At 43.0% G+C, this 115,343-nt stretch carries 102 protein-coding genes and 2 pseudogenes (1 of these 104 cut by a window edge); 43 read left to right on the forward strand and 61 right to left on the reverse strand.

Annotated features, from left to right (window positions below):
• Positions 1–120: 120 nt before the first annotated feature.
• The 3 genes from AV939_RS14235 to AV939_RS14245 form a co-directional block, all read right to left on the reverse strand.
• Positions 121–468, reverse strand: a complete 348-nt coding sequence (locus tag AV939_RS14235; protein ID WP_231518136.1) for a DUF3718 domain-containing protein — start codon at positions 466–468, stop codon at positions 121–123.
• 242 nt (positions 469–710) lie between these two features.
• Complete coding sequence (gene zapE, locus AV939_RS14240) at positions 711–1,919, reverse strand: cell division protein ZapE (protein ID WP_057790328.1); 1,209 nt, start codon at positions 1,917–1,919, stop codon at positions 711–713.
• Positions 1,920–2,036: 117 nt separating this feature from the next.
• On the reverse strand, positions 2,037–2,624 hold the full coding sequence (locus AV939_RS14245) for a DUF1456 family protein (protein ID WP_057790327.1): 588 nt from the start codon (positions 2,622–2,624) through the stop codon (positions 2,037–2,039).
• A 202-nt stretch (positions 2,625–2,826) separates the two neighbouring features.
• Between AV939_RS14245 and AV939_RS14250 the strand changes: the two genes are divergently transcribed.
• From AV939_RS14250 to AV939_RS14260, 3 genes are all read left to right on the forward strand, one after another.
• Complete coding sequence (locus AV939_RS14250) at positions 2,827–3,396, forward strand: DUF4136 domain-containing protein (RefSeq protein WP_057790325.1); 570 nt, start codon at positions 2,827–2,829, stop codon at positions 3,394–3,396.
• A 108-nt stretch (positions 3,397–3,504) separates the two neighbouring features.
• Positions 3,505–4,068 (forward strand): DUF1439 domain-containing protein, encoded by a 564-nt coding sequence (locus tag AV939_RS14255; RefSeq protein ID WP_057790322.1) that lies wholly within the window; start codon positions 3,505–3,507, stop codon positions 4,066–4,068.
• 126 nt (positions 4,069–4,194) lie between these two features.
• Positions 4,195–4,767: a hypothetical protein gene (locus AV939_RS14260; RefSeq protein ID WP_057795995.1), complete on the forward strand. Its 573-nt coding sequence runs from the start codon at positions 4,195–4,197 to the stop codon at positions 4,765–4,767.
• A 31-nt stretch (positions 4,768–4,798) separates the two neighbouring features.
• Here the strand turns inward: AV939_RS14260 and gloA are convergent, their stop codons facing one another.
• Complete coding sequence (gene gloA, locus AV939_RS14265) at positions 4,799–5,347, reverse strand: lactoylglutathione lyase (protein WP_057790320.1); 549 nt, start codon at positions 5,345–5,347, stop codon at positions 4,799–4,801.
• Between the two features lie 273 nt (positions 5,348–5,620).
• On the opposite strand from gloA, the gene AV939_RS14270 reads away from it, so the two are divergent.
• Positions 5,621–7,948 (forward strand): tetratricopeptide repeat-containing diguanylate cyclase, encoded by a 2,328-nt coding sequence (locus AV939_RS14270; protein WP_231751127.1) that lies wholly within the window; start codon positions 5,621–5,623, stop codon positions 7,946–7,948.
• A 5-nt stretch (positions 7,949–7,953) separates the two neighbouring features.
• Here the strand turns inward: AV939_RS14270 and AV939_RS14275 are convergent, their stop codons facing one another.
• Entirely contained in the window at positions 7,954–8,610 is a 657-nt protein-coding gene (locus tag AV939_RS14275; RefSeq protein WP_057790318.1) for an NAD(P)H-dependent oxidoreductase, read from the reverse strand.
• 221 nt (positions 8,611–8,831) lie between these two features.
• On the opposite strand from AV939_RS14275, the gene AV939_RS14280 reads away from it, so the two are divergent.
• From AV939_RS14280 to AV939_RS14290, 3 genes and pseudogenes are all read left to right on the forward strand, one after another.
• A complete protein-coding gene (locus tag AV939_RS14280) occupies positions 8,832–10,805 on the forward strand; it encodes a class I adenylate cyclase (RefSeq protein WP_057790316.1) in 1,974 nt (657 codons plus the stop codon).
• Between the two features lie 292 nt (positions 10,806–11,097).
• A pseudogene (locus AV939_RS14285) lies at positions 11,098–11,601 on the forward strand (cupin domain-containing protein); the annotation flags it as partial.
• 265 nt (positions 11,602–11,866) lie between these two features.
• The gene (locus AV939_RS14290; protein ID WP_057790312.1) at positions 11,867–12,439 is read left to right on the forward strand and encodes an acyl-CoA thioesterase; all 573 of its coding nucleotides are present in this window, start codon (positions 11,867–11,869) and stop codon (positions 12,437–12,439) included.
• 72 nt (positions 12,440–12,511) lie between these two features.
• On the opposite strand, the gene AV939_RS14295 is transcribed toward AV939_RS14290, so the two are convergent.
• Positions 12,512–14,893 (reverse strand): peptidase U32 family protein, encoded by a 2,382-nt coding sequence (locus AV939_RS14295; protein ID WP_057790310.1) that lies wholly within the window; start codon positions 14,891–14,893, stop codon positions 12,512–12,514.
• A gap of 108 nt (positions 14,894–15,001) precedes the next feature.
• Between AV939_RS14295 and AV939_RS14300 the strand changes: the two genes are divergently transcribed.
• Positions 15,002–15,745 carry a glutathione S-transferase gene (locus AV939_RS14300; RefSeq protein ID WP_082604860.1) on the forward strand — a complete coding sequence of 248 codons (744 nt, stop codon included), beginning with the start codon at positions 15,002–15,004 and terminating at the stop codon, positions 15,743–15,745.
• A 100-nt stretch (positions 15,746–15,845) separates the two neighbouring features.
• Here the strand turns inward: AV939_RS14300 and AV939_RS14305 are convergent, their stop codons facing one another.
• The 10 genes from AV939_RS14305 to AV939_RS14350 all read right to left on the reverse strand — a co-directional run bounded on the left by AV939_RS14305 (position 15,846) and on the right by AV939_RS14350 (position 28,718).
• Positions 15,846–16,739, reverse strand: coding sequence for a hypothetical protein (locus AV939_RS14305; protein WP_057790308.1), 894 nt, complete (start codon positions 16,737–16,739; stop codon positions 15,846–15,848).
• Positions 16,740–17,068: 329 nt separating this feature from the next.
• The gene (locus AV939_RS14310; protein WP_057790306.1) at positions 17,069–18,769 is read right to left on the reverse strand and encodes a peptidoglycan-binding domain-containing protein; all 1,701 of its coding nucleotides are present in this window, start codon (positions 18,767–18,769) and stop codon (positions 17,069–17,071) included.
• A 2-nt stretch (positions 18,770–18,771) separates the two neighbouring features.
• The gene (locus AV939_RS14315; protein ID WP_138118201.1) at positions 18,772–19,122 is read right to left on the reverse strand and encodes a hypothetical protein; all 351 of its coding nucleotides are present in this window, start codon (positions 19,120–19,122) and stop codon (positions 18,772–18,774) included.
• Between the two features lie 17 nt (positions 19,123–19,139).
• Positions 19,140–19,430, reverse strand: a complete 291-nt coding sequence (locus AV939_RS14320) for a hypothetical protein (RefSeq protein ID WP_057790302.1) — start codon at positions 19,428–19,430, stop codon at positions 19,140–19,142.
• Entirely contained in the window at positions 19,430–20,245 is an 816-nt protein-coding gene (locus tag AV939_RS14325) for a glycoside hydrolase family protein (RefSeq protein WP_057790300.1), read from the reverse strand. Before AV939_RS14325 ends, AV939_RS14320 begins: the two co-directional genes overlap by 1 nt.
• Positions 20,246–20,520: 275 nt before the next feature.
• Entirely contained in the window at positions 20,521–22,002 is a 1,482-nt protein-coding gene (gene gtfA, locus AV939_RS14330) for a sucrose phosphorylase (RefSeq protein WP_057790297.1), read from the reverse strand.
• 146 nt (positions 22,003–22,148) lie between these two features.
• The gene (locus AV939_RS14335; RefSeq protein ID WP_231751194.1) at positions 22,149–23,375 is read right to left on the reverse strand and encodes an MFS transporter; all 1,227 of its coding nucleotides are present in this window, start codon (positions 23,373–23,375) and stop codon (positions 22,149–22,151) included.
• Positions 23,376–23,574: 199 nt separating this feature from the next.
• Positions 23,575–26,109, reverse strand: a complete 2,535-nt coding sequence (locus AV939_RS14340) for a TonB-dependent receptor (protein WP_057790294.1) — start codon at positions 26,107–26,109, stop codon at positions 23,575–23,577.
• A gap of 710 nt (positions 26,110–26,819) precedes the next feature.
• Entirely contained in the window at positions 26,820–27,341 is a 522-nt protein-coding gene (locus AV939_RS14345; protein ID WP_057790292.1) for a RidA family protein, read from the reverse strand.
• Between the two features lie 12 nt (positions 27,342–27,353).
• Positions 27,354–28,718, reverse strand: coding sequence for an aminotransferase class V-fold PLP-dependent enzyme (locus AV939_RS14350; RefSeq protein WP_057790290.1), 1,365 nt, complete (start codon positions 28,716–28,718; stop codon positions 27,354–27,356).
• Between the two features lie 362 nt (positions 28,719–29,080).
• Here AV939_RS14350 and AV939_RS14355 point away from each other — a divergent pair, with 362 nt between their 5' ends.
• Positions 29,081–29,545 (forward strand): hypothetical protein, encoded by a 465-nt coding sequence (locus tag AV939_RS14355; protein WP_057790288.1) that lies wholly within the window; start codon positions 29,081–29,083, stop codon positions 29,543–29,545.
• A 218-nt stretch (positions 29,546–29,763) separates the two neighbouring features.
• Here the strand turns inward: AV939_RS14355 and gcvA are convergent, their stop codons facing one another.
• Positions 29,764–30,690, reverse strand: a complete 927-nt coding sequence (gcvA, locus tag AV939_RS14360) for a transcriptional regulator GcvA (protein WP_057790286.1) — start codon at positions 30,688–30,690, stop codon at positions 29,764–29,766.
• Between the two features lie 138 nt (positions 30,691–30,828).
• Here gcvA and AV939_RS14365 point away from each other — a divergent pair, with 138 nt between their 5' ends.
• The 3 genes and pseudogenes from AV939_RS14365 to AV939_RS20510 form a co-directional block, all read left to right on the forward strand.
• Positions 30,829–31,503: a cupin domain-containing protein gene (locus AV939_RS14365; protein WP_057790284.1), complete on the forward strand. Its 675-nt coding sequence runs from the start codon at positions 30,829–30,831 to the stop codon at positions 31,501–31,503.
• A 4-nt stretch (positions 31,504–31,507) separates the two neighbouring features.
• Complete coding sequence (locus AV939_RS14370; RefSeq protein WP_057790281.1) at positions 31,508–32,605, forward strand: flavin monoamine oxidase family protein; 1,098 nt, start codon at positions 31,508–31,510, stop codon at positions 32,603–32,605.
• Between the two features lie 55 nt (positions 32,606–32,660).
• Positions 32,661–32,942: pseudogene (locus tag AV939_RS20510) on the forward strand (DUF2938 family protein); the annotation flags it as partial.
• 150 nt (positions 32,943–33,092) lie between these two features.
• Here the strand turns inward: AV939_RS20510 and AV939_RS14375 are convergent.
• Complete coding sequence (locus AV939_RS14375) at positions 33,093–33,866, reverse strand: SDR family NAD(P)-dependent oxidoreductase (RefSeq protein ID WP_057790280.1); 774 nt, start codon at positions 33,864–33,866, stop codon at positions 33,093–33,095.
• Positions 33,867–33,973: 107 nt separating this feature from the next.
• Here AV939_RS14375 and AV939_RS14380 point away from each other — a divergent pair, with 107 nt between their 5' ends.
• From AV939_RS14380 to AV939_RS14400, 5 genes are all read left to right on the forward strand, one after another.
• Entirely contained in the window at positions 33,974–34,315 is a 342-nt protein-coding gene (locus AV939_RS14380) for a winged helix-turn-helix transcriptional regulator (RefSeq protein ID WP_057790278.1), read from the forward strand.
• Positions 34,316–34,498: 183 nt separating this feature from the next.
• Positions 34,499–34,891: a BlaI/MecI/CopY family transcriptional regulator gene (locus AV939_RS14385; protein ID WP_057790275.1), complete on the forward strand. Its 393-nt coding sequence runs from the start codon at positions 34,499–34,501 to the stop codon at positions 34,889–34,891.
• A complete protein-coding gene (locus tag AV939_RS14390; RefSeq protein WP_057790273.1) occupies positions 34,884–36,107 on the forward strand; it encodes a M56 family metallopeptidase in 1,224 nt (407 codons plus the stop codon). Before AV939_RS14385 ends, AV939_RS14390 begins: the two co-directional genes overlap by 8 nt.
• Before the next feature lie 272 nt (positions 36,108–36,379).
• On the forward strand, positions 36,380–36,646 hold the full coding sequence (locus AV939_RS14395) for a DksA/TraR family C4-type zinc finger protein (protein ID WP_057790271.1): 267 nt from the start codon (positions 36,380–36,382) through the stop codon (positions 36,644–36,646).
• A 221-nt stretch (positions 36,647–36,867) separates the two neighbouring features.
• The gene (locus tag AV939_RS14400) at positions 36,868–38,604 is read left to right on the forward strand and encodes a M1 family metallopeptidase (protein ID WP_057790269.1); all 1,737 of its coding nucleotides are present in this window, start codon (positions 36,868–36,870) and stop codon (positions 38,602–38,604) included.
• Positions 38,605–38,745: 141 nt separating this feature from the next.
• Here AV939_RS14400 and AV939_RS14405 read toward each other — a convergent pair whose 3' ends face one another.
• Positions 38,746–39,477 (reverse strand): hypothetical protein, encoded by a 732-nt coding sequence (locus AV939_RS14405; RefSeq protein WP_057790268.1) that lies wholly within the window; start codon positions 39,475–39,477, stop codon positions 38,746–38,748.
• A gap of 135 nt (positions 39,478–39,612) precedes the next feature.
• On the reverse strand, positions 39,613–40,833 hold the full coding sequence (locus AV939_RS14410; RefSeq protein ID WP_057790266.1) for an endonuclease/exonuclease/phosphatase family protein: 1,221 nt from the start codon (positions 40,831–40,833) through the stop codon (positions 39,613–39,615).
• Between the two features lie 169 nt (positions 40,834–41,002).
• Between AV939_RS14410 and AV939_RS14415 the strand changes: the two genes are divergently transcribed.
• The gene (locus AV939_RS14415; RefSeq protein WP_057790264.1) at positions 41,003–41,536 is read left to right on the forward strand and encodes a PepSY domain-containing protein; all 534 of its coding nucleotides are present in this window, start codon (positions 41,003–41,005) and stop codon (positions 41,534–41,536) included.
• Here the strand turns inward: AV939_RS14415 and AV939_RS14420 are convergent.
• From AV939_RS14420 to AV939_RS14430, 3 genes are all read right to left on the reverse strand, one after another.
• Positions 41,519–43,732 (reverse strand): TonB-dependent receptor plug domain-containing protein, encoded by a 2,214-nt coding sequence (locus AV939_RS14420; RefSeq protein ID WP_057790262.1) that lies wholly within the window; start codon positions 43,730–43,732, stop codon positions 41,519–41,521. The two genes, AV939_RS14415 and AV939_RS14420, sit on opposite strands and share 18 nt — an antisense overlap.
• A 95-nt stretch (positions 43,733–43,827) precedes the next feature.
• Entirely contained in the window at positions 43,828–47,085 is a 3,258-nt protein-coding gene (locus tag AV939_RS14425; RefSeq protein WP_057790260.1) for a WD40/YVTN/BNR-like repeat-containing protein, read from the reverse strand.
• Positions 47,086–47,412: 327 nt separating this feature from the next.
• Positions 47,413–48,306 (reverse strand): SDR family NAD(P)-dependent oxidoreductase, encoded by an 894-nt coding sequence (locus tag AV939_RS14430; protein WP_057790258.1) that lies wholly within the window; start codon positions 48,304–48,306, stop codon positions 47,413–47,415.
• A gap of 707 nt (positions 48,307–49,013) precedes the next feature.
• Here AV939_RS14430 and AV939_RS14435 point away from each other — a divergent pair.
• From AV939_RS14435 to cyoE, 6 genes are all read left to right on the forward strand, one after another.
• Entirely contained in the window at positions 49,014–49,433 is a 420-nt protein-coding gene (locus AV939_RS14435) for a hypothetical protein (RefSeq protein WP_057790256.1), read from the forward strand.
• A 188-nt stretch (positions 49,434–49,621) separates the two neighbouring features.
• On the forward strand, positions 49,622–50,563 hold the full coding sequence (gene cyoA, locus AV939_RS14440; protein ID WP_057795991.1) for a ubiquinol oxidase subunit II: 942 nt from the start codon (positions 49,622–49,624) through the stop codon (positions 50,561–50,563).
• 2 nt (positions 50,564–50,565) lie between these two features.
• A complete protein-coding gene (cyoB, locus tag AV939_RS14445; RefSeq protein ID WP_057790255.1) occupies positions 50,566–52,554 on the forward strand; it encodes a cytochrome o ubiquinol oxidase subunit I in 1,989 nt (662 codons plus the stop codon).
• Positions 52,551–53,183, forward strand: coding sequence for a cytochrome o ubiquinol oxidase subunit III (gene cyoC / locus AV939_RS14450; protein WP_057790252.1), 633 nt, complete (start codon positions 52,551–52,553; stop codon positions 53,181–53,183). Before cyoB ends, cyoC begins: the two co-directional genes overlap by 4 nt.
• Positions 53,183–53,551, forward strand: a complete 369-nt coding sequence (cyoD, locus tag AV939_RS14455; RefSeq protein WP_057790250.1) for a cytochrome o ubiquinol oxidase subunit IV — start codon at positions 53,183–53,185, stop codon at positions 53,549–53,551. Before cyoC ends, cyoD begins: the two co-directional genes overlap by 1 nt.
• Before the next feature lie 52 nt (positions 53,552–53,603).
• On the forward strand, positions 53,604–54,479 hold the full coding sequence (gene cyoE, locus AV939_RS14460; protein ID WP_197427708.1) for a heme o synthase: 876 nt from the start codon (positions 53,604–53,606) through the stop codon (positions 54,477–54,479).
• A gap of 29 nt (positions 54,480–54,508) precedes the next feature.
• On the opposite strand, the gene AV939_RS14465 is transcribed toward cyoE, so the two are convergent.
• Both AV939_RS14465 and AV939_RS14470 read right to left on the reverse strand, forming a co-directional pair.
• On the reverse strand, positions 54,509–54,817 hold the full coding sequence (locus tag AV939_RS14465; RefSeq protein WP_057790246.1) for a putative quinol monooxygenase: 309 nt from the start codon (positions 54,815–54,817) through the stop codon (positions 54,509–54,511).
• Positions 54,814–55,029, reverse strand: coding sequence for a DUF2798 domain-containing protein (locus tag AV939_RS14470; protein ID WP_057790244.1), 216 nt, complete (start codon positions 55,027–55,029; stop codon positions 54,814–54,816). Before AV939_RS14470 ends, AV939_RS14465 begins: the two co-directional genes overlap by 4 nt.
• 87 nt (positions 55,030–55,116) lie before the next feature.
• On the opposite strand from AV939_RS14470, the gene AV939_RS14475 reads away from it, so the two are divergent.
• Positions 55,117–56,019, forward strand: a complete 903-nt coding sequence (locus tag AV939_RS14475; RefSeq protein ID WP_057790241.1) for a LysR family transcriptional regulator — start codon at positions 55,117–55,119, stop codon at positions 56,017–56,019.
• Here AV939_RS14475 and AV939_RS14480 read toward each other — a convergent pair.
• The gene (locus AV939_RS14480; protein ID WP_057790239.1) at positions 55,967–56,242 is read right to left on the reverse strand and encodes a DUF1330 domain-containing protein; all 276 of its coding nucleotides are present in this window, start codon (positions 56,240–56,242) and stop codon (positions 55,967–55,969) included. The two genes, AV939_RS14475 and AV939_RS14480, sit on opposite strands and share 53 nt — an antisense overlap.
• 134 nt (positions 56,243–56,376) lie before the next feature.
• Here AV939_RS14480 and AV939_RS14485 point away from each other — a divergent pair, with 134 nt between their 5' ends.
• Complete coding sequence (locus tag AV939_RS14485; protein WP_231518171.1) at positions 56,377–57,264, forward strand: LysR family transcriptional regulator; 888 nt, start codon at positions 56,377–56,379, stop codon at positions 57,262–57,264.
• A gap of 128 nt (positions 57,265–57,392) precedes the next feature.
• Here the strand turns inward: AV939_RS14485 and AV939_RS14490 are convergent, their stop codons facing one another.
• The 3 genes from AV939_RS14490 to AV939_RS14500 all read right to left on the reverse strand — a co-directional run bounded on the left by AV939_RS14490 (position 57,393) and on the right by AV939_RS14500 (position 59,744).
• Positions 57,393–58,085, reverse strand: a complete 693-nt coding sequence (locus AV939_RS14490) for an SDR family oxidoreductase (protein ID WP_057790237.1) — start codon at positions 58,083–58,085, stop codon at positions 57,393–57,395.
• A 74-nt stretch (positions 58,086–58,159) separates the two neighbouring features.
• The gene (locus AV939_RS14495; RefSeq protein ID WP_061997815.1) at positions 58,160–58,711 is read right to left on the reverse strand and encodes a type 1 glutamine amidotransferase domain-containing protein; all 552 of its coding nucleotides are present in this window, start codon (positions 58,709–58,711) and stop codon (positions 58,160–58,162) included.
• Between the two features lie 298 nt (positions 58,712–59,009).
• Positions 59,010–59,744 carry a MauE/DoxX family redox-associated membrane protein gene (locus AV939_RS14500; RefSeq protein WP_057790233.1) on the reverse strand — a complete coding sequence of 245 codons (735 nt, stop codon included), beginning with the start codon at positions 59,742–59,744 and terminating at the stop codon, positions 59,010–59,012.
• 439 nt (positions 59,745–60,183) lie between these two features.
• Here AV939_RS14500 and AV939_RS14505 point away from each other — a divergent pair, with 439 nt between their 5' ends.
• Both AV939_RS14505 and AV939_RS14510 read left to right on the forward strand, forming a co-directional pair.
• The gene (locus AV939_RS14505) at positions 60,184–61,719 is read left to right on the forward strand and encodes a flavin-containing monooxygenase (protein WP_061997816.1); all 1,536 of its coding nucleotides are present in this window, start codon (positions 60,184–60,186) and stop codon (positions 61,717–61,719) included.
• Complete coding sequence (locus AV939_RS14510; RefSeq protein WP_061997817.1) at positions 61,716–62,429, forward strand: alpha/beta fold hydrolase; 714 nt, start codon at positions 61,716–61,718, stop codon at positions 62,427–62,429. The genes AV939_RS14505 and AV939_RS14510 overlap by 4 nt, the downstream gene beginning before the upstream one ends.
• A gap of 70 nt (positions 62,430–62,499) precedes the next feature.
• Here the strand turns inward: AV939_RS14510 and AV939_RS20515 are convergent, their stop codons facing one another.
• The 9 genes from AV939_RS20515 to AV939_RS14550 all read right to left on the reverse strand — a co-directional run bounded on the left by AV939_RS20515 (position 62,500) and on the right by AV939_RS14550 (position 72,987).
• Complete coding sequence (locus tag AV939_RS20515; protein WP_442854556.1) at positions 62,500–62,565, reverse strand: IS3 family transposase; 66 nt, start codon at positions 62,563–62,565, stop codon at positions 62,500–62,502.
• A gap of 217 nt (positions 62,566–62,782) precedes the next feature.
• Positions 62,783–64,597 carry a DUF885 domain-containing protein gene (locus AV939_RS14515; protein ID WP_057790225.1) on the reverse strand — a complete coding sequence of 605 codons (1,815 nt, stop codon included), beginning with the start codon at positions 64,595–64,597 and terminating at the stop codon, positions 62,783–62,785.
• 542 nt (positions 64,598–65,139) lie between these two features.
• Positions 65,140–68,253 (reverse strand): efflux RND transporter permease subunit, encoded by a 3,114-nt coding sequence (locus AV939_RS14520; RefSeq protein ID WP_057790223.1) that lies wholly within the window; start codon positions 68,251–68,253, stop codon positions 65,140–65,142.
• Between the two features lie 53 nt (positions 68,254–68,306).
• Positions 68,307–69,245, reverse strand: a complete 939-nt coding sequence (locus AV939_RS14525; protein ID WP_057790221.1) for an efflux RND transporter periplasmic adaptor subunit — start codon at positions 69,243–69,245, stop codon at positions 68,307–68,309.
• Positions 69,242–70,510, reverse strand: a complete 1,269-nt coding sequence (locus AV939_RS14530; RefSeq protein ID WP_057795987.1) for a TolC family protein — start codon at positions 70,508–70,510, stop codon at positions 69,242–69,244. Before AV939_RS14530 ends, AV939_RS14525 begins: the two co-directional genes overlap by 4 nt.
• A 125-nt stretch (positions 70,511–70,635) precedes the next feature.
• A complete protein-coding gene (locus AV939_RS14535; RefSeq protein ID WP_057790219.1) occupies positions 70,636–71,031 on the reverse strand; it encodes a hypothetical protein in 396 nt (131 codons plus the stop codon).
• An 87-nt stretch (positions 71,032–71,118) separates the two neighbouring features.
• Complete coding sequence (locus tag AV939_RS14540) at positions 71,119–72,003, reverse strand: cation diffusion facilitator family transporter (RefSeq protein ID WP_057790217.1); 885 nt, start codon at positions 72,001–72,003, stop codon at positions 71,119–71,121.
• Complete coding sequence (locus tag AV939_RS14545; RefSeq protein ID WP_057790215.1) at positions 71,996–72,355, reverse strand: DUF3703 domain-containing protein; 360 nt, start codon at positions 72,353–72,355, stop codon at positions 71,996–71,998. The genes AV939_RS14540 and AV939_RS14545 overlap by 8 nt, the downstream gene beginning before the upstream one ends.
• Positions 72,352–72,987: a cation transporter gene (locus tag AV939_RS14550; RefSeq protein ID WP_057790213.1), complete on the reverse strand. Its 636-nt coding sequence runs from the start codon at positions 72,985–72,987 to the stop codon at positions 72,352–72,354. The genes AV939_RS14545 and AV939_RS14550 overlap by 4 nt, the downstream gene beginning before the upstream one ends.
• An 81-nt stretch (positions 72,988–73,068) precedes the next feature.
• Here AV939_RS14550 and cadR point away from each other — a divergent pair, with 81 nt between their 5' ends.
• Both cadR and gapS1 read left to right on the forward strand, forming a co-directional pair.
• Positions 73,069–73,458, forward strand: coding sequence for a Cd(II)/Pb(II)-responsive transcriptional regulator (gene cadR, locus AV939_RS14555; protein WP_057790211.1), 390 nt, complete (start codon positions 73,069–73,071; stop codon positions 73,456–73,458).
• A 471-nt stretch (positions 73,459–73,929) separates the two neighbouring features.
• Positions 73,930–75,558 (forward strand): GapS1 family protein, encoded by a 1,629-nt coding sequence (gene gapS1, locus AV939_RS14560; protein WP_057790209.1) that lies wholly within the window; start codon positions 73,930–73,932, stop codon positions 75,556–75,558.
• Positions 75,559–75,748: 190 nt separating this feature from the next.
• On the opposite strand, the gene AV939_RS14565 is transcribed toward gapS1, so the two are convergent.
• The gene (locus tag AV939_RS14565; RefSeq protein ID WP_061997818.1) at positions 75,749–76,351 is read right to left on the reverse strand and encodes a hypothetical protein; all 603 of its coding nucleotides are present in this window, start codon (positions 76,349–76,351) and stop codon (positions 75,749–75,751) included.
• A gap of 322 nt (positions 76,352–76,673) precedes the next feature.
• Positions 76,674–76,865, reverse strand: a complete 192-nt coding sequence (locus tag AV939_RS20520; RefSeq protein ID WP_082604856.1) for a GmrSD restriction endonuclease domain-containing protein — start codon at positions 76,863–76,865, stop codon at positions 76,674–76,676.
• A gap of 325 nt (positions 76,866–77,190) precedes the next feature.
• On the opposite strand from AV939_RS20520, the gene AV939_RS14570 reads away from it, so the two are divergent.
• Together AV939_RS14570 and AV939_RS14575 are read left to right on the forward strand one after the other, a co-directional pair.
• The gene (locus AV939_RS14570) at positions 77,191–77,424 is read left to right on the forward strand and encodes a ribbon-helix-helix domain-containing protein (RefSeq protein WP_057790205.1); all 234 of its coding nucleotides are present in this window, start codon (positions 77,191–77,193) and stop codon (positions 77,422–77,424) included.
• Positions 77,421–77,708, forward strand: coding sequence for a type II toxin-antitoxin system RelE/ParE family toxin (locus AV939_RS14575; protein WP_057790203.1), 288 nt, complete (start codon positions 77,421–77,423; stop codon positions 77,706–77,708). The genes AV939_RS14570 and AV939_RS14575 overlap by 4 nt, the downstream gene beginning before the upstream one ends.
• A 158-nt stretch (positions 77,709–77,866) precedes the next feature.
• Here the strand turns inward: AV939_RS14575 and leuD are convergent, their stop codons facing one another.
• The 10 genes from leuD to AV939_RS14625 all read right to left on the reverse strand — a co-directional run bounded on the left by leuD (position 77,867) and on the right by AV939_RS14625 (position 91,702).
• Positions 77,867–78,463 (reverse strand): 3-isopropylmalate dehydratase small subunit, encoded by a 597-nt coding sequence (leuD, locus tag AV939_RS14580; protein ID WP_057790201.1) that lies wholly within the window; start codon positions 78,461–78,463, stop codon positions 77,867–77,869.
• Positions 78,460–79,869, reverse strand: a complete 1,410-nt coding sequence (gene leuC, locus AV939_RS14585) for a 3-isopropylmalate dehydratase large subunit (protein WP_057790199.1) — start codon at positions 79,867–79,869, stop codon at positions 78,460–78,462. Before leuC ends, leuD begins: the two co-directional genes overlap by 4 nt.
• A complete protein-coding gene (locus AV939_RS14590; protein WP_057790197.1) occupies positions 79,862–80,491 on the reverse strand; it encodes an isochorismatase family protein in 630 nt (209 codons plus the stop codon). The genes leuC and AV939_RS14590 overlap by 8 nt, the downstream gene beginning before the upstream one ends.
• 1 nt (position 80,492) lies before the next feature.
• Positions 80,493–82,358, reverse strand: a complete 1,866-nt coding sequence (locus AV939_RS14595) for a hydantoinase B/oxoprolinase family protein (protein ID WP_057790195.1) — start codon at positions 82,356–82,358, stop codon at positions 80,493–80,495.
• Positions 82,359–82,367: 9 nt separating this feature from the next.
• A complete protein-coding gene (locus tag AV939_RS14600; protein WP_057790193.1) occupies positions 82,368–84,449 on the reverse strand; it encodes a hydantoinase/oxoprolinase family protein in 2,082 nt (693 codons plus the stop codon).
• Positions 84,446–85,366 (reverse strand): hydroxymethylglutaryl-CoA lyase, encoded by a 921-nt coding sequence (locus AV939_RS14605; RefSeq protein ID WP_057790190.1) that lies wholly within the window; start codon positions 85,364–85,366, stop codon positions 84,446–84,448. Before AV939_RS14605 ends, AV939_RS14600 begins: the two co-directional genes overlap by 4 nt.
• The gene (locus tag AV939_RS14610; RefSeq protein WP_057790188.1) at positions 85,366–86,565 is read right to left on the reverse strand and encodes a CaiB/BaiF CoA transferase family protein; all 1,200 of its coding nucleotides are present in this window, start codon (positions 86,563–86,565) and stop codon (positions 85,366–85,368) included. Before AV939_RS14610 ends, AV939_RS14605 begins: the two co-directional genes overlap by 1 nt.
• A 41-nt stretch (positions 86,566–86,606) precedes the next feature.
• Entirely contained in the window at positions 86,607–89,183 is a 2,577-nt protein-coding gene (locus AV939_RS14615) for a TonB-dependent receptor (protein WP_057790185.1), read from the reverse strand.
• 15 nt (positions 89,184–89,198) lie between these two features.
• The gene (locus AV939_RS14620) at positions 89,199–91,079 is read right to left on the reverse strand and encodes a sigma 54-interacting transcriptional regulator (protein ID WP_057790184.1); all 1,881 of its coding nucleotides are present in this window, start codon (positions 91,077–91,079) and stop codon (positions 89,199–89,201) included.
• 233 nt (positions 91,080–91,312) lie between these two features.
• Complete coding sequence (locus AV939_RS14625) at positions 91,313–91,702, reverse strand: VOC family protein (protein WP_057790182.1); 390 nt, start codon at positions 91,700–91,702, stop codon at positions 91,313–91,315.
• 301 nt (positions 91,703–92,003) lie between these two features.
• Between AV939_RS14625 and AV939_RS14630 the strand changes: the two genes are divergently transcribed.
• Positions 92,004–94,565 carry a TonB-dependent receptor plug domain-containing protein gene (locus tag AV939_RS14630; protein WP_057790180.1) on the forward strand — a complete coding sequence of 854 codons (2,562 nt, stop codon included), beginning with the start codon at positions 92,004–92,006 and terminating at the stop codon, positions 94,563–94,565.
• 233 nt (positions 94,566–94,798) lie between these two features.
• The gene (locus AV939_RS14635) at positions 94,799–95,038 is read left to right on the forward strand and encodes a hypothetical protein (protein WP_057790178.1); all 240 of its coding nucleotides are present in this window, start codon (positions 94,799–94,801) and stop codon (positions 95,036–95,038) included.
• Between the two features lie 284 nt (positions 95,039–95,322).
• Here AV939_RS14635 and AV939_RS14645 read toward each other — a convergent pair whose 3' ends face one another.
• From AV939_RS14645 to AV939_RS14655, 3 genes are read right to left on the reverse strand one after another with little or no spacing between them, the layout of a single operon-like run.
• The gene (locus tag AV939_RS14645) at positions 95,323–96,372 is read right to left on the reverse strand and encodes a DUF2955 domain-containing protein (protein ID WP_057790174.1); all 1,050 of its coding nucleotides are present in this window, start codon (positions 96,370–96,372) and stop codon (positions 95,323–95,325) included.
• Between the two features lie 10 nt (positions 96,373–96,382).
• Positions 96,383–97,447 carry an HlyD family secretion protein gene (locus AV939_RS14650; RefSeq protein ID WP_057790172.1) on the reverse strand — a complete coding sequence of 355 codons (1,065 nt, stop codon included), beginning with the start codon at positions 97,445–97,447 and terminating at the stop codon, positions 96,383–96,385.
• Complete coding sequence (locus AV939_RS14655; RefSeq protein WP_057790170.1) at positions 97,447–97,947, reverse strand: MarR family transcriptional regulator; 501 nt, start codon at positions 97,945–97,947, stop codon at positions 97,447–97,449. Before AV939_RS14655 ends, AV939_RS14650 begins: the two co-directional genes overlap by 1 nt.
• Positions 97,948–98,143: 196 nt before the next feature.
• On the opposite strand from AV939_RS14655, the gene AV939_RS14660 reads away from it, so the two are divergent.
• From AV939_RS14660 to AV939_RS14680, 4 genes are all read left to right on the forward strand, one after another.
• On the forward strand, positions 98,144–100,690 hold the full coding sequence (locus tag AV939_RS14660; RefSeq protein ID WP_138118258.1) for an excinuclease ABC subunit UvrA: 2,547 nt from the start codon (positions 98,144–98,146) through the stop codon (positions 100,688–100,690).
• Positions 100,691–100,815: 125 nt separating this feature from the next.
• Positions 100,816–101,772 carry a YihY/virulence factor BrkB family protein gene (locus tag AV939_RS14665; protein ID WP_057790168.1) on the forward strand — a complete coding sequence of 319 codons (957 nt, stop codon included), beginning with the start codon at positions 100,816–100,818 and terminating at the stop codon, positions 101,770–101,772.
• A gap of 887 nt (positions 101,773–102,659) precedes the next feature.
• Positions 102,660–104,681: a RecQ family ATP-dependent DNA helicase gene (locus AV939_RS14675; RefSeq protein ID WP_057790164.1), complete on the forward strand. Its 2,022-nt coding sequence runs from the start codon at positions 102,660–102,662 to the stop codon at positions 104,679–104,681.
• 163 nt (positions 104,682–104,844) lie between these two features.
• On the forward strand, positions 104,845–105,393 hold the full coding sequence (locus AV939_RS14680; protein WP_057790162.1) for a YaeQ family protein: 549 nt from the start codon (positions 104,845–104,847) through the stop codon (positions 105,391–105,393).
• A gap of 17 nt (positions 105,394–105,410) precedes the next feature.
• Here the strand turns inward: AV939_RS14680 and AV939_RS14685 are convergent, their stop codons facing one another.
• A complete protein-coding gene (locus AV939_RS14685) occupies positions 105,411–105,830 on the reverse strand; it encodes a MarR family transcriptional regulator (protein ID WP_063457271.1) in 420 nt (139 codons plus the stop codon).
• A gap of 86 nt (positions 105,831–105,916) precedes the next feature.
• On the opposite strand from AV939_RS14685, the gene AV939_RS14690 reads away from it, so the two are divergent.
• Entirely contained in the window at positions 105,917–106,366 is a 450-nt protein-coding gene (locus tag AV939_RS14690; protein ID WP_057790158.1) for a DUF2798 domain-containing protein, read from the forward strand.
• Here AV939_RS14690 and AV939_RS14695 read toward each other — a convergent pair.
• A complete protein-coding gene (locus AV939_RS14695; protein ID WP_057790155.1) occupies positions 106,359–106,592 on the reverse strand; it encodes a hypothetical protein in 234 nt (77 codons plus the stop codon). The two genes, AV939_RS14690 and AV939_RS14695, sit on opposite strands and share 8 nt — an antisense overlap.
• Before the next feature lie 109 nt (positions 106,593–106,701).
• On the opposite strand from AV939_RS14695, the gene AV939_RS14700 reads away from it, so the two are divergent.
• Positions 106,702–107,625 carry a LysR substrate-binding domain-containing protein gene (locus AV939_RS14700; RefSeq protein ID WP_057790153.1) on the forward strand — a complete coding sequence of 308 codons (924 nt, stop codon included), beginning with the start codon at positions 106,702–106,704 and terminating at the stop codon, positions 107,623–107,625.
• A gap of 5 nt (positions 107,626–107,630) precedes the next feature.
• On the opposite strand, the gene AV939_RS14705 is transcribed toward AV939_RS14700, so the two are convergent.
• The 5 genes from AV939_RS14705 to AV939_RS14725 form a co-directional block, all read right to left on the reverse strand.
• On the reverse strand, positions 107,631–107,927 hold the full coding sequence (locus AV939_RS14705) for a chaperone modulator CbpM (protein ID WP_057790151.1): 297 nt from the start codon (positions 107,925–107,927) through the stop codon (positions 107,631–107,633).
• Positions 107,920–108,882 (reverse strand): DnaJ C-terminal domain-containing protein, encoded by a 963-nt coding sequence (locus AV939_RS14710; RefSeq protein WP_057790149.1) that lies wholly within the window; start codon positions 108,880–108,882, stop codon positions 107,920–107,922. Before AV939_RS14710 ends, AV939_RS14705 begins: the two co-directional genes overlap by 8 nt.
• A gap of 232 nt (positions 108,883–109,114) precedes the next feature.
• Positions 109,115–110,296, reverse strand: coding sequence for an NO-inducible flavohemoprotein (gene hmpA / locus AV939_RS14715; protein WP_057790147.1), 1,182 nt, complete (start codon positions 110,294–110,296; stop codon positions 109,115–109,117).
• Between the two features lie 20 nt (positions 110,297–110,316).
• The gene (locus AV939_RS14720; RefSeq protein ID WP_057790145.1) at positions 110,317–111,522 is read right to left on the reverse strand and encodes an NnrS family protein; all 1,206 of its coding nucleotides are present in this window, start codon (positions 111,520–111,522) and stop codon (positions 110,317–110,319) included.
• Positions 111,522–111,791 (reverse strand): hypothetical protein, encoded by a 270-nt coding sequence (locus AV939_RS14725; protein WP_057790143.1) that lies wholly within the window; start codon positions 111,789–111,791, stop codon positions 111,522–111,524. Before AV939_RS14725 ends, AV939_RS14720 begins: the two co-directional genes overlap by 1 nt.
• Before the next feature lie 160 nt (positions 111,792–111,951).
• Here AV939_RS14725 and norR point away from each other — a divergent pair, with 160 nt between their 5' ends.
• Complete coding sequence (gene norR / locus AV939_RS14730; protein ID WP_057790141.1) at positions 111,952–113,508, forward strand: nitric oxide reductase transcriptional regulator NorR; 1,557 nt, start codon at positions 111,952–111,954, stop codon at positions 113,506–113,508.
• A 72-nt stretch (positions 113,509–113,580) separates the two neighbouring features.
• Here the strand turns inward: norR and AV939_RS14735 are convergent, their stop codons facing one another.
• Positions 113,581–113,889, reverse strand: a complete 309-nt coding sequence (locus AV939_RS14735; protein ID WP_057790139.1) for a hypothetical protein — start codon at positions 113,887–113,889, stop codon at positions 113,581–113,583.
• A 375-nt stretch (positions 113,890–114,264) separates the two neighbouring features.
• Here AV939_RS14735 and AV939_RS14740 point away from each other — a divergent pair, with 375 nt between their 5' ends.
• Positions 114,265–114,879, forward strand: coding sequence for a hypothetical protein (locus AV939_RS14740; RefSeq protein WP_057790137.1), 615 nt, complete (start codon positions 114,265–114,267; stop codon positions 114,877–114,879).
• A gap of 48 nt (positions 114,880–114,927) precedes the next feature.
• A protein-coding gene (locus AV939_RS14745) for a ricin-type beta-trefoil lectin domain protein (RefSeq protein ID WP_057790135.1) crosses the window boundary here: on the forward strand, positions 114,928–115,343 show its 5' portion. The gene runs 28 nt beyond the window's last position; only the first 416 of its 444 coding nucleotides appear in the window; the start codon lies at positions 114,928–114,930; its stop codon lies off the right edge, out of view.

Below are 115,343 nucleotides of genomic sequence, written 5' to 3' on the forward strand. Positions count from 1 at the left end.
GTATCGGAAGCTATATTTAAAACAGCAAAAAGGTGGCCATGGCCACCTTTTTTAGATTATGTGCTGAGCAACAACAATGTAAACGAAAACTCCATGCTCAGGCTTCAATTTACCAAATAACTACTTTTTTGTATTTGCTGCAGCCAAATCGATAATTTCAACGTTGGTATTAAATTTACCGTTAGTTAGCACGTTATTCATTTTATCTGGGTCTTCCGCATAATCTTGCACAAAGGCTAAGATATTTTGATCATTACAAGTAACATTTTCAGCAATATAGCTTTTGCTCAAACCAGAATCTTTAATCGATTTGTGCAGTTGAATTTTACTGCCTTGTGCTGCAACAACACATAATTTAGAAGACACTGAATCGTCTGCTGCAAATAATGAATCTGCTGCGTTTGCCATGCCAATAGTAGATAAAGAAAGTGTAATTGTAGCTAGTGTTTTAGTAAAAGTGTTCATCATTGTCATCCTTTAGGTTAAGTCGAAGTTAATTTTGCAACCTGGATGCCAACATTTTTAACTCTTAATAATCAATAACTTAAATAAAAAATACCTAACTCACAGATTTCAACAATTTTCATCAACACTACTGAATCGTCATTTTTACTAAATTTTAGTCTTTTGTACAATTGCATAAACGAATGCAAACACTTGCACTATTGCTAACCAATCAAAAAGTAAACTAAGGCGTTTGTGCGACAGCACTAGCTCGACACTTGTTGTAAATATTCTACTGATGCCATCTCTACCAATCGGCTTTTAGTGCGTTCAAATTCAAACATAAGCGAGCCACTGGTATAAATCTCATCCTGAGGCACGTAAGACGTTATTACCAAGTTAGTTTTACTGTCGTAACATTCATCTACCAATGCAATAAATCGACGTAATGCATCATCCATGGGTGCTAAAACCACTTCCCGCTCGCCGGTTTCGGCAGAGGCGATGTTAATATTCGAGCCGTTATCTTCTGTGCCCCGTGCCTTAATTCGCTCGTATGCCTGGCCACTCATAGGTGGCACGTTGAACACTAAAATGGTTTTGTACAACTTGGCTAATTCTACATAATCAAAGTGGCTTCGAGGCCCTTCACACAATGCCGAAAAATTGAAACAAACCGCCTTATGGCTTATGCCTGAGTTATTTGTATCCGCATCACTTTCGGCGATGATATCAATAGTTCGCCCTAACATGGTTATACTAGAAGGCGAACTATTAAATGTTAATTCAAACTGACGAAGTAGAGTTTGATGCAATGCCGCCTGCGCTTGCAATGGCTTAGGTAATTCGAAATAACGTTGAATGTAAGTGAGCGCACGCTTTCTATGGTCTTGTTTTCCATCTAGATGCAGTACGTTTAAATGAGCTTCAATTGCCGCAATAGCAGGCAAAAAGCGTGCGCGCTGCAAACCATTTCGATAAAGCTCGTTTGGTGCACAATTGCTGGTACACACCACCACCATGTTAAGTTCAAACATGTATTGCATTAAGTTACCTAGTAACATGGCATCGCCAATATCTGACACAAAGAACTCATCGAAACACAACACCTTGTATTGCTTACTTAGCTGCTTCGCAATGTGGCGCAAGGGCTCTGATTTTCCAGACAGTTCAGTGAGACGCTTATGCACGTCCTGCATAAAATGATGGAAGTGTTGCCGTTTGCATAAGGTGCTTGGCAAACTCTCGTCTAGCAAGTCCATTAGAAAGGTTTTGCCCCGCCCTACTTTGCCCCACAGATATATACCTTTACTTTGTGGTTGCGTACTTTTATGAGAAGCGTTTTCTTGAGCCTGCTGTAATGAAAGGTACAGCTGCTGTAGTAATGCTATGGCGTGTTGCTGAGAGGGATCTTTTTGAAGCTTACCCGAATCGACTAGTGCTTGATATTGCGTAAGCGGCGAGGAATGTGGCATGCAGGTTTAATATAGTGTGTTGCCAAAGAAAATAGCGTTACGCATAGTTTGAATATTCATACTTTTGCACACTTAACACGGTGCAAAGCGTAACGCCCATTAGTTATCAGTTCGCGATTAAGAGGTTTTACCCCACACTGAACTTGGCTTATTTGCTTTCTCTTTGGCTTTTTTCGCCTGAATATCCGCTTTTACGTTCTCGCGTACTTGCTCTTTTGTATGTGCTGATTTTTTCGCATCAGGGCGATACTTCTTCACCATGCCCTGTAATAAGTTACGCACTACTTGGTCGCCAGCCACTTTATAGTTTCTGTGATCTGGTTTTCTAAAAAAAGCTGAAAGCTCGTTTTTGCTTAATCTAAAATCCGCCATTTGAAGCGCGTTAATCATATCTTCGTCTTTGTAGCTCATAGCAATACGAATTTTTCGAAGCACTTCGTTGTTACTTAAACGCTCACCGGATTTTAAAATAACAGGCTCAACACCTTCTTGCTTGCCTCGTCTTTTAATAATTAAGCCGTCTAGGAACAAAGAGATAATTTTATCTCTGCAAGGCAAATAGCCCTCTTCACCTTCTTTTTTCATAATTGAATGAAGGTAGTCTACATCCATGTCGTAGTCTACTAACTTGAAAATACCAATAGCAGCGGTATCGTTAATTGCCAAAGCAAAGCGTAGGCGTCGTAGAACATCATTGTGGATCATGGTTTTTCGTCTTAATCTAGAAGGGGCTCATTTATTATGGTGTAGTTTATCGCAATGGCTAATAGACCGCGAATTAAAACCACGGGTTTACGTGAATTGATGAGGCTTAGTGTTCAATTTGCGTTATTTACGATAATAAATCGATCCTAATTGGTGGTTTTCAACTTTAAACCACTACAGCAGTTTTTTACTCGGCGTACTTATGACACCAACAAATAAAAGTAAACATATAGTAAGAAAACCCTTTTACATGCTTTTTGCCTTAGTGGCTTTAAGCTTTTTAGCAGGCTGTGCTAACAAGGGCCCGCAAATTAATATTGATGAAAGCCAGAATTTTGCTGACATTAATACGTTTTTTGTTCGACCGCCACTTAATAGCTTGAACCCCGAAATAGAAAGCCAACTCACATCGGCGATTAGCCGAGCGCTTATCGCCAAAGGTCTCAAGCCCTCGCCTGAAGAAGGTGCAGATGTACTGGTAGGTTTCCTTCCTTCAACTGCCAGTGAAGAAAATGACACCAGGTTAAACCTAGGGTTAGGCACGGGTGTATTTGGGCGTTCTGGTGGTATTTCCCTTGGCAGTATATTCAGCGTACCTATTGGTGAACGCGTGACGCAATATCAAAATCTTCAAATTGATGTGGTACGTGGCGATACGTTTATTTACAGTGCAGTAGGCAGTGTAGAGGTAGAGTCTACCGATTCCGTCACTATACAAAATAAACTAGGCGAGTTAGTGGCCAATTTACTTGAAGCCTTTCCAGCAAAATAAACGTCATTTATGTGAGGCAAATGGCATAATGGGAGTAATTAGCTTGCTTGTTACGAGATTTTTTCTTGTATTCATTGCAGGCTATAAACTCTATACAGAAGGTTTTTTATGAAAGTTATACTCTTTGCTATCACCCTTTTTCTTACCGGATGTGCAAGCACGAACGGCATAGCGGTTTTCTCTTTTTCAAATGCTGAAGTTCAATCATTGCTTAACAAGCAAATGCCGAATTTAACTGAAAACGTTAATCTTATGGGCTTGCCCGTACAGCTGAATGTGAACGACATAAATGTAAATATCGGTCCTGATAATCGCGATGTTATATCCCTTGGTTTAGACACAGGCGCAGAAATTAACGCCTTCGCGTTCAAATACCCTGTACGCTTGACCTTTCAGATTGAAGGCAGCCCTTATTATGACAGTGAGCAAAAAGCCGTATTTCTCCGCAATCTTAATTTGTTAGATTCAAGTGTAGAAGCGGGTAACTACAAAGGAAACTTAAAGCCTTTAAACAACGAAGTGATGAACTTACTTAACGCTTTTCTGGCTGCTAACCCTGTTTATAAATTAGATATGAATAATCCTAAAGTGGCACTATTGAGTAAAGTACCGCTAGACATGAAAGTTGTTGAAGGTGCTGTTCAATTAGTACCAAGAAACTGGAGCAACTAATTAATAATAATAATAATAAGAAGAAGAAGATAACGCATGAAGATTAGCTCAACACTGCTTCAAGTAGCCCCCCGATTAGTGGTTATAGGCACCTTAGCGCTAGTATCTACACCAGTGCCAGTGCTGATGGCCGCACAGAATTCTAGCGCTGAACCTATTGTTCAGCCAGCTCCGCTAGTGTCGATTGCCAGCCACGATAGCTTTTTTGACAGTATACGCGCGCTATGTGGAAAAGCGTTTGCTGGGAAAATAACGGTTGATAACCAGCCTTCTAGCAGCATGGCAGATAAACCTCTGGTCATGCATGTTCGCCACTGTACAGACGATGTATTGCACATTCCCTTTCATGTAGGCGACAATGCGTCTAGAACGTGGATCATCACTAAAACGGGCTCTGGACTATCGCTTAAGCATGATCATCGCCATGAAGATGGTAGCTATTCGGAATCGACAATGTACGGGGGTCATACCCTCGATGCTGGTTGGCCGCAGGTTCAATCCTTCCCCGCCGATGCCTACTCTAAAGCTTTGTTTGCTAAAAGTGGCATTCCCCAATCAAGCTCCAATATTTGGCAAATGTTTATTTACCCGGAAACCTTTACCTACCGATTGATTAGAGAAGGCAGAGAATTCCGGGTAGATTTTGATTTAACCCAATCAATACCCGTACCTGCAGCACCATGGGGCTACGCTGACTAAGCTTGGTTCTACAAAAATGGCGCGTCTTGCATTACTTGGTCAAGTGCGGGGCGCATACCTTTGCCGTTTGCTTAGCGTCGAAAATTTCAATCCAGTAATCATCTGGATCTCTAATAAATGCGATACCTTTCATCGAACCATCGTTAGGGCGTTTTTGGAAAGGAACATCTAGCGCTTCAAATCTTTCACATGCAGAGTCTAGATTCGGCACGTGAAAGCCAATATGACCAAAGCCTTTTGGTTCACTATTGCCATTATGATAGTGAACACTATCTGCGGTATCGCCCCAATTGTGAGTGAGTTCTAGCATAGCTGGCCTCCCAAAAGTTTGGGCGGTACGCTCACTATCGTCATCGCTAATATCAGAAAAATCATCACCCGCTGCTAAGAAATAAAGACTAAATTTCATCTCTTCAAAATCAAGGCGCTTTAACAATGTCATGCCCATTACTCGCGTGTAAAAATCGAGTGAGCGTGCAGGGTCGGCAATACGCAACATGGTTTGGTTGAAAACAAAGCCTTCAGTGGCTTTATCTTTCTGTTCACATAATCCTTCAGCGTTGTCAAAGTGTCGGCTCATTGAAATAGTATCCTTAGTTAAATGGCCCCTAGTTAAGTGGCCCCTAGTTAAGTGGCATAGTTAAGTGGCTTAGCTAAACGACTTAGTGGCTTCGTTTGTAGTGTAGGTGGGGGCAGTTAAAGCAATAGACAACAATAAAAGCAATAATAGATTATTTATTATACAACGCCTTATACTATTTGACCTTTGATAGCACCACATTCACTCTATTAGTACAAAGCGTGAGCATTTATACTTTGTACATTCAGTTGTTTTAACCCGAACCCATAGTCAATGCGCTTTTTTGTTTTCATACTGTTGTTGATTGTGCTTACTACTGCCCGTGCGCAGCAGGCTAGCCCCTTGCCTTCTCAGGATCAAGCTTCATTGCAGCGCGCTGATGCAATCCTTTCAAAAGCACAATTAGCACAAGATTCCTCACCAAAACGCAGTATTATATGGGCTAATCAAGCCTTAAAAATTTCACAAGAAATAGACGACTTCAGCACTACTGCACAAGCGCACTTTCTACTTGGAAAATTAACGAGTCGAACCGATCAAAATAAAACTTCACAGCAGCATTTTTTTGCCGCGTCAGCCATATTCGAAAAGCTCAAAGATACGGAAAATTACATATTGTCGTATGTGGGCTATATCGATGTATTGGTGAAAGATAAACAATTCACCAAAGCACAAAACGCTATTACAACGCTGGTACCTTTAGCTTTTCAATACGGTGAGTCTTTACCGATTGCCATCACATTAAGCGCCAAGGGCGATTATCATTTCGCAAAAGCTCAATACTCTATTGCGGTAGTACAATACTTGATGGCCATTGAATACCTCACCGCCAACGAAAGTCACATTCAAAATCTAAACGCAAGAACCCACGTAAGAATTGCAGAGGCCTACAAGCGATTAGAGAACCGAGAAAAAACCGCCAAACATTACCAAACAGCATTAACCGTATTTACTGATTTAAATGAAGTAAAGTCTATGGCGCGTACCCTCAACACATTGGCTGAAGCGGAGCGATACCTAGGGAACTTAGTGCTTGCACTAGACTATGCATTACGAAGTTTGGCTCTTCACGGGCAAATAGATGATGCTAAAGGCCGTGCTAAAGCATTAATGGGAGCGGGAATTATTTACCGCCACATTGGTCGCTATGAACAGTCTTTAAAGCACGTTCACCAGGCTCATCAATATTATAAGAAAGTTAATAATACAACGGGCATTGCTAAAACGTCGAACCAGATAGGTCATATTTATTTTAGATTAGAACAGTTCGACCAAGCCCGTTCGTTTTACATGCTGTCTATTAGCTTGCCAGAGGAAAAAGTAGAGCCCAAAACCCTTGCTACCGCGCTTCGAGAAAGCGCGATTATTGATTGGAAAAAGGGTGACTACGCATCGGCAAAAACGTTAGCGAAAAAAGCAGATATTATTTATCGAAAAAGCAACGACAAGGCAAAACAATCAATAACCCAGCGAATATTGGCGAACATTCAACGAGACGAAAATAACGTTTCAAACGCGCTCAATTACTATAAAGAATCATTGGCTTTAGCCACAGAGATAGAAAGTGACTTTTACCAAATTAAAACCCTTATTCCATTCGCTACTATGCTTTTTGACACTGATATGGAAGAGGCCATAGCGCTGTTAAAAACCGCCGCAACATTAGCACACAAGAATGGCTACAAGGCCTTTATGTTAGAGAGTTATCGTTATTTACGTTTAGCAGAGAAAAACAGAGGCAATACAGAAGCATCTTTACAATACGCTGAACAAGAAATTGCCATGAGCGAAGTTATTCAAGAAGACATTAATAACAACGAACTCGCGCTTGAAAAAGCTAAACTACACTCTTTAAGACTAGAAATAGAATTAGAAACTCTGCGAGAAAAAACCAAACTCGATAAGCTCGAATTGGCTAGAAAGAACAATGAAATTGAGATAGCTCAACAGGCCACAACTATTTCAGAATTAGAACTGACTAAAAACAGATATGCCAGTGTCGCTTTAGCATTATTGTTAGCCGTTTGCTTAATACTGGTACTGCTTATTTATCGCAGGTTTATGGTATCGAAACAACGCAACCAAGAGCTGGGCTACTTAGCCACACGCGATCCATTAACGAACAGCTTTAATCGCCGTGTTTTGTTTGATTTGATGAAACGGGATTTTGCAAGAAATCCACAGCCAGAAGACTACTGCGTAATAATGGTAGACATCGACTACTTTAAATCTATCAATGATAATTACGGGCATACCATAGGTGACTCGGTACTTCGCGGGGTTGCTAATACCTTGCAAAGCTGCGTTCGCCAAAACGATGTGGTTGCACGATTCGGTGGAGAGGAGTTCTGTATTGTATTGCCAGATACCTCCTCTCACCAAGCTATGCGCATAGCTGAAAATTTGCGAGAAACCATTCAAGTTTGTCGCTTTGATGATATCGCGGTGACCTGTAGCCTAGGCGTATCATCTATTCGCTTTGATGCGAAAACGCCATCTGAACTTATAGACCAAGCAGATCTCGCGCTATTTAAGTCGAAATCGTTAGGCCGTAATAAGGTGACGTTATGGAGCGAAGCACTCGCTAGAGCGCAGGACTAACGTCACTACACTACGGTAATGACATCTTCCATTGGCAAACGAGCCTTGGGTAAACCGTGGTTCCAGTCTTGCTCTTCGTCGGCATAGCCAAGTGCTAGCGCCACTTCACAAATATGACCGTCAAGTTCTTCGCTAAACAACTCACCAATCAAGTCAGCATCTACGCCTTCCATCGGTGTAGATGCTATACCCAAGCGGGCTAATGTGTGAAGCAAGTTTCCAAATGCTAGATAAACCTGTGCTTTAGTCCATGCGCCGTTGTAGCCATTCTCATCCGTATTGGCTTCTGCAAAAGCGTAAGCGCCCATAAATGAGTCACGCATTGCTTCTGGTAAGTGACCAGACGCCACTTCTGCATCAACACGCTTAACAAATTTTTCTTTGGTGAACTTAGGGTCGTAAGCAAATAATATGGTGTGCGATGCTTCTTTTGCATGCAGTTGGTTGAACTGGTGCTTGTTAGCAAAAGTATCGTGTAGACGCTGTTTTGCACTGTCACTTTCAACTACAACAAACTTCCAAGGCTGCGAGTTTATTGAAGACGCTGATAACCTTAGTGCTTCCAATATAATGGCTAAATCTTCTGAAGAAATACGTTTGCTACTGTCGTACTTTTTAACGGTATAGCGCTGGTTTAAATCACTGATAATTTGATTAGACACAAGTAACTCCTAATATTTAATGCGAATACTTTAGATGCCGAGAAGTTTAACGAGTTATACTAATGGCGATAAGCCCATTAATGATTGAATGAGTTTACACAAATTTTTGATAATGGAAGCGCAGGCTAATTGCCAACTTTTCACTGCCGCACTAGAAATAAGAGGCATACAAAGGAAAATCGCGCTATTTTTGAAATAACTATCGATACAAAAGAGCAGTAATGACAGAGCAGCAGTCTCTATCAATTAAAAAGAATCTAACAATACGCCTGTTACGAGTACTTAGGTATAACAAGGCAAGAGTAGAACGTGCACTTATGCTTATGCCTCCTGAGCACAAGCCGTTGTTTCATGTACTGCCCTTTTTACTGCATGTAAATCATCCTGATCTTCCAGGCTATATTGAAGGTGAAGAAATTCCCTTTGGTATTCATAATTATTCATTTCGCGAAGTTGTCGAAAATGCGCTTTTGCAATGCTTCCCAGATAAGCGAGATTTATTTACTGATATCAAGTCTCTGTGGCCCCGGCACCGAGCTATTGATGCGTTAGTCCTTATGGGAAGTATTGGTACCATTGCCCAAACTAACACCTCTGATTTCGACTATTGGGTGTGTGTCGATGGCAATCAACTCTCAGAAGCGTCGCTTAATAAACTACAAGAAAAGTTAACGGCCATTGAAAGTTGGGCAGACAGCAAATTCGGTATTGAAGTGCACTTCTTCCTGTCTGAAATTGATAATATTCGACGCAACGACTTTGGCATTGCCGATGGAGAAAGCGCAGGCTCAGCTCAAGCGCTATTTCTTAAAGCTGAATTTTATACCACTAATATTGTGGTAGCAGGAAAAGCACCTTTTTGGTGGTTAACGCCAGAAAAAACCAATGACCAGCAATATATTGCGTTAAAAAGTCATCTAGAAGACGGTGGCTCTCCAGATTTAAGCTGGTTTATGGATCTTGGCAACCTTGAAAGGCTCGACGCCAGTGAATTGTTCGGTGCTGCAATATGGCAGTTAAGCAAGGCCATGGACTCGCCGTTTAAATCAGTACTGAAAATAGCAAAGTTAGAAGTTTATCTTGCTCATATTGAGCACGGTCAGCCCTTGTGTAGCTTGCTTAAAAAGCATGTTCATCGAGGTGCCGAAGCTCCTGGACAAGTCGCGGTTATCGACCCTTATGCGCTAATGTTCGACCAACTTATTGAGCATTATGAAAAAGAGGGGCAGCCTGAAGACATGTTGTTACTTCAACAGTGCCTTTACCTCAAATGTAATTGCAAACTAAGCCAACCACCACAACGTGGAGAAACCTCTACGTTTAAGCGCAAGATAATAGCGGCATATGCTAAAAAGTGGGGATGGACGAAACAAGACCTTTATCACTTAGATAATCAGCAGGAATGGACGTTTTACGAACGGGTTCAATTAAGCCGACGTATTCATCGATTTCTTTTAAAATGCTACCGACGTATTTCAAGCCAGCTTGGTGCTGAACAACAAACCATGAGTAAAGAAGACATGACCGTACTAGGTCGTCGTCTTAGTACTTTTTATGGCAAGAAGCCTAACAAAATTGAATTTCTACGCCGCGCGTTTGATGAAAACCTCTACTGCGACACGGTAACTGTGGCATTAAAGCAAAACAAAACTGGGCAAGAGATTTGGACTGTCTATGCCACAGACACGCTCAGTAAATCGGGAAAAATAGCGCAAAATCAGAAAATAACGCAGACATCCTCTGCTATTGAGTTAATCGTGTGGTGCGTAGCAAATCGTATTATCGACGCAAAAACTACCATCTATCTTGATTACAATGCAGGAGAGGTAAGCGAGCTCGATTTAAACGACTTATTGAAACATATCTGCCGCTACTTTCCGCCAATTAAAGTCTCTGGGCTGCAAAGAGATAACCTGCTCACTAGCGCCCGCATTACGACCTGCTTAGCGATTGTGAATTTCAACGCGCTGAGGCAAAAGGCGAGCGTTGAAGAAGTCTCGGTGTTGTACACCACATCGTGGGGCGAAACCTTTTTATTCCACGGGAAAGACGTGCTAGATACACTCTGGTTTGAACTTGAAGAAACAAAGCCTGCCCCGCCCTGCTTTGTCATGGTACCTCGCGGAAATCAGCAATCTCGTATTCAAGGTGAGTTTTTAGAGTCCACAGGTATAAATTTTTCCCTTATTCACTAGACCAGCCTTCTCTTTTCTACCCTTTCTATTGTGTACTTCTCTTTTTGCCAAAAAAGCCACGGTGCCAACACGTGCCATGTGATTACTTTTCTGGCGCCTGAAAAAGCTAATATTTTTTTGTTTATCTAGGTATGCTAGAAAACGAATCTACGTATTAAATTATGGCGCTATTATGCTTAAAATTAAAACCCAAAAATTCGTTCTGCCCTTTGTTTTGTCAATAACCTTGCTGTGTACCCTGTTAAGTGCCTGTACTAGCGTTACTAGCACTACGCAAGCTGCAACGTCATTAGATAAGAAACTCACTGCAGAACAGCTAATCGAGTCCCTCAATTTAACCGGGCATGTTGAAGGCGGCTTTTTTCGCCAAACCTTTAAAGCAGATCACAGGCCGCTAATAAGTACAACAAACGGCGATAGAGTGAATATGACCTCTATCTATTACCTGCTAAGTGCCAAATCCCCTATCGGGCATTTTCATATGAATCGCTCTGACATCATGCATTACTTCCACATGGGAGACCCCATTACGTATTACCTCATTAACCAAGATGGCAGCCTTGAAACTCATGTATTAGGGCCCGATCCTACCCAAGGACATAAAATGCAGATGGTGGTAAAAGGGGGCACATGGAAAGCATCAAAGATATTAACTACAGGCCCTTATGGTTATGGCCTTATAGGGGAAGCGGTAGCGCCTGGTTTCGAATATATCGATATGCAATTGGGCAAACGAACCGAACTCGTTAACCAATTCCCGCAGCATCGTGAGCTTATTACCTCGTTAACGCGATAAATAAAACCCCACGCGGTGTGTGAAAGCCAGTAAGTTAGCGCGTTTATAGCATAAGCGCTTTATTCCCTTACAGTCATAGCTACCCAAAAAAGAAAAGAAAGAAGGGAACGTGTTCCCTTCTTTTATTAAATATTGATGCTTGAATTCCCACTGCTATAGTAGGGTTTTACCTAACAAGTAACCTAACTATTACCCTAAAAACTATTTACTTTAAAAAGAAATTTACCCTACAACTACATCAACTATAACAATATAAAGGTTAACTATGAGCCCACGCACTGTCGCATTTTCAAGAACACGTTTAACTGAGCTAATGGTTCCCTCTTTTGCCAATTTTGGCGGAAAAGTTCATGGGGGAGTTATATTGTCCCTGATGGATAAAGTGGCTTACGCCTGCGCGAGTAAGCATGCTGGTGCTTATTGCGTAACGGTAACGGTAGATGGCGTTGAGTTTTTACAGCCTGTGGAAGTGGGCGAATTGCTATCGCTAGATGCTACCGTGCATTACGTTGGCAACACTTCTTTGGTGGTTGGTATTAAAGTTACGTCTGAGAACATTAAAAACAACAAAGTGAAGCACACCAACAACAGTTTTTTCACTATGGTCGCTAAAGACGACAACGGTGTGCCGGTAAAAGTACCAGAATTGGAACTCAGTAACCCTCACGAGATGCGCCACTTTGTAACAACGATTAAGCGTAATAAAGTAAAACGAGAAGCGCAGGCAAGAATACAAAAAGAACACGACGACTTCATTCCAAAAGAAGACTTTGTATTGCTTGATAAACAGCGCTGCACCATCACCTTCGACAAAGATGCGTCTTATACCCAAGAGTAAGATACAAAAAAGCCCTTGGTGTTTTGCAACAACCAAGGGCTTTCATTAATGCTTACACAGGTATGCGCTAGCCTACAATCCTGCGTGGTACTGGCTTACTGTTGACGCTGGCACCATACTATTTAGCGTGTCTTCAACTTGTTTATCACCGGCTAAGAGCTGTTCGAATTGACGAATTAGCGCTACCTTGTCTGGCGATACTTTGTCTCCCGCGCCAATGTTGGTTAAATCAATCATGAAGCCGTCGAACAAGTCAGATAAATCGTTCATTACTTCCATATTTAAAAACTGGTCTTCGTTATAAATACTCGGATAACCGGCTTTTTGCTTATCGATGGCGAACGACATACCTTTCATATTAGTAATGCTGGTTGATTTGTCACAAGAGAGCATACACCCGTTATCGATACGCGGCTTCTCGCAACCTACACTTTGCTGGAAAAAACACTGACGGCTGGTCATCAACAAAATAGGGTGATAAATACTGTAAAACAGTTTGAAGTTTTCAGGCCGTGCAATGTTCTTCATTTGCATGCGGTTTAGCTCGTTTGAAATAAACGCACCGTGACAATCGAAATCTTCTTTCATGGCCATTAAAGCATACGAGTTAGTGGTATTTAAGAAAGGCCCTGCAATCCACTTGATACCCAGTTCATTCGCTTTAAAAGCAATACCGGTATTGTTGGTTATAATTAATGGCGGCATGACTTGTTCAAGAATGTTCACTGCCACATCGTAGTCTTTGCCAATAAGCACCGCGGGGAACCAAGGTATTAAACGAGGATTATCTTTTAAGAAACCGACATACTTGGTGCAATTGCGCTTATAGGCATCTGGCAACTTAAAGTAGATATCAGCATCCGTCTCATCAGCTAAATGCACGTCTGCCTCATCACAGATTAGCAACGAAAGCGCTGGCTGTTTATCGGCTTCGCTTTTAGGGTAACTCGTGAGTTTTGGTAATATCACTTCAGGTATTAACGACTGTTCACCGTTAAGCTGCTTCATGGCTTCGTTTTTAAGCGCCGTTACATCGCGAAACGGCAAACTAAGGCCTGTACCTAATTGTGTGACATCAAGGTCGGCGATGCCATATTCGCCTGTGCCTAAACTTCTAAAACGCTTCTCTAGCAAGGTTTCGTCTAACGCATTTTTCTCGCTCTTAGACAACACACCTTCAGAACGTAGCGTAATGGTTTTAGGGGCAATGGTGTTTAAGCTGTCTTTACCAGACCCACCTTGAACAGCGCCGGATTCAAACTGGCCCGCTGCTAAGCCATGAGTTTTGATAGTCAGGGTTAAGCAACTTCCCTCTTCACCTGAAAACACTAGTGTTGTAGGTATTTTATCAATAGATAAGTATTGAATTTTCTCTCTTACCAAGTCGTGTAGCTCGTTCTTTTCTTGATAAAGAGTTTGCTTCACTTCTTGTATTTGCACCACTGAAATACGATTAACGTCTTTCGCCGACGCATCATTTGCGCTTTCCGTTTGAACCGCTTTTTCAATGGCATGATTTTTTGAGTTGTCGCGTGGGTTATCAATAAACATCGATTGATTCAAATCACCACGTAAAAACGCGTTAGAAAAGTCTCGGTTGAATACTTTATAAAGGCGTTCGCCGTCTTCTAACAATTCGCCAGTTTCCATAAAGCCATCTATCTGCTTTCTAAAACTGTCGATGACCGTATGAACGTAACTTGCGCCTTTAATCCGGCCCTCCACTTTAAACGAGTACACCCCAGCTTCTATCAATGCTGGCAGGTCGAAAAAGGCCGAGTTATCTTTAATATTTAATGGGAAATTATGCCCAGACTCTGTGGTTTCGTATTCTTCGCGACAAGCCTGACTGCAGCGCCCTCGGTTACCTGAATTCCCCGCACTGGCAGAGGTTGAATAACATAAACCTGAGAACGCCACACATAAAGAGCCATGCACAAACACTTCGGTTAGTACATCGTGCTCGCGGCTAACCTTGGCAATAGCTGTAATTTCTCGTAGGTTCAACTCTCTAGATAAGTTAACCCGTGATGCACCTAGCTTTTTAAGAAAAGGGATTTGCCCCACGTTGTGCGTAGTCATCTGGGTAGAAGCATGAATATCTAACGTAGGAAAATGCTTTTTGATAAGGTTGAACATACCAATATCTTGCACAATCACGCCATCAAGCGTGGTATTAACCAATTTACTTAATAGCTTGGCAAGCGTTGGAAATTCTTTTTCCAGAATAACGATATTCAATGTCAGAAATATTTCGCAGTCATACTGGTGCGCCAATCGAATAACGCCAATTAACGCATCGAATGAAATATTAGACGCACGATTTCGAGCGTTAAAATTATCTAACCCGCAGTACACCGCGTTGGCGCCTGCAATAATGGCGGCTTTAATCGCATCAACATCGCCACCTGGGGCTAATAATTCAATTTTCGGATTCGTGTGAGTACTGTTCATCTAGATGCTATATTGTGGGAAACTTTATGCCGAGGATTTTACCTACATATTTGCCCAATGAATATCATAACGGCTGATTAATCGAGGTAAATGGAGATAAAACACCCAATGCCAGAAGCAAAACCAGAATTCACGACTGAATTTTCACAAGAACACGGTGTTAAACCCGAATCCCACAGGGTTCAGCAACCCATACTCTATTCTTTACGCAATTGCCCTTATGCCATGCGCGGAAGAATTGGTTTGTATAAAGCGGCGCAAGACGTTGAAGTGCGCGAAGTGGTATTAAGCAATAAACCTGATGCCATGATTGAGGCCTCAGCTAAAGGTACCGTGCCCACGCTAGTGCTGCCAAATGCAGACGGCACCAATACAGTAATAGATGAAAGCTTGGATGTGATGCTGTGGGCACTGCATCAAAACGATCCCGAAGACCTACTGCATCAGCAAGACACTGCCGCTTTGCCAGCCATGCTAGCATTAATTGCAACATTCGATGATGAATTCAAAACTCAGTTAAATGCGTATAAATGCGCTAAACGTTATCGTGAAAACAACGTAGTTGAATGCAGGCAAGCCTGCGAGGTATACATCCAAGACTTGGAAGACCGTTTAGGTGCTGGTATCACTGAAGAAGCTTTTGAAGAAGGCCAAAAGAAGAGGTTTATTTTCGGCGCAAAAGAAAGCCTAGCAGATATTGCTCTACTGCCGTTCATTCGCCAATTTTCCAAAGTAGAACGTCAGTGGTATCGAGAATCTCCCTACCCAAACCTTAAACAGTGGCTAAACGGGTATTTGCAAAGTGTTATGTTTAATAAAGTGATGACACAGTATGAACTGTGGAAGCCCTAAGCTAATAATTTAAACGGCTGTCAACATAACAGTTAACAGCCCAAACCCCATTAAGTCTATATGAATTTTTTATCCATATAGTGTCTTTCACAACCAATGTCTAATGAATACTAATTTTAAACTGTCCGTCCTGCATGAAAGTGTCAAATGCGCTATTTGGATCTGACATCATCATTATTGGAATTACAGTAAAAGGCTCATCGCTATTCCGTGAAAGCGTAACTTCATCCCCTTCAAGCAACGCTAGCATGCCTTCCAACAGCATTTTTCTCGGTGGCTCTGCCTTCTCTAAAGCACGCTCTAATTCTTCTATCGCTTCGGCGCGTAAATCATCAGCATCTTTCTCATCAGTCGCCTTTGTAGCGAACATTCTGTCGACTAAGCCATCTTCTTCCAAAGAAAGTGTAAACTCACCAATTTCTATCGCAGCCATTAAGTGTTGTGCCATAAGTTCGGGCGCTGCTGATATTGGGGCTTTTGTGAAAAGGTCGGTAGAAAGCGAAATCCGTCCTGCGTCTTCCACATCGAAGGTCAGTTCTTTAATACGGTATTCGTTGTCATCTTCATTTACTTCAAAAGCAAAACGTTGATCTAGGGTTTTCCCTTCTTTCATCAGCATATGAACCAAAATTTCTTGAATATCATCTGGCGTATCATCAACACCATGACCTTTATATTCAGAAAACGAGACACCAGAAAAGTGCACTTCTCCTTCAGTAGAGTCTTCCAATTCTTTTTCAAAACCTGAAAGGGCAATATTTTTAACCACAATATGCCCTTGCCTGTCATCACCAATGCGAATGTCATCGATGGACACATCACCAAAAATAGTCGCACTCACATCGCCGTAAGAAACCTGTGTGGTAGCAGGAAGGTCGGCAATCATTTCATCTACTGCGTCTTTAGCTTTTGATGAAGCATAAATATTGCCGACGACATAACATACGCCTAGTACTACCACAACGCCTAAGGCCAGCTTGGTATTTTTACTCATTTACGTATCCTTTCTTTTACTTCTATCTCAATTTTACGTTATCAAGGTACAGCCACGTTAACCTTGCTGCGTAAGCGCAACAAGCAATAGAACTGATTGCTAAAATGAATGCAATGAAGTCATGGTAACGAATTTTAACGCAAAGGTATGCTGAAGATTTAGCACCAACATGCCATCGCTCAACACGGCAATAGTCATAAGCTTATGTTTGAAATAAGCGAATATAGAAAATAACGGGCGTGAGGAATAAATGAGCAAGGGGACAAGGGAGTTAAAGGAGAGTAAAGGAGAGTAAAGGAGAGTAAAGAAGAGAAAGGATAGTAAGAAAACTAAGATATACGGGTTTTAAACAAAGACTTCCGGTGTGTAATATCCAGTTCATAGCTTTCAATAAGCCTAACTTGTGTATTTATCTCTTTTATCGCATTAGCAACATTTGCCAACGACAGCAGAGCTAAAAGCCACCCCACGGGTGATGAGATTGTTCGTACTACTCGCTGCGCTATACCCAAAAGATGACCAACAATAGTGAGTCCTGCGGCATAAAGTTTGGCTTGAAAGCCATACTGGGTTCTATCAAAACTAATTTGGTGGGGCTGAGCCATAGGATCTATGCAGCAAAACTGATCGAAGTCATTATCATGAGCAAAGCAAGTTTTGGAAGGTGCTCCGTAATGAAAAGCACTGCCTTTTAAATACGACATGCTTGAGTAAACAATATCGAACGCTTTCACAACACTCAAATAACAATTACGGGCTTTTTTACTGATGAAGCGTGCAATATTCGCAATCACTTCCTTTGTTTTTTCAAGCACGCGTTTTACTGCGCCAAAAAGCCAGCTTACCATTCGCTTTAATCCGTCGAAAATACCATTGGCTAGCTTGTTAAACTGCGCTCTTAACGCATTTTGCTTACTTTTACTTTGCCATAATTGGCTTACCGAAACGTTTAAACTTTCATTGTCACTATCAGTCACATCTACATTGGTGGAAAGCGCAGAGAATGCCGCCATTAAATAAGCATTTAATGGATGTCCATTGTCGCTTTCGGTAGTGTTTTTTTTATCATTCCCTTCATTTCTTGGCCGCACAACAGGGTAGTCAGAATAAAACTGTTTAATCGCAAGTTGAGTTTTTGAGATGCTAATAAAAGTGCGCTTTTTAAACCTCCTTGTAGCTCTTCTAATAGTTTGATCTTTCCCCGGTGAAATATCATAACCAAGCAACCAAAGCTCTACTCTGGCTATCGATTTTACAGTTTTAGGGTACGCTGTAATTGCAGATTCAAAGTATGCATTGTCACTTAACTTCGCAACAATATTGTCGTATTCAAACATGGCATTGAGTAATTCTATATTTAATCCAGAACACGTGCTTTTTACTAATTTCAGTTGTTTGGAAAATGCACAAAATTGGTCAATCGCATGTTGAAAGTCGGCATTATCGCTGGGGTTGATTATGGTTTTAGTGTGAATGCGATGTAGCTCCCAATCAGAGAAAAAACCGAGGGTATATAAACGACAATACACCGCCCGCATCACTGCTTTGTTGTGTAGTAGCCCATTTTCAAATAGCCAAGTTTGGTGTTGATTTTCTGGCTGCGATTGCGAGGATAACTGCTGTGGTGACTGCAGCCATGAGCTTCCCCATTCCTCATTAGAAGCATGTCGCCAAACATTGCCCCATAACGCAGGACTTTGCTGATTTTCAAAACTTACTAGGCACTCCAAAGCCTGCCACGTAAGCTTTCCGGCCCAACCGTCTTGGGTAATACCAGCATCATGTTGAAACTGCTTTATTTTTTTGATCAGTATGCGGTCAATTTGCGGGTTATGGCGATTCGTAAATTTGTGCCCTTCACCTAAGTAGCCTAGTTCAATTAAACGGGCTCTAATGGCGCGGATATAGGCAGAAGAATCAGTCTCATTGGGATTATCAGAGCCTAACGTTGCGTTAGGCAAATAATGCTTAGATACCGAAGCATCAAGCCCCCTCCCCAACTTGTCGAGTATGCCAAATTTGTCACCCATTACTACAAATCCGCAATTTCCCCTACGATAGACCTTACGAATTCGATAGATGCTGCTCGAGATTCAGCACCCGCCAGCACCAAATCGGCATGAGCAAGGCGTTGTTCTTCGGTGATATCCTTATCGTAAAAAGCAACAATGTCGCCATCAATACTGGTTTGAGTACTTGCGAGGACCTTAACTGCCACAGTGGCATTTCCCATTGCAGACGACATGACATCATCAAACTTTAACGGCGCGGTATCCGCCGCATTCAGTGTTACTGAGCCTTGAAATGTCACCACATCAAGTTTAGACAAATCACCAATACCGTCTGCCATGGTTTGCATTGCGTCTTTGAACTTTCCCATCATAAAATTCCTTCTATAAATTAATAAAAAAGCAGCTTTATTGCCTTAACAAAGTTTGTATTGAATAGCGCTTTAAAAAAGGGCAAGGCGGTACCCTGAACTGCAGGTATAGAAGCAGGTATAACCGCACTTTCTTCTACCGTTTCAGGTGTAAATGGATAAGTAGCCAAATGCTTGAAATCGTGCTGATTGTCGACTTCCAATCTGCCCTGGTAAATTTCAACTCGAAACTCCCCCCTTTCTGCGAAACGTTGATGTGCTCGTGTGTAGGCTTCGTACCTTAAATGTAAATCGTGCTGAAGGGTTTTCATTACGCAACCCTCACCAGGTCGTCAACTGAATACTTTCTACCTGAATTTCTAACTAAATTAGCTTCATCGTCTCGGCGGTGTAACAAGCCATCAAGCCCTCTGCCCTGCCACAATCGTTTCATCTTCGTAATTTGCTGCGCTATTCCAATATAATCTTTGCTCGCGACCAAAGGTTTTATGGCAGCCATTTCTCGTCTTGAGTCACCTTTCAGGCTCCCTCCACGGTTATACACTAGCGATACCAAAGCAGCCTGCGCATCAGCATTCAAGTACTCGACACCAGGGAAAGTAGATTTTGTTTTTTGTGCATATTTAGGTAGCGATGAGTGCACAAATACATGCTTTGCAGCATCGAAAGGCACAGTGACAGAACGTAAAGATGAAACATGAATTTTAGCGGTTTGCCCTTTCAGGCCGCATACCCGCGTAAGCTTTACCATATCAAAGGTATTAAGAAGCGACTGCCAGTCGGATTGAAATTGGCTTTTACTGGCATAACCTAAATCGTAGCCAATACCAATAGTGATCCCCGAATCACCTTTAGGCCACGTAGGGTGGGTAAGCCTTTTCTCATAGTATTGCTTCGAACTGATCTCATGCTGCACGATAAGATCTATCCCCTTCTGTGAAAGCGTGAGGCTAATTTCATTTGAATTGGCAGGTGTTGTTGTCGAAGTAACTTGGGTTAGGCGCTCGGAAATGGGAAGTAACCGCTTTTCAAGTGCCCAAAGCGTTTCACCACCAAGTACACCATCAGGTGAAACACCCAAGTGCTGTTGAATTCGTTTTAGTCGTTCTGAAGTGGTGAAGTGCATTGGGTTGTGTCCATGCAACCTTGAAACATACTTCATTTCGATGGTTATTATTTAAACTATTATATTAACTTAACATTATTTGTACAAAATACAACCAATTCAGTTTCAACTTTACGTGCTACTTGAAGAGAGTGGTAAACGTACCTTTAAAGAGATTAGGCTTTGCGGTTATTAAGAAAGGAAACGATTTGAGTGTAATATTGAATAATCGGAAGTGACTTCGCTAGAGTAAACAAAGTCACTTCTGAATTTTTTTGCTCGGGCTAAAACAAAGACTATGCCGTGAGTTTCGCTAAAGAGAGGGTTGATTTTAAACCGCCTTCTAGCAATGTAATAGTTGCATCAAGCGTGCTCATCTCCACTCGTAACTCGGCACGATCTTCATCTAATGTCCAAACAAGCAACAAAGTACCTGTGTCTTCAGTAACAGAGAAATCGCCGTTAAACGCATTTGTGTTGTTTCGAACATGAATTAATTCAACTAGGCCTTTTACCACTGGCTTTGTGAGCGCTTCATCAATATCGCTTTCACTCAAATAAGGGCGATTAATATCTCGTCCCACATTTGTCTTCTCTAGCAATTTCATGTCGTTAGTCGCCCCTAACAAACCAGCATAATATACTTGCGGTATACCTGGGCTGAAGAACTGTATCGCACGGGCTAGCAAGTATTTATAGTCGTCTTTTCCTAACGCATCATAATAAGTACAGTTAATTTGGTACAAATCTACGTTGCTAGCCGCCTCTCCCGTAGCCTTTCTGGATTCACCATCAGAGTTGACATGAATCGTTTCTACCAAGTTATCGATTTGCGAGTGAGTTAGAAGCCCTGGCTTATCGCCACTAGCGCCTACATCTACAATGCCTATTCCATCATGGGTATCAAGTACCGTGAAGCAGTTGCGTGGCGAAATAGACAGCCAATGCGCTAATGCAGACGCGTCTTTGCTAAATAGGGTATGCAATACCAATGGCGGCAGCGCAAAGTCATAAACGCTGTCACAACGAGATGCAATAGCAATTTGGGTTTCAAAATGACTGTGAATTTCAACCAAGCTTTGAATGCCCATCTCGTGCGCACGCTTGCTTAATGCTTCGATAAACTCAAAAGTTTCTTCTAGCATGAAACAGTTAGTGCCCGCGCGTTTAATGGCATAACCTGCTGCATCTAAACGAATTAGGTCAACATTGCTTTTTGTGAAAGCTTCTAGGATTGATTCTAGATACGCTTTACCTAAATCAGATTCAACATCAATGTCGATTTGATTAGCGGTGAACGTTGTCCAAAAAGGCACAACCTCTTTGTTATCTAACTCATATTCAGAGAAAAATGGCGTAGGGCGAGGCCTAAATACTTTGGCAATATTTGCAGTGTTTGCCGCATCGTCTTCGCTGAACACCGACTGTTTAGTTAAAAATAGCGGCCAGTATTGTGATTCACGACCGTGTTTAATCACATCTAAAAATGGCTCACTTTGCGCAGACATATGATTCACTATTAGGTCTGCCATAATATTCATCGACTCACCCACTTGCTTCACATCGGCCCAGCTACCTAACCGCGAATCAACCGTAGTATGATCGATAGGGTCAAATCCAGCATCTTCACCATCGAAAGGGTAATAGAAAGGCAAAATATGAACGCCGGTAAACAGACCTTTCAACTTAGTATTAAGAAGCGTGTTAAGGCCAGACATATTTCCTTCACCTAAACGGTCTGCATAGGTAATGAGTTGAACGCCATTGCGTAAAGGCATGAGAATTCTCCAAATAACGAGGTGCTGCGCATTGAAAAAACAAAGTTGCACCGAAGATTCGCAGTACCTCTATGACAATAAGAAGTACTGCATTGATTTAAAATAATGAGTTAAACGTAAAGCTGCTCTAGCTAGGCATATTTGCTTTAGCTAGCTGTGGTTGAGTCAACCCCATATTCTCGTTTTTCAATCATGGCCAGTCGCTCTCGCGTTGGTTGTACAATAGCGTTGTAAAGTAAACCTAGGAACAACAAGATAGAAAACCCTGTGGCTACCACAAACCCATACTTGGCATCGCCACCATAGGCATCACTCACTACTCCCATAATGAAAGGCCCAGCGGCAGCACCCGCTGCAGTAAAGAATAAGATGACGCCCGCCACTGATCCGTGCTGTCGCTTCTCGAAGCAGCTAATGCCCTTAGAATTGAAAGTTGGATAAATGACCGACATAAATATGCCGCTTAATGGGAAAAGGAAAACGGCTAGCATTGGGCCTGCTATTAAGCCAACCAAGAAGCACAGCATTATCATGAAACTAAATAACAGTAGTACTTTGGTCCACTCGTAATGCTGCATCATCCAAATACCCACAAACCGACCTACTGCACGCAAAGCGAAGAAAACGGAAACCGCGTAAATAGCAAGAGTTTGGGTAGATTCATTAGCGTAGCAGCTGTACATATCTGAGGCTGAATTGGCGTCACATATTAAGTAGCTTGGCATCCACACATAAATTGCGCTCTCGGCCGCAACGTACAGAAACGCACCAATAGAGAAACCTAGCGCGTAAGGGTCTTTAAGTAGCTTTAAACTATCAACTAGGCTAGTAGGCTTTTCTTTTATCGCTTTGCTTTGTGGATATTCAACCATCAGCGCCATGCAAATTAGCACGGTACATAAACCACCGGCGATAACGTATAACCAGGTCCAGTGAACACCCTGAGTAATTAGCCAAGCAACTAAGATTGGGCCAATGATTGCGCCAACGCCAAAGAAAGCTTCGGCGCCGTTCATAGTGCCAGTATGCTCTTTGGTTGAGCGTGAAATATCACCAATTAAAGCAAGTGCAGCAGTTTTAAATACCCCAACTGCCAAGCCTGATAAGGTTACTAAACTTAGAATAAACGCAAAGGTACTGCCTACCATGAATAGATAGCAAGAAATGGCGAATAAGGCTAAGCCCAAGATTAGCGTTTTTTTGCGACCAAATTTATCGGCTAAAAATCCAAGAAACAGCCCAGAAAAAGCGATACCGATCATGAACAATGAGTGCATTAAACTCGCTTGCGTATTGGTAACTGCAAATTCAATTTTTACTTCTTTAATGATTTCGCCTACTGAGTCGGATGTCATCGCGAACATCATAAACATCAAATAGGTTAACCAGCGAATTAACCCGTAGTTATGCTCGCTCTTTTGGTTAGTAGACATGGAGATTTACCTTAGAAACTTAAGAAAGATAAACGCGTTGCTGCGCTTAAAAATCTTATCTAGCGCTTGCGCCGAAATACCAGAACTATCACTTACGGCGCTTATAAAAAAGCGCCGCAGCGAATAGTATTAACGACCATTAATAGAATGCGTATTTCAATTGAATTGAAGACGTTCTTCCACTAATTGGGCGAGCTCGAATGATATCGCCTGCTGATGCAGCACTTTCTTCAGACTCAGTAATAACAAATTCATCAGTGGCGTTGTTAACATTCAACGATACTGAGAACTGGTCAGATACATACCAAGTGGCAAATAAGTTAGCCACTACGTAAGCATCTTGCTTAAGCTCGTTTGAGTCTTGAACATAGTACTCTGTTGAACCTTGTAACGACGCACCAATACTGAAGTTTTCAAAGTCGTACTGTGGAATGACCGTATAAATAAAGTCGGCTTGGCGACGAGGAGTCTTGCCCACTAGCGCAGGGTTGAACTTGTCTTCGCTAATTTCTGCATCTGTCCACGTGGCATTTCCTGACACAGTGAAACCGTTACCAAAATCGTACTTACTTTCAAGTTCTAAACCTGTTGCTTCGTATTCACGAATAAAGGTTAAACCGCTTGTTACTTCAGCTTGAGTATCTTGGGTTACTGTATTGAACAATGTCGCATTAAATTTAAAGTCTTGCGTACCGTACTTGATACCAAACTCTAACTGCTCTGTTTCATCGAAACCACTTGTGGTACTCGTTAAGCTACCATCGGCATTAAGGGTACCGGCAATTTGAAGTAGTCTATCCGCTAACGCGCGGCCCCCTTCACTATAGCGACCAAAGAAAGTGACAGAATCGCTATAAAGGTATGAACCACCTAGCGAGAATGATGTATTACTTGCTTCGTAATCAACTATTTGGCTTGTTCCATTAGCACGATTTAGGCGAATAGCACCACCACCAAAGCCGAAACCATTTGATGCAGACGCATCTTCGGTATTGCCTGAAATGACGCCGTCGCCGTTGATGTCTACGTCAGTGTTACCGCCACAGCATGAGTTTATAAGCTCACCGTTTGCTTGCACGGTGTCACGACGTGCACTCACGTCAAACAACCAGTTGTCACCCACTTCGAAGCCAACGTTGATGTAAGGTGCGGTAGTGGTGTAGTTTAAATCCCATTCCCATGACAGGAAGCTTGGTGCCCAAAGCCCTTGGTCAACAAGTGCAGTACCGTCGGCATCTTCAATATGAAGGTACTGAGAGTTAGTGCCATCAACTGTTTGAATGAACGTGTTCCAGCTGTTCCAGCTAATCGCAATGTCTTGCTTAGAGTAGTAGTAACCAGCGGTAAGCGTTACGCCATTGTCGTACTCTTTGCGAAGGCTTAAATCGTTGATCATGTTGCCTAAATCATTGTAGGTCGTATCGAACAATAAGTTTAGGAAGGCTAATCCGTTGTATTCGTCACCGGCATTAGGCCCATTGGCAAGGGTTACGCTGGTTGAGTCACAATTAAAAGCATTACCGTCGCCATCTAGAGCTGAAGCACAAATAGCCGTTGCCATGCTGCTAGCAGACTGAGGTCCATAGGCACCAAAAGTATCTGTGAACGGAGAAACAAACCCACCGCCTACATCAGACGTTCTGAATTTATTAAGTAGGTAAAGGTCTTCTGCTACTTCCAAGTCAGCTTCAAAGCCAAATGAAGTCACTTCAGATTCAATACCATCCGTTAAATCACGATTAACTGGGTTTCCAAAAGAATCGAAAGTCGAGACATTGGTGGTATAAGCAGAGTGTAATGTTTGGCTGCTTGCATCGAAGTTATCTACTGCGCCATAGCTACCATTTCCTTTCACCATGACGGGGGCTGGTAAATAGGTCGTCACTCTGTCGTCTAAATGCTTGAAGTAAAAACGTAGATGACCATTATCTAGTAACTGAGTGAAGTTGATTTTTACTTGGCCACCTTGGTCGCCGTTATAGCCAGTGTCACGAACGCCTTCGCCGCCGCGAGCAAAACCACCAATATGGAAATACAAATCGTCGTTTATTTCTCCGCCGTAAGCGAAGTCTAAACGAAACTCTTCGTAATCAAGACCAAACGATGTGCCAATTGCACCTCCACCTTGTTCACCCGTAGCGCTGATCATGTTGATGACCCCACCCGGTGAGTTACTGGCAAATGTTGATGCAGAACCACCGCGTACAGATTCTACTCGTTCTACAGACCAATCGTAGCGCAAGAAGTTATCTGCATTACCAAAGTTTATATCGCCGTACTCTAAAACAGGAAGGCCATCTTCATGGATTTGCATGAATTTAGAGCCACCCGTTGCTAAAGGAATACCACGAATAGTGATATTTGCATTACCGCCACCGCCTGAAGATTCGGCACGAATGCCTGGAAGTGCACGGAAAACCTCAGCTGTTGAGCGAGGAGCCAGCTTCATCACTTCTTCTTCATCAAACGAACTTACAGAAACACTCGCCTCTTGCGCAGAAACACCCGCAGGGCTGGCAGTAACTACGATTTGTTCATACGTTTCTTTTGCTTTCTTTTCTTGTGCTTCTTGAGGTAAATTCTCTTGAGGTAAAGAGTCCTGAGCTAAAGCAGCGCCACTTAGGCCTAATAACACTGCTATGCCCAATGCGCTTTTATTAAATGTTGTGTGCATGGGTATTCTCCAAAGCTAAGCGAAACTCTCTTACGCTCAGTTGTATCAGAAGAAGCGAAAGAGAACTAAAAACATAAACTAACAAACATCGACTTAATCGATTAAGTAAAAGATTACTAGAAGAATGCCAGCATGTAAATTATTTGTTTAAAAAAATAGCTAAAATTATTTTAACCTTACGAAGCAAAATTCTTAAAAACTTAAATAATACAAAAAGCTAACCAGCAATGCCGACAAACAAAAAAGTTCAATTTACTTTCAAATTTCACTCCGTATTAACTTAATCGTTTTAGACAAAAGGTTTAATTTACAATGTGTCAACATAATAAAACCCACATCAACTTACCCTTTGTCATCAAGCTCGCCATATGCTTTCTTCAAATGAATCCGCAAGCCTTCGCTATTACTTTAGTTCAAAAATAGGCCTTTCGTACAAAAACGTGTTGAGGGCACAAAGGTAGGTATTGTCAATATTGCTTAATCATCTGCGGGGTATTTTTCTTCACACAAAAAAGTGTGCAGAATGAAGCCGGACATGCCGGCCATGTGTTGATTGGTTTGAATAGAGGGGGGAATGAGCTTGTGCATTATTCAATTTACGTTTGAAAACTGTCCATTTTTAGCTAACCGTTAACGGCCATACTATCTAAGACATAGTTACTCTAGGGATGCCCTTTCCGTCGCACCTTTTAACGACTCTTTCGTACTCTTTACTCATCCTTCAATTCGATTATAGCACTTACCTCAACCGCCATATTGCCTGGCAGACTGCTCATTCCTACTGCCGCTCTTGCTGCTTTGCCCTCATCGCCAAACGCGGTGACAAATATATCTGAAAAGCCGTTAATCACGAGTGAATGCCCCGTGAAGGATTCTGTGGCATTTACCATTCCGCTTATTTTAAGTACTTGCTTTACCATGCTTAAATCGCCAGTGGCATCTTTGATGGTTGCCAATGCACATAACCCCACCAACTGCGCAGCATCGTAACCTTTCTCTACCGTGACATCTTGACCTAACTTGCCAAGCACACTTTTGCCTTCACAGGCGCCATGGCCTGATAAGTACAATATGTTCCCCGCCTTGCGCCATGTAACGTAATTAGCTATCGGTTTCACGGGAGCAGGTAAGGTAAAACCAGCTGCTTTTAAGCTTTGCTCAGGCGTATTCGCGCTTGCCACTACAGGCGCAAACATTAATGAAACTGCGGTCGCTATTATAAATTTCTTCATCGTTATTCCTTTCTATAGGCTTTTTAACGCTAAGGTCAATTGCTTCATTTCTTCAGCTGAAATAAATATCTGAGGAGTCACTCTTATACAACAGCCACTGGCTAACCCTACCCTTACCACCGTAAATACATTGAATTCATTTTCCAATCTTTGTTGGATCATCTTTGCATCGTCTAGCGACACTTTACCTTTTGTACGAAATGCCCCCATTCCCGTACTTGATGCATCATCTTCGCCCCCCAGCACCTCAATATTAGGCAATTTTTTCACTTCTTCTACCCACAAATTACGCAGATACCGCAATCTAGCTTCTTTATTGGCTGCTCCAAGGGACTGGTGAAAGTCGATAGCAGCAGGAACCGTCAAGATAGATGCAAAATTTGAAGTGGCAGTATGCACCCGTTTGTGGGCCAATGTATTAGTAGGGTCGGTTTCACCTGGGTATGGAGATATTTTGTCTAACGTACCCTTCTTCATATATAGCGCCCCCACACCCACAGGGCTGCCTATCCATTTGTGCAAGTTGAAGCCTGCCCAGTCCACATTTAACTCAGCAATATTAAAGTCGAGCAAACCCCACGATTGGGCGCAATCACAAATAACATCTATCCCACGTGCTTTTGCCGCTTTTGCTATGTCGGCAACAGGCAGAATGAGCCCATGTTGATTACTTACATGGGTAAGCAACATGAGCTTCACATTAGGATTTTCATCGAATGCGGTGATGTATAAGTTGAGGATTTCAGCTTGATTAGTTTGCGCAGGTAACGTGACTTCTACAGGTTTGACGTGCTGCGTTTTAGCCAGCCAGCGCATGGTTTCTTTGAAACTTGGGTAATCGATGTCAGCAAACAGTACCGTGTCGTTGGCGTTAAAATCGTTGTACTGGCGCATTAAATTATGAATAGATTCAGTCGCGTTGCGAGTGATAACGACTTCATCACTATCAGCACCCAACGCTTGTGCAATTTTGTGAGCGCTGTTCTTTAGATCATTAGAGAAATGCTTGCGCCCATAAACAGAAAGCTGTGTATTCACCATTTCCGTCTTCTCAATGAATACTTGCTGCACCTGCTTAGACATCTTCCCCCAGTAACCATGCTCTAAATTAACAATTCCCCGCGCTTTGTCATAATTCAGTGCAACTTGTGCCCAAAATGATTCATCTTTTGCCAGCATTTCGGGCGATATATTTTTAGGTCTTTCGGGTAATCGGGGTAATTTGGCAGGTATTGATGATGTAACTTCACTACTAGCATGAACCAATTTTGTCGCCGCCAAAGTTCCTACCGTCCCACCTACCGTCCCACCTACCGCTCCTCCTACCAAGGCTTTAAGCACTTGTCTGCGGTTTAAATACTCTGGCACTTCACTCATAGGGCCCCCTTACTACTAGGCTTGAACGAAAAGAAAAAAGGTTTGTATTTCAATGAACTTGAGCCACAAAGCTTCTATTAAGGCCAATTGAAGCAATTGTTGAACCACATAATTTATTAATGTGTAATTCTGAATGTAAAGCCTCTCCTTCTCTGTTCAGTTCGAACGTGCAAAGCATGGCTATTTCGTATTTAAGGCGCGTCACAAAACACAAATACAGACTTCTGTTCGGCTGTAACCAACTGTCAATACGTGTAAATAACCAGCAATAAAATGTAAAGCGTAAGGCGAAATGGCTGGAAGTTAATTAAGGTTTTAATTAATCAGTAGCGATGAGTACTTTAATTAAAATGGATTTCTAGATGAGCAAATGGTTTTGGGGTGTATTGGTTTTCTGCTTTTTAATAGTGAATGAGACAACTGTAGATTTGATACTTGCTATCACTATTGGCGGTTTTGATTTCAAGGCAAGTATTGAACAAATCTTTCGATATTCCTCACTTCTAGGTTACTTTGAATCCACTCCTTTTCGGCTTATTCCTTACTTATTACTTACGAGCTTAGCTGCATTTCTTGGTGGCCATTATTCTTTCCATGAAAAAGTAGCTTTTTGGGGGGCGTTAATGGCTATAGCGCTCTTTCATTGTTGGGGATATTGGGGTTTAAACTACCCTTCCTATACTGGTGAGCACCTATCATCCACAGCAGGGTTAGCCCTTATTTTCATTCCCTTACACGCTATTTGGGTTGGCTTACTTGCGGGTATAGCTTCAGGACTTGCATCGTTATTATCCGCTAGTGTTTTCAAAAAAGTTCGCGGCGTTTAAAGGCGTTAAAACCAAACAAGCACCTAAGTACAAAACGCCACTAAAAACCGCGATACCATGTTGTAGGCAGCAATGGTTGCTACCGCTTCCACCTTACGCATTAAAGTGGCTAACATGGCGCAAAAGCTTAAGGGTAATTAAAGCGCTTAACCACAGAGTTCATCTTTTACTATGGTAAATAAATTCTTTACTGGACATCGCATTTAATCAGTAACCACTTACTTTCCAGCAGTAGCGACTTCTACCTCTTTGAAAAGCCAGTCTTTAAAAGCCTGAATTCTTGGCAGATCGGCACATTCGTGTCGATAAACAACATAATATGCCAAAGGTGATTGAAAACTAATATTTGGAAACAACCTTACCAACCGACCAGCTGCTACATCATCTTTTGCCATAACGCTGCGCGCTAATGCCACGCCATGACCATCAATTGCTGATTGCAGCACCGCAGCAGAGTTATTTATTTGAATACTTTTCGTGGTGAAAGGGCCTGATACTCCCGCTTTTTTTAGCCACGACGACCAAGAAGGAAATCCCGTATGTGCATCCATAGACTGGTCATGTATGAGGGTTTCATTTAACAAGCCTTCTACTGAGTTCAAGCGACTTTGATCATCTAAAAAAGTAGGCGAACACACTGGGTACACCTCTTCATCCATTAACTTTTCAGCCCTTAGGCCTTGCCAGGTGCCCACACCAAAACGTATGCCTACATCTATTCGTTGTGAAGCAAAATCAACAGGCTTTAAATTCGTGTTTAGATTAACATTGGTTTGAGCACAAATAGCTTGAAAATGATGAAGCCTAGGTAGTAGCCATTTAGCGGCAAATGCGGGACTTACCGCTACGGTTAGTGCGCCACTTATGGCATTGTCTTTTAAAATGTCTACCCCTTGAGCAAGCTTATCAAACCCTTCGCGAATAAGTGGCAGCGCACTTTGCGCGGTTTCAGTAGCTATTAGTCGTGTCTTGCCCGAGCTCATCCTATGAAACAAGGCCGTATCAAGCCATTCTTCTAATGTTTTTACGAGTTGGCCCACCGCGGCGGGCGTAACGTTAAGCTCTTGTGCCGCCGCCGAGAAACTCTGATGCCGAGCACTTGCTTCAAATGCTTTAAGCGCGTTGAGGTGTATAGGTGACTTCATACGATAAATTTTTTCTTTACTGATGATTCAGATTATCTCGTTTGTAAAAGCAAGTAAATAAGTAAAAAATACCTCTCAATCCTTCAGCAAACTATTGGCTAAATAGTCCATTCCAATCTTTCTCATTAGGTTAAATATATGCGCGTTAATTCAGATTTTCTGCAACAAGCGGCTCTGCTCTCAAGTCAATATAGTTGGAAACCAACGCCCCAAAAAGGCGTTGAACGGGTAATGCTAGACAGAATAGGTGGCGAAAAAGCCCGAGCAACTACCGTGGTGCGCTATGCGCCAGAGTCTTTTTTCCCAAGCCACGGTCACCCTGGTGGAGAGGAAATATTAGTGCTTTCCGGAACTTTTTCTGATCAAGCTGGCGACTACCCCGAAGGTTGGTATTTGCGAAACCCGCCGGGCTCTTCCCATGCACCTAGCAGTAAAAATGGCACCACTATTTTTGTGAAGCTTTGGCAAATGCAGGAAAAAGAAGCCAGCCCTGTACGCATAGACACCAATAACCCTAATGCGTGGATAACAAAAAACAACCTGCAAATTTGCCCACTTTATCAGGACGATAGCGAAGAAACTAAACTCGTAAAGCTTTCGCCGCAACAACACTTGTTTAATAAATTATCTACTCATGATGCACTAGAGCTATTTGTGCTCAGCGGCAGCGTGCTGCACCAAGGGCAAGAGTATACAAAAGGGAGTTGGCTTAGGTTACCCAGCAACAGCAAACCGCTTATTACTGCAGGAGACAGTAACGCGGCGATTTACCTAAAGGTAGGAAGTTTTAAAAACATAGGCTGCGGAGACTAACCCCATGCGAAAAAAAATTGCTATTATAGGTGGCGGGCTAAGCGGCCTTTATGCCGCCTACCAATTAGAGCAAAAAGGCATTACCGATTACGTACTGCTTGAAGCCAGAGCACATTTAGGCGGGCGAATTTCTGACTTTCTTAGCAACTCGCAGAGTAAGAGTAATAGTTTCGATCTTGGCCCTACGTGGTTTTGGCCAGAATTTCAGCCGCAGTTAAGTGAGCTTATTAAAAGCTTGAAGCTTGAAACCTTTGCCCAGTTCGAGCAAGGACACACACTGATTGAACGTTCATCTAGCCAGCCACCAACCGCCACACCGGGTTACATGCATTCTCCCACTTCTATGCGGATAAAAGGTGGCATGGGCAAACTCATTAACGCCCTGTATGCGAAGCTTCAAAACAAACACGTAGTAACCAGTGCATCTGCTGAATCAATAACCTATCAACAAGACAGTATTGAAATACGCTATAGCAATTCCGATAAGCCAAACAACACAGTCTATGTTGAACATGTCATGCTCGCACTACCGCCTCGTCTGGCGGTAGAAAAAATCGCATTTAACCCAACACTACCAAGCGATGTAATAGCAAAGTGGCAAAATACAGCAACGTGGATGGCGCCACATGCTAAATACATTGCAGTATACGATACCCCATTTTGGCGCAAGCAAGGGCTGTCGGGCAGTGCGCGCAGCAGCGCGGGGCCAATGGTTGAAATACATGATGCATCATACCCACAAGGCCAAGCAGCGTTATTCGGTTTTATTGGTGTGCCAGCAACCGACAGGCAACGTATTAACAATGAAGATTTGAAAGCGTATTGCCGGGCCCAATTGGCAAGACTTTTTGGTACGCAAGCCGCTACACCTGAAGTCGATGTTATTAAAGACTGGGCACAAGATGAACTCACTTCAACACATTTAGATAAACACGCGGCAAATGCACATGCCACAGCGCCTTACATTACCCCGCCTAATGGCCCATGGCATCAACGCTTAGTGGGTATAGGCAGTGAATGGTCGACGCAATTTCCCGGTTACCTCGCAGGCGCGGTAGATGCTGCAAGCAAGGGTGTTGAGCACTACATTCACACTTATTAGTAGCTCTTTTCATCTCTATTCACACCTTTCAAGCACTTTTCGAGGACACACCATTATGATCAATGACTCTATCTATACTTTTATACTTATAGGTATAGGGGGCACTATTGTTCTAGATATTTACGCTTGGTTACTCGCGACATTTTTCGGGTTACCTGCAACAAACTGGTTATTGGTGGGGCGCTGGGTAGGCCACATGAAATCAGGGCAATTTATTCAGCCCGCATTGCCAAAGGCCGAACGAGTACCTGGCGAACTTATCATTGGCTGGGTTGTACATTACCTAATTGGCATTACGTACGGTTTAATATTAATGCTCTGCGTAAACCCACGTTTGGGTGCAACTCCCTACCCTACTTCCCAGTTTACTTGTTGCATGGGAGCACCTCGCACTTTTCTTTATGTACTTTTACTCATATATAAAGGCCAGAGAGAAAAGCTGGCCTTTATCCTTTTTCGACAACAACATCGCTACCAAACAATACGCTTAGTTCCGCCCGGCAATAACACCACCATCAACGTCCCATATTGCACCAGTTACCCAACTGCTCTGCTCCTGAAGCAGAAACATAATACTATTGGCAATGTCATCAGAAGTACCAATGCGCCCAATAGGATGGAATCCATTAAACCCCTTTAACGCCTCATCGACATCAGCTGGGTTAATAAATGATTCGTAAATAGGTGTCTTCACTACCGCAGGCGACACTGCATTCACGCGTATATTATATTCTGCTAATTCCATCGCCATGTGTTGCGTTAATGCATGTAGCCCCGCTTTAGCCATTGAGTATGCAGAAGACGGTGTGGCTTTTATTGCCTGTTTAGCCCACATTGAACCAATATTCACCACGGCGCCCCCGCCATGCTTAATCATATTATTAGCAATCGATTGACTGATGAAAAATATTGCGCGATTCAGTGTGGCATATATATCATAGTCATCAGGTTCATGTGATAGGAATGGCTTAGGACTAAAATAACCTACTGCGTTAACCAAGTATTGAATATGTCTGTCTTCGGCGTTCAATTGCTGTATCACTTTTTCGACGTCTTGTTGTTTATGTAAATTGGCCTGAATAGTCTCAACAGTAGCACCACTTGAAGCGTATGATTCAATATCAACCTTTGCTGATGCTAGCTTGCCACTGTTATTACCTAAAATAACCGTATCAATTCCTTTTGCAGAAAGCTGTTTAGCTGTCGCCAATCCCATTCCACTTGAACCACCGACTACCACTGCAATATTAGAAGTTTGCATTATTAATGACCTTGCTTGTGTTAAAATGAAAAGCCAATTTAACGGCAATTAATAGACTTAAAAAGTAAGCACTTATCGGTAAGGTAGGTACTTTTAGGTACATCTTAATGAAAACTATAGAGAAGAATTTTTCAAAAAAAGTAGCACCGAGCAAAGCAGCATTAATGGTGCAAGCTGTTTGCGGTTGCAAATGGTCTCTTACTATTTATCAATTGCTTGGCTATGGAATAAATCGCCCAGGCGAAATGGTTCGTCGGGTAGATGGCCTTACCACGAAAGTACTTAACCAGTGTTTGCGAAAAAATATCGAATTTGGCATTTTAGCCCGTACGTCTTATAACGAAGTGCCCCCAAGAGTGGAGTACGAAGTAACCGAGTTTGGCAGTAAGTTTATGAAAGTACTGGACGAATTAGAGCAATTACAAAATGAAATTTATAGCAATGAATAGATAATGGCCCGTCACTAACTTGTGGCCATTTCCCCCGCTTCCGCCCTACACCTACAACCATTACTCAAAAAAGTGCTAAAGAAACTTGCACTTTAGAATTACACATGTAATCTTATATTTAGACTACACTTGTAATCCATTTAATTAAAAGCCACTACATGATTGGTTAAAGCGAAAATACTTATGACGACATCTAAAGCGCAGCCAGATATTAGCAATACCGAGTTTGAAGTATTAGACGTGATTTGGGACAGCAACCCGATATCATCTAACGAGGTAATTGACCGCCTTAATCAACATAAACCTTGGCATGAGAAAACAGTAAAAACTTTACTCGGCCGCCTAGTTAAAAAGGGGGCGATCAGTTTTCACAAGCAACAGCGCCAATACCTTTATTACCCCATAATTGCCCGCGAAGAATATGTTCAAGAAGAAACGAGCAGTTTTTTAAGCCGACTTTTCAAAGGTAAAGTTGCGCCTATGATTGCAGGCTTTGCCAACCAAAATGAATTATCTAAAGAAGATATCGATGAGCTTAAAGCTGTCATCAAGCAGTGGGAGCAAAACAATGATTGAGTGGGTGATTTCTCAGCAAGTTATGTTAACGGTTGTTTTGGCGCTTTTGATCTTTTGTGAACGATCCCTTACTAACCAACTAGGTACTAAGTTTGTTTATAAAGCGTGGTTGTTAATACCTGCCGCTCTTGTGATGAACAACCTGCCCGTTGATTTGGTCTCTATTCCTTCTAATAGCATCAGCCGCTATATAGTGGGTATTAACCCTAATGTGTCCAGCTCGCAATTCAGCGTGCTGTTTTGGCTATGGGCAACAGGTGCTAGTGCGGTAGCAGCTTACATATTGGTGCATCATATAAGCTTATTTCGCTCTATTGATAAAAAGCACGTTGTTCCTTTGCCTAAATCTACCGTTTCAGTAGGCTCAAATACGTCACCTTCCCTTAGCGCGTATTATTCCAATAAAGCTTCTACACCTATGCTCTTTGGTTTTTTGAAGCCTGTCGTTCTGCTGCCTAGTTATTTTGAGACTGCATTTTCAGGTACTCAACAAGCATTAATACTTGAACATGAAAGAGTACATAACCAACACAAAGACAACGTATGGAATGCTATTGCGTTAGCTTTTACAGTACTTTTTTGGTTCAACCCTGCAACTTGGGTTGCGTTAACGTCGTTTCGTAGTAGTCAAGAATTAGCATGTGATAACTCAGTGCTAGCCAACAAATCACCAGACGAGAAACTCATTTATGCAAAAGCACTTGTTTGTTGTGCCGAGCATAATTCAAAAGCAGTAAACCTGTACCCAACCTTTGGAGAGAAAAGTACAATGATTAAAAGACTGAACGCAATTAAAACCCCGCATAAAGGTAATAAGTTACTTGCCGCTGGCACAGCTGCTATTTTTGCCTTAATCACTGCCAATATGGCATTAGCTAACGCCCCACTTCACAATACTGAACACAAACAGTCGAAGGTTGACGAAGCAGCACCGGTAGAATTTGTATCGCCTGCATACCCCGAAGCGGCCGAAAAAGGCAATATTGAAGGCTTCGTTGTACTGCAATTCGATATTACCAAAACCGGTAGTACCGATAATATTACGGTGGTCAATGCCACTCCCGACGGCGTTTTTGATGAAAGTGCGAAAGCCGCGCTTAAACAATGGAAATACAAACCAGCAATTAAAGGTGGTGTTGCACACAGGCAAACAAGTTTGTTAGTACAACTCGACTATAAACTTGACCAACCATTAGCGGCGGGTACTGATAAGTAGCCGTAAACCAATCAAGAAAGAATACTAAAAGGAGCGCGCGCTCCTTTTAGTGTTTTTCTTAAATAATGCTATTTCCTTTTAGGTGATGCAAATATTGCACTGTTCTCAGTAAAAGCTGCGCTTCCAGTAGAACTGCTCACACCGTCGGCCACACTCTATTTACTCTAATCGTTTGTAATCATTATCAAAATAGCCAATCAACATGCTCGGCACTGTCTTTGCTTCATTCTATTGTTAATCGCAATACTCGCAAGTAGAGCTTAGGAGGGAATATGGCTGGTGGCTGGGCAAAAGATGGCGCAGTGCAAGATCAAATAGACGCAAGCATTGAAGATGCGGTATCGCGCGCTAAAAACAACATGTATCAAGGCGCAAGCGCTGAATTCTGTGAAGAGTGCGACGCCCCAATTCCTGAGCGCAGACGCATAGCAGTGCCTGGCGTTCAATTGTGTATTAACTGCCAAGCTGAAATGGAAAAAACAAGCAAAGTTGAGTCGTTGTTTAACCGAAGGGGCAGTAAAGATAGCCAACTAAGATAGACCGTGAAAATAATCGAATTATACAAAGGCGCCTTTATCAAAAATAGGATTAGTCACGCGGCCAGTTACCGTCTTTCATCTTACTTACCCCCGCATTAACCGTTTACTCATTGCATTGTATTGAGACTTTTGTGAAAGATAAGTTATTGATTTATCTTGCTCCTGTTCGTATAACAATAAGAACGGAATAACAAATTCACAATAATAAAAACGGAAAGAACATGAAATTAAAAATGCTTGCCTTAGCGTGTGCCTCATCATTTATTGTTGGGTGTGCGACTCAGCCAGCTTCTTCAGTAAATCCCATACACGCTGCCGAGCTATCAACACCCTACACGTTAAAAACTGGGGGAGAAATTCCTGAAAGGCAACAGAACCTATCTATTAGCCATGCAACGCTCGCCTTTTCCTTTGATTTCGACAAAGAGATTTTGTTTGGAGATACTACCCTCACCCTGCAAGCGCCTTCACCGCAACAAGAAATTTCGGTGGACTTAGACACTCGTTTTGCTATCGAAAGCGTGTGGTTGAACGGCACCAAATTACCCGAACAGCAGTTTAGTAATCCCGAAGGTGAGCTTATAGTCTCGCCGAATAGCGATGTGGCGTTTCCTGCCACCTTGCGTGTTGTGTATTCAGGCCATCCTCGCACGCCGATTAGAGCCCCTTGGGATGGCGGTGTGATGTGGGAAGAAACCCCTGATGGACATCCATGGTTAGCTACTGCAGTGCAAGGTGAAGGTTGCGATCTTTTCTGGCCTTGTATCGACCAACCTTATGGTGAACCGGCAACTACTGAGCTTTTAATTACTGTCCCTAACCCCCTTGTGGCCGCCAGTAATGGCGTATTAATCGACACCCAAGAAAAGGGTAACGATCGCACTTTTCATTGGAAAACCAAGTCGATGCATAATACGTACGGCATTGCCTTAAACATAGCGCCTTATGAAAAGCTCACACAGAATTTTACTAGTATATACGGTAATACCTACCCGTTAACCTACTACCATCTTCCAGAAAACGAAGACAAAGCTAAGGCCTTATTTGCCGAGCTACCAGAAATGATTACTTTCTTTGAACGTATGATTGGCCCTTACCCGTTTGCGGACGAGAAAGTAGGCATAGTACAAACGCCTCACTTGGGTATGGAGCACCAAACAATAAACGCCTATGGCAATGAATATAGAAAAGATGATGCTGGGTACGATTGGTTAATGCAGCACGAGTTTGCCCATGAGTGGTTTGGTAATCAGCTGACCAACGACAATTGGGATCATATGTGGCTACACGAAGGATTTGGCACCTACATGCAGCCGCTATATGCCCAATATCTTCATGGTAATGAAGCCTATTTTGTAAAACTGAATGCCCAGAGAAAAGGGTTAGCCAATGCTCACCCCATTGTAAGTAATGAATTAATGTCTGAAGAAGATGTGTATGAAAAAGGCCCTGCGGGTGATATTTATGCCAAAGGTTCATGGGTTATTCATACGCTTAGAGGGCTAATGGGCGACGAAGATTTCTTCCGCTCTGTAACCGAATTAGTGTATGGGCGCGTTGACCCTAAGCCTGGAAATTTCAAACCGATTTTCGCCAATACTCAAGACTTTATCGATATCGTCAATAAAAACAGCACGCACAATCTAGATTGGTTTTTTGACGTGTATTTATTCAGTGCGGCTTTACCTAAATTAGATGTTGCTCGCACCGAAAATGACGTCACCTTTACGTGGAAAACAGAAGGTGATTTACCCTTCCCTATGCCCCTAGAGGTTAGCATAAACGGTAAAGTAACCACGCTTGATATGCAAAACCAAACCAGCTTAACAGTAAGCCAATATGATGTAGTGATTGCCGATCCTAACAGTAAGGTACTTCGCTACGAACAGCGTTTTGAAGATTATAAAGCTTGGCAAGAAGAGCAAGCTGAAATGAAGAAAAAACAGACCGAGGAATAAGTTAAAACAGGGCTCATAAATCTCGCTGAACTTAACTCCATGTCATGCCTAATACGGCATGACATGGAGTGGATAGCACGTAGATTAAGGAGCTCTTACTTATGTTGGTAAACTGAACCCTTAAATTCCTGTTACCGATATTTACCGCTTCTTGGTGATAGGAATAACCCCATTGCGACTTTCTACCAACTCTTCTAATGCCACACCGGGGTCTTCTTCCCCAGCCACTGACGTAGCATAGGGACTAGCAGCCTCGGCTTCAGCATCTGAAACGGGTGTGACGTTTGTATCACCGGTGCCACGGGTGCCATTGCTTTTGCCGCTATTAGCTTGATTTTTATCTTTTAAACCACGCATTAATTCCTCCAAATAGGGTACAAACTCTAAGGCTAGTGCTACCAATAGCACCGTAACTAAATACCATGTGGGTAAAGGGTCTTCTTTAAGTTGAAGGGCGAAATCGGCGGGGATACCGCCGATACCAAACAGCGCGGTGAAATGAGGCCAATGTCGGCCCACCACTAAAACTAAGGCCAACAGCGGGATCATTTCTAAAAAGCTATGAACATGCTGTTCAATGGGCCCTACACGGCGCTTAGTTACCGCGTAAGAGACATCCCACATGGCGGTAGCTTCATGCACAAAAAAGAGCACGATACTAATAGCGATGATTAAGCTGTTTACTTCGAAGATCAGCACCATGAATAGTGGGATGCCAACTTCGGCGAACATCAGCAAATGAATGAATGATTCTTTTGCGCCGCTGGTTCCAGAAATATTACTCCGCCTATGACAAAACCAGTCAACAATACCTGCCAGAAACCAGATAGGAATGATGAAGTACATTAGGATAATTAGCGTAGGATCGTCCATAGAAACTTGCCTCTCCTCGGAACATGGCTTACGTCAAGTGACGTAAGCGAAGGTGTATGAGGTTATAAACGGGCAAGTAACCAGAACAGATTAGCAGTTCATTAAACTTTTTTAACATTTACGGATGGAAGCGAATTATTTTATCGTTAACGACACCCAAACCATTCTATGGTCAGAGCTTGCTTGCCTGTCTTTTACCAGCCTATATAAATCACTGTCTTTGGTTGGCCAAAATACACCAGCGTCTTTTACGTCAAACCCATATTGTGAAGGCAGCACATAATCGGCTCTTGCCCCCCAGTAGGCAGTGAAACGGTTACTGAAATCTTCGCTGGAGGCTTCTGCACCACCCGCACTTGTGGGAATAAGGCTATTGTTCACTAACGGGCTTTCAGTTAATTGCTCAATCACATCGGGTCTGTATTTATCGCCAATATCAGCAGCATTAAAATCGCCGACCAATACGAATCGGTCATTGTCGTTTAAGCTAACCTGCTCGCCAGCATCGTCATAAATATAGCCACCACGATTTGGCGTTAAATAATCTGCCATTAGGCGAATTTCATCGTGATTACGGGTACCGTTTCTATCTTCCTCGCCATCAAAATTTGGCGGTGTGGGGTGCATGGCTAACACATGCACTATTTTTCCGTTCACATTGACCGGAATATCCCAATGAGATTTTGAACTTAAACGAAAGGTCTGCCACTCTTCTTCTGAATACCAATGCGTACCTGCATCTTCAGTACTGGCAGCAGGTAGCATAGGCTGTTGGGCATCAGGCATATCTTGCCATTTGAAAGTTTGAAAAGTACGTGCATTAGCATGATCAATAGGATACTTAGACAATACCACCATGCCATATTGGCCTGGGTATAACCCATAACCATAAGCATCACCGCCGTATTGTTCTTTTTTGCCATTGTTGTCTAAATCAAAATGCGTGGGCTCGCCCGTATTCACGGTATTAGTATAAACATAGCCATAATCCACTGCTTTTTGACCAACTTGTGAAACATTTAAATAATGCTTTATAAAATTCTCAATTCCTACTGACTGGTCGGCGATATAATCAAACTCATTGAGTAGCAGAATGTCGGGGTTAACACGTTGAATAATTTCAGCAATATTCTTAACTTGCTGGTTTTCACCATTAGATAGCACTTGCTGTAAAACCTTAGCACTAGGCGCTAACCCAAGCGCTTTGTAGTTAGTCGATTCCATGCTTACGTTAAATGTGGCTACTTTTAGTGTTTGCGCTACTTGTTTGTCTTGAGCTTCAAGAGATTGTAGTGCTTCGGCGTGTAGGGCAAACGGTAGCAAGGTAAATAGCGATAAAAGAAGCCTGTGTTTCATGGGTTTACTCAGTGGTTATTCTACTTTCTATAAGACTACCAATATTACGGTGATTACCAAGCGGTTTTAACTCATTTATTCGTCGCTTGAAATCTTAGTATCAGCTAACATTTTTTACTCGCTAAATCAGATGCAGTATAGTGAACGTCCATTTTTAGGTAGTAAATGAATGTCGATTAACCTGCGTAAAACCAGCCGCAATTTTCACTTGTGGCTTTCATTGGTCATTTTTATTCCTGTCGTTGTTGTGATTGGCAGTGGCCTTTTGCTGCAGGTAAAAAAAGAATTCGACTGGCTACAACCGCCTACCCAAAAAGCACTTGGCGATGCGCCATCTATTAGCTTTGATAACATTATTGAAGCGGTAAAAAATGTCCCCGAAGCTAAACTGAACAGTTGGGGCGATATCGACCGCTTAGACGTGCGCCCCGACAAAGGCATTATAAAAGTACGCGGTAAGAATCATTGGGAAGTTCAGCTAAATGCAACCAATGGCGAAGTACTTCAGGTTGCTTATCGGCGCACCGATACCATTGAAGCTATTCACGATGGCAGCTGGTTTTTTGAAAGCGCCAAACTATGGCTTTTTTTGCCCGCCGCCATTTTGCTTTTCATTTTGTGGCTGACGGGCTTAGTCATGTTGTTTACTACGCTAAAAAGCAAATATTTAAAGCAATATTACCGCTCACAGCAAAAAGGTTAGTGCGAGCTGCACGCTTTCACCTTGAGCAAATGCAGCTTTATCGTCGGCACTCACATAATATTGCTGATTAGTAAGATTCCGCCAACTCGCTTGCACCGACATACGTTGATTGAATTGCCATAGCGCGCCAATATCTATGGTGGTTACATTGCCGAGTTCCTTTTCACTATCACCAATATCTCGCTTGCTTGCACGATGAACCAATGTTGAAAATAGCCGAACATCTTCTAGCTCATACCCTAATGTTAATCGCTGACTATTAGGCGGAATATCGGAAATAGCGCTTCCCAAAGTATCTTCGCCGTCAATCCAGGCTCCATTTAACTGAGCAAACCAATACCCTTGCTCTGTTGCTTTATTTTGCGCTTTATTTACAGCTTGTGACTGCTGCCAATCTAGCTGATAGCTTATGCCTCGAATCGTCGCACTGTCTAAATTGCTATAAACCTGCACATTTTCAGATACCGTAGTACGTTCAATATAGTGATTAATTTTCTGATGAAACACTTCAACTGAGCCCGTTAAATCAATGCTGTTGTACGATAACGAAGCCTGTACATTTGTGGCCTGCTCTGTTTCTAAATTGTCATCACCTAAGACAGTGCCCCGAGGGGTTTCTCCCGAAAAATAACGCTCGGTTAAAGAAGGATTTCTAAAAGCGCTAGATAAGTAAACACTTGCCGACCATTGAGGCGAAAGCGTATGGCTGGCCCCAATAAACCCGCTAACGTTGGTATTAGTAACATCATCAGCATTGTTAGACTGCTGCTGCCAATCAAGCCTGCCTCCAAAGGCTAGCGAAGTAGCACCAAAGGTACGCGATGCATCGGCAATACCTGCCACTGTGGTTTCACTAGCATCCAATGTACGAAGTTCGTAAGCCAATTCAGAAGTAAAGAATGAGTCAGTTAGATTTGAAGCTTCATCTAAGACAGGTTGATTTATAAGAGATTCATCTACAGTCAATTCACTAGCAGAGGAAACCAAGGTGAACTCTCTTTCATCAATAATTACCCCTTCTCGCCCCATTAATTGAACTTGCCAGTTTACTTGCCAATTATTTATGCGTGCGTTACTGCCAACATCAAGCCCGAAGTCTAACGCCTCGCTTTCACTTTCGTTTATCCGATCTTCTGGCCTTAAAATGTGGGTGTCCAATGTGGATTGGTGCCACCAAAGGTTGCTAACTAGGTCTGTGCTAGATGTGTCAGGGCTAGCCATGTCATCGCTAAATAAGTCAGAGCTAAATATATTAGAAAATGCAAAAGTCATTTTGCCTAACCAATGCGTATTTTCTGGGTAGGTAGTTACTCTATCTTCAGGAAAGTCACTACTCGACTTACCAATATCACTGTTGTCTGAATACAAGGTCCAGGCTTCTTTCAGCACCCCACTTACCGGACGGTGCCTTATGAATAGCGCGGATTGTTCGAATTTATCAAACAGAGTATTACCTTGCGCGTCATTACCGTTATTGCCTTTACGGTACGACAGGTTCCAGTCCGTATTGGCTGCGTAATCGGCATAACTATAGTCTTGTGCCTGTTGGTTACTGCTCCACCCTATTTGAAGGTTAGATTCTGTGTTATATGGAAGTAACAAATCTACAGCGCCACCAATAGCGCCCGAGCCTAAATAGGTAGATGCAGCCCCTGGAATGACGGCAACACTTTGAATAAAAGAAGGTGGAACAAAGCCAACACTCGCCCCCGCTCGGCGGTCACTCACAATAGGTACGCCATCAAGTAAGGATTGAATTCGCCAGCGAGAGAAGCCGCGAATATTAATATTTTGAATTTGCCCACCTTGCCCATTTAAATTAACTGACGGCGATTGCAGCAAAATGTCATTGATGTGAGGGCTACCCACAAGGTTTGATTTATCGTAGCTATATTGGGGAAAAATGCTGTTTAAAGTTTGATTGTAATACGGGCGCTCTGCGGTGACCGTGTACCGCTCTAGCGCTTCAATACTCTTATTGTCAGTGCTCTCGTTGTCAGTGCTCTCGTTATCAGCGTTCAGGCTCTCGGTACTTGTATTTGTGCTGGCACTGGCCGAAAAAACGGGGGCAGCTAAAAATGAAATGGTTAAAAATAGCTTAAAAGGGGCTAATCCAAAAGTTGATAACTTAGCTGAATGTAATTCAAAAAACTTTGAACGAAATATAAAACAGAAAAAATACGACAGGCTTTTCATTGGGTCTTGCTACGGTAATAAAGCTAATAAAAGGAAGGGTAAGAATAAAAAATGCGGCAGCGTAATGCTGCCGCATCTGTTTTTACTAACACTCGTTAGTTTGTAATTACCGGAATGCCAGCGGTCCAAGGGCCACCTTCATTCACTACGGCTTGCTGTAGTGCAGGCACTGTGGTTTCTTGCAGTGTTTTAATACGTGCACTCACTTGGTTTAATTCATCTTCAGCATAACCAAGTTGGTCTTTATGCTGTTGAGTAGGCCCGTAAGATGAACCCAGTGCCGATCTTGCATAGCGTAAACGACTCATAATATTCGCCGGTTTAATGCCTTTGCGATTACGCGATTCTAAGCCACTAAACGCCTTGTTAATGTCGTTCAATTCACGTTGAATACTCGCAAACTTAGCTTCAAGCTGGCTTACATCACTAGGGGTACGGTCAATAGCAACACGAAGCAATTCCATTGTCTCTTTCACTTGCCCTAGTACAGTAGTTGCAGACATTGCACGTTTCTGCAATTTAGTAACAGCGTTCCCATACGCTGTAATGTCCTCAGCAGAGGCCCCTTTCAAAGCACCTTCATAAATAGACTCTAGCGTAAACTCAACCGGCTCTGCTAGCTGAGTAACAGTTGCACCCTCGCGCTTAAATAACGTAGCGCTATAAGTGCCTGGCAATGCCATTAAGCCATTATTTTTGCTATCTTTCTTAGTAAGCGGTGTGGTGTTTGAATACTTCATGTCCCATGTAATGCGGTGAAGTCCTTTCTTAGTGCTACCCGCTACGCGATTTATTACGTCGCCCGCATTGTCACGAATTTCAACATAAACTGCAGGTTCTGGCTCTTGAAGTTCAGCTTCAATCGCTTCCCAACTTGGATACTTAGGATATTTGTCATCTTCAAGTAGCTTTTTCTCAGCTTCTTGACGCTTACCCTTCGCGGTTTGCAAGCTGTCTTTCAAGAAATAAGTTAACGTAGCACCATGAGCTGGGTTCTCTGCCACAAAACGGTCATCGCCGTCTGAATCAGAATGCTTGGTGTCTAGCTTAAACCATTTCACGGGGCGGCTAGGCGCGAACAACAGTGCATCTTGCTGCATCGACTTTTCAGTTAATGCACGAAGCGGGGCGTAATCATCTAGAATATAAATTCCACGGCCAAATGTACCGGCCACTAAGTCATTTTCTCTGCGCTGTATTTTCACATCGCGAGTAGAAATGGTTGGCATACCGCCATCAAGTTCAACCCAATTTTTACCGCCGTTAACCGTAAAGAAAACGCCAAATTCGGTACCAATGAACATCAAATCTTTGTTCACATGATCTTGAACAATACGCCAAACAAGGTGTTTTGCAGGTAAGTCATCGGCAAGTGATGTCCACTTTTTACCTAGGTTAGTCGACTTGATCAAGTAGGGTTTGTAGTCGCCATATTTGTGGTTATCTAAAGCAACATATACGGTATTCGGATCGTATAAATCAGCGCGAATATCATTCACATAAGCGGTAGCGGGAATACCTTTGATATCGTCTAATTCAATTTTCTTCCACGACTCACCGCCGTTGGTAGTGACTTGAATAATGCCATCGTCTGTACCTGCCCAAAGAATATTCTCATCCACTGGGCTTTCAGAGAAGTTAGCAATGGTGTGAAATTCTGTCATGGCATACAAATCCCAACCCGCTTCTACCGACCACGTTCTGCCCATCATAGGCATATGCATACGGTTTCCGTCTTGGGTCAGGTCGCCAGAAACGGCCGTCCAGCTATCGCCGCGGTTGTCTGAACGCCATACGCGCTGGGAAGCAAAGTAAATACGCGCAGGATCGTGGCTAGACACATTAATTGGAGCATCCCAGTTGTAGCGCTCTGCTGGGTCGCCTGGCAGTGGCTGCGGCTTAACGTAAACGCCTTCTTTGGTGGTCATGTCTACGCGGGTAAGGTTGCCCTGTTGCCACTGAGAGTAAATAATATCTGGGTTACCCGGCTCAACTGCAGGCTGATGCCCATCTCCGCCTAGAGTTAAGAACCAATCTTTGTTCTTAATGCCATCTGCGCGTCTAGTACGTGATGGCCCGCCTTGGGTCGAGTTATCCTGTGCACCCGCATAAATCATATAGAAAGGTTTCGAATCATCCGGTGCTACTTTATAAAACTGGGTTAGCGGCAAATTCGCCATAAAGTGCCAATTCGCCATTCTGTCATGAGACATATAAATACCACCGTCTGATCCCATCAAAACAAAATCAGGATCAGTAGGATGGAATGCCATAGCATGGTCATCTACGTGCTTGCGCTTAGTATTGATTGGCGTCCACGTTTTACCGCCATCGTCAGACACTTTACTGTAGTTACTGGCAATATAAACACGGTCGAACTGGTGTTGGTCAGCAAAAATTTCTTGGTAATAATGAGGGCCTGTTCCAGCACCTATCTCATCAGACACTTTGGTCCAACTTGCGCCTTGGTCGGCTGAGCGATAGAAACCACCTTTGCGGTTATCAGTTTCGATAGTAGCGTAAAGCACATCAGGGTTCATAGGCGATATCGCCATACCTATTTTACCCATGTTGCCTTCTGGCAAACCGGTTTTAAGTTCTGTCCAAGTTTCACCGCCATCGTCAGAGGTATGAATGCCTGCGCCTTCATTGGTCCCTACATATACGGCAATAGAACGTTGGCGAGCCCACGTGGCGGCATAAAGTTTATCAGGATTTCGCGGGTCGATAAGTAAAGAGGTTACACCGGTCCATTTGTCAGCAGGCGTTAGCACTTGCTTCCAAGTATCACCACCGTCAGTCGTTTTGTACAAACCACGCTCGCCACCGCCAGACCACAATGGCCCTTGAGCTGAAACCCACACAATGTCAGGGTTTGTTGGGTGAATAATAATGTCAGAGATATGTTCAGACTTCGCTAAGCCCACATTTTTCCATGTTTGACCGCCATCGACAGATTTGTATACGCCGTCACCAAAGCTGATATGGCGCCCGCCGTTATTCTCTCCTGTACCTACCCAAATAATATTTGAGTTACTAGGCGCAATGGTCACATCGCCAATTGAATACACTGCTTGGTTATCGAAAATGGGCGTCCATGTGTTGCCTGCGTTCGTGGTTTTCCACACGCCACCAGAACCTACTGCGGTATACCATGTTGAAGGATTATTTTGATCAATAGCAATGTCTGCTATCCGACCAGACATGTAAGCGGGTCCAATATTTCTCAGCTCCATTGCTTTAAAAGTTGAACTGCTAAAAATAGATTTGTCGTCGTTAGGTTTTTCTGCAAAAACAGTCGAGCATGAGAGTGCAAGAGATACAGCTACTGCAGCTTTAAAAAGCTTATTCATTATTATTGTCCACAGAGTGTTTATTTGAATTTAGAATTATAGGAAGTAACACTATATAGAGTTACTAATAAACCTATGAAGTTTCAATAAACACACGACCAACTACCTAATATAGAGGTTAAAAAATAGTCGTGAGTGGAAAAGGATTTTTGGTGGGATAATAAGAGAAAAATACTTTACCCAGTTGAGTGGCTACCATTTAAAAAAGAGCCAAGCTTCTGATGAAAACTTGGCTCTTTTAAGATCGTATGCGCTAAGCAGAACTAAGCTGTTTTTAGCAGGTACAGCCTGAGTATAAGTACGTGCTTATTTAAGCGCCTGATTTTATCAAAAAGTGACGATGTCATCATTTATTAAATGGCCTACCACAGAGCTGTTCTCAGCATCGATAAAACCATTATCAATTGCTTTAGCACGGCCACGTGTGACCTTACGGTAGTTAGGATGCGTGTAAATATACGTCTGTTTTGAACGTAAAGCTTCCAATACGCGCTCGGCCAACATCGATACAGGAATTCCAGATTCCACGGCCATAGTGGCAGCTTTGGCCCCTGCTTTTAGTTTTTCTTTATCGATACGCTTTGCAGTGGCTACCGCATACTTTTCTTGTCTATTACGATAAGACTCATGAATACGGGTTTTTACGAATGCAGGGCACAACACCGACGTATGAATATTGAAAGGTTCTAGTTCTGGCACCCAGCCTTCTGTCATCGACACTACTGCAGCCTTAGAAGCACAATACGCACCAGCATACGGCATACCCAACATGCCCGCCATCGATGCCACGTTTAACACCCAGCCCCCTTCACCGTGCTCTTTTATAGCAGGCACGCAAGCTTGAGCACCGTATAGAACGCCCATCACATTCACGTCCATCACCCAGCGCCAGGTTTCAGCTTCTGAGTCTTCTATTTTTCCAGGCGAACCACCAACACCCGCGTTATTGATGATCATATGTATTTTGCCGAACGCTTCTTTGGCTTTCGCAACAACCTCTTCCCACTGGGCATAATCGGTGACATCAAGTGAGCAGGTTATTAGCTTATAACCCTTAGCGCGTAAATCTTCGCTAGATTGTGCAAGAGCAGCCGCATCAATATCGCCCATCACAATATTCATTCCCTGCGCCGCTAATGCTTCACTTAGGGCTAAGCCAATTCCACCCGCTGCGCCAGAAATAACTGCGGTTTTACCTGAAAATTCATTAGACTGAGACATCTGCTCTCCTGTTGTCTTTATTAGCGCAGCAAATACGATTGTTGCAACGCCTGCTTGCCGCTACCACTACGACCAGATCAAAGTAAGGTCAACAAAGAAGCGGAGCTCAATGAGTTATATAATCGATAAGTAGAGTAGTCTGCGGATGTAAGGGTAGATACTTTATTTGGCTAATTTCAGATACTTCATGAAATCAATAATGTGAAGAAAATAGACTACTGCTTTTTAGTGAAACTAATAAAACCAACGCGTTTTTATTATTTCAAAATATGACTTCTTAATAAAATATGACTGATATTCAAAATATATTTAGGTTGTAAGCCACAATTGAGTGCTTCTACTCATCGCAAAAATCGGCTTACTTAACCGTTATCCCAACTTACTTCGTGCAAGCCAAATCACGCGGAAAAACAAAACATTAAATTAACAAAATCGAATCTGAGCGGTGAGTTAACTATACAAGTCGAATGCACACGCCCAATTTACCGAGCTTTCAACTAACAGCAGCACCTCTACTCTCAACCCTATTAAAGATTAATTATTTGTTAACACGCGTGAAAATCGAAAGTTTTTATTGAGGTGCGTTTTAATAAAGTGGGCATACTCCCCCTTGAGATAAATAGAATTAATCATTACTCTCCCTCGCTGAAATAGCGACTCAAGTTCATTTGATTGCCCCGGCAATTTTCGAGGTTTTTTTACTTAGCATGGCTAATCGACCCCCTTCAATTGATGTTTTTCTGCAGCCTGCTTTCGCAGCGTTTGTGCAGAAGCTTCAACGCTACACAACAGGTGTAGGGGTATTCCTATGGATTGCAAACGCAGCCTTATTGCTTAACGTAGCGTTGATAGCCAGCGGCACAATGGCCGACTCAGGCGAGTTTGTTAGTGCACTCCACGACAATATTGTTATTGAGCCTTTTTTCATTGCCGCTTTTAACCAAGCGCTTTCCCTGTTTTCTCTTCCTACCATTATATTGGTGCTGGTTGGCCTTCAAGTTCATGCTTGCGCCACCGCTAGAGCCCATTTTATTGGTAATGATCAACCTGTTCCTTTCGTTTTTCACGAATACCCTCACCCCTTTATTCAAAAAATTGGTAGCCGAGCCCCTCCTACTCTTAGCTAACCGTTTTTGATGTCGATGTGTAAACACTAATCGTTACCCGAAAACGCTAAATTGCGTGCTTGTCTTTGCGGATTAATCACCACGGCTATCGATTGTCTTCGATGTGCATATCCAGGCTTTTGTTCTGGTTATCGGTGCTGTTTAATCGCGGAATTCCCTTGAACTTACGGGTTATAGGAAAAATGTTTTTGTCTATTCGTAACCTCTTGAAACTAACTTTTACCACAATCGTGCTGATGCTGGCCGGTTGCAGCGGCGGCGTACTCGATCCTAAAGGGCAAGTAGGTGTGGATGAAAAGAATCTAATCATTCTTTGCACCATTCTTATGCTCATTGTTGTGATCCCCGTCATTGTGCTAACACTTTATTTCGCTTGGAAATATCGCGCCAGTCGCGACTTTGAAATTTACACCCCGAAATGGGCCCACTCTACCAAAATTGAAGCCTTGGTATGGTCGGTTCCGGTACTCATTATTATTGCGCTAGGCGTTATTACTTGGCGTTCAACACAAGCGTTAGACCCCTACGCGCCGCTCGAAGGCAAAGGTGAGCATCTCACTGTAGAGGTGGTGTCCTTAGACTGGAAGTGGCTATTCATCTATCCAGAGCAAGGCATTGCTACGGTTAACGAATTAGTTTTTCCTGCTAACAAACCCATTGCTTTCAAAATTACCTCTGAAAACGCCATGAACTCGTTTTTCATTCCTCAGTTGGGCAGTCAAATCTACTCAATGGCCGGAATGGAAACCAAGCTACACCTCATTGCAAATGAGCCGGGTACGTTCAAAGGCATTTCATCCAACTACAGTGGCGCTGGCTTCTCCGGCATGAAATTCGATGCTATTGCCACCCCTACTGAAGCTGATTTCGACGATTGGGTACAAAAGGTTAAGCAAGAAGATACAGCATTAACTTCTGGCTCTTACAAAGAACTTGCAGAGCCCACCGAAAATCATCCTGTGACCTACTACGGCGATGTAAGTGATGGGTTGTTCCACGAAATACTAATGAAATATATGAAAGACCACGGCTCGATGGATTTTTACAGCAAGCCTGATAACGCTGCCACAGGCATGCGAAAAGCTATGCCGGATATGCACAAAGGTCATCATGAAGAGGTTAACGAATAATTATGTCTTTTTTAGGTAAATTATCAATAGAGTCAGTGCCTTACCACGAGCCTATTATTATGGTTACGTTGGCAGTGATTGCTGTAGTGGGTACTGCTATTGCGCTGCTCATTACAAAATACAAGCAGTGGGGAACACTGTGGAATGACTGGATCACGTCTGTGGATCATAAACACCTAGGCATTATGTACATTGTACTGGCTATGGTGATGTTACTACGTGGTTTTGCCGACGCTATTATGATGCGTACCCAGCTTGCGGTAGCAACGAATGGCGCACCAGGCTATTTGCCACCGGAACACTACGACCAAATTTTCACTGCCCACGGCGTGATTATGATCATCTTTATGGCCATGCCATTTATGATTGGTTTAATGAACATTGTGCTGCCACTGCAAATTGGTGCCCGTGATGTGGCCTACCCTTTTTTAAATAACTTAAGTTTTTGGCTTACCGCTGGCGGCGCCATTCTCATAAATATTTCATTAGGTATAGGTGAGTTTGCAAAAACAGGTTGGGTAGCTTATCCGCCAATAGCGGGGCTTGAATTAAGCCCGGGGGTTGGCGTCGACTACTACATATGGGCCTTGCAGATATCAGGGCTCGGCACGCTACTTACTGCGGTTAACTTTCTAGTGACTGTATTTAAGATGCGTGCACCGGGCATGAAATTGATGCAAATGCCAATCTTCACGTGGACATGCACATGGGCAAATATCCTTATTGCTGCGTCGTTCCCTATCCTTACGGCAGTGCTAGCTATGCTAACACTAGACCGCTATCTAGATTTCCACTTCTTCACTAACGAAGCTGGTGGTAACTCTATGATGTACATTAATTTATTCTGGGCATGGGGCCACCCTGAAGTTTACATTTTGGTGCTACCTGCTTTTGGTATTTTCTCAGAAGTTATTTCCACCTTTACGGCAAAACGCTTATTTGGTTACACCTCAATGGTGTATGCATCGGGTGCAATTGCTATTTTAGGCTTTGTAGTATGGCTGCACCACTTCTTTACTATGGGCTCAAGTGCCAATGTAAATGCGTTCTTCGGTATTATGACCATGGTTATCGCTGTGCCGACAGGGGTGAAACTATTCAACTGGTTATTCACCATGTACCGCGGCCGTCTCGTACTTAGCGTACCTGTTCTATGGGCGTTGGGCTTTATGGTGACCTTTACCATAGGCGGAATGACAGGTGTTTTATTAGCCATTCCTGGTGCCGATTATGTACTGCATAATAGTCTGTTTTTGATTGCTCATTTCCACAACACCATTATTGGTGGAGCGGTATTTGGTTACTTGGCAGGTTTTGCGTTTTGGTTCCCGAAAGCCATGGGCTTCAAGCTTGATGAAAGAACCGGTAAAGCTGCATTTTGGTGCTGGCAAATTGGTTTCATGATGGCGTTCTTACCACTGTATGTGCTGGGCTTCTTGGGCATGACCCGCAGACTTAACCATACCAACAACCCTGACTGGAACTTATGGTTATATATTGCTGCAGTAGGGGCGTTTATTATTGCCTTTGGTATTTTCTTCCAGCTATTACAGTTGTACATAAGCTTCAAAAATAAAGACAAGCTTGATGACACCACTGGCGATCCATGGAATGGACACACACTTGAATGGTCTACGGCGTCTCCGCCTCAGTTTTATAATTTTGCGCACATTCCTCACATTAAAGATATTGATGCGTGGACAGACGCAAAAGAACGAGGCGACTCTTACCAAAAGCCTGAGAAATACGCACCTATTCACATGCCAAAAAACACCTCTGCTGGCGTATTCATGAGCATGAGTTTCACCGTAATGGGCTTTGCGCTTATTTGGCATATTTGGTGGTTAGCCGCTGCAGCGCTTATTGCTGGAATAGGTGTATTTGTTAAGCGTTGTTATACCTCTGATGTTGATTACTACGTTCAGGTAGATGAGATAGAAAAAATTGAACAAGCGCATTTAGCTGCCAATGCGAGAGGAGCGTCTGTATGAGCGCATTAGCAAATGATATAGCTCAGGATATACACGAAGAGCAAGCGTTAGAAAGCGGTCACAGCCACGAACATCACGAAAGCAATACGGTATTTGGCTTTTGGCTGTACTTAATGACCGATTGTTTGTTATTCGCGTCGTTTTTCGCAACTTACGCTGTGTTGTTTATGAACACGGCCGGGGGCGTGTCTGGAAAAGACATATTCGAACTAAACTTTGTGGCGGTTGAAACCGCCGCGCTACTGGTAAGTAGTATTACCTTCGGCTTCGCCATGATTTGTGCGCACAAGCAAAACAAACGTGGTGCATTGGCATGGCTTGCTATTACGTGGGTGTTGGGTGCTACCTTTATAGGTATGGAAGTGTATGAATTCCATCACTTAATCGTGCATGGTAACGGCCCTCAAGAGAGCGCCTTTCTTACTGCCTTTTTCTCACTAGTAGGCTTACATGGTATTCATGTTACGTCGGGGCTTATTTGGATGACCATTTTGTTTATCGAGGTGTCGCGCAGAGGTTTACCTGAGAAAACGGTCACAAGACTAAGCTGCTTAAGCTTGTTCTGGCATTTCCTCGATATCGTATGGATTTGTGTTTTCACCGTTGTTTATTTAATGGGGGCAATGTAATGGCGCATCAAGATAAACACACCACGGCTCATGCTGAATCGGCTCATAATAACGGCGCTCACTCACAAGATCATGGCGATGTGAAAACCTATCTAATTGGTTTTGTGCTTTCAGTGATTCTGACGGTTATCCCGTTTTGGATGGTAATGGAAGGCGACTTCTCAAAAGTGACCACCCTATGGAGCATCGTCGCTTTTGCACTTGTACAAATTTGGGTTCATCTAAAGTACTTCCTTCACCTTAACTTTGTAACTGAAGACGGTCGAGCCAGTACCATTTCGTTTTTATTCAGCGCACTCATTATCTTCATGGTAGTAGGGTTGTCGATTTGGATTATTTACGAATCAAACGCCATGATGATGTACTAGTGCTTCGCTAGTACTGCAGCACTGAAAAAAGGTAAACAGTAAGATGAACGTTATACTTCGCCGTTATTTATCGGTGACCAAACCCGGCATTATTATGGGAAATTTAATTTCCGTAGCAGGTGGTTTCTTACTTGCCGCCCGTGGGAATGTTGACTGGCCTTTAATGGTAGCGACCTTGGTTGGCCTGTCTTTGGTAGTAGCATCAGGATGTGCAGTTAACAACTGCATAGACAGCGACATCGACACCAAAATGCAGCGAACACGTACTAGGGTGACAGTTACCGGCGAAATGTCGTTGAAAGCAGCCTTCTGGCACGGTGTCGTACTAGGGGTTGCGGGGTTCGCTTTACTGGCTTTTTACACCAATCTAACGGCAGTGTTTTTTGCTGCCTTAGGCTATGTGGTTTATGTAGGCGTATACAGCTTATACATGAAGCGCAATTCTGTGTATGGCACCCTTGTGGGTAGCTTATCAGGGGCAGTACCGCCCGTGGTAGGCTACTGTGCAGTAACGGGTGAGTTCGATACGGCCGCTGCGATATTACTGGTTATGTTCAGCATATGGCAGATGCCCCATTCTTACGCCATTGCTATCTTTCGTTACAAAGATTACGAAGCTGCCAATATACCAGTACTTCCCGTAGCAGAAGGCATTGCAAAAGCTAAGCAACACATTGTGTTATACATTGCGGTATATGCCATGGTAACGCTGCTGTTACCCATTAGTGGCTATACAGGTGTGGGCTTTTTGGCCGTCGCCTTTTCCACTAGCTTATGGTGGCTGATAATGGCGCTACGAGGATATCGCCGCGATATTAATATTGAAGGCTGGGCTCGCCAAGTGTTCGGGTTTTCGATTATCAATATCACGGCGCTCTCAATTGCCATGGCTGTGGATTATCACAGCAATGTTTTAAGCCTTTTTTAGTTAAACTTTTTTACGTATCGATGTAGGTGCTAGCTCGCTTCTATGGGAGAGAGGTGGCGAATTTCAGGTGCTGTTGCCAAAATGGTTTCATACAGTGCAAATACCGACTTGGTATATTCTTGCGCGTAATGAAAATCTAAGTCGGCCTGGCGTTTAAAGTGTTCAACCAAAATATATTGGCCATTTTCTCTATCTTCAAAAACATCAAAACGAATACACCCTGGTTCACCTCTAGTGGGGATGAGAAGGCGTTGTAGTGCCTCGATTCCCTTTTCATAGTAGCGCGGCTGTGGTTGAATAATGGCAACAATATGCACCGGTTTGTCGGCTTTTGTCATGAATTTGATCCTATGATTTTTTGGGTTAATAATTTAATTGGCTTAGCAAGGCCATACGCAGCCACAAAGGCCATAGGGTAAGCCTTAATGAATGCTATTGACCAATCTGAGAAAAACGTATCTGTGATCCCTAAATTAATAAATGTCACCCAACCGGACATCAGTCCTGACAGACAACATGAAAACAGCGCAGTAAAGATTATTCTTTCCATCCAATCCTCCTTTGAGCGATGTTAGTGTATACATGTGTCGCTTGGTGAGAATAAACGAAATGGAAACCTTAGATTGCAGGAAATGATGTGCTAGATGACTTAACGCTTTTTATCGAAGTAATCCAAAGAGGCAGTTTCGCTAAAACGGCGGAAGATTTGCGTATATCTCCCTCAGCATTATCAAAACGTATCGCAAAACTTGAAATGCGATTTGGTGCCCCTTTACTGTCTCGTTCGTCTAGGGGCGTGGTATTAACTGCATTCGGTAAAATGATATACGATGATGTTGCCGATGTTATTTTACGCGTAAAACAAAAGGTGCAAGCATACGACAGCACACAACTTAATATGCTTAGTGTGTTATGCCCACAAAATTTGGTAGCCGGCCCATTATTTACGCCATTCAGTGAATTTCAATTTGCTCACCCAACATTACAACTGCGCATAGAGCCTAACAACCGCAACGTATTAACGAGTCAAAAGCAATTTGATATCGCGTTTCGGGTAGGAGAACAGCAAGATTCTTCATTAATACAGAGAAGAATGGGCAGTGTTTCCGTTCACATTGTTGGAAGGAATAATAAACTCAATACATCTCATCTTTTTGTACCCTACACCATCAAACAAATTCCCAACGCTGAGCAGTTTACTAATTTATCCGACACGTATGATAATGTGCATTTCGTGGGTGATATTACGCTAGCGAGACAGTTTGTAGCGTCAGGGAATGGGGCTGCACTGTTACCCAGCACTGAGATTCAGATACTCATAGATGATAAAACGCCTGATTTGCAGTTTCATAGTGAGCAGTTATTTGCTCGCCCCATCTATGCATTGTGGCCTAATTCATCTAGCCCAAGTATTCAAGCGGCTGAATTAATTGAAAACGTTCATCGCTACTGTAGTGCCACTCCATCGTTGTGCGGCGAGGCCTTGTCTACACCAAATGAAATTGACTATGCATACCTGAATCGCGAAGGGAAACAATAGCCTGATACGCCGCACTGTTGTACCACGCCTTTGCGCTTTCTTTGTCAGGAAACGCAATGACAGCTTTCATCGGATGCTCAGACTCACCATGTAATACCTCTATGTGACCTTTGGCAATAAATTCACCGCTAAACGGCTTTAATGTTTCGGCAGCTAAAGCGCTATATTCAGCTATGACGGTTTTGTTTACTGGGGTTAGGTCAACGACAACTAAACTTTGCATCTTTTGGTTCCTTATTAATGACTATTTAATAACTGCGTTTCATCTGTTTTCGTTGACTCAAGATAAACCCGTAATGCATATTGAACAATACACACTATTTGAACACTTTGTTTAATATTATGAACACCGTTAAAATGGCCCCGTTATTACTTATTTTTGTTGAAGTTGCGCACAAGCGATCGTTTACATTAGCCGCTAAAAAGCTAGGATTGAGCAAGTCGGCGATTAGCCAACAAATTACAAAATTAGAAAGTGAAATAGGGCAACAGCTCCTTATACGCAACACCCGTGGCGTAATTCTGACTGCCGTTGGCGAGAAGCTACTTGCACGCAGTGAGCTCCTTAGTGAGCAGATAGATCTCACCGTTCTAGAATTGGACAACGCAAAAAGCTACCCCAGTGGCTTATTTAAAGTATCGGTTCCCCCTTTTTTCGAAAAAGACATTGTTGTCCCTGCATTGAGACAGCTATGTATAGAATTTCCAAAGCTTAATCCACAATTATTAGTAACAGGTAGATGGCAAGATTTAATAGAGAATAAGTTGGATGCCGCCATCTTCGGCGGCAACATCAAAGATTGTGATTATCGAGCGCTGTCAATTGGTAAAGTGTCAGAAATATTTTGTGCTTCGCCTCGATACATAAAGCAGCACGGCAATATAAACAACATAGAAAAATTGCCAAATCACAAATTTATCGCCACCGAATGGCAACATGACACGCTACATTTATTTGATAATAACCATGCCAATGAAGCGCTAATTGACGTGAAGCATTATGCAAAAACCAACACCCCCACCACGGCCTTAGAAATGGTACTAAATGACATGGGCGTGGCTTTACTTCCTGAGTTTCTAGTTCACTCTCTTTTAGCCGAAGAGCAGATTAAAAGGGTGATACCAAGCGTTCGAGGAAAAGCGTGGCATTTTTATTTTCTTCACCACTATAAGGGAGAGAAGCCACTTCATGTGACACGTTTTTATCAACTTTTTAAACACTATTTTACTAAAGTAAATAATTAAGCTTATTTGCTAAGTATGTGCGATCAATGAGTGGGACATGTTGAACATTTAAAGTATATGGCAGCGGAAAGTTCTACACCCGCTGCCATATATACCGTGAAATTACACATATTAAGCTTGTAAGTCGTCTACGACGTTGGCATAACGTACACTTCCCGTACGCATGCCGAATCATTAGCTGAAAGGGCAAACAACACCGATTTGGCAATATCTTCAGGTTGTAGTTTGTCTTCTTTGGGCTCATCGAAAAATGGTGTATTAACCATACCAGGGCAAATAGTGGTGCATCTACCGCCCCACTCTTTCATTTCTTCCGCTAAGTTTTGCCCAAAGCCATAAGCAAACCATTTACTTGCGCCATATACAGAACCTTTTAGCGCAATGCGTCCTGCTACCGAACTGGTTAATATAAAGTGTCCTTTAGTTTGTTTAAGTAAAGGCAATGCTAGTTTAGCAGTGTATAAAAGCCCGTTTATATTGGCGCCCAGCATGCTTTGCCATTCTGCAACGTCGCCATTTTCGATACCAGCGCTTTTGGCTCCTGTACCCGCATTCGCAAATACACCATCTACCTGGCCGTAATGTTTATTGACTTTACTGAACGCCTTTTCTAAATCATCGAAATCGCTCACATCGGCAGTAACTGCGAATGCATTTCCATCGCCAAGCTCTGCCACTAGGTCGTTAAGCTTGTCTTCGCTTCGAGCAATTAAGGCAACTTTATTGCCTTCATCTACCAACGCTTGCGCAGTCGCTTTGCCAATCCCGCTTGAGGCGCCGGTAATTACAATAACCTTTGAATCTGTTTTCTGATTCGACATTCCAACTCCTATCCAGTCTAATTATTTACTCATCTAAATTTTTGCTAGTAAGTGCGTAATCTCACCTACAATTCTTAAGCAATGAGCTGACTAACCTTCTCTACAAAAGCAGGAATATCATCAGGATTTCGACTGGTAACGAGTTTGCCATCTTGTACAACTTGTTCATCTTTCCATGTTGCGCCCGCATTTATTAAATCGGTTTTAATACTTGGGAAAGAGGTAACCGTGCTATCTTCTGCCAGTTCAGATTCAACAAGTAACCAAGGCCCATGGCAGATAGCGGCAAGGGCTTTTATACGAGGCTCAGCGTGCGCTTGCTTTATAAATGCAACTGCGTCGCTATTGGTACGTAAAATATCAGGGTTAATTTGACCGCCTGGCAATACCAGCGCATCGTAATCGCTTGGCGCTACCGAAGAAACTTGGGCATCTACCGATATCTGTTTACCCCAATTGCCTTCATTCCACGCAGTGATGCTGCTTTGATCGTCAATTGATAGTATCTCTACTGTCGCCCCCTGCTCTGTAAGCATATCTCTTGGCTGCACAAGCTCACTTTGCTCAAAACCATCGGTAGCTAAAATTGCGATTTTTTTGCCTTCTAAATTTTGTTGGTTACTCATAATGAAGCTCCTATTTCATATTCAACATTGTTGCCATTTTCTATTCAGGTGTCTGCGTAATGCAAAGCTGAAATGTGAAGATTACTGGTGCGTATGCTTTTCTAAGCTGGCAACTCGGATAACTAACTTGTTTGTGTGGCTTTAAGACTGCAATAACCAAACCACTGCCATAAAAACCTTAAGCATCTGTTTATATTTAATTTTCTCTAATACATGAAAAGTTAAGGTGCTTTGGCCAGCACCTTGAGCGTGCGACTTTTTCAGTACTTATGAAGGTTTTACATGAGGATGAACCCTGCTACATGTAGAAAAACATCAACAGAGCACCAGCTATCATAAACAGATTTTCAGTTAGCGATACAAAGCCCAATGGCACATTACTGTCGCCACCTACACATGCACACTTTAGCTCCCGCTTGTCGATATACACCGCTTTAATAACTGAAACTGCTCCTACCGTGCCGATAAACAGAGAAAACGGCGCCACTAGCAATGCGGGCAATTGAGCCACCATTGCTATACCCGCAAAAGCCTCGATAAACGGATAGATATAACCGTAGCGAACCCATCGCATGGCGAGTAAATCGTAGGTGATAAATGAATTGGTAAAACTGAATAAATCTTTAAGTTTTTGTACTGCTAGTAACGTCATTGAAAACGCAATAAATAACATTAAAGTACGCAGTGAGAAATACGCACTCGCTACAGCATATTGAGATGCTAAAGCTAATAACGCTGCAACAGAGAATATGGCTATTACTGGGGTGTAAGTTGTACCGGTTTGGCCTGCCTCGCCTTTTCCAAAATACGTACGCAACTCATCGTACCCACCTATCCTCTCGTTGTTTATAAAAGCTTGTGGCGTAGTTTTTACATCGTGCTTAGTTTTAAACGCATCGGTTTCTTCTCTGGAAGTAAGCGGTCGATCGTCTATCTCATAGCCTTCTCTTTCGAGCAAATCTTTCGATCGTAAGCCAAATGGGCAAATATGATTGTCGGTGACCATTCTGTAAAGGATTGCCGTTTTACTCATGTTTCTCCCCTTTTTTCATCTTTGCTAATAGTGTTGGAACGATTGCATAAAACTCGCTAATAGCATCTTTTGCTAACGTTGCAGTGCAGTACTCTCAGCGAGTTGCTTGACAGTATGTGGTGATATGTAGTGATATTTACCATCGCTGTGAATGACGGCCGATGGTTGCGAAGCTTCACAAAAGCCAATTCAAATAAGCTCCATAAGAAACACTTACTTGATAGCATCCCTAAGCCTGTAAATTGCTCACACTTTAACCGCTCAATACGTCAACAGATAGGTAGTTACAATATTCGTACCGACTACACCGCGCACCACCGAATTGGTCGGTATAAGCGCAAAATTACTCTTCTATCCACGTTTAACTCACCTAAAAATAAACACATAATTAACATTTGCGTTACCATTCAATTACAGATGGTTGAAAGGGAAGAACGACATGGCGTCAGTGCAACATGATGATATACCGCATTTTGATGTACTCATTATTGGTGCAGGGCTTTCGGGTATTGGCACCGCTTGTCATATTAAAAATACATTCCCAAAAAAATCTATCACACTACTAGAACGGCGAGAAACACTGGGTGGAACCTGGGATTTATTCAAATACCCAGGTATTCGCTCAGACTCTGACATGCTTACATTTGGCTACAACTTTCGCCCTTGGAACAAATTACATACGTTGGCCGATGGGCCTGCAATTAAACAATATATTTCTGATACTGCAGATGAATTTGGGGTAACAGAGAAAATTCAATTTGGCGTTAAAACGATAAGTGCTAATTGGGATAATGAAATAAGATGCTGGACGGTTATAGCGCTTCACGAAATATCGGGTGAGAAACGTAAGTACACCTGTGGGTATTTCATAAGCTGCACCGGCTACTACAATCAAGATGCGGGATATTTGCCTAGATTTCCCAATGAAGACAACTTTAAGGGGCAAAGAATTCACCCGCAGCACTGGCCAAAAGACCTTGATTACACAGGTAAAAAAGTTGTCATTATAGGAAGCGGCGCCACGGCTGTTACCTTAATGCCTGCAATGGCCAATGATGCTGCTCATGTCACTATGGTTCAGCGATCTCCCTCCTATATTTTTTCTGTTCCTTCCATTGATAGAATGACGGGTTTGCTAGAGCGGGTTCTTCCAAAGCAGTGGGTGTTCAGGCTTGCCCGTAAACGTAATTTAGCAATACAGCGAGGCATTTATTTAGCCTGTCGCCGTTGGCCAAACTTCATGAAAAAGTATTTACTATCACATGTGCGAAAGCATGTAGGCGACAGCGTAGATATGCGTCATTTCACACCCAAATATATGCCATGGGATGAACGGCTTTGCTCTGTGCCCGATGCGGATTTATTTAATGCCATACGAAGTGGTAAAGCTGCTATTGAAACAGGTGAAATAGCGTCGTTCACTGAAACCGGTATTACTATGAAAAACGGTAGAAAACTTCAGGCGGATATTATCATTACTGCAACGGGTTTAAACCTACTTACCCTCGGTGGTATTAACGTTAGTATCGACGGTAATCCCTGCTCATTCTCAGACAAAATGACCTACAAAAGTGTATTGGTTGAAAACATGCCAAACATGGCATGGATTTTCGGATACGTTAATGCTTCATGGACATTGAAAGCAGATATCTCTGCGACTTACCTTTGCCGGTTATTTAAGTACATGCAAGACAATGAGTTCGAGGTAGTCGTACCTGAAGATCATGATAATTGCGCACTCGATGACGGTATCATGGATTCTTTGCAAGCCAGCTACGTGCAAAGAGGCAAACACCAACTCCCCCGCCAAGGTACTAAATACCCTTGGAAAGTCACTATGCATTACGGAAAAGACAGAAAAATGCTACTAGACGACCCCATCGAGGACGCTGCTTTGAATTTCTTTAAAAAAGAAAACAGTACGTATAAAGCCGCTCCCTTAAACAACATAACAACAAAAGAGGCATCAGCATGACCTTCGTTTTTTTACACGGCTCTGGTTGCACAAGTAACGTGTGGGAACATCAAGTTTCGTTTTTCAACAATAGCTTGGCGCTTAATTTTCCAGGCCACCCTGAAGGGGAAGCATTGCGCGATGTGAAATCTATTGCGAAGTGGGTACTTAACACCGTTGAACAACACGATTTAACAGACGTGGTAGTCGTGGGCCATTCTTTGGGAAGTGCTGTTGCCATGCAAGCTGCTCTGCTTGCTTTAAGCAACTCAACGACATTTGATGCCAATAGACTTAAAGCACTGGTGCTCATTGGGGCTGGCGCGAAATTAAAAGTAATGCCTCAACTGCTTACTTCGCTATCCACGCTTATAGAAGAAGGCGGAGAATTTCCCGATTACCTGTTGGCTTCAAACCAACAACTGCAAGAGCCTTTAAGAACCCAGGTGAATACGGCAATTATTAACAACGGTGCAGCGGTTATGTTGAACGACTTTACTGCTTGTGACCATTTCGACGCTATGCAAGAGATAGGCAGCATTAATTTGCCTGTACAACTCATTGTGGGTGATAAAGACATTATGACCCCCGTTAAGTACTCTGAATACTTACTCGCGCAACTGCCTAATGCCCAATTAGAGATTGTAGAAGCCGGAACCCACATGGTGTTTGCCGAGCAATATGAAAAAGTGAATGCATGCATTCAACGTTTTGTTGATAGGTTAATCTAAGCAGTAATACGGTAAAAGCAAAAAAGGCGTTACCCTCACATGAAGTGACCCCATTAAGTTGGACTCATTTCTAAGCGGCAACCAAGGCCTGATTTCGATATTGTATCGGACTCAGGCCTTTTAATTTCAGCTTAATACTGCGCTAGTCGCGCTAGATTTAACTTAAATGCTCTGTGATGTTTGGACATAAAAAGACCCCCAGTAATTGGATAGTCCAACTATTGGGGGTCACTTCACACACAGGTAACGCCTTTTTACTTTGTAAATTAAGTGTTTGTTTGCAGCGTTTAGATCTAACTTTGCATCGCCAATTTTTGCTTGCGCTATTATTGAACGCTGTTTATAAGCACTTTTTAATTAAGCGTATCTTCAATATAGCCGTCAACTATTTGTGCTAATACATCTAATGGCACGGCACCATTTTTCAGTACTGCATCATGGAATTCACCTAGAATAAACTTATCACCTAACGCTACTTTCGCCTTTTCACGCAGTTCTATAATTTTCATCATGCCCACTTTATACGCAGTGGCTTGGCCCGGCATAACGATGTAACGTTCAATTTCAGAGGTTACGTCAGATTCGGCCATACCTGTATTCGCTAGCATGTACTCTATGGCTTCTTCACGCGTCCAGCGTTTCGCATGAATACCGGTATCAACCACTAGTCTTACCGCACGGAAGAGCTCGGCTTGCAAACGGCCGATATTGTCAAACGGATCGTCTTGAAACCCGAGTTCCCATGCCAAGCGTTCAGAATAGAGCGCCCACCCTTCGATATAAGCCACAAAAGGCGCAACCGTTCTAAAAATAGGTAAACCTTCTAGCTCCATTGCAATGGCAATTTGGAAGTGGTGACCAGGAATGCCTTCGTGATACGCAAGTGTTCGCATGCTGTAGGTAGGTGTTGCTTTAATGTCGTAAAGATTAGCAAAGAAAACACCAGGACGAGAACCATCGAAAGCAGGCGGTTGATAATATGCACCAGGCGCCGTTTTCTCTTTAAACAGTGGAATGCGTTTCACTTCCATACCCGCTTCTGGGCGTACTAAAAATGCATCGCCTAGGCCCGCATCAATTTCATCTAAAATAGTTTGGTAATCGGCTAGAATTTGCTCCCGTCCTTCATCCGTATCTTCATAATAAAAGCGCTCATCTTCTGCTAGCGTATTTATTGCCGCGGTAAAGCCTTGGCTAACATCAAACCCTTCTTGCGCTAAAATGGCTAAGATCTCAGCTTGAATACGATCAACCTCTGATAAACCCACATTATGAATATAGTCAGCAGAATAATTCGTGGTAGTGAAGAAACGCAGGGCAAGTTTATAAGCCTCATCTCCGCCGTCTAAATGCCATAAACCATCATCTGTACCCGCTTTTTCCTTAAGAGCAGTAAAGTAATCGATAAGCATTTGGTAAGTAGGATAAACCGTATTTTCTATTTCTGTAGCAACGTTGGATAAAAGTCCGTCGTAATCAGCTTTAACAATGGCTTCAGACTCTTCCATGCGGCGCTGAACCGAGGTATACAGAATATTTTCTTTCACTGGCTTATCGATAAAGCCCTGCATTTCATCTATTACCCTTTGAATAACAAAGCGTGGTGGAAGGATATTTTTCTCTTCCCGCAGGTACATACCTTCAAGCATTTGCGTGAAATAGCGCTTACTCTCACTTAAGCGATTAATGTAATACTCAACGCTTTCTACATCAGTAATAGGATGTTGACCATCCATGAAGCTCGGAAAGTTGCTTTGGGCTCCAGACATTTGATTAAACGGGTAACTATGATATTGATATTTTTCGAACCCGCTCAATGTGTTAAGCAAGTAAAGGGCGATGTCTTTGGATAATTGCTGATCTTCATCCAAATTTTCGTATTGCATAAGCACACTTTTAACCTGCATAAGCTCATCAAATGTGGCTTGTGACGAGGCTAAGCTGGCATCATCAAGGTGGGCGTTATGACCTGTAATACCCATGCCATCCAACACACCTATAGACGTTAACGTTTCTGGGCTCTTCAATGCCTGCTTGATAAGGGTTCTGTCTAGAAACACACGAAATGAAAGCGGCTTTTGCGCATTCCATTCATACGTTCCCCACGCAGCTGCACCCAGTATAATTACCAGCACACCTATGCCTAACCATTTAAAAAATGTTTTCATTCTGTCCCTTATTATTTTATTTGTTTTATAGAATATAGACGCTGAAGTTCGCGCTTTGCGAGCTCTACATTTATTCAGCGGCGCAGGAAAGTCAATAAAAAGGCTTTTGAGGTGTGGCTTTACGTTATTAAAATATCAATACACAGTGCGGTGACAACGATAGAGCGCCTCATGTCTAGTCGCTTACATCTAATTTAGTACTGTCACAGGGAAGATTCGATTTAATCTGACGGGCAGGAATAGACAAGGAGCGGACGTTCAGGTATTAATTCATGAGATTCTGCATTTTGCCAATTGCAGCCGTTTAAAAGAAGTTCTCTGGAAGGCAGATGTGAACCTAAGTGGACAGACGAGCGTTAAACCTGCCGAAGATGTTTATGTCATTTGCGGATCTTCATTCCACCTTGATTGAAATAGTGGCAATCGTAGCATTCTGGATAATCAGTTCCTTATTGGTGGACACACTATCCAGTGATCATTTTCAATTATTTTGAATTTTAAGACGAAAAGCACCGTATCTTCTTAAATACGGTGCTTAACAATCACACTTTCGTTGATTTCGAATGCATTACCCGATACAAAATAGGCAAAACGACCAATGTTAGAATGGTCGATGAGATGATCCCGCCAATCACTACCGTTGCCAACGGTCTTTGCACTTCAGCCCCCGTTCCGATATTAAGTGCCATGGGAATAAAGCCTAAACTTGCTACCAGTGCCGTCATCAAAACCGGACGCAATCTTGTGATAGCCCCGTCAACGATTGAGTTAATTAAGTCACCTGTTTCTAGTACTCGCTGTTTAATAAATGACAACATCACTAAGCCGTTTAGTACCGCAATACCAGAGAGCGCAATAAACCCGACTCCGGCAGATATAGACAGTGGCATGTCACGCATCCAGAGCGCGAAGACACCTCCCGTTAAGGCTAAAGGCACGCCAGTGAAGATAATCAAGGCATCACGAAATGAGCCAAACACCACCACTAGTAACACAAGTATTAGAAAAAGCGTGGCAGGCACCACGATAGACAGTCGCTGACTGGCACTTTCAAGCTGCTCAAACGTGCCGCCATAATCCAGCCAGTAGCCTGCGGGCAGTGCAACCTGTTCGGTTATTTTGATTTTTGCTTCGTCAACAAAACTCCCTAAGTCGCGTTCTCTGACATTGGCGGTAACCACGACTCTGCGCTTACCGTTTTCTCGACTGATTTGATTGGGAACAGACGAGTAACCCAGTGTAGCGACTTCTGATAACGGTACAAATTCCCCATCGGATGTAATAATAGGAGTGCTGCCAATGGCATCTAAATCGGTGCGAATACCTTCATCAAATCGCACAAGCAACTCGAATCGTCTATCTCCCTCAAAAATTAAGCCAGCGGTATTACCCCCGATGGCCGACGCCAACCACTCCTGCAAGTCGGCGACGTCCAACCCATAACGTGCCAAATCGACTGGCTTAGGATTGATAGTGAAGATAGGGATATCATCGACCTGCTCAAGTCGTGCATCCGCCACGCCGTCTATTGATTGCAAAACCGTTAAGATGTCGTTTGCAGAGGCAACAAGCGTGGTTAAATCATCTCCAAAGACTTTAATGCCAAGATCAGCTCTCACTCCACTTATCAACTCGTTAAAGCGCATTTGAATAGGTTGGGTAAATTCATAGTTGTTGCCTGTCACCGCTTGTAAGTCTCGCTCAAGGGTTTCTACGAAATCCGCTTTTGACAAAGTTGGATCTGGCCACTGCGCACGTGGTTTTAGCATCACAAAGGTATCGGTTACGTTGGGCGGCATCGCATCGGTAGCTACTTCTGCTGTACCGGTTTTCGCAAACACTGTGAGTACCTGCTCATATTCCATCAAGGTAGATTCAAGCGTCTTTTGCATGGCGACGGCTTGTTCTATACCAGTGCCAGGAATACGCATAGCGTGTAGCGCAATGTCACCTTCATCAAGCTGGGGAACAAACTCAGAGCCTAGTCGCGTTGCCAGCCATAAGCTGCCTACTACTAGCACGACTGAGCCGACAATCACTATCCAGCGCAATTTCAGTGCAATATGAATGATGGGGCGATAGGCGGATTTGGCTGCAACAATAATGAAGCTTTCTTTTTCACTGACTTTTCCGCCCATGAACATCGCGACTGCCGCTGGTACAATGGTAATGGAGAACAGCATCGCTGCTATCAGCGCCATGATGACCGTTGCCGCCATTGGCTGAAACATCTTGCCCTCAACGCCTGTCAATGAGAACAGGGGGATATACACCACAGTAATAATCAATACACCGAACAAGCTAGGACGAATGACTTCGTTGGTCGCTTGAAAAACCAGCTCAAGCCTTTCTTTAAGTGGCAGAACACCATTTGTTCGTTTCTGTGACTCGGATAGTCGCCGGATACAGTTCTCTACGATGATTACCGCACCATCGACAATTAATCCAAAATCCAATGCACCAAGGCTCATCAGATTGGCAGACACACCGGTATTAACCATCCCTGTGATGGTCGCAAACATCGCTAGCGGAATAACTGCCGCAGTGATGAGCGCGGCGCGAATATTGCCAAGTAATATGAACAAAATCACTATGACTAATAACGCCCCTTCTACTAAATTCTTCTGAACCGTGTCGATAGCTTTATCGACCAGTAGGGTGCGGTCGTAGACTGGCTCAATGACAATACCATCAGGTAAGCTGGATTGGATGTCTTTCACCTTCTTGGCAACTGATTGGGCAACGGCTCGTGAGTTTTCGCCGACAAGCATCATTGCGGTACCTAAAACGGTCTCTTCACCTTCCTGTGTTGCCGCACCGGTTCTCAGCTCTTTGCCAATAGCTACACTACCAATGTCTTTCACCGCGACGGGAACAGTATTAATGCGTTTTATTACCACATTTTCTATATCGCTAAGTGTCTGGAGCTGACCTTGTGAGCGCACCAATATTTGTTGTCCATTGCGCTCAACAAACCCCGCTCCCTGATTCGCGTTACTTCGCTCCAGAGCAAGATGGATATCTCCTAGACTAATGTCAAAATTTAGCATTTTCTGTGGTTCAGGATTCACATGATATTGCTTTACGTAACCACCAATGGCGTTTACTTCTGTGATCCCTTTAACGAGTGCAAGCTGAGGTTTTACTATCCAGTCATGAATTTCCCTAAGAGCCATTGCGTCATATGGCTCACCATTTTTTTGCACGGCACTTTGATCAGCTCGTAAGGTATACATATAGATTTCGCCCAATCCCGTAGCGATAGGACCCATTTCAGGCTCTAAACCTTCAGGTAGCTGACTTTTGATTGCTCCTAGTCGCGTATTGATGAGATTGCGCGCAAAATATAGATCAGTGCCTTCATCAAATACCGCTGTTACCTGAGATAGCCCGTAGCGGGATAAAGAGCGGGTGTAGGATAGTTCAGGCAATCCCGCCAATGCTGTTTCTACTACGAACGTGATCCGTTGCTCGGTTTCCAAGGGCGAATAACCCGGTGCTTGTGTATTAATTTGAACTTGCACGTTGGTGATATCAGGTACCGCATCAATAGGTAATTTTTGGTAACTGAATAGCCCCATGCCCAGCACAAGGAAAATCAGCATCAACATTAAACCTCGACGCTCAATAGACAAACGCAGTATTGACTCAACCATGTGTTTGTCTCCCAATATTTAGGGCGATAGACCAGACAGATAGTCTTTTGTGATTAATGATCATGACCAGCCTCCGACTTTTCTAAATCGGCTTTAAATAGATAACTATTCTTGCTGACAATGACATCTGCAATATGAAGGCCTGATAACACTTCGATATTGATACTATCTTGTTGCCCAAGCATAACGGGAACGGGATGGTATTCCTCACCTTTTTTTACAAATACTACAGATGCCCCTTCAAATTCTTGAATCGCAGCTTTAGGTACCATCATGGCGACATCAAGTTTGTTGATTGTGACAAGCCCTTTGATAGCCGCGCCAACCGGCCACTGACCTGAGATATTAGCTATTTTGGCATACGCCAATATATACGGTTTTTCATCGGGTGAGGGTAAGATATGTCGGATAGTGGTTTCTAACGATGAGCCTGCCACACTAAGTTGAACACTTTGATTCTCTGCAATATCTGATAGCTGTTGTGGGAAGACTTTAAGCTGTGCCCACACGTCATCATAGTTTGCGATTGAAAATAGCACTTGGCCATTAGATAACTCGCCTTCATTGGCATGCCTCGCAATCACGCTTCCTGAAAACGGTGCTGTAACGGGATAGCTTTTCAAGCTTTCGTTGGATTCAACGATTGCCAGTGTCTGGCCTTTTTCAACCTTGTTACCTAAATTTACGTTAACCTTAGTCACCATGCCGTCGAATCGAGCACGGATATGACTCAGTGAAGCTGGGTCGGTCACCACATTTCCGTAAACGGTTGTGGTGATATTGAGTTGTCCCGCGATGACACTTTGAGTCATTACTCCCATTTTTTTCGCCATACTGTCAGAGATGAGTACAAATTCGGAATCATGGTTATCTTCCCCCCCATGTTCGCCTTCTGATGCGCATATTGGACGACTTATAAGCAATATGAACACACTGCATGTTATGAAAGTTAGCAGGGTGTTTTGTGTCTTGATTAATGTTTTGTTATTCATTTAGTTTCGCTCGAAGAAGATGTGACATTTGCATCAGCAAGCGGTTGCGCAGTGAGTGATTCAATATCCGCCCCCCGCTGATGTGCTTGTTTGGCAGACTGAATTAAGGCTTGCTTGGCATTAAGTAGTTCTTGACGGGTGCTGACCCACTCAAAATAACTAAAGCGCCCATTGATATAGGCTTGTTCTACCAATTCCAGCGCTTGAACTAACGGCGGGATAATCGAGTCTTGTAGTGTCTGCACATTGAGCAGCGCATTATTTCTCGCTACTAGCGCCATATTTAGTTGATGGTAAAGGTTTTGGGTTGCAGTCTGTTTTTGTTGTTCCAATTGCCCTTGAACAGCCCGTTGTTTTTCATACTCACCAATATTTCGATTTCCTGCAAACAACGGCATGCTGACACCTGCTACGAAAGCGGTATCATCAATCCCATTAATACGTCTTATTCCGCCCGTCCAGCTTAAATCTGATTGATTAGCTGCTTGAGTAAGGCGGACTTGGGATGCCTGCAATCTCGATTCTTTCGTATAGACCTCAAGATTGGGACTGTTCAATAGAGTGTTGAAAAGCGCGGTTAATGAAGGAGATGATTGCAGTGTAAATAAGTCACCCTTAACACCAGTAAAAGTAGGATCTTTTTCCCCCCACATAATAGCCAGACTTTTTATCATTGCTTGCTTAGTCTGCTGTGCCGTCACCACATCCAGTCTGGCTCTTGCCAATGCAGCTTCAGCACGTTGCTGTTCAAATACTGGAGATGCTCCCGCATCCACACGCTTTGTGACAGCTTGGTAGGTATATCGGGCAAGAGTTTCTGTCTCTTGTTGCGCGTCAATTAGCGCTTGTTGCGCTAAGACATCGATGTAGCGACGTGTCACTTCAGCTAAAACATCCAAGGTTTGCACTTGTTTTTGTGCTTCGACTAAGGTGGATTGCGCCTTAGCAAAAGCCTTACGTGAGTTGAGTTTATTGCCCAATTCAATGACCGACGACAATGTGAGAGTCATCTCGGTGTCCTTAGTTCCTGAGACATCTCCTGTACCTAAGAAGTTTTCTAGTTCAATACCGGCTGTAATCTCAGGTTTGAGAGACGCTGTTTTAATTTCCCCCTCAAGTGCTTGTTGCCTATATGTGAACTCATGCAATTCTGGCGAATTTGTTAATGTACGCTGTATGGCGCTTTGCAACGTCATTTCTAGATTGTTGGTACTGTTTGTTTGTGCTATTACCACGGTGTGTGTTGTCAAAAGGACAATCATCATGGAAACCACCCAAGCGTGCACACGCACAGGACTACTCAATGAAAATTTCATTGTTGTTTTATTCCTAAATTATCAAAAATATATATCGCCAAGTTGTTGGCGAACGGTGTTTGATTAGTTCAGGGTTATGCTTTAGGTGGGCGTAACAATTGTGTGACGGGCCCTTCTATTACTTTCGTTAAGTAATAGAAACCGTGATGGGTGGTAACAGAATCGAGTTCGATGCCATTGCTGTTTCCAAGCCAGTGAGCATGGGTTCCGTGACAATGACCACAGTGGTGGCAATCAGCGGGATTATGAGAAATATCTACGGTGATTTTATCAGCATTGGGTTGTTCGTTAGATTGCTGTTGAACAAGCGCCTTCGCAGAAACAGTGTTATCTCCCGCCTGATGTTCGTGTATTTCACTTAGATGTTGCGAGTCGATAACATGAAAATCCAAGGAATTAGCGACAGCCGAAAACGACTGAAACAAAATCAGCGAAATCAACAGGTAACTTGCCACCCTTACACTAAACATATCTATCTTCTCTCATCATGTTTATGTTAACAGCTTATCGAACTAAGACCAATCGACCAACCAAAACAAAGTATTTCAACCATTACATTACTTATCACGGCAATCTTCACTGGCAAATTCAATTTCAATGGTAGTGTGCACAAAGTCAAATTCACCAAGGTCGTGACGAAATTCGTCTTTGAGTGTTCTCAATTGAGAAATCGAAACATCTTGTTTCAACACCACATGTGCCGTCATGACGCTATGTTCACCGTCCAAAGACCAGATATGAAAATGATGTATATCCGCCACATCAGCGTTTGACATAAGTACTTTACGCACTTTCACCATCTGCGTCGTATCTGGCGTGCCTTGCAAGAATAACAACAAGGTTTCTTTTAGATTTCTGACGACATTAAATAAAATGAATAATGTAAAGCCAATAGATAAAATGGGATCCAAAATTGCCCATGGCTTGAACATCAGCACAATCGATACGATCAGCACTGCCACCCAACCCAATACATCTTCAAGTAAGTGCCAGTTTAAGATACGTTCGTTTAAGGAGCTCCCTTCGCTAAGTTTATATGCGGCAAAACCATTTACCGCGATACCAAATATCGAAAGCATTAACATACCTTCCACTTGCGGCATTTCAGGTGCTGAAAGCCTAGGTATGGCCTCGAACAAAATCCATATTGAGCCTATAGTTAAAACAATTCCGTTGATCAAAGCGCCTAACAGCGAAAATCGTTTATAACCATATGAAAATGTTGTGTTCGCTTCTTTATCGCTTAGCTTGTTCAATCCCCATGCAGTGCCAATAGATAAACTATCGCCCAAATCATGTACTGCGTCAGCCATTATGGCCGTGCTGTTTGTCAGCCATCCGCCAATAAATTCAATGATAGTAAATACGACATTCAAGAAAAATGCCCAGCCAATGCGTTTTGAAGCGCTGTTATTACTGTGACTGTGGTTATGATTATGCATGATTGATTTTGTCCAATATCGCTTGATTTTTAGCACTTACCGGTAGTCGTTTGAATGGACTGATATTAGTGCCACCTGTGTTCCCTTTGGGTACAAGGCCGATAGCGGTTTTGGTTGCAGCACCAATTATTCTTATAACTTGTCCAAAAACGGCTCTCCAATCTTTGTTTAGAAAACCATGTCGCAGCATTTTATAATGGATTAAACAATGATAATAAGTAGAGTGCTGACCAATTACATGCGCATCCTCCAGCGCTGCAAATGCCTGCCTCTCATTATTGTTAGACATTGCATCTGAGTAATCGGTTAATTTGGAATCGATATGCGGCTTAACGGCTTTATTGTATGTCATAGTGGATCACCCGCTTTACATTTCTGTACTTCGTTATTAAGTGATTCCTGCTTGGCGTCTTTCAGGATCATCCACGCTCCGCGTAGCACGACTATTGACACTACACAGCCGATAACCAGATCCGGCACTCTGCTATCAAGCCATACCACTAGAACACCGGCGATGATGACACCCATGTTGGCAATGACATCGTTAGCTGAAAAAATCCAGCTGGCTCGCATATGTACTTCGTCGTTTTTATGATTACGAATAATCACCAAGCAAGCGACGTTTGCAATGAGTGCAATGAACCCCATTCCTATCATTAATGATGAGATAGGCTCACTGCCCAAGAATAATCTTCTGGTAATATCAATGAGAATGATCACGCCCAGCAACAGCTGAAAGTAACCACTGATTTGCGCAGCTTTGGCTTTGTAAAGTATAGATTGACCCACAGCATAAATACCTATGCCGTATACAACCGCATCCGCTAGCATATCCATAGAGTCTGCTATCAAGGCAGTAGAGTCAGCCAAAATACCAACGGTCATCTCAACGAAAAACATCGTCGCATTGATGCCAAGCAGCCAATACAAAACCCGTTTTTGTGAGGCATCTTTGATTTCCACTTCACAGCCGCAACCACTCATTGTTCAACTCTTATTCCCAAAATTATAGGTACAGTGTAAAGTCTATATTTAGTATAGAGTCAACAACAAAAAGGCGCGTTTATGAAAATAGGTGAGCTATCAAAAAAAAGTGGGTGTTCTATTCAGACGATCCGTTTTTATGAAAAACAGGATTTGTTTGAGGCTTGCAATCGCAGTGAAGGCAACTATAGAATTTACGACGCGTCATCGTTGAGAGCACTGCGATTCATTAAGCAATGTCGCTCATTAGATTTGACTATAATAGAAATTAAACAGCTGTTGGATACGAAAAATAATCCCGACAAAAGTTGTTCTAGTGTGAACAATTTGATCCATCAACATATGGTTGACGTCACACATCGCATTGCAGAGCTTGAGGAGCTAAAACTTACACTATCTGAGATGGCCTCGGCATGCACAGATGATAGAAAAGTTAAAGAGTGTGGGGTATTGCAGTTACTTGAAGAGTGATACTCATATCTACAAGTATTATAGTTTTACGCTTGCCTACTTTCTTAGCACAGTCGATTGTCATCAATTATAAATTGATGATCCACGATTCGCTCGAAGCTGACAATAGTCAAATAAAAGATGCGTCCGCTACCTCCGACATAGCGGCCAGACGACCCAGATCGTTTGAATGTCCGTTGATCGCTCATTGGAGAAGTTGGCTTTTCGTAATGCCAACGTCCGCTTTACGTACGTTTCAGCCCTTAAGTGCTAGCTGCACCTTGAGACAAACAACGGACATTCAATGTTGTGATTTTCTACTTCTGATATTGGTCAAAACGAAAATGCTACAGCTAAAAGATAACGAGGAGGATCGGTACTATTGAAAATAGTTTCATTACCTTTCAATTTTTGCACTTCATCTTTATGCTAGTTGCATCATTATTACGGATGAGATGTAGCGAATTTGAGTAAGGAGTTAGAGACAGGCGAATGAAAACTTTTGAAGAAGCAGCAATGCCTATCAGATCAAGAATCTGCAAATTCAATACTATTTCTTTATTTGGCGAGTTGATTTCATACTTACAACAAACACCTAATATGAAAAAAGCAGGTGAAATCTCAGCTCCTTGGATTGTTCTATTAGCTATCGACTGGGTCTTAGAACTTCATCCTAAATCAGGTAAACAGACCGCTTCACAGAAAGATGTACAATATATCTTGAATGGAATTTGGCGCACGCAACATATTGCAGTAGGGGTTGATACATCACCGCTTTCCGTGCAAATAAGGGCTTTGCTAGCACCTCAAGTCATATTCCAGAAGAATAGTCGAGACTTAGCCTACTCTTTTTTGAGAATTAAAAAAATAATAGACGCAGACCCTTCAAACAGAAAAAAATTCAGGAATGCATTTAAGAAGAGGTATGAACTCGAACTTGAAGAGTTTTATGAGTTAGCTTTTTTATTGTGTATTTATTGCATGACCGAAAAGACCAAATTTTTTGATTTTTCAACTTTAGCCAGCAACTTTACGCCACATTATAGTTTGGAATGCATTTCTAAAGTTATCAATATATTATCAAAAACAATAACAGAGTTTGTTGATGAAGCATCAAGTGAACCAGATAGAGTTGTTGCTGATAACGAATACTTTAAGGAGTCTGTATTTCTTAACTCACCTTTTCTATTAACCGATAAAGGATTATTGGTTATTCACCCTACTATGGTAATGATAGGGATTTCTGAGTCATTAGTTCGTTGTTTTATTAGAGAAAACTCAAATAATAGAAATATATTCACAAGATGTTTTGAAGAGTATATAGATCAAATTCATAAAGAACTTTCTGTATCGGCAATTCGAGAAGACGGATTGAGAGAGTTTTATGCAAAAAGTGGTAACAGTGACAGGTTAGTCGTAGATTTCCTTGTTCAAGAAACAGGAGCTACTATTTTTATTGACGCTAAAGGAGTTGATCCAACAAACCCTGTTCTTTCAGCGACCTCCAGATATCGAATTTCAAGACGAATAAACGATCAACATTTAAAGGCTATAAGGCAAATCATTGATACGGTCGATGTTCTATCATCTAACGGTTTCGAAAATATCGAATGTATCGATGATAGGTATGGACTTGTAGTTACACATCAGGAGTTTTTCTTAGGAACAGGGGAAAGGATATTAAGTTTTTTACCTGAAAAGCTAAGCACTGAATTAGAGACTTTAGCTAAATACCTTATTTCTTTTCGCAACATCCATTTTTTGACTATCGAGCAATACGAAAAGCTACTTTGTATAACCAATGAAAGTGAACGTTCTATAGCTGAATTTTTGAAGTATGTGAGTAACTGCGAGTCTGATAGTAAAACGATGAAAATGATGATGGAACAATATATTGAGTCATTCTGCATCGAGGTTTGTGGATTAAATTTACCTAACGGGTGCTCTTCAATATTAGCTGAGAAGGAAACTATGTTCGAAAGTTCACTAACAGTATTAAACCACAATAGCGATTACTGGAGAATGATTGGTAGAAAAGGTGGAGATAATGGAATCATGCATTTTCTTAAATGCAGAAAAAACCTTATTGAAAATACGTATTTAAAGAAGGTTATGGCGTAATTTGGTTGCTATTCTGGATAGAATTTTCAAGCTAAAATCAAAATCTCGACAAGTCCGCTGCTCGTTCAAAGTTGAAACTAGAATACTAAGTCGTGAAGGTCCGCATCACGTACACAAGAAACTATTAGGTTTGAAATCTCTTCCTTTTTGAAGACATCTGTCCAAATGATGGCTAACCCAACTTAATCAATCACCGTTCTGTCGCTAAAGTACAGTATTTCCCAAGCTTATAATCTGCTATAAAAATGGGTTTTAACTCCTTTTTATATTTTGGAGTCCAAACCACTCTGAATTCATGTTGCCCCGAAAACTCGGGGCCTTTAATAAATGCCGGGTTCATTCCCAAGTTTTTACCGTCCCAGTGCTCTTCTCTGCTTTTGTAAACAACAGGCATCCAATTAACTCTTTTAATCAGAACCTTATGATTAATTGCAAGAGTAAGCGTTTCAATAAACCCTTTAATATCATGTATTCTGACGCAACTATTAGAGCCTTCCAGTTCTTTCAAAACATCTGTATCGCAACTCGTCGAAAAACAGAGTACATAGCAATCAGCTGCATTAACACTACTGCTATAGCTCAAATTTTTGACACTCTTAAGGTCATCTTCTAATGAAGTAACTGCTCCGTACTCATACCCGTTAACATCCTTTTGAAGGTAAGCAACCATATCTTCTCCATCTGGCCCTTTCATTTCAACTCGACGCCCTGACTTGACCCTACTCCCAGTCATATTAGTAAAAAGTTTTTTTGTTCCCTCAAATTGGTCTTGGATCCCCTTACCGTGTTCCATGCGTCTAAAATCGTATAGGGTTCCTATTCTTAGTATTCCTAGCGCACACAAACTAGTATTGAATCTGCGTTCTGTGAATCTATAAATATACTTCAACTTGTAATTCCTTTTAACATGGGCTCTCTACTCCTAGCAGGAAGTACTCTGTAATACACTGCTTATTTCGAGCTCTTCACTTCTAATCGGCGCAGGCCGCTAACTGATTATTAATTACTCTGCGTTCGCGGGGTTTAAATTCCAATTTAAAAATTTCTGTAATTTTAATGAACTTGTCTAAGTACTTGCATCAATAAGAATAGTTCGAAGGCATCCACTTAGAGGGTCACTTCGCCCCCTTTGATCGATTGGCTCTGGCATAAACAGCGATTGTGTTAATAGGGGCGTTCGCAAATTCTCTTCTTAGTACAAGTGGCCAACCATCAGCGCCATGCTCGTAACCCCACTTTAGAGGCACTATATGGTCAATATCAAGGTCATCATCGTAATAGACTTTATCAGTGTAGTAACTGTATATCTAGACAGACACCTAACTCTCAATAATGAAAATAGCTTGGTTAGCTATGGCAATTAAAGCAGAAGGCCGGTATCAGTCGGGGGGGCGTCAAAAATTCACGCACTGACGCCATCAAGTAATCAATGCGCTAACTTCCGCTGCACGTACACAGGAGCTGCACACGCAACCCCGTACAGCCAAAATTTCAATAGATTCCGATACTTCCAAAGCGTCGTCCACCTCGATGCCTGTCACCGACAAGTGAGTCTGTTGATAAGCCATTTTTTTTTACATTTAGAGCGTTTGGTGTAATATCGCACCACCTCTAATAAGTTGGACATTAGTCATGCCTAGACAAAGTATTTCACTAACTGAAAAAAATGATGCTTGGTTAAAGCATCATGTAGAAGGCGCCAAAGAATATGCTAGTAAAAGTGAACTAGTTAATGAACTGATTCGCCAAGCACGACGGAATGAAGCCATTAATCAAAAGTTAATGGATGTGGAGTCTTCCAGGTTCGTCCACCAATCGAAAGAACAGATACTAAGCGAATTCAAAAGTGTGCTGAATTCTAAGTGAGCGATTATAAGCTCTCGGCAAACGCTAAAGAAGACTTAAAACGAATCTACATCTTTGAATTCGAGCACTTCGGTGAACAACAAGCTGATGTGCATTACGATGCGTTTTTTGATGCATTTGAGCGCATAGCAAGTAACCCCAATGCTTACCCATCAGTAGACAATATTCGTGCTGGCTATCGACGTTGTCCGTGTGGTTCAGATTCAATTTATTTTCGAATCCGCAACAATATTGTTGAGGTCATGGCCATTATCGGAGGACAAGATACGGACATGTGGCTCTAACCTTCGAAAAGCCACTCACGTCTCCATGGCTCCGTTGTGCCGGTTGCCAGAGCAACATTTATGATAATCAGCTTTTCACTCTTAGTCTGTTCAAATTAATCCAATAAATTGCCTATCCACCTTCACACAAGGCTCTCTGTTGGCGTCTAATAGAACGTCTATATAAGCAATGCTTTTCTTTCGTACTCCGCAATAGCGTTTTCTTCCAGTAATGTTCTTCCTATTTTATCTACTCCAGTTATCAAATTTTGTTTATGGTGAAGCGGAATAGCAAAACTGAAAACATCACTGTTAAAACGAACCTGCTGATTGCTTAAATCAACAAATACCAATTGGTTCGGATTCTGCCGACATTGCATTGCAATATCGTCAACCACATCGCGGGGTAACGTAATCGGTAAAATCTGATTATTAAGGCAATTCGCATAGAAAATATCAGCAAACCCTTTGGCTATAATCACTCTAAATCCAAAATCAGCGATAGCCCATGGCGCATGCTCACGACTAGAACCACAACCAAAATTTTCACCTGCAAGTAATATTTCAGCGCCAGCATACACAGGGTCATTGAGCACACAATCTGGGTTCAAAACGCTTTCATTGGAGTCGAGGTAACGTACATCATGGAGAAGATGCTTTCCAAAACCTTGACGCGTTATTTCTGTCAGAAATTGCTTTGGCAGTAGTTGATCAGTATCCACGTTATTTTCTACAAAAGGTATTGCCTTAGATTCAACCGTTATTAATGGCTTCATGGCTGCCTCCTTAATAGCAATCTAACATCGGTGAGTTTACCTTTTAGTGCCGCACCAGCGGCCATGGCTGGACTGACTAAGTGCGTTCTAGCGCCTCGCCCCTGTCTGCCTTCAAAGTTTCGATTGCTAGTAGACGCACAGCGGTCGCCTTCTTTAAGCACGTCATCGTTCATCCCTAAACACATTGAACATCCGGGCAATCGCCATTCAAACCCTGCATTGATAAACACGCGGTCTAGCCCTTCTTCTTCCGCAAGTTTTTTTACTCGCATCGAACCTGGTACCACAATAGCTTTTACTTGTTCGGCCACTTGTCCATTTAATACCACCGCAGCGGCTTCTCTTAAGTCTTCTATTCGACTGTTTGTACACGAACCAATAAATACATGGGAAATAGCAACATCGCCTATGTTCTGACCAGCGTTAATATCCATATAATGCAGTGCCTTTTGCATAGCGCTACTGTCGCCGTCAGAATAACTGTCAGGCAATTGAGGTACGGCTTCATCGATGCCGATAACTTGCCCTGGGTTAGTTCCCCACGTCACCTGAGGGGATAAACGAGACACATCAATGTCGACTGTTTTATCAAATTTTGCATCAACATCTGAAAAAAGCATCGACCAAGCGGCTTTCATTGCCTCGAACTTCTCTCCTTTAGGCGAAAATGCTTTTCCGTCTAAGTAGCGAAATGTGACATCATCCGGTGCAATCATGCCTGCTTTCGCGCCGGCTTCGATACTCATGTTGCAGATTGTCATTCGCCCTTCTATCGACAAACTCGATATCGCGTCTCCGCTATACTCCACAACAAACCCGGTTGCACCGTCGTGTCCAATTTCTCGAATTAAGGCTAAAATCATATCCTTAGCGAAGACCCCTTCGGGTAGCTCGCCATTAAAATTAACCCGCATATTCTTTGCTTTGGTTTGACGAATGGTTTGGGTAGCTAACACATGCTCCACATCTGATGTGCCAATGCCAAACGCTAGCGTACCCAAAGCGCCATGGGTAGCGGTGTGCGAGTCGCCACACACCACTGTCATACCAGGATGGATAAGCCCCATTTCCGGCCCCATAACATGCACAATACCTTGGTGACTATCTCCTACTGGATATAAGACGATATTATTAACTTGGCAGTTTTTAATTAATGTCTTTAACTGCAACGCGTTCTTTGGACCACATGCATCAAGACTCGTCGACTGCGTAGAAATGCTATGATCCATTGTCGCTATCGTTAAGTCAGGTCGTCTTACTTTTCTGTTGAACTGTTTTAAACCATCAAATGCCTGAGGTGAAGTCACTTCATGAATCAAGTGCCTATCAATGTAAAGCAACCCGTCACCATCAACTGAAGTAACAAAGTGCCTGTCCCAAAGCTTGTCATAAAGTGTTTTAGGCATGGTCGTCCTCCGCTTCTCTCTTAGCAAAATATGACGACACAGTGTCAAGACTGACAACTTCAGTATACTTTGCGTGTAGGTCGTGCAAGTTCGCTTTGTGAGCGTCAATGTTTCTGTCTCCGCAGGCTTCTTCGACCACCCATACAGGAAAATTACACGACAATGCATCTACTGCGGTTGCGCGAACGCAACCGCTGGTTGTTAAGCCACACACCACTACGCTGTCCACCCCGCCGGCTTTTAACTTCTCGTTTAGCTGGGTGCCAAAAAAAGCACTTGGGGCGGTTTTCTCAATTAACGTAGCATTATCAGAAAACGATAGGCGGGGGTCTATCTCAACCCACCGGCTACCTCGAGCAAGCATATCTAAGTCAGGCAAATGCTGTCTGAACACCGATTGCTGGCTGTCGTTGTCATACACAACTGTGGAGAAATAAACGGGTAAGTCTGCGCCATAGAAGTCCTGAATTAGTGCTTCAGCGGCGGTAATTTCACTATCAAATACACCGCCAAGAGGACTTTCGGGTGACGCAAAGCCTACTGTCATATCGACAACAATTAACGCAGGGCGCACGCCAAAGACGACACCTTGCGAGAGTAAATCGCTACTACTAAGCTGCATACTATTGTCTCGCAACGTTGAACGATGGTGATACAGGTGCGTCTAAGCCTGTTTCCTCTTTCGCTTTGGCTTTAATTTCTTCTATTGTTCCGCCACGATCAAACAGCGACACTTCACCTCGCTGTTCTTTCAATGTCGCTCGCAAGCGCTGGGTTTCGGTGTCGTTTACCGAACCATTTTCAATCACCACACCGTATCGACGCGCGCCTTCTAAAGACACTAATCCCCTGGCGACATCATCGGCTACCGCATTGGGGTCACGATCAAATGGATCGCCCCAACCGCCACCGCCCCATGTATCGAAATACAATACATCACCCGCTTTTACTGCAATGCCCTCACATTTGGCAGGCAGAACTTCTGTGCTGCCATCTTCTCGAATGAGGCGTTTTGTTGAACGTTTACCTGGCAAGCCCCCATTAACGCCCCAAGGGTAAGTTAACCACCTGTCATCATGAATAGCGATGGCGCCATCACACAGGAACCGATACCCCACCGACAAGCCATTACCTCCGCGATGCAAACCAGGGCCACCGGAGTCTGGAATAGTTTCATACGTTTCAACACGTAGGGGAAAATACGCTTCAATAAATTCGTTCGGTACGTTAGTAAAACCAGGCCATAAAGAATGTCCGTCTGGCCCATCACCCACAGGCCTGCCTGGGATACCACCAAAGCCAATCTGGAAGAGTTGGAACCACTCTCCTTTATCGTCATACCCAGAATAAAACAGATGGGGAGAATCAGAGAAACCAGCTGCATTCATGGCATCAGGCGCACCTTGCCCTAGTAGCCCTCCCATTACGTCAAAGATACGGCCTAATGCGTGCGTTCTTCCCGAAAGGGCGGCTGGAAAGTTTGGTTTAAGTAAGCTGCCTTGAGGAATACGCACGTCAACTAAGTCATAAAACCCATCATTGAACAGTATTTGAGGGTCCACCAAATTGATAGTAAATGAGCCGAAGAACATCTTGAACATGTCTTCATTTAAGTAGAAATTTATTGAGCTTTTCGCTTGCGGATCGGTGCCTTCAAAATCAAAAATTGCCTTTCCATTTTCCCGCCACATCTTGCAGCGTATTTTGTATGGCCCCATGCCCACACCATCGTCACATAAATAATCTTCAAATACGCGAGGCTCTTCTGGCACCAACATATTGATAATGGCTTCCATCGCAACATGGTTACGCTCGAGCATGATTTCCATGGTGGAATAAAACATATCGTCACCGAAACGCTCGGCTATTTCTTGGCAGCGTTTTGCCGCCGTTTTACATGCTGCCACAAGTGCGTTTAAGTCAAAACGGTTCCACTGAGGCGTTCGCACATTGTGCAAGATGAGCTCTAATATATCGCTTTGAAGCACACCTTTTTTATAGAGTTTTGTGGGTGGAATTCGAATACCTTCTTGAAATATGGTCTCCGCTTTAATGGGTATTGAGCCTGGCACCATTCCGCCGTTGTCTGACATATGACCAAACATGGCAGACCACGCAATGTGTCGCCCCTCTTTAAAGATAGGAACAAGAATAATCCAGTCGGGTAAATGAGAAACGGCTGCATTTGTCATGTAAGGGTCGTTGGTAAGGATGATATCCCCCTCTTCTAACTCGCCCTCAAATGCACTTAAGAAACCATGAATGAAAGAACCAAATTGCCCTACTACCATTTTGCCGTCTTTATTAGCAATCATGGGAAAGCAATCACCCTGCTCGCGGATCCCAGGGCTCATTGCGGTACGAAATAGCACCGCATCCATTTCCTCTCTGGCATTACGCAATGCATTCTCAATGATATCCACGGTAACCGTATCAACGTCAATTCTGGTCAACTCAGCTGTGTTGGTTTGTTTAATTTTATTATTCATAACGCCTCCTTATTTGCCAGTCGATTCAGGGTTGCTTAACGGGTTAAGTAATAGATTGCCTACCGAATCAACGGTTGCAACGTACCCAGGGAGAACCACTGTCGTTGAGTCCATTTCACAAATAACAGCAGGTCCCTTCACCGATAATGCTTCGTGAAGTTTTCTACGCTCGTAAATGACTGCATCGTGGTAGCTGCCTTCATAATAAATTTGGCTATCGGTTAACATGCAATCTTCAAGGGTATAGCTTGTATTAACGGGCGGATGAGTGGGAAGTGCTTTGCTTTTTGCGGTAGCGACTGCGCGCACCATCACAACTTCATGGCCCTCTTCTAACGCAAAGGTGAATAGCTGTGTATGCTCTGCATCAAAGTGCTTTTTAAGCAAAGAAAGGCCCTTATCTTCAAGATCTTGCTTAGAGAAAGGAACGCAAAGTTGGAAGGCTTGCCCGGTGTAGCGAACATCTGCTTCATAAGTAATAGTTTGCTCGTCCATCGAAATTCCATCGGCGAGCAGGGTAGAAGATGCTTTTTCTGCTAATTCGGTTAGTACTTGCTTAAATGCATCGTCGGTGAGGTTGTCGATAAGCGAAACCAGTGTTTGGGAGGCCTCATCACGTACCTGAGTGGTGGCATCACCATAGGCACATAATACGCCAGGACCAGGAGGAATAATGGCAGGCCACGCTTGTGTTAGAATACCCAGTGCATTGGCGTGTAATGGGCCAGCTCCGCCAAAACCTACAAGGGCAAACTCTCTTGGATCAAACCCTTGCTCTACCGACACTAACCGAAGAGCACCGAACATAGCTTCGTTAGCAATCTTAATGATACCTTCAGCCGCTTCTTCAACAGAAATATCCATGGCGTCTGCCACTTTTTTTACCGCCGCTACCGCAGCGTCTCGATTGATAGCCATTTTGCCACCAAGCTGCACATCTGAAGGAAGATAACCGAGTACCACATTGGCGTCGCATACCGTTGGTTCTACACCGCCTTTCATATAAGCCGCCGGGCCCGGTTTAGCGCCAGCTGACTCTGGGCCTACGCGCAGTGCTTTGGTCAGTTCAGGTACAAAAGCTATGGAGCCACCACCAGCGCCAACGGTTCTTACGTCTACCGATGGTGCGCGAACCGTGACATCTCCAACACGGGTTTCTCGTCTTACCCGAGCCGTTGCATTTTGAATAAGCGCAACATCAGTAGAGGTGCCGCCCATATCAAAAGTGAGTATGTCGTTAAATCCACCTTGTTTACAAAAATGGATAGCCCCCGCTACACCGCCAGCAGGACCAGACATGAGTAAATTAACGGGGCTTTCTGCAGCTGAACGCGCAGACGCCAGTCCGCCATCAGAGCGCAAGATAGACAGATGAATATCGCTGCCCATACGCTCTGTTAGCGCGCCATGTAAATTATCGACATATTTGGCTACTTCAGGGCGAACGTAACTGTTTACCACTGTGGTTTCAGTTCGCTCGTATTCTTGCAATTCAGGAACAACATCAGAAGAAATAGAGATTGGCATATCAGGGAAAACACGCTGTGCAACCGCTTGAGCTTGGCGCTCGTTCTCTCCGTTTACATAAGCGTTTATAAAAGAGATAGTGAGAGCAGTAAATCCACCTTTATCTCTTAATGCCTGTAAGCTTTGCGTGAGCTTCTCTTCGTCAAGGGCTTTAACAATGCTTCCATCTGCGCCCACTCTTTCACTTGCTTCAATAGTGAGTTCTAACGGTGCAAGCAAAGGCTTCTTCATGTAGCTTACCCAACCTCCAAGCCCCCCCGGACAGAATGAACGAGCCACTTGCAGCACGTGCTTGTAGCCTTGTGTGGTAACCAGTGCGACACTTGCCCCCTTGCCCGTCAATACCGCATTGGTTGCAACAGTAGTACCGTGCATAACACGAGCGATATCAGTAACATTAACACCTGACTCTTCACAAATACGGTCTATACCGTTAAGTACCCCAACGGAAGAATCGTGCGGTGTAGAAGGTACTTTTGCAGTAAAGGTTTCCCCAGATATTTCGTTAATTAATAGTAGGTCGGTAAAGGTTCCGCCCACATCAACCCCTAATCGATAACTCATTTGCTTCCCCTTTTATTTTCTTGTTGTTCTAACCAGGTTTTAGCATGTCCACCACGTGCTGTGCCTGTTAATGCCTTGGCTTTGTCCGACGCTGCAAGTAACAGGCCCATATCTATGCCTGTGCTATAACCCATTTGTTCAACCAGCAGCACCACATCTTCTGTCGCTACATTACCGGTGGCGCCCGGTGCAAATGGACAGCCACCCAATCCCGCAATTGATGCGTCAAATTGTCGAATACCCGCTTCAATCGCGGCATAAACGTTTGCTACGCCCATTGCGCGTGTATCATGAAAATGGCACGACAATTTGTTAGCGCCAAACTCCGATACCATTTTGCTCATCAGCACATGTACCTGATCTGGAGATGCCGCACCAATCGTATCGGCCACCACAATGTGAGCAGCCCCAGCATCTAATAATGCGGCTGATACTTTAATCACTTCATCCACGCTAATGTGCCCTTCAAAGGGGCATTCCCATGCTGTTGCAACATAAGCCTGCACTCTACGATTTAACTGTGTGGCCAGCGCAAGCACATCTGATGACATAGACAATGCTTGGTTAGTGGTCATACGAATGTTTTTTTCGTTCATCGTTGTACTTGCCGCCACCACCAATGACATAAGAGGTACATTCAGTTCCACCCCAGTGCTAAACCCTCTTTCGTTGGGTATAAGCACTGAGTACGCCACCTTATCTTTGGCCTCGAGTTGATGAATGACCTCATCTGTACCAGCCATAGCAGGAACCGCTTTAGGCGATACAAAAGCCCCGACTTCAATGGCAGGTAATCCAGCTGCAACTAATGCATTTATTAATGCAACTCGCTCATCCACACTTAGGTGCTTTTTCTGATTCTGTAGGCCATCTCTGGGGCCAACATCGTTGATGATGATTTTTCCTTTCGTTTTCATCAGCGAACTACCTTTTTCTCAAATAAAAGGGCTAGCTCACTTTCGCTCATGCCAACTAAACCTTGCAGCACATCTCTTGTGTGCTCGCCAACTTTGGGCGCAGGCGAGAATATTTCGTCGGTGGTACGCGAAAACTTAATAGGATTACCCGGCCCTTTGGTTTTGTTACCATCACCGGAGGTAAGCTCAACCACCATATTGCGGTGCTTCACTTGTTCATCACTAAGGGCTTGAGAGAACGTATTGACAGGCGCACAAGGAATACGCGCCGCTTCTAGCTTTTCAATCCAATAGTCAGACGTTTGTGTTTGCAGTGTTTGGTTAAGGGTTTCGTCGATAAAATCTTTCTTCGCCCACCGTCCTGGCTGGGTATCGAATTCGGGTAAGTCCAATGCATCTATCTTCACCACCGTTTTTAAGTTTTGCCAAAAGTTATCGGTGATAACCGCAATGACAATAAACCCATCTGCTGTTTTAAAGGTGTTGTAGGGCACGTGTACAAAGTGCGAATTGCCAATGGGGAATGGGTCTTTCTCTGACAGAAAGTACATTGTAGCCATGTAGTTAAGCAGTGATATCTGACAATCTAACATTGAGATATCAACGTCTTGTCCTTTACCACTTTTTGCCCGTTCCAAAAGCGCGGCTTGGATTCCCATGACGGCAAACATACCGCCGCCTAAATCGCCAATTGGAATACCGGCTCGAACAGGGTGATTTGGATCGGTACCAGTGATAGACATACCGCCACCAGTAGCTTGTGCCACTTGATCAAACGCTGGACGTTTGAATTTGGGTCCGTTGCTACCAAACCCCGTAATTGAGCAGGTGATTATTTCGGGGTTTATTTTACTTAACTGTTCATAGTCGATTTTTAAACGCGTTGGTACACCTGCACCAAAGTTGTTGACCACCACATCGGCTTTTTTTACCAACTCATAGAATACGTTTAAACCTTCTTCAGATTTTAAATCGATGCAGACACTTTTTTTGTTTCGATTCAGTGTAATGAAGTAAGCGCCCATACCATCCAACGAATTATCGGGATCGGTTGCGAGAAGCTTTCGAGTGCCTTCCCCTTGCAATGGCTCCACTTTAATCGTCTCTGCCCCTAAATCGGCGAGTATCATTCCGCAGTATGGCCCTGACAGCATATGCGTAAGGTCAATGACAGTAATGCCTGACAATGGTTTATTCATAAATTCATCCTGATTAAAATTCAATCTTCGAAGCGTAGGGATTAGAAGCTCATACTAAGTTCTAAACCGTAGGAGCGTAGCGCCGAGGGGTGAACAAACGAGCCGCCGAATTCTGGCGCAGGGATCACCTCTTGCAAATAAGCCTCATCTGTTAAGTTTTTGCCCCACAATGCGACCGTCCACATTTCACCTTCTATGGAAATGCGAGCGTTAACGGTGCTATATGCATCACGCTGAGCGTTACTGAAGTTTTGAGAGTGAGGGCCGGGAGGAACACCGCCACCTAGCGTGCCGAAGAAATCCCAGATAGTAGGCGTTTCTTCACCTTGCAGCGTATGGAAATGGGTTTCTCCCACATATTGATAATCAATTCGTGTGGTAAGTTGTAAGTCGCTGGTAATCTCGTGATCGTAAGAAATACCTAAGGTGTAAGAGGATTTTGGTGTTTGTGGTGCTTCATTGCCGACAGAAAGTGGTCTGTTCTTGTTCTCGATGATTTCACTATCAATAAGCCCCATTCCAGCAAAAACACTCAGATTGTCGTTAACCCGATAATTAGCGTCCATTTCGAAGCCCTGAATTTCTAGCTCATCAATGGTGGTAACCGCTCTTAATAATCCAAACGGACCAGCGAAAAACTCAAAGAACTGGTTATCTTCAACTTTGGTGTGAAACACCGCGCTGTTCACTTTTAATCGATTGTCTAAAAACGTTCCCTTGCCGCCGAATTCAATACTTGTGGTAATTTCCTTGTCATAGTTATCGGGTACGATAAGTTGAGCATCAACCGCATCACCGGGCGTACCGGCTCCACTTGCATTGAACCAAAAATCTAACGTGGCTTCAGTGCCGATAGAATTGAATCCACCACTTCTAAAACCAACGCCATAACTGGCATAAAGGTTTAGGGCATCGCTTGCTTCGTAACTAAAGGTTAGCTTTGGCTGCCACTGACTAAAGCTTTGCTCTCGATCGGGAATACCATCAGGGTTGGCCGTAAATGCAGGGTTGATAGGCCCTACTACACCGTCAACAATGGTATTAACATTAAAACCAGAGGCAGATACATTGGGTACATTATTTGCCACTTCTCGCGACTCGTTGTCATATCTGAGTGCGAAAGACACTTCCCATTTATCGTTAACGTCGTATTCAATTTGACCAAACGTAGATAGCACGGTGGTTGAAAACGTATCATCAAACAATAAGTCTGTAGGGTTTGGCCCGTCGGCCGGAACGTATGCTTGACGTAAGAAGCCTTGTCCTAAATCTGCACCGTAAGCTACAACAACATCTCTATCTATATTGGCGAAATAGACGCCCGCTATCCATTGCAGGGGCGAATCTGTGTCGTTCGATGTAAATCTAATTTCTCCGCTGTAATCTTGTTGGCTTCGTTCTTGATATTGATAACCATCACACGAAGATGGCGTATAAGGTCCATATACGCCTTGAAAATCTTGTCCTGGTGGAAGCACTACAAAAGGAGATAGGAAATCGCCAAACAAGTCGCTTCTTCCCGCGCCACCGAAATCAACTGGAAGGTTATTTAATGTTGCACGATCGGTTTGGCATTGCTCTGTCAATTCATAGCCATAAAATGAAGCGCTTGTACCATCTGATAACAGATATTCTTCTAGATTGTTGTACGCAACCACGGTAGTGACATCAAATCCCTCGTTGCGCCAATCGGCTTTTAACGAAAGCTCTGTGGTCTTTTGTTCATTTTCACCAGGTACGTTAAAAGCAAAGATAAACTCGTGATCATTCACGTCATTAAAAAACGCACTTTGACCAAAATCTTCTACAAAACTCGGTAGTGCGAACACGGCGTTGAAGTTTATTGCTCCGCCTTTAGCCTCGCTGTACGAGCCACGAAAATCGTAAGTAAGATCATCAGTCGCTTCCCAAATAAGCCGCCCTTTGACCGATGTATCTTCTAAGTAATCTACCGCGTCATCACGCCCCAGATACACATTTTCATAAAAGCCATCTGTAGTTGAATGCGCTACCACAATGCGCCCAAATACATTGTCAGCAAGTGGCCCAGTAAGCATTCCAGAATAGCGCTGCGAATTGTTATTACCAACGCCACCTTCAATTCTGGCCTCCATCACGTCTGAGGGCTTTTCCGTTGTTATCAGAATGGCACCGGCAACCGCATTTCTGCCATATAGCGCCCCTTGCGGCCCTTTTAAAACTTCAATTTGCGCAATATCAGTTAACCCTTCGTTAAAACTATTCGGATTCGTCTGCAACACCCCATCAACGACATATGCAAAAGTAGATTCTGCATCGCGTGTAGAAATAATTCCCCGGATATTTACTTGTGTATCACCCACGTTGGCCGCATCAACAATACTTACGTTTGGAATTAGGCTAATAAAATCGGAAGGACGCTCTACCCCCGCAGCCTCTAATTCCCTTGCTGACAACGCCGTTACCGCAATCGGCACTTCCTGAATACTTTCAGGACGCTTTCGTGAAATACTGATAATTTCAACGAGCTCAGACGTTGCTTGCTTTTCTTCTTGTGCAAAAGCAGGAATGGCTGAACTTCCTATGGTTAACGCGAGCGACACTTGTAATGCTAAATATGTTTTTCCGGTGGTTTGCATGACTATCTCCGAACACTAATTATTGTTGTGATTTATTGTTTTTAACCTTCGCCACAATGTGGTTTGGCTAATTCCTAAGTCCTGAGCTGCTTTACGTTTATCACCCTTCCATCGCGCCAATGCGGCTAGAATGAGTTCGTTTTCTTTTATTTTTATTATTCCTTTGTCTGCCAATACAGGCTGACGCCCCCCACTTAACTCTGGCGCAATTTGAGGTAATGCTGTTTGCAATCGACCAAGGTCGTTTACGGTATGAAGATAAGCCACGACGCGCTCTAACACGTTTTCTAACTCGCGTATATTTCCCGGCCAGTTGTGCGCAATGAAGCTGTCATTGAGATGTTCAAGAATGGTTGATGGGCTGTGTGAAACCCCATAACGATTTAATAGCTTTTCAAGCTTGTGCGCCGCAATGTGAAGAATATCGTCGGGGCGCTCGCGCAAAGGAGGAATAGAGATATTGAATACATTGAGTCGATAGTAGAGATCTTCACGAAACGCGCCTTCATTAACCATTTCCGATAACGAACGGTTTGAAGCGGCGATCAGTTTCAAGTCAACTTCTCGCTCTTGGTTTCCCCCCAAAGGACGGTAGCTTCTTTCTTGTAAAAACCTCAGCAATTTAGCTTGCTGATCTAGCGCCAGCTCGCTAATTTCATCAAGAAATAGTGCGCCGTTCTCGGCTTCCTCTATTAACCCTTTGCGACCACCTCGCTTTGAGCCTGTATACGCGCCATCCTGATGACCGAACAGTTCACCTTCAAACAACTCAGATGGGATAGCACTGCAGTTAAGGGCGACAAACTTGCCACCCGCATAGGGGCCTTGATGATGTATTTGTCTGGCAACTAGTTCTTTCCCCGTACCCGACTCTCCAAACAGCAATACGTTACTTGGCGATGTTGAAAACGCCTTTACCTGCTGCAACACCGCTTCAATCTCGTTAGATTGGTAAACTAAATCGTGGCGAGGAGACGCCGCTTGCTTCGAAGGCGTTTTTTTAAGTTTTTTGCGATAAAGTTGGTAAACAAATTTATTCGTACTGCCTTCGGATAACGTGTCTAGATGAAACCACCATTCCTCGCCGTTAATTTCACATTCGCCATCAGTTTCACGTTTTCCACCCCTTGGGTGAATAAGGGCATCTAAATCGACTTCTGCATTTGTACTTAGATTCAAGTGATGCTTAGCAGCGCTATTAAGGGTTAAGGCATCATCGCTCTCATCGACCATGATAATGGGGGTTTGAGATTTAGTGAGTAACCATGATACCAACGCTTGTTCTTTGGCTAACAAACGGGCTTTCTTAGCTTCGTCGATGGCGCTTTGAAGAGTTTTTCTACACGAGCGTTCTGTATAGATTAAGAATGAGGGAATACCTTTGCTATTCGCTAAACCACATACCAAGCTAGCTCCCACTACAGCTATGCCTTCAGACTGACTCGCAATATGAAACTGCTCTCTTGCTTGGTCGGCCGTTAAGTAAATCGACTCTACAATATCGATATTGAGGTGGGAATCAGCAAGTTTTGCTGCGCAAGATGCTTCTGCAAAAGAAATGATATGAATTGACTTTGAGACCTTAGAGGCTTTTTCAACCGCTTCGAATACGTCCCATTCTGTTGTTTGCATCGATACTACTGGAATAGACAATGCAGATTGTAGATATCGCGCATTTGAACCTGCGCTGACTATTACATCAGGGTCAAATTCTGAAATATGCTGTTGAATTTCTTTCGTACTTCCAACGATGGAATCTACAATCTTAAATTGGGCTTCACCGACGTATTCAGGTAGCACGCTCCCCACCAGCTGGCTAAATTCGTTATAGCCAACGATAAGGATACGAAGTTGAGGCTGATCCAATCTTACCGATTTCACGTTGTTGTTTTCCATCACATTTCTCCAATAGGTTGCCCCATGAAGTAACGTGAATTTTTATTATAGTTACACTGGGTATTGCACCAGTTGTGCCAACTTAATAAAAAAACAGTGTGCGGTAGGTTTCACGGGGGCTGTACAATAATCAAGCGCCCAGTGTAGTCATATCGATGAGAAAATAACCAGCATTAATATTTCAATTTGAAATAAATAAATTTCAATGTGAAATATTAATATGAGTGTAAATATTAATGCGTTTCACAAAGTTGCAGTATCGGACCGAATTCATAATCTAATGAAATATCTTGCACATACCAGTTGTCCAACCCTTTACGCATTTCACTATTGCGAGGGTTTCCCGTTAATCCAGCTAGCGTTTTTGAAAGATCGTCACTACCAAATGAAATGAGAAAAATACCTTCTCCTTTCTCTTCTAAAATCGACGCGATAATGCCGTTTTCATCAGTTGGGCTGACAAATACAAGCCACGTATCGCCTAATTGGAAACGCGCCGAATTAGCCCCGCGGCTAGAGAGTGGCTCAAATATGGGTTTGGTATTGGTGAGTTTGGCGAATTCCGCTACGGCTTTATCTAACTCTCTGACTAGAAAGTTAATGTGATGTATGTTTTGTACCACAGAGAAGCACTCCTACGTTATTTGATATATATAAATTGTTGCAACTTTAGTATTGTGCCCACCTTCTCTTTTGTGCTTAACTCAGCCTCATAAACGGAACCCGTTTATCACATCTAATAATAATAAGTCTAATCAGACAAATCGGCGTTTAGCTGTACCCCACATAAAAAGAAAGTAATCGCAATAACTGCGGTGCAGTATGCGTACCAGAAATACGCATAAAACAGACGCGCTTTTAGCGCCCTGTAAATGCAGTTTATGCTCATGTTGAAATACATTTATAAAAATTCAGGAACACACAATGCAACAGGCAAAATTTAACGCTTCTGCTTTTAAGCTTTCCTTAATCGCTGGCGCAATCGCTGCTATTCCTTTTTCGACTTCACCCTTCGCTCAAGAACAACAGAGCATTGACGAACAAGATGTTGAACAGATTCAAATTGTTGGTTCGCGCCGTGTAGGCCGCACTGTTAATGACTCTCCGGTTCCTATCGATATTATCGATGCGTCTTCTATTGAAGCCACTGGTTTAACCGAAACCAACATGATCCTCAATTCGTTGTTGCCAAGCTTCAACTTCCCGCAGCCTTCTGTTACTGATGGAACAGACCATGTTCGCCCCGCTCAGCTTCGTGGCTTAGCGCCAGATCACACACTGGTATTAGTGAATGGCAAGCGCCGCCATACTTCAGCACTCCTTAACCTAAACGGTTCTGTGGGCCGCGGCTCTTCTGCTGTGGATTTAAATGCTATACCCGCTAATGCGATTAAGCGCATTGAAGTATTGCGCGATGGTGCAGCGGCTCAATACGGTTCAGACGCCATTGCTGGTGTTATCAATATTGTATTGAAAGACGCTAGCGAAGGCGGTGAAGTATCAGCCACTTACGGTGCAAACGTAACTACTATGGACGGCGTGCCTAACCTTGAAGGCGTTAGTGCAGATGCTGATGGCAACCTTGCATTCAATACAGGTTCAGATCGTGAACTGACCGACGGTCAAACTTTTACTCTTCGCGGAAATATGGGTTTTGAGTGGGGCGACGATGGTTTTGTTAATGTTTCAGCTGAATACCGCGACCGTGGTGAGTCGAACCGTTCAGACTTCGATACTCGCGAAAATTATGCTCGTGATGCCGATGGTAATTTAGATGAGAGAGAATTCACGGTTAACCGCTACAACCACGTATACGGTAATGGCGAAGTAGAAGATTACGCCCTGTTCGTAAACGCGGGCAAAGCCATTAACGACAGCATCGAATTTTACGGTACTGCGGGCTTTAGTTCACGTGATTCTATTGGCGGCGGTTTTTACCGCAGAGCATCAGATAGCCGTAACATCACTTCTATCTACCCTGACGGCTTCTTGCCATCTATTCAAACCGATATTCAAGATATGTCGGTACTTGGCGGCATTAAGGGTTACGGCGATGTGTGGAACTACGATTTGTCACTTACCCACGGTGGCAATGCTTTAGAGTACAGCGTAGTGAATAGCTTGAATACCTCTCTTGGTCCAACAAGCCAAACAAGCTTTAACGCGGGTGAGCTGGAGTACAACACTACCATTATTAACGCTGATGCATCGCGTTTGGTGGATACAGGCTATTTCTATAGTGAAATGAATTTCGCTATGGGCGCAGAATACCGCCACGAAAGCTATGAGATTACCGCTGGTGAAGAAAACTCTTACATCCAAGGTACGTTTGGCCCAGGTGGCGTAGTTACCGACCCTGTTGATGGCCCTTTTGGCTCAGCTGGCTCACAAGTTTTCCCTGGCTTCACGCCAGAGTCAGCAGGTGAAAACACTCGTCACAACTATAGCTTTTATGTAGATGTAGAAGCCGATGTACTAGAAAACTGGAATGTGGCAGTAGCTGGTCGTTATGAAGACTATTCAGATTTTGGCAGTACCTTTAACTGGAAAATGTCACACCGGGTAACCATTACTGATGCCTTGGCTCTTCGCGCCTCTGTATCGACTGGCTTTAGAGCACCGTCGTTGCAACAGCAGCACTTTACTTCTATTGCCACAGTATTTGTGGATGGCGAGCCAACTGAAACGGGTACGTTTGCCGCTTCAAGTGATGTTGCACAGGCATTGGGTAGCCCAGGTCTTGATGCTGAAGAATCAGATAACTACAGCGCTGGTTTCACTTACTCGCCTACTGCCAATTTCAACCTAACCGTAGATTTCTACCGTATTGATATTGACGATCGTATTGTGTTGTCGAACAACCTATCGGGTGATGCTATTGAAGCGTTGCTTGAAGGCACTGGTGCTAACCAAGCTCGCTTCTTCTTAAACGCGATTAATTCTCGCACGGAAGGAGTAGATATTGTTTCTACTTACACGTTAAATACGGCTGATTTTGGTGCGTTTAACTTCAATGCAGGAATTAACTTCAACGACAACGAAGTAACCGATATTCTTGAAGCGCCAGAAGTGCTCCAAGGCGCAGGCTTCGATCAAAGTAACTTGTTTGACGATGTAGAACTGCGTCGTTTCGAGACTAGCTCGCCAGATAGCAAAGTGAACCTTGGTGTAACTTGGTCTTATGACCGTTATAACGCTACTTTGCGCACTACTCGCTATGGCGAGGTGGAAGACCCATCTTCAATTGAAGCACGTAACGAAATTATACCTTCTGAGTGGATCACAGATTTAGATGTACGCGTAGCCCTTACCGACAACTTGGCGGTGTCGGTTGGTGCGAATAACATCTTTGATGTATACCCAGAAGCTACACGCGATTTAGTTGATGACGTAACTACCTTCTCGATGATTTTCCCATACTCAGGCTTCTCGCCCTATGGATTCACGGGCCGTTATGTTTACGGAAAAGTGACTTATAGCTTTTAATTAATCTTGTAAGTTAAAACTCAAAAAAAATGCCGGATGTGAAAACATCCGGCATTTTTTATATGCTAGCAATATTAGCAGCCAAAATTACATTACAAAATCACATGCCATAAAACCGTATTTCGTTTTTGTATATAACAAGAACTATTCCCAAGGTCAGTTACCTTTGTTAGCAAGCATGAGTATTCTAAGTACTCCCACTTTTGGGTTAACACTTTTAGAAGGAATTAATAATGGAAGTGCTTACGAATAATGAGGTAAACCTTGTATCAGGCGGTTGCGCAGAACATTGCTGGGGCGATTTTAGCGTAGCAGGATTAGCTGCATCAATGGGAGCTGGAGCTCTAGGCGGTGTCCGTGGTGGTGGCTGGGTTGGTGCTGCTATAGGTGCTATTTCTGGTGGGTTAGGATATGCAGGTAGTAAAGTTGGCGACAAGATGTCCGAGCGCACCACATCCACAACTGATGAGTAATTTTAGGGCTAAGGCCCCTTATTAGGAGCCAATATGCTGAAGAATATTAAACAGATTATAAGCTATATCCTTTTTATGGCATGTATTATTGTTATCACCGTAACCACCGTAAAGATTGTAGAAATGATCTGGCCTTTAGAGAATGCTAAAACGCTCTTGGTGATTGTGGTCGTTTTTTTGACCACGTTAATTTGCACCCAAGTAGCAAAAAAGTATGGCTTATTTACCCGTTAGTTTCCGCTTTCGATAAACACTCGGCTCAAGCCCTTGGTCATTCTACTTTGCTATTCATACGTATGGTGACGGGTAACGCTAAAGCGATTTAAAATATGATGCATGACGTAAACGGCACTCAAACTAAGGGCAATGGCTACGGCCACAGAGCTAAAACGGTAAAGCGCGCTGTAAACTAAATCTTGGTTGGGTGTTAGCGAGTTTCCAAACAAAATACCAAACGTGGTTAGCACACCAAACCCAATGCCCGGCATCCCGCCACCTAAAATATGATAGCGGCTAAAAATGAACGCTAAAATCCACAACACAAGCACCGGAAAAAGTAAAAAATCACTGTGATTGTACAAAAACAATTGCGCCAGCAGTGCTAAATTACAACCAATGAGTGTACCAATAGCCCGTTGCCACCCAGCGAGACTTGCCGCTTTCCAGCAAAGCGAAAATAGAATAAGCACCGATGACGCCTGAGCTGATATCGAGTCTTGCAGATCCAACGCTTGAAACACCACAAACGATAAGGTTGCCACACTTGCACATAACAGCACTTCGTGACGAATACTTTCTTTCGCCTTAGGCGGTGGAACACGAGGTATGCGCGGTGCAACATCCGGAAATATGCCATGCATGAGAACCGCAATAACAATTGATAAAAGCGTAGCTGCACCGTTACTCACTATTAACGGGTATACAGTATCTACGCCGGTTACATAGCTTGAAAAGTGTAGCTGTATTGAAAGCCCTACTGCACCTAACGCTCCAAACAAAAAGCCGCCGCCACTGCTCATTTGATAGAACAAGATACAAAAGCATAGAAACACAATAAGGGTCATCACCACTGGAATGTGGGAAAACAGCCCTTGCAATACCAATACAATAAAGGCGCTAAACCCCGCGCTGGCGACGAACTGCTTTATCACTGGCTTGCTAATAACAGGTACTAACCCCAGCAACAACATGGGATAAACCGTAAAGAAAATACCATAAGGCCAGTTCATCAAGTTACTGATGGCAAAGCCAAGGGTACAGCCACCCGCTATACGTAATGCTTGGCGCAGACCGTTGGCATCTAACTGCGGCCCTTGGCTAACTGTTGTCGACATTTAGCCTCCGCTAGTAAATGTAATGCAGCCAACTAATGGCGTTAATTTGCAACGTACCAAACCACTGGCCTAATGTTGATTCAGGTAACAATTGAACTGTGGCACGGGCACCACTTGGCATACCTTCTACTAAGGCTTCGTTGTCTTGCAGGACAATATGAACCCGTTGACGCTGAGCATCTCGCACCCATCGATTACTTGTTTCGGTAACGCTTAACGTACCATTTGCACTTAACTGGCCATCGCTAACCCCGGCCTCAAACGAATCAATATGCGCATCAAATACTTCACCAGGTAAGCTATCGAACACCACTTTAGCAACACTGCTTTCGGCCATGTGCGTTAACGACTTTTCTCTAAAATCGGCTACCAAATCGGTCTCGCTGGTAACTATAGCAAGTAGCGGATTACCCTTTACTGCATAGGCCCCTTCACGTAGCTGCATGTTAGACACAACACCATCATTTCGCGCACGCACTTGGGTATATGATAAATTTAGTTTGGCTTCGGCAAGCTGGTTTGCGGCATGGCGAACAGTGAGGTTATTTTCACCCGAATCACCTCTTGCCAATAAGGCTTCAGATAACTGCGCTTCAAGGGCCGATTTATTGGCAACACTCGCTTCATAGTTAGCCCGCATAGCCTCAAGTTCTTGCTCTGAAATCGCGCGTTGCTTATATAACGCGGTGCTGCGTTGTTGAAGTAACTTTTGCTCGTGCAGCTTGGCACTAGCAGCCTTAATTTGAGCCTCTAGCGATTTAATATTGGTATCAAGTCGTTTGTTTTGTAATTTGGCATCATCTAACGCTAACTTTGCTTGCGTTAGCGCTATGTCGTAAGGCCCTCTATCAATTTGAAATAGCACGTCGCCAGCTTTTACCGTTTGATTGTTGCTAACAAAAACCTGTGTGACTTCGCCACTTAATTGAGGCGCTACTTGTACAACAGGATGATAAATTCGCGCTTGGGGCGTAACTGGCATAAAGGTGTCAGCAATGAGGTAGTAAATAAATATCAACACAAAGCCGACTAAGGATAACCTTACGTAGCGAGAAAATTTCTGATCAGGCGTCATTATTCATCTTCCTCTGTGTTACTTTTAGCTCGTTTCTCCTGTTGAGAAATGCAGGCTGAGGCATTTTGCTCTATTTGCAACAACGCGCGCGCCATTGCATCGAGCTGTTCATGGGTGAGTCCCGCATAAAACTGCTGTTTTACATCCGCTATTTTTTCATTTAGCGAATTCAAAACAACACGGCCTTCCTTGGTGAAATATAATTTTTTACTGCGCTTATCGTTGTCGTCAACTTGGCGGCTAATCAGCGACTGCTCTTCAAGCTGCTTTAATGTGCGGGTTAGCGAAGGCATTTCTATGCCCAAGCTTTGCGCTAGCGCTAATTGGGTAACCCCTTCTCCAATTAAATTGATGTGCATTAACGCAAGCCACCTTGATTGCGTTAACCCCAAGGGCTCAACAGTCAAAGTAACGGCCTCTCTGCACAACCGGTGTACTCGGCCCATATTTCCAATAAGCGTAAAATCTAACGTTTCGTGAAACGGCTTTTGTGCAGACATGCACACCCCAACTTACTTAGCATGCTAACTATAATAGCACTAGTTAGCATGCTAAGTAAATAAGGCGGAGTGATTTAGCCCTTCTATCAATAGATTTATCTGTCCAATTTATGATCGTTATAAAAGCCTAAACCTTACTCATCCTAGGTTCGCCTTATTTTGCAAGGTTGGAAACGGTAAGGATGGTAAGGGACGCATGACAATAGATAATGATAATTTTCTGCAGATACGCGGAGCACGGGTTCACAATTTGAAAGGCGTGGATGTTGATATCCCCCGAAATAAGATTGTGGCTTTTACGGGTATTTCTGGTTCGGGTAAGTCCTCACTTGCGTTTGGCACCCTATACGCTGAAGCGCAGCATCGTTATCTAGATTCGGTTTCACCTTATGCTAGAAGGTTAATCGAGCAAATTGAAACGCCCGATGTAGATAGTATTGAAGGCTTGCCACCCGCGGTTGGGTTACATCAGAACCGAGGCGCCCCCTCTATTCGTTCATCGGTAGGCAGTATCACCACTATTTCAAATAGCCTTCGTATGCTGTATTCCCGAGCAGGTGATTACCCTGCTGGTCAAAAGATTATTTATGCCGATGGGTTCTCGCCAAATACCGTTGAAGGTGCCTGCGGGCAATGCCATGGTATTGGTACTGTGTTCGATGTTACCGAAGATAAACTTGTTCCCGACCCCACCCTTACCATTCGTGAAGGCGCTATTGCCGCGTGGCCAGGAGCGTGGCAGGGTAAAAATCTAGTTAGGGTATTGCTGTCGTTAGACATTGATGTAGATATACCCTGGCAGGCGTTACCCGAATCTACCCGAGACTGGATTTTATACACAGACGATACCCCGCAAGTGCCTGTTTACAGAAACTACAATTTAGCGCAAACCCAAGCGGCGAAGGAAGAAGGCGAACCTGCCAGTTATAATGGTAAGTTTATTGGCGCTAAACATTATGTACTTGAAACCTTTAAAACCTCTCAAAAAGAAAAGATTAAGCAAAAAGTCGCCCAATATCTTGCCGTTTCAACCTGCCCACAATGTCATGGAAAGAAGCTAAAACAAGCTTCACTTTCGGTGACGCTTTGTGGCTTAGACATCACCGCCTTCTCTCGGCTTTCTTTAAGCGACGTGGTGGAACATTTACAAACACTTCTTGAAACCGCCGAAGCGCAAAATAACGAACGGGCGCTAGTTATCCGCAATATTGGCAAAGACATAGTAGCGCGTATTAAACCTATTATTGCCCTTGGGTTGGGGTATCTTTCTCTAGAGCGAAGCACCACGACTATTTCAGCAGGTGAACTACAACGGTTGCGGCTAGCCACCCAAATAAAATCAAAATTGTTTGGTGTGGTATATATCATGGATGAGCCTTCGTCTGGCCTTCATCCTAATGATGTAAATGCGTTACTAGAGGCATTTGATGCACTGGTAGAGGCGGGAAATAGCGTATTTCTGGTTGAACATAACCCGCGAGTCATTAAACACGCCGACTGGGTTGTTGATATAGGCCCCAATGCCGGCACAAATGGCGGGGAATTAGTTTTTAGTGGGCCAGTAGGTACGTTACAGCAAGCATCTAATTCAATAACCTCGCAGTATCTATTCGATAACGCACTAGCCCTTAGGCACCACAACCGCAAGCCCACTGGCTGGCTTTCATTAAAAGCCATTACCAAAAATAATCTTGAAAATATGGACTGCGCATTTCCTCTGGGGACTATTACCACAGTAACGGGCGTATCGGGGTCAGGTAAATCGAGCTTGGTCAGCCATGCATTGGTAACGCTGGTGAAAGCGTCACTTGATGCGAGTAAAGCATCAGATAAAAACTCAACGGTTAAAAACGCGCCCACTGAAAAAAAAACGACGGATATTACCGAAGCTACTTTGTTAGAAAGCAACGACGAGCAGCCCGTAAATGGCTATATTGATAATGCTAATAAAAATGATGTAGAAAAAATAAAACGTTTAGTAGTAGTAAACCAATCACCAATTGGCAGAACGCCCCGTTCGAATTTAGCGACTTACACAGGCCTATTCGACCATGTGCGCAAACTATTTGCCGCCACACCATTAGCAAAAAAACGACGTTACGATGCAGGTCGATTTTCGTTTAATACTACCAAAGGAAGGTGCGCCAACTGCGAGGGTGTAGGCTTTGTATCGGTGGAGTTACTATTTATGCCATCAGTGTATTCCCCCTGCCCCGTGTGCGACACAAAACGCTACAATCAAGACACCTTAGACGTTACTTGGAACGAATTATCGATAGCCGATGTACTGTCGCTAAGTGTGGCCGAGGCACATAACATATTCGCCAATGAAGCTCCTGTTTTTCGTGCACTAGATGCGCTGGTAAAAGTCGGCTTAGGCTATTTGCGATTAGGCCAACCCGCCACCGAACTTTCAGGAGGAGAAGCGCAGCGAATAAAGCTAGCTACCGAGCTAAAACGCGCCGAAAAGAAACACACGCTCTATGTACTAGACGAACCCACAACTGGGCTTCACCCCGCTGATATCGCACTACTCATGAAGCATCTAAATACGTTAGTGGATGAAGGCAGCAGCGTGGTAATGGTAGAGCACAATATGCAGGTTGCTTCGGCCAGTGATTACTTAATAGATATCGGCCCTGGTGCCGGTGATGCAGGTGGAAAAATAGTCGCTAGCGGTACACCAAAAGATGTTGCTAGTTGTGCAGAAAGTAAAACAGCCCCGTTTATCACCCCAGTTTAGCATTGCTAGATGCGATACTGGTGCGTGTTAATTGTAAGTACAAATGAGCTAGCAGTTTTTTTTATAATCTGACTTGTCCTGCGCTCTGTATAAACATTATCAACGAGCAAAGTGAACTGCATTACATGAGCACAACGCAATCTACTCAGGCAGAGTCTGCTTTGGGATTAACGCTAAAAAACTGGTGGAGTATTGTTAAACGAACCTTTACCAATATCCAAAGCCATAACATTCCACTTATTGCCGCAGGCGTTGCGTTCTACTGCTTGCTGGCAATATTCCCACTTCTTGGTGCAACCATTTCTTTATATGGCTTAATGGTGTCGCCGGAAGAATTACAAAACCACATGGCCTTATTGGTTAACGTAGTACCTAGCGATAGTAGCTATATTATTGAAGAACAGCTTAAAAATCTTACCCAAAAATCGAATTCAGCACTGGGTTGGGGCTTCTTTCTTACGCTCTTTTTATCATTGTGGAGTAGTAGCAAAGGTGCCAACGCACTTATTACTGCATGTAACATTACCTACATCGAAGATAATGGCAGAGGCTTTTTTAAAGGCTTGCTTGCCCGCATAACCGGCACCATCAGTATGATAGCTACCGTTATTGTTGCGCTAGTTTGCATTACGGTACTGCCGGAAATGATAAGTTGGGTGTCTGGCGGCTTAATAAGCTTTAAGCAAGCTTCATGGATAACCTGGCCTGTGTTGCTATTGCTCTTTAACATCGGACTATCGGCACTATACCGTTACGCACCGCATAGGCGTTCAGCGCAGTGGCGATGGGTTACACCAGGATCTTTATTCGCTACCTTATTGTGGATTGCCGCATCTTATGGGTTTTCTATTTATTTGAATGAATTCGCCAGCTACAACAAAACCTACGGTTCGGTAGGTGGCATTATTATTCTACTTATGTGGCTGTACTTAAGCGCCTATATCATACTTATTGGCGCGGAAGTAAACTCGTCCATTGAGCTTCAAACCTCGGCAGACAGCACCGTAGGCGAAGACAAACCTATGGGTGAACGAGATGCCGTGGTGGCAGATAACACGCCGGAGGATTTGAGGGGAAGTTGAAGCAACTAATGAATTTTAAGTTTGGATTAGTTTGTCAGGTTCCTAGCTTCAAACTTTGGGCATGGGTAGAGGATGCAGCACTATTCAATAGGGACTTTCATTGATTGCCTTCTCTCATCCCAGAGGGAGCTAAATCTGTGTAAATAGTCTTTTCTTTCCGATGCGCACTTTACGAACACAGTCATATCTCCGCTATTGTTCATACAGTCCGGTGATTCTTTGTAAAAATTATCCCAGGCTTCTCGTTTTGCACCTTTGAAATTGTGATAGCTGCTTACTGAGAAATTGCGGGTTGAAGGATATTTGCGAACACTCGATTGTTGAGACCTACTTGTGTTTCTGCGTACATTCAAATTTTTCTGCGTGTAAACCTGTGTTTTAACGCTACTATCGCGACTATTTACACTTCCTAAACAAGCCAAAAACGTAGATTTAGCGTCGCGATGTTTTGAACGTCGATATTCCGTCACTTCATGCCTTAAGAGCCCATTCCAATGATCTACAGCCGCTTTCTCCTCAACGCATGTTTCGACTGCGAATGCGCTAAAAGAAAAGGTGATTATTATTAAAAATAAAGAAAAATACTTAAGGCAATCCATGCTTATAATTCCTTGTTCTACTACTTAGGCAAGTTTGCGGTGAAGTAACACTGCACCGAAAAAACGGTATCATCTATGACGATATTCATCATTATAGTAAAAGCCTACATTCGATTATGTCCAGCAATAAGAATAAATATTTTACTACTACTTGTTTGTTTTAAAAGACTTATTAGAGAATACATACCAAGAGCCATGTACAGAATGTGCCAACTAATAGCTTTTGCGCAAACGCATCTTTTATTGCTGTATCATAACCTCAAATACATCAAGGCTATGCGCAGCTAAATGACCACAGACTACTCTTCACAATTACAAAACCTGTTTGGATTTCCCTCGTTTCGCTCCGGCCAGCAAGAGGTTGTAGATGGTCTGTTAAATCAGCGCTCATCGCTTGCCATATTTCCTACCGGTTCTGGGAAGTCGTTGTGTTATCAGTTTGTGGCAACCCAACTGCCCCACTTAACCTTGGTGGTATCCCCGTTATTAGCCTTAATGAAAGATCAGCTCGCTTTTCTACATAGCAAAGGCATTGCTGCCGCGAGCATCGATTCAACACTAACTGCTGAGCAAAATAAGCAAGTCATGAACGATGTTCGCTCTGGTGAGTGTAAAATTTTAATGGTGTCGGTAGAACGTTTTAAGAACGAACGTTTCAGGCAGTTTATAGAGTCTGTTGCGGTTTCAATGTTGGTTATCGACGAAGCGCATTGTATCTCTGAGTGGGGGCACAACTTTCGCCCTGATTATTTGAAACTGCCAGCCTATCAACAAGAATTAAATATCCCTTTAGTGCTGCTGCTAACCGCAACGGCCACTAAAAAAGTGAAACTCGATATGGCACGCCGGTTTGATATTGCGCCCGAGAATATTGTCCAAACCGGTTTCTACCGCCCAAACCTTAATTTGAATGTGCTGCCGGTGGTAGAAGCAAATAAAAACCAAGCGCTATTAGATGAACTTAAGCGCCAGAAAGGCGCAGGCATTGTATATGTAACACTGCAACAAACCGCTGAACAAGTGGCCCGCTATTTACAACAAAACGGCTGTGCAGCAAGTGCATATCACGCGGGGCTAGACAGTGATGTGCGCCAGAACATTCAACAAGATTTCATGGCGAACAAGCTACAAGTGGTAGTGGCCACCATTGCGTTTGGCATGGGCATTGATAAATCTGACATTCGTTTTGTTGTGCATTACGATTTACCTAAGTCTATAGAGAACTACAGCCAAGAAATTGGCCGTGGTGGGCGCGACGGACAAAACGCGAATTGTACTGTATTGGCTAATCTTGATGGTCTGGTGACTATTGAAAATTTTGTTTATGGCGATACGCCAGACAAATCCGCTATTGAGCGGGTAATTAAGGACATTGCCAGTCAAGCGCCAGAGCAAGGCTCTGGCGCTTCAAGCAGTACTGCAAACAGTGCATCGGACAAAGGTATGTATCAATGGGAAACACAAATTAATAGCTTATCGACGTTAAGTAATATTCGTCAGCTACCCCTTAAAACGCTGTTAGTACAGTTGGAACTAGCCAAAGTTATCCGTCCGTTATACGCCTATTTTGCTGAATTCAAATACCGCTTTAATACCGAAAAAGCCGATATTCTCAACTTATTTGGTAAAGAACGAAGCGATTTCCTAAACGCCGTTTTCACCCATACCGATATGAAAAAAGTATGGGGCGTAGTGAATTTCGACAGTATTTTTGAGCATTACGGTGCCGAGCGTTCAAGAGTGGTGACGGCGTTAGAATATTTACACGAACATAATCATATCGAACTCGCCTCGCGTTTAATCACCGATGTGTACGAGGTGAATCAACAAGCACTGTTAGCAGATGATCTATCAGAAAGCTTGGCCGAAAGCCTAGCCCGGTATTTTGCTGAAAATGAGCTTAAAGAAGTAAAACGTATTGCTGCTCTGGTACGGTTCTTCGAGCTTAATAGCTGTTTAAACTATAACTTATCGGCCTATTTTGATGACCAACAGGCGCCAAAAGAATGCGGCCATTGCAGTGTGTGCAATGGTAAAGTGGCCAAACTAGACTACTCAACACCTATTCCCTTACCAAATAAAACCCAAGTAGCCGAGTCGATGGCAGCGCTTAATGCTCACCTTAAAGGTAAGTTTAACGAAACCATTACTGAATCTATCTATTGCCGTTTTTTAACCGCGATGACTATGCCTTTATTTACTCGTTTAAAAGTAAGGCAAGTTCCAGGGTTTGGAAGTTGTGAGTTTTGCAGGTATGGGGATGTGAAAGCCGTAGTTACTGAAATTTTAGATGAGGGCACAAGGCTTTAATACCTGTTACCATATGCAATAAATAAGCGCAGTAAATAAGTGCTGTAAAAAGGCAGTGCAAGAAATTTTATACTTGTACAAAAACGCCAAATGAATATTAAGATAAAAATAAAACTAGCGTTAAGCATTACATAACGCACTTGGCATAATACTCAGGATTACCATGGCCCTTAAAGCAACCATTTTTAAAGCGGACATATCAATAACTGATATGGACCGTAATTACTACAATGAGCACAATCTCACTATTGCTCGTCACCCTTCTGAAAATGATGCACGCATGATGCTTCGCATCGTGGCCTTTATTGTAAATGCTCACGAACAATTACAGTTTACAAAAGGCCTATCTGATGATGAAGTGCCAGACATTTGGCAAAAGGACTTCAGCGACGTAATAGAACTGTGGATTGAGTTGGGGCAACCATCTGAACAACGTATTAAAAAAGGCTGCAATCAAAGCCAGCAGATGATGATTTATGCTTACGCAGATAACAGCTTCGATGCTTGGTGGAAGAAAGAACAGAACAGCTTGCGTACCAGAAAGAACTTATCGGTGTTTACCTTGCCTGAGAGCTTATCTACCACTCTGGCTAATGCCGTAGACCGTTCGATGCAAATGCAAGTAACGGTGCAAGATGGTCAAATCTGGCTAACTATCGAAAGCGCGGGCAATAGCGAATGTATAGAAGTGGAAATTGAAAAGCATTTATAACAATAAGGTGAGTTAACTCACCTTTCATCTAAATTATGTTTGAATGTAAGTACTAGTTTCTTAAATATCTCTTTTTCTTCATCGCTAACATCTTTAAGCATGTCAAAAAAAACGCGCTCTTCTATTTCTACGAATATCTCAAGTGCGCGTTTTCCACTTTCCGTTAGCGATAGAATTTGGCTACGTTTATCTTCTTCACTTTGTACTTTACGCACTAAGTCGTTTTCCACCAATTCCTTAATTAATCTATTTATCTGAGCCTTATCTCTACCCAAAAAGTCTGTCAGCTTTTGCCCTGTACAAGCATCTATTTGACTAATGATTTTTAACGACTTCAACTGCATTGGCGCCAATGCTAAAGGGGTATTTTTTATCTCAGATAAGATCGTATTACGAATAGTATTGAGAAGATTGAACAAGGCATCATTGAATTTCATAGTACGAACAGAACCCATTTAGTTGACATTGTCAACTTTTTTCATTAAGGTTGACATTGTCAACTAATAGAGTGAGCGTGGTCATCATGAACCATATAAAGAAAATCTTAATTCTGCTGCCGGTAGCTATGCTACTGATTGGATTACTAACAGCCATAATGACATCTGTGAGTATTCTACCAGAACAAGCATTCATTCCAACGTGGTTAAGTGCGTTTACGTTCGCATTCTTAATAATGCTCCCCTTCGGCGGCGTAACTTTTTATTTCGTTAACAAACTCGTTCAGCGTATTTTTTCCTCTCTTTCAGTGTTGCAGCGCAATGTAATTCACGGTTTGACCATGGCCTTTATTATGGAGTCGGTTCTAGCGCTGATCACAACGTTTAATAACCAAGGCTTTCCGTCGCTTGAGCTATTTGTAAAAGAGGCATCGCTAAGCTTACTTGCCGCTTTACCTATTGGCATAGCAATGGCGTGTTTGATGAGTTTGGTAATTAAGCCAAGATTAGAAGCGCATTTTTCCTCGGCTACTTAAAAGCACTCCACTTTGATAAGCACAGCTTATCTCCCATGTTAGATAGCATGCCCTTTGAAGCGCTGTTCTCACAAGTATCATCTGTTCCATTACTGTCAGCGCTTTCAACGTTAGCAATATTATCACCTTGTAAAGAATCTCGTTTTTTCGCGTAGTCAAAACTGCCTGCAAGCTTATCTTTTATTGCTATTAAATATGAAACCGCCCCACTTTTTTTCGTATTCACGCCACTAGCTCCTTGTCATTTAGTGTAGCTAGTGTCGCGATTAGCTCTTTACTAAACCAACGATTAAATCTAACTTATAAAATAAGCTGAACTTATATGATGGAAAATAATGGATAAGCGATTACGATGGCTAAATAACCTGCTTTGTTTTGAAGTAGCCGCAAGACATGAGAGTTATAGCAAGGCAGCAGAAGAGTTATATATTTCACAAGCGGCAGTTAGCCAACAGATGAGACAACTAGAAACCAATCTAGGCGTAAGCTTATTTCGTAGGCAATCACGAAAGATGATTTTAACTGGCCCTGGCAGAACACTTTATGCATCGTGTGAAAAAGGATTTAGCGAAATCGTTAATGGTATGAACCAAATACACGAAGAGCCTTTAGAGGGAAGCTTAACAGTTACATCTACTCAAGCTTTTTGTTCATTGTGGCTTATGCCTAATTTATTCGAGTTTTTTAATGAGTTCCCCAATATTAATATCAATATTCAAGCATCTAATCGCATTGAAAGTTTACATAAAGGCGATATCGACGTAGCCATTCGTTTTTATACCTCAACCACCGCATCTCAGGATGACGGCCTTATTACGCGAAAATTTGGTGAAAATGGCGTCGTACCTGCTTGTTCGCCTGCCTTTCAAACTCAAAAGCAACTGCATTCTGTTGAAGATATGCTAGGCACGCGCCTGCTAGCACTTGCTGGAGAAGAGAAAGCAAGTTGGGAGTCATACTTCGAACACAATAAAATAAATCTATCGAATAAAGTGTTGAGAAAAACAGTGGTGTCTTCTAGCGATCTGGCCCTTAGCGCAGCGCTGGCAGGTCAAGGCGTCATGTTAGCCTCTGATGTTATGATAGGTCAGTATTTAAAATCGGGGCAATTGGTGGTGCCCGTTGATATTCCACATCCTGTACGCTGGAAATCTCACTTTGTTTATCTTAAAAACTCGCCGAAGCAGCAACGTATCGCACATTTTTGCGAATGGCTTAGAAAGAAAATGGCAAACCACGAAGCACTTCAACTGCAATAATAGGGTTAAAAGCGCATTAGCCGGCGCTGAAGATTTTCGTTCTCTTCTGTCAGTTTTTCTTTTTGTTTCAGCAACTCGACAATCATCGCGACCGCTATCCAATCCAATTCTAATTGGGAATATAGTGTTATAGCTTTTTTCACCCACCGTACACTATTGGTATCGAATACCCAGTTACGCGTATTGTCGCCTGAAACGGGCTCAGCAATACCATAATCGATAACTTCAATAATCATGTCTTTGCTTAGCTGTTCAATGTGGCAAAGTTCTTCAAAGGAAATAATGAGCAAGGTTTCAGACATCTTTTTGACTCCATTTTGAACGAGGATCATCGTGCGCTAATTGCGCTAGTTGTTGCCACAAAGCCTTGTCTTCGTCGGTCGTTTTATCTGGAGTAACGATTTTTAAAACAGCAATCATATCACCAAGGCCAGTTTTCATTTTAAGCCCTTTACCCTTAACTCGTAATTTATGACCCGTTTGACTATTTGGCTTTATATTCAGGTTAATCTTTCCTGCCAAGGTAGGTACTTCAACTTTACATCCAAGTACGGCTTCCCAAGGCAATATAGGCACTGTGAGTACGAGATTGTGCCCTTCTACATCAAACAGTGGATGAGGCACTAGGCGAATGTGCAAATAAAGATCGCCGCTTCTCCCCTTCCCCAGCCCTTTGCCGCCTTGGCCTTTTAGCCTGATCCGCTCTCCGTCAACCACGCCGCTAGGTATTTTAACTTTTAGGGTTTTATTGACGTGTTTAACGTTTCCATCTTCTAATGATGGCATCGAAAATTGAATCGTTTTTGGCGCTTCTGAAAAAAGGTCCTCAAGAAATACGGGAACTTCAATTTCGGCGTCTTGACCCTGACTATTAAATCCTGAAAAATCGTCTGGCTGATGGCTACGCTGCCTTTGGTCGAAGCCTCCACCACCAAATACTGAATTAAAAAAGTCGGAAAAGTCACCACCGGAGTGAGCGCTATTAGAATCATTACTACTTTGCCAGCCAGGAGGGGGTTGAAAATTGTCGTGCGAAGCAGTGCCATATTTTTTCAATTCATCGTATTCAGCTCTGCGTTGTGGATCTTTAAGCACCTCATAAGCTTCGACTAATTCTTTGAATTCATCATCAGAATTCTTTTCAGGTTGCATATCTGGGTGCAGCTTTAACGCAAGCTTTCGATATGCTTTTTTTATTGCTTTTAAATCAGCATCTTCTTCGACACCAAGAACCTGATAATAATCTTTAAATTCCATGCAATGGTGCTCAGCGTAATGACTATAGAATTAATAATATAGCGGATGCCGACAATGCATCGTTTGATACTGATCAAATATCATTGCGACTGCAAATTAAACGTACTTTTTAGCATAAGAAGGTCAGATTAAGCTCAACAATAGCGCTTACGCATCGAAAGTCTGCGTAATAACTTACCTGAAATGGGGCGCCAATCAATAATGCTGTACGCCCCAGCTATACTTTGTTTGGTTATAAATCTTGATGAGGACCGAAAATTTCGTAATGTATATGCTCGTTTTCAACTCCTAACTCTAACAACTGCTTTTTCACAAATGCCATAAATCCTGCAGGCCCACATAAATAGAAATCGCCATTTTTAATCGGTAACTGTGCTTGTACTGCGGTTAAATCCATTTGCCCTGTAAAATCTACACCGCCACTACTTTGATTAAACCACGTCATAGTTTGCAAACGGCTATACACTGCACTTAATTCATTTAAATAATTTGAAAATGAGTGCTGCTTTGTATTCTCGCATGCATGTAAATAAACAATGTCTTGGTTGGTATTATCGCTTAATAATGTTTCGAGCATCGCTACCATTGGCGTTTGCCCAACACCTGCTGAAATAAGCACCACAGGGTTAGCACTAGTGCGTAAAAAGAAATCTCCCGCAGGCGGGTAGAGTTCAACTATGTCACCTTGAGCTAGTGAGTGTAGATGATTTGACACCATGCCAGGCTTTGGCATTAGCTCTTTCTTAACGCTAATGCGGTAGTTTTCACCATTGGTTTTTTGTGAAATTGAATACTGACGAATTTCTTCGTATTCAGCGCTCTCAGGCTGAACTTTAATACCCAAATATTGACCTGATTTATGAGCAACAACTGCTTTGCCATCTACGGGCGTAAGTGTAAAACTTGTTACAAATTCAGATTCGAGCTGCTTATTAGTTATTTCAAATTGACGCGTACCTGCCCAGCCACCAATAGTGTTTTTACTATGCTCATACAATGCAGCTTCTTCGGTTATGCATATTTCAGCAAGCAGAGCATAAGCTTCACGCCATGCGTATTCTACGTCTGGGGTAAACTGCTCAGGAATTAGCTCTTTAAGAGTGCCAATTAGATGTGCGCCTACAATCGGATAGTGCTCAGGTAAAATATTTAAACTGGTGTGTTTATGATTAATGCGTGCTAATGCCTCTTTTAATACCGATAAATTATCAATATTTTGAGCGTATGCGGCTAATGCGTTAAACAGCGCGAATTGTTGGCGTCCACTCTCTTGATTCGTCATATTAAAAATATTCCTGAGCTCAGGATGCTGGCTAAACATACGCTTATAGAAATGATCGGTAACCACCGTACCTGCTTGCGCTAATAATGGAACGGTACTTTTAACAATCTCAATAGTTTTATCAGATAACATAATGTATTCCTGTTGGTAAACTAACCACTGCGCCCATCGACGCGACATCGCGTTAATATAGGTGTGCAGTGAATTAAAAATAATAAGAAAGCCGCTAACCACAGCAAAGCGCTAACCCGCCAAGCGAAGTATGGGCCAATAAAATAAGGTAGAATTGAGCGAGTAATGCCTGCCACCAGCACAAGAACAAAAGCAATGGACATGTAATTAGGAATGATGAGCGCGCGTCCCGTGTGACCAAGCGATACTCGGGTCATCATGGCTAAAATCATCATTCCTACTGCACCAATAGTGATGAGATGCAACGCGTCTTTAAAAGATATGACACTTGTGTAAAAGCTCAATGCTATCAGTAATAAGCCAACACCTAGCGCAAGGTAAGAAAAGTGCAAAGACCACAACAAAGGTACTTTCAGCACTTTTTTATTCCACCAAATACCGGCTCTAATTAAGTGAAGCGAAGCAACGACTAACACAATTAACGCAGGGCTAATTGAATCTAAAAAAAACTTGCTGATAAAAAACAAAGTGATTCCTAACATTGATAAATAAAGCAGTGCTTTATCAATGTTAGGCGTGCGCACTTGCTCGCTCAGCGCTAATCCCTTAGCGGTGAAAAAGGGAAGCACTCTTCCTGTCACCACGCCAATAAGTAAACTAATAACGAGTACCGCAGTATCTACCACCGCCAGTGCGAGCTGAATGTTGTTAATTAAAACCAGAATTAAGTAGAGTATATTAAGTGCGCACAGCACGCTCAGAATGGCTAAAAACTGATAGTTATTTTTACTTCTCGCTTTTAGAAGCATATTAGCCAGCACACCGATTGCGCCTAACCACCATGCTAGTTGCAGCACAACAACAGCCAATAAATTAGCACTGGCAAAATTAGGTAATACAATAAAAAAAGCTAAACGGGCACTAACCCATATAAAAGTAAGCACCATAAGCGCCTTGCCATTAATACTAGGAGCGCCCGTCCATGTTTGTGCAGCAGTAAGTAAAAACCCCACAACTACAACACCGGTAAAGCCAAATAGCATTTCATGGGCGTGCCAGATTGTTGCAGGCATTGTTAACTGCCAAGTCACATAACCTGTTAAAATAAGTAGCCAATACCCTATCGACAAAAATGCAAGCAAGCCTCCGGCTAAAAAACCAGGTCTAAACGCACGCATCCACAGCGGCCATGTCGTGATTTGATGGATAGTCGAACGTGAATGCATCAACGAACTTCCAGCCCTAAACCATGCTGAGCAACACAGCGCATCACATAGCTCACCTTTAAAATAGCTGCCATCACGATAGTACTAATATGGGCTAATAACTGTGCATGCATCGAAAAGTACTCTGCATACGGATAGCTAATTAAAATACTCACAATGATAAAAGCGAAGCTAAGCCCCAATATGGTATTAGCTGCAAACAAGAGCGAATGAAAAAAAGAGCCTAACTCAGAATTTCTGCTGGCATTACTTATTGTCAGAGTGTTCATAACCACCTCAGTAACCGTTAACGTTACTTAGCTATTACACATACTGTGCCACTAAATTAAATGACTATTTATCAATACGTTAAATATATTAACTTTACATAATATGTCTTTATGACCTACTCTAATTTGAATCATAAACACACGTAAAGGTCATTTTGACATGAGCCAACAATTCAATCTCACCCAAGTCGCGCTAGAACTAGCTCAAAGCACTCTGCACGAGCACAGTTTCGACCAGTTATTGGCAACGGTTGAGCGTGTAATACCAAGTGATGCTAGTGCACTGCTTGCCCTACAAAGAGATCAACTTAAGCCTCTTGCTATTAAGGGCCTTATGCCCGACAGCCTAGGTCGGCGCTTTACAATATCTGAGCACCCTCGCCTACAAGCTATTTGCAGTGCAAACCACGCATTACAGTTTGCACACGACTGTCCCTTACCCGATCCGTACGACGGACTGCTGTTGGCCAAAACCGGCGATATTCCTGTGCATGCTTGTTTAGGTTTACCCCTTTACGATAAAAGCGCGTTACTTGGTGTACTTACGTTCGACAGCCTTGATGCAAATGCCTTTAGCAACATTAGTGCAGATACACTCAATACCTTGCAAACATTGTGCAGTGCACATTTTAAAACGGCCTTAGAACTTGCCCATTACAAGCAAAACGCTCAGCATTCGCATGCACTTGTGCAAGAACTAACACGCGATACGTTAACTCGCGATGGCGGCGAAATTATTGGCCAAAGCGGGGTAATGCAAACACTTAAAAACGAAATAAAACTCGTTGCTGCATCTAATTTTAGCGTATTGGTTTTGGGTGAGACTGGCGTAGGTAAAGAATTAGTAGCACGAAATATACATATGAATTCTGCCCGCAAAGATCAGCCACTTATCCATTTAAATTGCGCCTCACTTCCCGAAAACCTGGCAGAAAGTGAGTTTTTTGGACACGCAAAAGGGGCTTTTACTGGCGCACAAAATGCGCGCCAAGGAAAATTTCAGTTAGCTGATGGTGGCACATTATTCTTAGACGAAATAGGTGAATTACCGCTGGCAATGCAAAGTAAATTATTACGCGTATTGCAAAGCGGTGAAATTCAAACAGTAGGTGAAGATACCCCAAAATATGTAGACGTGCGCGTAGTAGCCGCCACCAACCGTGACTTAAAAAACGAAGTGGCACAGGGCCGGTTCAGGGCTGACTTATATCATCGCTTAAGTGTTTACCCTATTACCGTGCCAGCACTTAACAAGCGCGAGCAGGACGTGACTTTGCTTGCTGGTTACTTTATTGAGCAAACAGCACGTAAATTAGGTATTAAGCAATTAAAACTGAGTGCAGAGGCAAACCTATTGCTGAACCAGTACAATTGGCCGGGTAATGTTCGCGAACTTGAACATGTGATTAGCCGCAGCGCACTGAAAGCTAAACAAAGCCAATGGCAAAACCCAATAGTGACTATTACAAGTGAACATTGCGACTTAACGCCGCAACCAAACGCAACCATGCTAGTTAGCGCTAAAAACACTATTCATACTATTACCAATCAACCTTTAAAACAGGCGGTCGAGTCATTGCAATTTGCGGTTATAAGCGAGCAGTTAAAACAGCATGATTATAACTGGGCCGCAACAGCACGAGTACTTTCGCTAGATCGGGCCAATCTAGTACGTCTTGCTAAGCGCTTAGGCATCGAAGTAAAAAAGACGATATAAGGCATCATGAATTACCCGTTCAACCCTTCAGAGTTAGAGCACTTTATACATAATGAACGCTGCCTCTACAAATTATGCTTCCGGCCCTTCTACAGTAAATACTAAGTGCCTTCGCATATCTTTTAAAATAACCCCTTTTTTTACCATAGCGGCACTTAACCGCTTTCGCCATTTTAATAATTCCGGCTCTGAAGCTGCTAGGGCTTGCTCATTTTCAAACTGAAAGCGCAGCAATAAAGAGCTTGGGAAAAGCTCATATTTCATATCAAACCAGCATTGCACCATGCCAGGAATTTCAGCGCGCCCTTGCTCTTCAAGCATATTGGCAACATCAAGGACAAGTGCTTGTTGTTTAATTTGCACTTTAGAAAGCTTTTTCATCTATGGTGTCCATCTTAAGGATTAGCGTTCACAGGCGCTAAACTTAAACGAAAACCTAGACGAATACCAAGAAAGCAGAGCTAATCAAAGCAAAAAACTCACTGCAGAATATTCTTAACATACCTTTTAGCTGCGTAAAACAGAACTCAACTCAATATATTCCAAACTCACTCAAATCTTTCAACCAATTGAATAATTTATACTTTCCCACCCCGTAAGTTTGACTTCATGAAGTATTTTCAAACCGTTAAGTTTCCGTAAGTTCTTTTTCTTGGTATCCGACAATACTCATTCCAACACCAATCGCTTTAAAGGCGCAGGTTGATGTCGCGACAAGAAGGATTGGTCTTTTCCACCCTACTTTAAGGAATGAACATGAAACCGTTAATGCTAGGTTGTTGCGCAATAATCTTGGTATTTCCTACCTGGGTAAGCGCAGTTACACATACAGATAATCACTATGCTGCCAATAAAAGCAATGGCTATGTTGCCTATATGAGTGAGCCAGAAACTCTGGTTATAGAGCTGGGAACCAGTACGTCTAAACGTGAAGTTCACCTTCCTCGTGTTCAGCAAGCCAGTGAGTTTAGTTGGTCGAATGACAATCGCTATCTTACCTTTACGACGCATAACCAGCACCTGTGGTTATATGATACACAGCTTGCCACGCTCCGCCTTATTGAGTCGATGCCAAGTACAGCATCAAAAAGCAAATACTCCCCCCAATGGTCAAACGCAGGAAATTGGTTGCTGTTTATATCGCACAACCAAACGGAAACTCGCCCTCGCGTTTATTCACCGTTACGTAAACACAGCTATGCCTTGCCCATCTCAGCCGATGATTTCACCCATATTGCGTGGGCCAATCACAAAAACGAAATAACCTTATTGGATTTCGTTGGGAAGCGTGAGCGACTTGCCTCATTTAAGTTGTTTGGCATCACCCTTACCGCCACTGATGCTCGCAGTTTAATGGCCTTAAAAAATTAACTTAGACCCTAAATTTACTATCGAAATTTATAGAAAAAGGAAACGATAATGAAAAACGTCATTAGAAAAGCAGCCTTTAGCCTACTTCCTGCAGTATTCCTATTCACGGCCGTTCAGGCAGCAAATTTTAACGAGTTGAACAAAGTGGGTGTGGTGAATAACAATCTAGATGCGCCGCAGCAAATGGTTATTTATAACAGCGATGAAACTAAGTGCTTGTCGACCTACGGCCATAATCGTAAGGGCACCAATGTATTAACTTATGAAACCTGCCGCATAGATAGTTACGATACTTGGACAATAACAAGCTCTGGCAAGATTAAAAATCAACGAAGTGGAAAATGTCTAACTTCACCGCAAGGCAGAAGTACCTTAACGCTTGCCCGATGTAATACGTCCATTAAACGCGGTTACACCGCTTACGACTTCGTTATTCTGAATCACTTAGACACTCCCACAAACAA

The organism is Alteromonas sp. Mac1, assembly GCF_001562125.1.
GTDB classification, from domain to species: Bacteria; Pseudomonadota; Gammaproteobacteria; order Enterobacterales; family Alteromonadaceae; genus Alteromonas; species Alteromonas stellipolaris.

Coding starts and splice junctions, on each gene's coding strand:
- AV939_RS14235 (WP_231518136.1), bottom strand. CDS start 468: ATGATGAACACTTTTACTAAAACACTAGCTACAATTACACTTTCTTTA.
- zapE (WP_057790328.1), bottom strand. CDS start 1,919: ATGCCACATTCCTCGCCGCTTACGCAATATCAAGCACTAGTCGATTCG.
- AV939_RS14245 (WP_057790327.1), bottom strand. CDS start 2,624: ATGATCCACAATGATGTTCTACGACGCCTACGCTTTGCTTTGGCAATT.
- AV939_RS14250 (WP_057790325.1), top strand. CDS start 2,827: ATGACACCAACAAATAAAAGTAAACATATAGTAAGAAAACCCTTTTAC.
- AV939_RS14255 (WP_057790322.1), top strand. CDS start 3,505: ATGAAAGTTATACTCTTTGCTATCACCCTTTTTCTTACCGGATGTGCA.
- AV939_RS14260 (WP_057795995.1), top strand. CDS start 4,195: ATGGCCGCACAGAATTCTAGCGCTGAACCTATTGTTCAGCCAGCTCCG.
- gloA (WP_057790320.1), bottom strand. CDS start 5,347: ATGAGCCGACACTTTGACAACGCTGAAGGATTATGTGAACAGAAAGAT.
- AV939_RS14270 (WP_231751127.1), top strand. CDS start 5,621: ATGCGCTTTTTTGTTTTCATACTGTTGTTGATTGTGCTTACTACTGCC.
- AV939_RS14280 (WP_057790316.1), top strand. CDS start 8,832: ATGACAGAGCAGCAGTCTCTATCAATTAAAAAGAATCTAACAATACGC.
- AV939_RS14290 (WP_057790312.1), top strand. CDS start 11,867: ATGAGCCCACGCACTGTCGCATTTTCAAGAACACGTTTAACTGAGCTA.
- AV939_RS14295 (WP_057790310.1), bottom strand. CDS start 14,893: ATGAACAGTACTCACACGAATCCGAAAATTGAATTATTAGCCCCAGGT.
- AV939_RS14300 (WP_082604860.1), top strand. CDS start 15,002: ATGCCAGAAGCAAAACCAGAATTCACGACTGAATTTTCACAAGAACAC.
- AV939_RS14305 (WP_057790308.1), bottom strand. CDS start 16,739: ATGAGTAAAAATACCAAGCTGGCCTTAGGCGTTGTGGTAGTACTAGGC.
- AV939_RS14310 (WP_057790306.1), bottom strand. CDS start 18,769: ATGGGTGACAAATTTGGCATACTCGACAAGTTGGGGAGGGGGCTTGAT.
- AV939_RS14315 (WP_138118201.1), bottom strand. CDS start 19,122: ATGATGGGAAAGTTCAAAGACGCAATGCAAACCATGGCAGACGGTATT.
- AV939_RS14320 (WP_057790302.1), bottom strand. CDS start 19,430: ATGAAAACCCTTCAGCACGATTTACATTTAAGGTACGAAGCCTACACA.
- AV939_RS14325 (WP_057790300.1), bottom strand. CDS start 20,245: ATGCACTTCACCACTTCAGAACGACTAAAACGAATTCAACAGCACTTG.
- gtfA (WP_057790297.1), bottom strand. CDS start 22,002: ATGCCTTTACGCAATGGCGTTCAACTCATTACCTATGCAGACCGTTTA.
- AV939_RS14335 (WP_231751194.1), bottom strand. CDS start 23,375: ATGTTTATGATGTTCGCGATGACATCCGACTCAGTAGGCGAAATCATT.
- AV939_RS14340 (WP_057790294.1), bottom strand. CDS start 26,109: ATGCACACAACATTTAATAAAAGCGCATTGGGCATAGCAGTGTTATTA.
- AV939_RS14345 (WP_057790292.1), bottom strand. CDS start 27,341: ATGAAGAAATTTATAATAGCGACCGCAGTTTCATTAATGTTTGCGCCT.
- AV939_RS14350 (WP_057790290.1), bottom strand. CDS start 28,718: ATGAGTGAAGTGCCAGAGTATTTAAACCGCAGACAAGTGCTTAAAGCC.
- AV939_RS14355 (WP_057790288.1), top strand. CDS start 29,081: ATGAGCAAATGGTTTTGGGGTGTATTGGTTTTCTGCTTTTTAATAGTG.
- gcvA (WP_057790286.1), bottom strand. CDS start 30,690: ATGAAGTCACCTATACACCTCAACGCGCTTAAAGCATTTGAAGCAAGT.
- AV939_RS14365 (WP_057790284.1), top strand. CDS start 30,829: ATGCGCGTTAATTCAGATTTTCTGCAACAAGCGGCTCTGCTCTCAAGT.
- AV939_RS14370 (WP_057790281.1), top strand. CDS start 31,508: ATGCGAAAAAAAATTGCTATTATAGGTGGCGGGCTAAGCGGCCTTTAT.
- AV939_RS14375 (WP_057790280.1), bottom strand. CDS start 33,866: ATGCAAACTTCTAATATTGCAGTGGTAGTCGGTGGTTCAAGTGGAATG.
- AV939_RS14380 (WP_057790278.1), top strand. CDS start 33,974: ATGAAAACTATAGAGAAGAATTTTTCAAAAAAAGTAGCACCGAGCAAA.
- AV939_RS14385 (WP_057790275.1), top strand. CDS start 34,499: ATGACGACATCTAAAGCGCAGCCAGATATTAGCAATACCGAGTTTGAA.
- AV939_RS14390 (WP_057790273.1), top strand. CDS start 34,884: ATGATTGAGTGGGTGATTTCTCAGCAAGTTATGTTAACGGTTGTTTTG.
- AV939_RS14395 (WP_057790271.1), top strand. CDS start 36,380: ATGGCTGGTGGCTGGGCAAAAGATGGCGCAGTGCAAGATCAAATAGAC.
- AV939_RS14400 (WP_057790269.1), top strand. CDS start 36,868: ATGAAATTAAAAATGCTTGCCTTAGCGTGTGCCTCATCATTTATTGTT.
- AV939_RS14405 (WP_057790268.1), bottom strand. CDS start 39,477: ATGGACGATCCTACGCTAATTATCCTAATGTACTTCATCATTCCTATC.
- AV939_RS14410 (WP_057790266.1), bottom strand. CDS start 40,833: ATGAAACACAGGCTTCTTTTATCGCTATTTACCTTGCTACCGTTTGCC.
- AV939_RS14415 (WP_057790264.1), top strand. CDS start 41,003: ATGTCGATTAACCTGCGTAAAACCAGCCGCAATTTTCACTTGTGGCTT.
- AV939_RS14420 (WP_057790262.1), bottom strand. CDS start 43,732: ATGAAAAGCCTGTCGTATTTTTTCTGTTTTATATTTCGTTCAAAGTTT.
- AV939_RS14425 (WP_057790260.1), bottom strand. CDS start 47,085: ATGAATAAGCTTTTTAAAGCTGCAGTAGCTGTATCTCTTGCACTCTCA.
- AV939_RS14430 (WP_057790258.1), bottom strand. CDS start 48,306: ATGTCTCAGTCTAATGAATTTTCAGGTAAAACCGCAGTTATTTCTGGC.
- AV939_RS14435 (WP_057790256.1), top strand. CDS start 49,014: ATGGCTAATCGACCCCCTTCAATTGATGTTTTTCTGCAGCCTGCTTTC.
- cyoB (WP_057790255.1), top strand. CDS start 50,566: ATGTCTTTTTTAGGTAAATTATCAATAGAGTCAGTGCCTTACCACGAG.
- cyoC (WP_057790252.1), top strand. CDS start 52,551: ATGAGCGCATTAGCAAATGATATAGCTCAGGATATACACGAAGAGCAA.
- cyoD (WP_057790250.1), top strand. CDS start 53,183: ATGGCGCATCAAGATAAACACACCACGGCTCATGCTGAATCGGCTCAT.
- AV939_RS14465 (WP_057790246.1), bottom strand. CDS start 54,817: ATGACAAAAGCCGACAAACCGGTGCATATTGTTGCCATTATTCAACCA.
- AV939_RS14470 (WP_057790244.1), bottom strand. CDS start 55,029: ATGGAAAGAATAATCTTTACTGCGCTGTTTTCATGTTGTCTGTCAGGA.
- AV939_RS14480 (WP_057790239.1), bottom strand. CDS start 56,242: ATGCAAAGTTTAGTTGTCGTTGACCTAACCCCAGTAAACAAAACCGTC.
- AV939_RS14485 (WP_231518171.1), top strand. CDS start 56,377: ATGGCCCCGTTATTACTTATTTTTGTTGAAGTTGCGCACAAGCGATCG.
- AV939_RS14490 (WP_057790237.1), bottom strand. CDS start 58,085: ATGTCGAATCAGAAAACAGATTCAAAGGTTATTGTAATTACCGGCGCC.
- AV939_RS14495 (WP_061997815.1), bottom strand. CDS start 58,711: ATGAGTAACCAACAAAATTTAGAAGGCAAAAAAATCGCAATTTTAGCT.
- AV939_RS14500 (WP_057790233.1), bottom strand. CDS start 59,744: ATGAGTAAAACGGCAATCCTTTACAGAATGGTCACCGACAATCATATT.
- AV939_RS14505 (WP_061997816.1), top strand. CDS start 60,184: ATGGCGTCAGTGCAACATGATGATATACCGCATTTTGATGTACTCATT.
- AV939_RS14510 (WP_061997817.1), top strand. CDS start 61,716: ATGACCTTCGTTTTTTTACACGGCTCTGGTTGCACAAGTAACGTGTGG.
- AV939_RS14515 (WP_057790225.1), bottom strand. CDS start 64,597: ATGAAAACATTTTTTAAATGGTTAGGCATAGGTGTGCTGGTAATTATA.
- AV939_RS14520 (WP_057790223.1), bottom strand. CDS start 68,253: ATGGTTGAGTCAATACTGCGTTTGTCTATTGAGCGTCGAGGTTTAATG.
- AV939_RS14525 (WP_057790221.1), bottom strand. CDS start 69,245: ATGAATAACAAAACATTAATCAAGACACAAAACACCCTGCTAACTTTC.
- AV939_RS14530 (WP_057795987.1), bottom strand. CDS start 70,510: ATGATGATTGTCCTTTTGACAACACACACCGTGGTAATAGCACAAACA.
- AV939_RS14535 (WP_057790219.1), bottom strand. CDS start 71,031: ATGTTTAGTGTAAGGGTGGCAAGTTACCTGTTGATTTCGCTGATTTTG.
- AV939_RS14540 (WP_057790217.1), bottom strand. CDS start 72,003: ATGCATAATCATAACCACAGTCACAGTAATAACAGCGCTTCAAAACGC.
- AV939_RS14545 (WP_057790215.1), bottom strand. CDS start 72,355: ATGACATACAATAAAGCCGTTAAGCCGCATATCGATTCCAAATTAACC.
- AV939_RS14550 (WP_057790213.1), bottom strand. CDS start 72,987: ATGAGTGGTTGCGGCTGTGAAGTGGAAATCAAAGATGCCTCACAAAAA.
- cadR (WP_057790211.1), top strand. CDS start 73,069: ATGAAAATAGGTGAGCTATCAAAAAAAAGTGGGTGTTCTATTCAGACG.
- gapS1 (WP_057790209.1), top strand. CDS start 73,930: ATGAAAACTTTTGAAGAAGCAGCAATGCCTATCAGATCAAGAATCTGC.
- AV939_RS14565 (WP_061997818.1), bottom strand. CDS start 76,351: ATGGAACACGGTAAGGGGATCCAAGACCAATTTGAGGGAACAAAAAAA.
- AV939_RS14570 (WP_057790205.1), top strand. CDS start 77,191: ATGCCTAGACAAAGTATTTCACTAACTGAAAAAAATGATGCTTGGTTA.
- leuD (WP_057790201.1), bottom strand. CDS start 78,463: ATGAAGCCATTAATAACGGTTGAATCTAAGGCAATACCTTTTGTAGAA.
- leuC (WP_057790199.1), bottom strand. CDS start 79,869: ATGCCTAAAACACTTTATGACAAGCTTTGGGACAGGCACTTTGTTACT.
- AV939_RS14590 (WP_057790197.1), bottom strand. CDS start 80,491: ATGCAGCTTAGTAGTAGCGATTTACTCTCGCAAGGTGTCGTCTTTGGC.
- AV939_RS14595 (WP_057790195.1), bottom strand. CDS start 82,358: ATGAATAATAAAATTAAACAAACCAACACAGCTGAGTTGACCAGAATT.
- AV939_RS14600 (WP_057790193.1), bottom strand. CDS start 84,449: ATGAGTTATCGATTAGGGGTTGATGTGGGCGGAACCTTTACCGACCTA.
- AV939_RS14605 (WP_057790190.1), bottom strand. CDS start 85,366: ATGAAAACGAAAGGAAAAATCATCATCAACGATGTTGGCCCCAGAGAT.
- AV939_RS14610 (WP_057790188.1), bottom strand. CDS start 86,565: ATGAATAAACCATTGTCAGGCATTACTGTCATTGACCTTACGCATATG.
- AV939_RS14615 (WP_057790185.1), bottom strand. CDS start 89,183: ATGCAAACCACCGGAAAAACATATTTAGCATTACAAGTGTCGCTCGCG.
- AV939_RS14620 (WP_057790184.1), bottom strand. CDS start 91,079: ATGGAAAACAACAACGTGAAATCGGTAAGATTGGATCAGCCTCAACTT.
- AV939_RS14630 (WP_057790180.1), top strand. CDS start 92,004: ATGCAACAGGCAAAATTTAACGCTTCTGCTTTTAAGCTTTCCTTAATC.
- AV939_RS14635 (WP_057790178.1), top strand. CDS start 94,799: ATGGAAGTGCTTACGAATAATGAGGTAAACCTTGTATCAGGCGGTTGC.
- AV939_RS14645 (WP_057790174.1), bottom strand. CDS start 96,372: ATGTCGACAACAGTTAGCCAAGGGCCGCAGTTAGATGCCAACGGTCTG.
- AV939_RS14650 (WP_057790172.1), bottom strand. CDS start 97,447: ATGACGCCTGATCAGAAATTTTCTCGCTACGTAAGGTTATCCTTAGTC.
- AV939_RS14655 (WP_057790170.1), bottom strand. CDS start 97,947: ATGTCTGCACAAAAGCCGTTTCACGAAACGTTAGATTTTACGCTTATT.
- AV939_RS14660 (WP_138118258.1), top strand. CDS start 98,144: ATGACAATAGATAATGATAATTTTCTGCAGATACGCGGAGCACGGGTT.
- AV939_RS14665 (WP_057790168.1), top strand. CDS start 100,816: ATGAGCACAACGCAATCTACTCAGGCAGAGTCTGCTTTGGGATTAACG.
- AV939_RS14675 (WP_057790164.1), top strand. CDS start 102,660: ATGACCACAGACTACTCTTCACAATTACAAAACCTGTTTGGATTTCCC.
- AV939_RS14680 (WP_057790162.1), top strand. CDS start 104,845: ATGGCCCTTAAAGCAACCATTTTTAAAGCGGACATATCAATAACTGAT.
- AV939_RS14685 (WP_063457271.1), bottom strand. CDS start 105,830: ATGAAATTCAATGATGCCTTGTTCAATCTTCTCAATACTATTCGTAAT.
- AV939_RS14690 (WP_057790158.1), top strand. CDS start 105,917: ATGAACCATATAAAGAAAATCTTAATTCTGCTGCCGGTAGCTATGCTA.
- AV939_RS14700 (WP_057790153.1), top strand. CDS start 106,702: ATGGATAAGCGATTACGATGGCTAAATAACCTGCTTTGTTTTGAAGTA.
- AV939_RS14705 (WP_057790151.1), bottom strand. CDS start 107,927: ATGTCTGAAACCTTGCTCATTATTTCCTTTGAAGAACTTTGCCACATT.
- AV939_RS14710 (WP_057790149.1), bottom strand. CDS start 108,882: ATGGAATTTAAAGATTATTATCAGGTTCTTGGTGTCGAAGAAGATGCT.
- hmpA (WP_057790147.1), bottom strand. CDS start 110,296: ATGTTATCTGATAAAACTATTGAGATTGTTAAAAGTACCGTTCCATTA.
- AV939_RS14720 (WP_057790145.1), bottom strand. CDS start 111,522: ATGCATTCACGTTCGACTATCCATCAAATCACGACATGGCCGCTGTGG.
- AV939_RS14725 (WP_057790143.1), bottom strand. CDS start 111,791: ATGAACACTCTGACAATAAGTAATGCCAGCAGAAATTCTGAGTTAGGC.
- norR (WP_057790141.1), top strand. CDS start 111,952: ATGAGCCAACAATTCAATCTCACCCAAGTCGCGCTAGAACTAGCTCAA.
- AV939_RS14735 (WP_057790139.1), bottom strand. CDS start 113,889: ATGAAAAAGCTTTCTAAAGTGCAAATTAAACAACAAGCACTTGTCCTT.
- AV939_RS14740 (WP_057790137.1), top strand. CDS start 114,265: ATGAAACCGTTAATGCTAGGTTGTTGCGCAATAATCTTGGTATTTCCT.